This is a genomic window from Variovorax paradoxus (assembly GCF_040544635.1).
Classification (GTDB): domain Bacteria; phylum Pseudomonadota; class Gammaproteobacteria; order Burkholderiales; family Burkholderiaceae_C; genus Variovorax; species Variovorax paradoxus_R.
In genome coordinates, this window is the sequence record NZ_JBEPKJ010000014.1 from 57,672 (window position 1) to 171,524 (window position 113,853).

Sequence of the window (113,853 nt, forward strand, 5' to 3'; positions counted from 1 at the left end):
GCCACCGCCGGCGGCGACACCCTGCGCAACTGGGAAACCATCACCCTGGACAACACCCGCCTGACCCTGGCCGGCGCCCCGCTGGCCGTGGGCGCGGGAGTGGACGCCGGCGGCGCCCCGATGGGCCTGTTCATCCAGCCCACCAGCAGCGTCTTCCTCGGGCAGCCGGCCTTCACCCTCACCGGCGACGTGCACAACGCGGGCCTCATCGACCTGCGCAACGCCGCCGGCGTGCCTGGCAACGCGCTCACGGTCAACGGCAACTACGCCGGCGCCAACGGCCTGGTGCGGATCAATACGGCCCTGGGCAGCGACGCCAGCGCCACCGACAAGCTGGTGGTCAACGGCAACACCAGCGGCACCACCCGTGTGCTCGTGGCCAATGCCGGCGGCGCCGGCGCGGCCACCGTCAACGGCATCCAGGTGGTGCAGGTCAGCGGCACCTCCTCGGAAGGCAACTTCACCCTGGCCGCCCCCGTGCAGGCCGGCGCCTACGAATACGGCCTGCACCGTGGCGGGCGCACCGACGGCGACGCCAACAGCTTCTACCTGAGCAGCGTCTACCACACGCCCCCGCTGGTGCCCGGCGTCCCGAGCCCTGCGCCTGTCCCCGCCCCCGAGGTGCTGCGCCCCGCCGTGCCCGGCTACGTGATGGGCCAGGTCGCCACCCAGGAACTGGGCCTGGGCCTGCTGGGCACGCTGCACCAGCGCGTGGGCGAGCAGCAGACCCTCAAGTGGGACCACTGCGGCTGCGACGACAAGGCCCCCGCCGACCAGGCGTGGATGCGCCTGCACGCGCAGCGCCTGGACCTGGACGGCAAGCGCCAGTTCGGCTTCGAGCAGGAGATGCAATACCTGCAGCTGGGCAAGGACCTGGCCGTGCGCTACAGCGGCGACGCCGGCGACAAGTCGCGCAGCCACACCGGCCTGAGCGTGGGCTACGGGCGCACCAGCACCAACTTCAGCGATCGCCGCCGCGGCGATGCCGGCATGGGCTACGACACCGGCAAGATGAAGGGCCAGATGCTCACCCTGGGCGCGTACCACACGCGCTACGCCGACAACGGCAGCTACCTGGACCTGGTCGGCCAGCTGCATGCGGTGCAGAACAAGTACACCGACAAGTACGGCGGCGAGGGCACGCAAAAGGGCACCGGCGGCGGGCTGAGCGTGGAAGTGGGCCGCCCCTGGCAGATCGGCGACAGCCAGTGGCTGATCGAGCCGCAGGCGCAGCTGAGCTACCAGCTCACGCGCTACCGTGGCTTTGCGGACAACATCTCCACGGTGGACGGCTTCACCAGCCACAGCCTGCGCGGGCGCCTGGGCGCGCGGCTGGCCTGGAACGACAAGGCCGAGCGCGGCGACAAGCTCACGCGCACCAACACCTTCTATGTGACGGCCAACGTGCTGCACGAGTTCAAGGACCCCAAGGGCGTGACCATCGGCAACACCACGGTGAACGAGCAATGGGCCAAGCAGACCTGGGCCGAGCTGGGCGTGGGCGCGCAGCTGCCGCTGAGCAAGGCGGCCTACCTGTATGGCGGGGTGCAGTACCAGCGCTCGCTCAGCGGCACGAGCCGCGAAGGCGTCTCGGGGCAGCTCGGGGTGCGGGTGGCGTGGTGAGCGCCGCCGAATCACAGACAACGCCAAGGAAAGAACACATGCAAACGAAGAACACTCCGACACTGCTCGCGCTCGGCGCCGCAGCTCTCGCCACGCTTGTCCTGGCCGGCTGCGGCAGCCTGCACGACGAGCGCTACAACTGGTGCCAGGGGCAGAACTGCGCGCTCACGCCGGTGGTGACGCCGACGCCTGCGCCCACCCCGGCTCCGACCCCACCGACGACGCGGCGCGTGAATCTCAGCGCCGACACGCTGTTCAGGTTCGACCGCTCGAGCGCGGCGGACATGCTGCCCCAGGGCCGCAGCGAACTGGACGCACTGGCCCGTGCGTTGCAAAGCCAGGAGATGCAGGTGCAGAGCCTGACGATCACGGGGCACACGGACCGGCTCGGGGACGCGGCCTACAACGACCGGCTGGCGCTGCAGCGTGCGAACACGGTGCGCGACTACCTGAAGGCCGCGGGCGTGCGCGCGCCGATGGAGGTGCGCTCGATGGGCGAGCGCGAGCCGGTGACGCGTGACTGCCAGGGCTTGCAGCGCTCGCCGCGCCTGGTGGCCTGCCTGCAGCCGGACCGCCGCGTGGTGGTGGACATCTTGGGGCAGGCGCAGGGGAAGTGATCAGAACGACTTTGGAGGACGCTGTATTGGTGGAAGGCACGCTGCGCCTCACGCAGGGCTTCGCACGGTGGCCCGCCTCGGCGATGAGCAAGCTTCTCGTTAGCGCGCGCCTCGGCAGATACGCCAGGGGCGAGATGGTGTCGATCGAGCAGGGAATACCTGAGACGTTTGTGATCGTGTCGGGACATCTGTTTGTCGGTCACATTCCACCTGGAGGACGTCGGACCCCTGTGGCACTCCTCGGGCCCGGCTATGTGGCCGGGTTCACCCGGACCATTGACCCAGAAGGGGGTGAGGAAGAGGAGGAGAGCCGCATCATCTACGACTTCTGTGCGCTGAACGACGTCACGGTCGTCCGGATGCCAACCCTGCTGGTTCAAAAAATCCTCGACGACGAGCCCGTCCTCTGGAAGGGAATGGCAAGAATGCTGATGAAACAGCACAGGGTTGTGCTCGATTCGTTGCTCAGCCAGGGCGTCGGCTCGTTTCAGCAGCGGCTGGTCGCGACGATCGAACGTCTGGCGGTGCTGTACGGGGGCAATGCCGGAAAGGGAATCAACCTGCGCCTGCGCTTGACACAGAAGGATCTTGCGGCCCTCCTGCAGGTCACCAGGCAGACAGTCAACCAGGCGCTCGGCGTGCTGGTGGCACATGGTGCGATCAGCTTGAACTACAACGCGATCACAGTCCTCGATCTGGATGCGCTGAGAAGGCTGACAGACAGCCCCTAGAACGTGTTTACGATCTTCTAAGCAAAAGAGCCATGAATGCGAGATGGATGAATTGCAGGCTGGTGTTGAGCAATTGCTCGCAGTTCTTCCATAACCGCCTGTTCTTCTCCAGCCATCCCCCGTCGCAGGCTTGGTGCGCCGGCGCACGCTGCTCAGCAGCGGCGCTATCTCTGCGAACTTCTCTCGACTGATGCCGCTGGCGTATTTCTTTCTCTTCACTCAGCCATTCTCGCCAGCAACGGAAATCGTAAACACGCTCTTAGAACGTGTTTACGATCTTCTAAGCAAAGAGCCATGAATGCGAGATGGATGAATTGCAGGCTGGTGTTGAGCAATCGCTCCCAGGCGCTCCAGCTTGCGCACTTTTCCACATGTCGCTCACACCAATTCTCAAGAACTGACATGTGGAGGTTTGAAGAAGGATGCCGCCCGCTACATTGATCACCAAGATACCTGCGCACCTTGCGAACAAATCGTTCATTCACAAGATCAGGATCCTGTTAAACATTTTTCAGTCCCAATTTTCATGACCACGCATCAATCAGTCTCGAGCAAATTGTTGGGCGCATGGGCACCTCTCGCTCATGCTGCCAATGCAGGCTCCCCCAGTAGAGAAGCCCGCAAGGGCTTTCTGTTCAGGCGCCAAAGTGAAGTTGGGGGGACTAAGGAGTGCCGCCAGATCGTTTACGGCACCGCGGCGCTGGAGCAGTTGAAGCGCGAGTTTTTGAAGAACGCCCAGGTGCGAGAGCTTTCCAATGAAGAGGCCCTGCAGGAATGCCTGCGCGCCCAAGTCGTTCCTTTTTGGCCCGCGCCCACTTCTGGTCCATCCAATCGGGTGGCCAAGCCTCGCCGAGCGCGGCTACTGAATGCCATCCAGTGTCGGCGCTGACCGGAAGTTGAGCTCAGTTTTACTTCGGCGCGGACAGCCTACATGGGCTTCAGCGATCCGCGCACCGTCGAGGCGACGGTGCTGGGCTGGCTGCCGTTTGGCGATGAGATCGTGCTCGTGAAACCAGGTCCGCGCCGACTCCGATCAACGAAGTCCGGCGCCAGAAATTGGCTCACCTGCTGGCCAATGCCGGCCTTCCTGAAGAGGCTTCAAGGAAGCTGTCGCGAATGGATCCCGTGATAAATGAATATGTTGAACGTGCTCTCGGGAACGTCTGATCAAGTCCGCCGATGAACGATCGGAACGTTGATCACGCATGCTGAAGGAGCGCAACGATGAGCCAGATCAGTTTTGCGGATGCCGAGCATGCAGGCAAGAGGAAGAAGACACGTCGGGCTTTTGAGCTTGTATGCATTGCTCAAGCGCCTCGAAGATGAAATCGACGAAGGTCCTGATTTTTCGCGTATTGCGCCGCGCGGGCAAATACATCAGATTCAGTTCTTTGGGCACCAATTCAAGCGAGGGAAGCACCTGAACCAAGGAGCCGCTCCGGATCGCGCCTTCGGCACAAAGAAGGGGAATCAAGGCAATGCCGCCGCCCGAGCAGGCCATTCTCTGCAGCAATTCCGGATCGTTCGCGCGAAACACGCCCGCGGCCTTGACGATGTATTCGTGGTGCCGACCCGGGATGACCATTTCCATGGCCTGCCGTTCCGGCCCGCCGGTCAAAAAAGAATGCCCCGCGAGATCATCCACCGAATTGATTGCAGGATGGCGATCTAGATACGACGGCGCAGCGCACAAGACGCGGCTCAGCTTTTTGATGCGCCTGGCGACGAATTCTTCGCAGCCTTCTCGCCCCGCCCGGATCATCACGTCAGCATCTTCGCGAAACAGATCCACCCGGTCAGAGCTTATGTTGACGATGAGCTTGAGTTGGGGATGCGCGGCCATGAAGCCCGCCAAGTACGGGCAGAGCAACTCGCGCCCAACATAGCCCGGAACGGAGATGCGCAATCTGCCTGTCAGGGTTTCGTTGGTATCGGAGAGTTGCGCCAGCGCCTGGTCCACAGCCTCAAGTACCTCTTTGGCGGTGGGAAGGAAAATGCGCCCTTCTCCGGTGAGTCCGAAGCGGCCTGCTCCCCGATGCAACAGCGCATGGCCGACCAAGACCTCCAGCCTCTTGAGTTGCCGGGACGCGGACGCTTTTGGCACCCCCAACGCGTCGGCTGCCTGCGTCAATCCTCCTACCTCGACGGCTTTCACGAAAAGCCGTACATCCGACATCAATAAATCCATGATTCGAAGCTACGCAGAGCTCTTGCCCCTTCCAGCTTCTCTTCTGGAGCGGGTGCGATTCACTCGATAAAAAATTCGCTGAAAGCAAATGTCGGATTTACTTTCGGCGCTCGACCCAGACCATTTCATGGAGACCGAGCAACATGTGGCATGCGTATCGACGATGGACTCAGGCTTTGACCAAAATTTGGCCCAAGTTGTCGTACAACATCTTGCAAAGAAATAGTGCCGTACCAATGAAAAGTTAAGTAAATCTTAAACAGGTTGTCTGACAACCTCTGGGATTTTTTCGCATTTCAGCGATATAGGGTTTTCCCGGTAGCAAAAGTGTTGCTGGACAGTCACACGTCTATCTGAGTACGAGCGCACTTGAGCCGCGCCCGATGGGGCGCAAAGTCGGTGTTCGAGGAGGAGTCACATCAGCCGGGATCGGCGATATCAAGAGGCTGCGGAATTTGACGCTTCGAAGAGGCCACGACGCAGCTGAAGTTAGCGCCGGTCGAGGTAATCGACGCGGGCCCGGCGCCGAGCGCCGAAGGGCTCGAGACGGCCTAGTGTGCTGTCCCGTTAATTCGTAGGCACAAGAACTGCATGGGATGAGGCATCCTTGGAGATGCCCCATGCCCAACGCATACACCCGCACGACGGCCTATGCCGCGCGTTCACGAACGCAGCAGGCGAGGCACGGGCTTGCCTGGCGCGGCCCAATAGGGGAAGGGCACCTTCGAAATCCGGTCCTGCTCCAGCGCGAAGCTCTCCGCACATGCTGCGGTGACCAATGCGTCGAGTACCAGCGTGGGCTTCAGATCGCGTCCTTCGAGCAGGTTGGCGCTTGAGAGCCCGGGCCAATCCGCCACGATGCGTCCGCCCTGCACGCGCCCCCGATCAGCATCGCTACCGCGCCGGTGCCATGGTCGGTGCCGCCCGTGCCGTCGCCCCGTTTGAACTCCAGCTAAAGCGACTCCTGCGTGTGCTCGTCGATGAGGCGTTGGAGGTCTTCAGCAATCACGTCCGCATCGAGTTTCGGAGTTTGTATCTTTGGCGGGTTCAATGGTGGGTAGAAGCAGAAATGGGCCACGAAGGCCCGTCGTTGCTGGTGAAATGGTGGAGAGGATGAGGATCGAACTCACGACCTCCGCATTGCGAACGCGGCGCTCTCCCAGCTGAGCTACCCCCCCACAACGCCGGATTTTAACCAGAACACCTCCTGGAGCGCACGCGCCAGGCCGAGTTGCGCCAAGATGCGCGCTCCCCAAAAAAAGAAGGAAGCAGGAACCGCATGGCCTCGTACGAACCCGCCTGGCTGGAAGGCATGTACAACAATCTCGCGCGGGTGAAAGACCACCCCGCGTATTTCGCACGCTGGGCCGGCGATTCCGCAGCCGCGAGGGAAAGTCTCCCCAGCCGCATCGATGTGCCTTACGGCAAGGGCATCAACGAAACGCTCGACATCTTTCCTGCCCCCGTACCCGGTGCGCCGGTGCTGGTTTTCATCCATGGCGGCTACTGGCGCGCGATGGACAAGCGCGACCATTCCTTCATTGCGCCCGGGTTCAACGACCGCGGCGTGTGCGTGGTGGTGCCCAACTACGCGCTGTGTCCTGGCACGGCGGAGCAGCCTGTGACCGTGCCGGGCATCCTCATGCAGATGGTGCGTGCGCTCGAGTGGACATGGCGGAACGCCGCCAGCTTCGGTGCGGACCCGTCGCGCATCACGGTGGCGGGCCATTCGGCCGGCGGCCATATGGCGGCTTCGCTGCTCGCCTGTGCCTGGAAGTCTGTCTCGCCCGACCTACCGCCGCAGTTGGTGCGCAATGCGCTGTCGATCTCGGGCCTTTACGACCTTCGGCCGCTGCAGCGCACGCCGTTCCTGGAAAACGTGCTGAAGCTCAGCGATGCGGACGCGCTGCGTGCAAGCCCGGCGCTGTGGCCGGCGCCCCCGCGCGGCCAGCTGCATGCGGTGGTGGGAGGCGAAGAAAGCGAGGAGTTCATTCGCCACAACGCGTTGATTCGCGAGGCCTGGGGCCGCAACACCGTGCCCGTGTGCGAAACGCTTCCCGGACTGAACCACTTCAGCATCGTCGATGCATTGGCCGATCCGGCCCACAGGCTGCATCGCGACGCGGTACAGCTCCTGGAGGCCTGACCCGGACGGGGCTACATCAGCAGGTGCTCGCCCGCGTTGTCGCCGCCGAGCGTGACGTAGTTGACCTTGCGGATGTCCATCAGCGTACGGCCGCCCGCGTAGCTGATGGAGCTCTGCACGTCCTGCTCCATCTCGACCAGCGTCTCGGCCAGCTTGCCCTTGATGGGCTCGAGGATGCGCTTGCCCTCGACGTGCTTGTACTCGCCCTTGTTGAAGTCGCTGGCGGAGCCGTAGTACTCCTTGAAGAGCACGCCGTCGACCTCCACGGTCTTGCCGGGCGATTCTTCGTGACCCGCGAACAGCGAGCCGATCATCACCATCGACGCGCCGAAGCGCACGCTCTTGGCAATGTCGCCGTGGTCGCGAATGCCGCCGTCGGCGATGATCGGCTTGGTGGCCACGCGCGCACACCACTTGAGCGCGCTGAGCTGCCAGCCACCCGTGCCAAAACCTGTCTTGAGCTTGGTGATGCACACCTTGCCCGGACCGATGCCGACCTTGGTGGCGTCGGCGCCCCAGTTCTCCAGGTCGATCACGGCTTCGGGTGTACCGACGTTACCAGCGATCACGAAGGAGCCCGGCAGCTTCTGCTTCAGGTAGCCGATCATGTTCTTCACGCTGTCGGCGTGGCCGTGCGCAATGTCGATGGTGATGTATTCGGGCACCAGACCCTCGGCCGCCAGCTGGTCGACCGTGTCGTAGTCGGGCTTCTTCACGCCCAGCGAAATCGAGGCGAACACGCCCTTGCCGTGCATCTCCCTGACGAACCTCACGTTGTCCAGGTCGAAGCGGTGCATCACGTAGAAGTAGCCGTTCTGCGCCAGCCAGAGGCAGATCGGCTCGTCGACCACCGTCTTCATGTTGGCCGGCACCACCGGCAGACGGAAGCTGCGCGCGCCCAGCGTCACGCTGGCGTCGCACTCCGAGCGGCTTTCCACGCGGCACTTGCGCGGCAGCAGAAGGATGTTGTCGTAATCGAAAATTTGCATGACCAGGCTCCTGAGAGGAATCGTTGAGAAGAACGAATGAGCGCTTGGTCCGGCCGGCCTTTGCGGTGCTTCTCGAAAGAAAACGCCCACAAAAAACCGGACGCAAGAAACTTGGGCCCGGTGATTGATTTTACGCAGTCTCGCCGCGGCGGGTCTTCCAGTTCTTCGTATAACCCGCATACGGGTTGGTTTCTACAATCGACGGATGTTGTTTAACGAACCTGCGGCTGATGCCAACCCCTCGGAACTGCCATTGCTGCAGAACCTGAACCCGGAGCAGCGCGCCGCGGTCACCCTGCCTGCGGGCAATGCCCTCATCCTCGCCGGCGCCGGCTCGGGCAAGACGCGGGTGCTCACCACCCGCATCGCCTGGCTGCTGCAGACGGGCCAGGTTTCGGCCGGCGGCATCCTGGCCGTGACCTTCACCAACAAGGCCGCCAAGGAAATGATGACGCGGCTGACGGCCATACTGCCCGTCAACGTGCGGGGCATGTGGATCGGCACCTTCCACGGCCTGTGCAACCGCCTTTTGCGCGCGCACTGGAAGCTGGCCAACCTGCCTTCCACCTTCCAGATTCTCGACACGCAAGACCAGCTTTCGGCCATCAAGCGGCTGATGAAGCAGTTCAACGTCGACGACGAGCGCTTTCCGGCCAAGCAGACCCAATGGTTCATTGCCGGCGCCAAGGAAGACGGGCTGCGCCCGCGCGATGTCGAGATCCGCAGCGACGACGACCGCAAGAAGGTCGAGCTGTACCAGCTCTACGAAGAACAGTGCCAGCGCGAAGGCGTGGTCGACTTCGGCGAGCTCATGCTGCGCAGCTACGAACTGCTGCGCGACAACGACCCGGTGCGGGAGCACTACCAGCGGCGCTTCCGCCACATCCTGATCGACGAGTTCCAGGACACCAACCGCCTGCAGTACGCGTGGATCAAGATGCTCTCGGGCACCACCGCGGCGGGCCAGTTCACGCCGGGCCAGAGCAGCGTGATCGCCGTGGGGGACGACGACCAGAGCATTTACGCCTTTCGCGGCGCGCGCGTCGGCAACATGGCCGACTTCGTGCGCGAGTTCGATGTGCAGCACCAGATCAAGCTGGAGCAGAACTACCGCAGCTACAGCAACATTCTCGATTCGGCCAACGAGCTCATCAGCCACAACAAGAAGCGGCTCGGCAAGAACCTGCGCACCGACCAGGGCCCGGGCGAACCGGTGCGCGTGTACGAGTCGCCCACCGACCTGGCCGAGGCGCAGTGGATGGTCGAGGAAATGCGCCAGCTCGTGCGCGACGGCTTCGACCGCAAGGAAATGGCGGTGCTCTACCGCAGCAACGCGCAGAGCCGGGTGATCGAAACGGCGCTTTTCAACGCCTCGGTGCCGTACCGCGTGTACGGCGGCCTGCGCTTCTTCGAGCGCGCCGAAATCAAGCACGCGCTGGCCTATCTGCGCCTGCTCGAGAACAAGGACGACGACACCAGCTTCCTGCGCGTGGTCAACTTTCCGCCGCGCGGCATCGGCGCGCGCACGCTCGAGCAACTGCAGGATGCGGCGCGCACGGCCGGCCGCTCGCTGCACGATGCGGTGAGCGTTGTCGGCGGCAAGGCGGGGGCGAACCTTACGGGCTTCGTCGCCAAGATCGATGTGCTGCGCGAGCAGACGCAGGGTGTCAGCCTGCGCGAGATCATCGAGCTGGTGCTCGACCACAGCGGCCTCATCGAACACTACAAGGCCGACCGCGAAGGCGCCGACCGCATCGAGAATCTGGAAGAACTGGTGAACGCGGCCGAGAGCTTCGTCACGCAGGAAGGCTTCGGCCGCGACGCGGTGGCGCTGCCCATCGACGAATTGCGCCAGTCGCCCGCGAGCCAGGGCATCGACGCGAACCAGCCGCTCATCGACGAGCCGCTCGCGCCCGACGCCGAAACGGGCGAAACGCTGAGCCCCCTGGCCGCGTTTCTCACGCATGCCGCGCTCGAGTCGGGCGACAACCAGGCGCAGGCCGGGCAGGACGCGGTTCAGCTGATGACGGTTCACGCGGCCAAGGGCCTGGAGTTCGACTGCGTGTTCATCACCGGCATGGAAGAGGGCCTGTTCCCGCACGAAAACTCGATGAGCGATTTCGAAAGCCTCGAGGAAGAGCGCCGCCTGATGTACGTGGCGATCACCCGCGCACGCAAGCGCCTGTACCTGAGCCATTCGCAAACACGCATGCTGCACGGCCAGACACGCTACAACCTGAAGAGCCGGTTTTTCGAAGAGCTGCCCGAAGGCGCGCTCAAATGGCTCACGCCGAAGAACCAGGCGTTCACGCCATCGGCCTTCGGCTACGGCGGCGGCTATGCGAGCACGCGTGGCGGCGGTGGTGGTTACAGCAGCGGTAGCGGCTACGGCGGCGGCAGCAAGGACACCTTTGCAAGCCCGCCGGTGCCGCCGCAGAAAACCGCACCCTCGCACGGCCTGCGCTCGGGCATGCAGGTGTTCCACAACAAGTTCGGCGAAGGCACGGTGCTGTCGCTCGAAGGCGCGGGCGACGATGCGCGCGCGCAGGTCAAGTTCACGCGGCATGGCGTGAAGTGGCTCGCGCTGTCGGTGGCCAAGCTCACGCCGGTGTAACGCTGCTGCGGTGCTATTAAACAAATAGCTGAGATTGCAATAGCCACGGGTGTTTCCGTCGGTTTCTAGAGAAGCAATCGCCGTACACTCCATGCTCGCCAAAACAAGGGGAGCTGAGGATGTGGTTCATTGGCATGATTGCCGGCCTTTTCATAGGGGCCCTGACCGAGTCGGTTCCGGCCGCGCTGATACTGGCAGTTGTCGGCGCGTTCGCACTGCCGAAAATCATCGGCAAGAAGAGCACCGCCGAACCTGAACGCACCGAGGCCGAACGCGCGCAGCCTTCCAGCACCGCATCGGCGTCTGGCGCGGGCGCGTCGACTGCTCCCGCAGGCGGCATGCTGAAGCTGCAGCAGCGCGTGGCCGAACTCGAACAGCGCGTGAGCATGCTTGAACGTCGGCTGACGCAGGACGCGGGCGACGCGGCGCGCGCCGATGAGCAACCTATCCCCGCGGTTAGCGGTCTTGCAACGCCGATGCCGATGCCGGTTGTCGATGCACCGGCGTTTCCGGTCGCGCAGCCAGTCCCCCAGATGGCGCCGACCACGCCAATGCAGGTCGCACGGCCCGCCCAGGCGGCCGCAGCCGCAGCCGCTGCAGCGCGCGCCTCGATGCCGGGCACATCGCCCGGACCTGCGCAACCGGCTCCCACATCCGTGGCGCCCGCGGCCGCCAAACCACCCGCAGCCGTGCCGCCGCCGGTCCGGCGCTTGCCTCCACCTCCGCCGCCTCCGGCAATCCCGCTGCGCGACCGCCTGCCCGCACCCATCGCCAACCTGATCTTCGGCGGCAACATGCTGGTGAAGCTCGGCGTGCTGATCCTGTTCCTGGGGCTGGCCTTTTTGCTGCGCTACACGGCCGAACGCGTCACAGTGCCTGTCGAACTGCGCTATGCGGCCGTGGCATTGGTGGGCGCCGGCCTGCTGGCGCTGGGCTGGTTCCTGCGCCGCAAGCGCACCAGCTATGCGTTGATCCTGCAGGGGGCCGGCATCGGCGTCTTCTATCTGACGACGCTCGCGGCCATGAAGGTGCACGAGCTGCTGCCGCCGACGGCCGGCTTCGCTTTCCTGTTCGGCGTGGCGGTGCTCAGCGCGGTGCTGGCGGTGCTGCAGAACGCGCCGCTGTTGGCCATCGTCGCGGTGCTCGAGGGCTTTGCGGCGCCGGTGCTTGCATCCACCGGGCAGAACCGGCCCGTGGGGCTCTTCACGTACCTGCTGGTGCTCGATGTCGGCATCGTGCTGATCGCCTGGTTCAAGGCCTGGCGCGTGCTGAACCTGATCGGTTTCGTCGGCACCTTCACGCTGGCCGCCGGCTGGGCTCAGAAGTACTACACCGACGACCAGTACGGCATCGTGCAGCCCTTCCTGATCGTGTTCTTCCTGCTTTTCGTTGCCATCGGCCTGCTGTTCGCGCGCCGCACGCTGTTCGATGCACCCGTGCAGCCTGCGCAGCCGCTGGCCGCACGCGCGCTGGACACGCTGCGCCGCGCGGGCCGCGTCGACAGCTCGCTCGTCTTCGGCGCGCCCATGGTCGCGTTCGGCATGCAGGTTCTGCTGATGCGGCCGTGGGAATACGGCGCCGCCTTCTCGGCCATGGCCCTCGCGGCCTTCTATCTGGTGCTGGGCCGCCTGGTATTCGCCACGCAGCCGAAGGGGCTGGCGCTGCTCGCGGAGGCCTACGCCATCGTGGGCGTGATCTTCGGCACGCTCGCCATTCCGCTGGGCCTCGAAGGCCGGTGGACGGGCGCGGCGTGGGCTGTCGAGGCGGCCGGCATGTACTGGCTGGGTGCGCGGCAGGGACGCGTGTATGCGCGTGCCTTCTCGTTCCTGGTGTTCGCCGGCGCGGTGTGGAAGCTGCTCGAGGCCACGCAGCTCGATGCGGCGGCGGGGCATCCGCTGCTGGAGGGCTCGGTGATCGGGCCGATGCTGGTGGCGGTGAGCGCGTTCGCGATGTGGACCATCCACCGTCGCGCCAGGCTCGATGAGGGCAACGGCTGGGAAGCGCTGGTCGGCATCGCGTTGCCGTGGCTCGGCATGGGTGCGCTCACGCTGCTGTTGTGGCAATGGTTCACGCCGCCGTGGGCGGCGGCGGCAACGGCCGTGCTGGCTTCCGCCGCCTTTGCCGTGGCGGTGCGCTTCAAGCTCAGGCCGTTGGCATTCGTGACCTTCGGCATGCAGGCGCTGGCAGTGGCGGGCTTCATCGCCACCTTGCATCGCGCGGCCGATGATGCGCGAGGCAGCGCCGAGCAGGTGCTTGCAAGCGGCTGGCAGGGTGCGGTGGCTGCGAGCCTCATTGCACTGAGCCTGCTCGGCAGCGCCGCGTGGTCGATGCTGCAGGCGCACCGCGCCGCATTGGCGCGCGGCATTCAGCCGGTGTGGTCGCCGGGCAATGCCATCGGGGTGATCGCCGGCGTGAGCCTGCTGCATCTCGCGATGCTGTTCCAGGTGAGCCTTGCGCAGGCTGCGCTGCTCTGGCCGCTGACCGCGACTGTCGTGCTCTGGGTGGCGCTGCGCATTGCGCACAAGCCGCTCGCCGCGCTGGCGGGCGTACTGCAGGTCGTCTCGGCGCTGCTGTACGTCTTGGGTCAGATCTGGATCTTCTACGGCAATACCCCGCCGGCGGCTTTCGCGCACCTCGGTTTCTGGACGCCGGTGGTGCTGGGGCTCGCCGCCATGCTGGCCGGCAGTTGGATGAGCGACGAGGCGCGGCGGCGCGCCACCGAAGGCGCCACCACGGCCAAGCGCACGCGCTGGATCAACGACTGGTGCGCCAACCCGGCCGTGCTGTGGGCGCCGGTGATCTGGGGGCTGGGCTGGTGGCTCTTCGGTTGGCTCGACGAAACCGGCGAGGTGCTGCGCCGCAATGGGCTGGCAGCTCATCTGGCCGCGGCTGCCATGGCCATCGTGCTCGTCACTTCCGTTCTTTCGGCGGTCGTGGCGCACCGGCGCGATTGGCCGCAGCTTGGCCGGGCCACCCTGGCCACGCTGCCGGGCTTCGTTCTGATCGCCGCTTACGGCGTTGCCCTGGCGGCGCCGCTGGTCTATGTGCCCTCGAGCGCACTGGGCTGGGTGGCCTGGCCGCTGGCCTTGCTGTGGCATCTGCGGCTGCTGCATGCGCAGAAGCGCTGGCTTGCCTCCGCGGCGCTGGCGCCGTTCCACGTGGTGGGCTTCTGGTTTTTCCTGCTGCTGGCGGCGCGCGAGTGCCAATGGCAGCTCGGGCGCATCGGCGCGGAGTGGTCGAGCTGGCAACTGCTGGGCTGGGCCATCGTGCCCGCCGCCGTGCTGTGGCTGCTGCGCTCGCGCGTGCTGCTGCAACGCTGGCCGGTCGCCGAGTACCGCGCCGCGTACCTCGAATTCGCGGCGATGCCGGTGGCGGCCTACCTGCTCGCGTGGGTCTGGGTCACCAACGGCACGAGTCCGGGCGATGCGGCGCCGTTGCCCTACGTGCCGTTGCTGAACCCGTTGGAACTGGCGCAATGGTTGGTGTTGTTTGCGCTGGTGCTGTGGTGGCGCGCCTTGCCGCGGGGTTCGTTCGCGCGCGTGCAGCCGATGGTTGCGAAGGGCGTGCTCGGCTTCACCGGCCTCGCGCTGCTGACCGGCGCGGTGCTGCGCAGTTGCCACCACTACGCGGGCGTCGATTGGCGCTTCGATGCGCTTTACGCATCGTGGCTCACGCAGGCGGCGCTCTCGATCACGTGGGCCATCTGCGGCGTGATCGCGATGGTGCTCGGCCACTCTCGCGGCGTGCGCACGCTGTGGGTCGGCGGCGCCGCGCTGCTGGGCGTTGTGGTGCTGAAGCTGTTCTTCGTCGAGCTGGCGGACAGGGGCGGTTTGTTCCGCATCGTGTCGTTCATCGCGGTGGGCGCATTGCTGTTGCTTGTGGGTTATTTCGCACCCGTGCCGCCGAAGAAGAACGAATTGGAGAAAGATGTGTTGGCCGAAGGAGGTGCCGCATGAAGCAGGGTGCGAAGCCATTGCGCCATGAGGTCCGTGGGGTGTGCGTTCGTTTGGCCGTGGCTCTGGCAACGGCCTGGTTCGGCGCGGCCTGGGCGCAGCCGGCCACCACCGCGCCCATTGCCTTGCAAGGCAACGGGCCGTACTACCGGCTCGCGCTGCCGCTCGGCATCTATGCCCATGCCGCACACGGCGACCTGCGCGACCTGCGGGTGCGCAATGCCGCCGGCACAGCGGTGCCCTACGCATGGCTGCGCAACGAGGCCGCGGCGCCTCGCTTCACGTCGAAGGAGGTGCCGATCTTTGCACTGCCCGCGAGTGCCGCAGGTGCGGCCGACACGTCTGAAGACGCATCGTTGAACTTCAGGGTGCGGCCCGACGGTTCGCTGGCGCTGGCCCGCAAACCGGCGCGCAAGCAAGCCGAAGCGGCGCAGTGGCTCATCGATGCCAGCCAACTCAAGGGCAGCCTGCTGCAGGCGCGCTTCGAAGTGGCACCGGATGCGCGCGGCCTGTTCGCCTTCAGGCTCGAGGCCAGCGACGACCTGCGGCATTGGCGGCCGGTAGGCGACGAAGAGCAACTAGTGCGGCTGGCCCATGGCGGCCAGACCATCGAACGCCTGGCGGTCGAGCTGGGCAACGTGCAGGCGCGTTTCCTGCGCCTGCGCTGGAGCGATCCGCAGAACGGCGCACCGCTGACCGGCGTGGCGATCGACAGCGTGCAGGAGGTCGAACCCGTCGCGCCGCTCGAATGGCCGGGCGCGCTGAGGCCGGAGCGTTGCGGCGCCGACCATTGCGACTATGCGTTGCCGCGCGGGCTTCCGGTGGAAAGCCTGCGCATCGACCTGGCCGACGTCAACACGCTGGCACAGGTCGGAATTTCGGGCTTGCTCGCTGCTGTTCCCACGGTTGCCGCCGAGCCGGCGCGGGTGCCGCGCAATCCGCTGTACGCCTTGCGGCACCAGCAGCGCCGGCCGGCGCCTTCTTCTTCTTCCTCGGGCACTACGGGCGAGGTGCCACTGCTCGACATGGTGGTGTATCGCCTCGCGCAAGCGGGTGGCGAAGCGCGCTCGCCGCTGCTGGCGCTCGACGGCACCAGCTATTCGCACCTGCGGCTTCGCACCTCGGGCCCGGTGAGCCTGCTGGGCGCGACGCCGCCGACGATTTCAGTGGGCGCCACGCCGCGCACGCTGGTGTTCCTGGCGCAAGGTGGCGCGCCGTTTTCGCTGGTGTGGAGCGCGATACCGGAAAAGAACACAGTGCAGGGCGGTGCGCCGGGCGCGGGCCTGACGCTGGCCACGCTGATGCCGGGCTACACCGCGAACAAGCCTGTGGCGGCGGACCAGGCCAGCGTCACGTTGCCGCCGCCGCCGGTTGCAGCGGTTGATGCCGCGGTGGCCGCTGCCGTGCAATTGCCGGTGCCCACGCAGCCTGACCCGTCGCGCAAGTGGTGGCTGTGGGGAGCGCTGGGTGTCGGCCTGCTGTTGCTGGCCGGTATGGCGTGGTCGCTTTTCGCGAGCCTGCGCAAGGACCGGGCGGCGGCCGATTGACGAAAAAAGCTCCGGGCGAAACCCGGAACTCAACCCGGGAGATGGTCAGTTCGGATCGAAGCTGTCGCGGAAGGTGAACCAGGTCGAGCTCATCGACATGGCCGCAAGCACCAGCGCCGAGCCCACGATCAGCACATTGCCGATGGCCGCGGCGGCTCCGCCTCCGCCCACCGAGCCGACACCGATCAGCACCGTGGCGACCAGGCCCATGGCGATGCCGGCGAGCAGGAACACGCCGAGCCATGCCAAGCCGAACAACGCATAGGCGCCGAAGTTGCGAAACACCGCAACCACGCTGAAGAAAATGCTCTTCACCGGCTCCACGCCGTGCCAGTGCACGAGCGCGGGTGCATGCCACATCGCCAGCGAAAGCGGCAGGTTCAGGCACATCAGGAACATGCGCGCCACCTGGAAGTCGCTGCTCGCCATGATTTCGGGCGTCAGCGCTTCGTCGAGCAGGTAGGCCTTGGCCAGCTGTCCGCCGTCGATGAACGACGTCAGCAGCACGGCGAGCACGAAGTACACCGCGGAGATCACGCCCAGCTTGACCAGCGAGCGCCATTCGGTGCGCATGGCGGCAACCACCGCCACGAACATGGCGGAGCCGGTGGGGCGCTGCGCGTGGCCGGCGGTGCCGAGGCCCTCGGCGTTGTCGGTGAAGGCCACCGACGTCGCCACCATCAGCCCCAGCGTCATGAAGGGCAGCAGCACCGGCGCCAGCACGCTGCCGAGCAGCGGCAGCAGCGACGCCGTCGAGATCAGCGCCATCATCAGGAAGAACAGCGAGATGAAGGCAAGCGGCTGCCGCCAGAAGGTCTTGAGTCCGAGGCGGACCCATGCAGCGCCGGTTCGCGCCGGCACGAGGTTGAGTTTCATTTTTTAAGGGTCAGGCGGCCAGCGGCTCGAGCGACTGCGCCATGGCGTGCGGGTGGGTGGCGCGCTCGCGCAGCACGCGCTCGAAGTGCGCCGGGTCGTGCGGCTTCAGCATGCTGGCTTCGCGCGGAAGATGGAAGTCCCAGAGCCGTGAAATCCAGAAACGCAGCGCCGCGGCGCGCAACATGGCGGGCAGCAGGGCGCGTTCGGACGCATTCAGCGGGCGCACGGTTTCGTAGGCAGACAGCAGCGAGTCCGCGCGTTCGGCGTCGTGTTCGCCGGTGGGCAGGTCGATGGCCCAGTCGTTCAGGCACACGGCCAGGTCGAACAGCCAGGTGTCGGTGCCCGCAAAGTAGAAGTCGAACACACCGGTCAGTCGCGGCGCCGCGCTAGCGTCTTGGCCGGTTGCGAACATCACGTTGTCGCGGAACATGTCGGCATGCACGGGGCCGCGCGGCAGCGCCGCGTAGGCGGACGACTCGGCAATGTGGTTCTGGTAGGCCAGTTCGGCGCGCAGCAGCGCGGCTTGCGATTCGTCGATGTAGGGCAGCACCACGGGAACGGTCTCGTTCCACCACGCAAGGCCGCGCAGGTTCGGCTGGATGCGCGGAAAGTCGCGCGCCGCCAGGTGCATGCGCGCCAGCATTTCGCCCAGTTCGGCGCAATGCGCGGCGCCCGGTGCCAGTTCGCTGTGGCCCGAGAGCCGTTGCACCAGCGCGGCCGGCTTGCCCGCCACCTTGAGCAGCAGTTCGCAAGGGGCTTGCGCGGGAATCGTCAGCGCATGGCCTGACGGCGGCGCGATGGCCGGGTCGGCCACGGGCTCCGGCACCGGCAGGCCGCGGCCCGCCAGGTGCTTCATGAGACAAAGGTAGTAGGGGAGCTGCTCGGCTCGAAGGCGCTCGAACAGCGTCAGCACGAACTCACCGGATTCGGTGGTCGCGAAGTAGTTGGTATTTTCGATGCCGCCCTCGATGCCGCGCAACTCGCGCAGGGGGCCCAGACCCAGACGCTGCACGAGCGCGTCTGCCTCGCCGAATTCGACTTCGGTAAAAACTGCCATGGCGGTGCTCAGCGTTGCGCTGCCGATTGAAGGCGCAGCACGGTCAGAACTTCATCACGTTCCAGACGCGCGGGCCGTTGCCGTTCGAGTCGGCCGAGCCCGGGCGTGCGCTGCCTGCGTCGTTGGGCAGCACTTCATAGCCGGGCACGTTGGCCTTGGGCTTCACGTTGATGCTCTGCGTGCGGCCGCCGTAGCGGACTTCGTCGACCGAAGCGCCGCTGTCTTCCGTATGGATGTGCTCGACCTTCTGGTTGCGTCGGCCGTCGGGTTGCTCCTGATTTTGTAGCGGCTCGGCCGGCGCAGGCGCCCGGGCAGGTGCGGACTGCGCCTGAACGGCGGCAAAAGGGGCGGCACAGGCCAACGCCAGCAGAATGCGGCGGGCGACCAGGAGTGTGGGGCTAGGCATGCAGGGATTGTAGGCTTGGCGCCGCTTTCGAGGTGTCGGCAAGCGGCGCACGCCGCCGTGGTTCGGAACGCCGCGCCGGGCACGGCAAAATGGCCCGATGACCGACAAGAAAACGCTGCTGCTCGTCGATGGCTCGAGCTATCTCTACCGCGCCTTCCACGCCATGCCCGACCTGCGGGCTGTTCCCGGCGATTCGAAGAGCCCGGCCACCGGCGCCATCCGCGGAATGATCAACATGATGACGGCGCTGCGCCGCGAGGTTCGTGCCGACTATGCGGCCTGCATCTTCGACGCGCCCGGCAAGACGTTCCGCGACGACCTGTACCCCGAGTACAAGGCCAACCGCTCGCCGATGCCCGACGATCTGCGCAGCCAGATCGACCCCATCCACGAGGTGGTGAAGCTCATGGGCTGGCCGGTGCTCTGCGTGCCCGACATCGAGGCCGACGACGTGATCGGCACGCTCGCCAAGACGGCGGCCGCGCAGGGCGTGGAAGTGATCGTGTCCAGCGGCGACAAGGACCTGAGCCAGCTGGTGGACGAGCACATCACCATCATCGACACGATGAACGGCAAGAAGCGCGACGTGGCGGGTGTCACGGCCGAGTTCGGCGTGCCGCCATCGCTGATGATCGACTACCAGACGCTGGTGGGCGACGCGGTCGACAACGTGCCTGGCGTGGAGAAGGTCGGCCCGAAGACTGCCGCCAAATGGCTGCTCGAATACGGTTCGCTCGATGCGCTGGTCGGACGCGCCGCCGAGGTGAAAGGCCAGGCCGGCGAGAACCTGCGCAAGGCGCTCGACAAGCTGCCGCTGAGCCGCCAGCTCGTCACCATCCGCACCGATTGCGACCTGGCCGCGCACGTCGTCGGCCTGCCTTCGCTCGAAGGCCTGCCGGTGGGCGCGCCGCAAACCGCCGAGCTCAAGCCTTTCTACGAGAAGTTCGGCTTCAAGAGCCTGGTCAAGTCGCTCGAAGCGCTGGAAGTGCCGCCCGAGCTGATCGAGGAAAACATCAAGAAGCAGGCGGCCCGCGGCGGTGCTGCGAGCGCCGACCAGGGCGGGTTGTTCGACGAATCGTCCAACCTGGGCGCCATCGAGGCCGCTGCGCCCGCGAGCAACCTGAAGTACGAGACGGTCACGACCTGGGCCCAGTTCGACACCTGGCTCGCAAAGCTGGAAGCCGCGGACCTGGCCGCCATCGACACCGAGACCACGTCGCTCGATGAAATGGTTGCGCAGATCGTGGGCGTGAGCTTCAGCGTCGAGCCCGGCGAGGCGGCCTACATTCCGCTTGCGCACAACTACCCCGATGCGCCCGCGCAATTGCCGTTCGACGAAGTGCTCGCCAGGCTCAAGCCCTGGCTCGAAAATCCCGCGAAGAAAAAACTCGGCCAGCACATCAAGTACGACCGCCACGTGCTCGCCAACCACGGCATCGAGGTGCAGGGCTATGCCCACGACACCATGCTGCAGAGCTATGTGCTGGAAGCGCACCGGCCGCACGGGCTTGCGAGCCTGGCCGAGCGCCACCTGGGCCGCAGCGGCATTTCGTACGAAGACCTGTGCGGCAAGGGCGCGCACCAGATTCCGTTCAGCCAGGTCGACATTGCCAAGGCCGCCGAATATTCGTGCGAGGACAGCGACCAGACGCTCGACGTTCACCTGGCGCTGTGGCCCCAGATCGAGCGCGACGAGAAATTGCGCTTCATCTATCAGCTCGAAATGGATTCGAGCGAGGCGCTCTACCGCGTCGAGCGCAACGGCGTGCTGATCGATGCGCCCACGCTCGCCGCGCAGAGCCACGAACTCGGCACGCGCATCATGGCGCTCGAACAAGAAGCCTACGAGATCGCGGGGCAGCCCTTCAACCTGGGTTCGCCCAAGCAGATCGGCGAGATCTTCTTCACCAAGCTGGGCCTGCCGGTGGTCAAGAAAACGCCGAGCGGCGCGCCGAGCACGGATGAAGAAGTGCTCGAGAAGCTGGCCGAGGACTATCCGCTGCCCGCAAAGATCCTCGAGCACCGCGGCTTGTCCAAGCTCAAGGGCACGTACACCGACAAGCTCGGCCAGCTGGCCAACCCGCGCACCGGCCGCGTCCACACGCACTATGCGCAGGCGGTGGCCGTAACGGGGCGGCTCAGCAGCAACGACCCCAACCTGCAGAACATTCCGATCCGCACGCCCGAAGGCCGCCGCGTGCGCGAAGCCTTCATTGCGCCGGCCGGCAGCGTGATTGCAAGCGCCGACTATTCGCAGATCGAACTGCGCATCATGGCCCACATCAGCGGCGACGAGTCGCTGCTGCGCGCCTTCAGGGAAGGCATCGACGTGCACCGCGCCACCGCGGCGGAAGTGTTCGGCTCCACACCCGACCAGGTGTCGAGCGAACAGCGCCGCTATGCCAAGGTGATCAACTTCGGGCTCATCTACGGCATGAGCAGCTTCGGGCTCGCGCGCAACCTGGGCATCGAAACCAAGGCGGCCGCCTCCTACATCGAACGCTACTTCGCGCGCTATCCGGGGGTGAAGGCGTACATGGACGAGACCAAGGCGCTCGCGAAAGAAAATGGCTATGTCGAGACCGTGTTCGGCCGGCGCCTCTACCTGCCCGAGATCAATTCGCCCAACGGCCCGCGCCGCGGCGGCGCCGAGCGCGCGGCCATCAACGCGCCGATGCAGGGCACGGCGGCCGACCTGATCAAGCTCAGCATGATCAAGGTACAGAACGTGCTTGACGAGGAGAAGCGGGCCACCCGGATGATCATGCAGGTGCACGACGAACTGGTGTTCGAAGTGCCGGAAGCCGAGATCGAATGGGTGCGCACCGAAATCCCGCGCCTGATGGCCGGCGTAGCGGACCTCAAGGTGCCGCTGCTCGCCGAAATCGGCATCGGTCCCAACTGGGAGAAGGCGCACTGATCCATCGGTTCATTGAAGAGACGACCAACGAAAGGCGAACACACGCATGAAATTCCCTCACCGCAACTTCCTGCTCGGCGTCGTCTGCGCCGCATGGCTCGGCACCGCGCTGGCCGCTCCCGATGCCCGCATCGCCTCGCTGGCTGCCAAGGAAAAGCCCGCGCTGCTCGAGACGCTGAAGGAGCTGGTCTCGATCGAATCGGGCAGCCGCGACCTTGAAGGACTCGAGAAGATTTCCGACCTCATCGCCGCGAAGTTCAAGGCCATGGGCGGCGAGGTGGAACTGATCGACCCGAGCGCCGAGGCCTACCGCATGGAAGACACGCCCGAGAAGGTGGGCCGCGTCGTGCGTGCCACTTTCAAGGGCACGGGCAAGAAGAAGATCATGCTCATCGCGCACATGGACACGGTCTACACCGTGGGCATGCTCGGCAAGCAGCCGTTCCGCGTGGAAGGCGACAAGGCCTACGGCCTGGGCATTTCCGACGACAAGCAAGGCGTTGCGGTCATCACGCACACGGTCGCGATGCTGCAGGCGCTGAAGTTCAAGGAATACGGCACGCTCACCGTGCTGATCAACGGCGACGAGGAAATCAGCTCGCCGGCTTCGCGCGCGCTCATTACCCGGCTCGGCGGCGAGCACGACGCGGTTCTCTCGTTCGAAGCCGCTTCGGCCAAGGAAGACAAGCTCTCGCTCGCCACCGCGGGCATTGCATCGGTCACGCTGAACGTCACGGGCAAGGCCTCGCATGCGGGGTCTGCGCCCGAGCTGGGCGTGAATGCGCTGTACGAGCTGTCGCACCAGATCCTGCAGATGCGCGATCTGTCCGACCCGTCGACCGGGCTCAAGATGAACTGGACCATCTCGAAATCGGGCAGCAACCGCAACGTGATTCCGGCCAGCGCAACCGCCAGCGCCGACGTGCGCGTGCTGAAGGTGAGCGACTACGACCGCATCGAGCAGCAGGTGCAGGAGCGCGTGAAGAAGCAGCTCATTCCCGAGGCCAAGGTCGAGATGAAGTTCGAGCGCCGCCGTCCGCCGCTCGAAGCCACCGACGCCTCGCGCGCGCTCGCGGCGCATGCGCAGCAGATCTACAAGGACGAAGTCGGCCGGCCGCTGGGCGCGGACGACAAGGCGGCCGGCGGCGGCACCGATGCCGCCTTTGCCGCGCTCAAGACCAAGGCGCCGGTCGTCGAGCGCTTCGGCCTGCAGGGCTTCGGGGCGCATTCGGCCGATGCCGAGTACGTGCTGTTGGACTCGATCGAGCCAAGGCTCTATCTTGCTACCCGCATGGTGATGGATCTCTCGCGCAACAAGATCGGCAACTGAGCTCCATGCGGCTGCGCCACATCGAGGTTTTCAACGCCATCATGCTCACGGGCAGCGTGAGCGCGGCGGCGCGGCTCATCAACATCACGCAGCCGGCGGTGAGCCGCACGCTGCAGCACGCCGAGCTGCAATTGGGCTTTCCGCTGTTCCAGCGCGCCAAGGGCCGACTCTCGCCGACCACCGAGGCGCTCACGCTGTATCCGCACATCGAGCGGCTGTTCGCGCAGCTCGACGAGGTGCAGCGCCTGGCCGCCAACCTGCGCGCGGGCAGCGACACCGGCGAGCTGCGCATCCTGAGCGTGCTGGCGCTCAGCTACGAGGTGCTGCCGCGCGCGCTCAAGGCGTTTCGCGAGAAGCACCCGGGCTATGCGATTACCGTCGAGTCGCTGCACTCGCCGCAGATCATGTCGGCGCTGTTGCTGCAAGAGGCCGACGTGGGCTTTGTCTTCAGCCCCGCGGTGCATCCCTCGCTCACGCAGGAAACGCTGGCCGACACGCGCATGGTGTGCATTGCACCGAAGGGAATGCTTCCGCGCGCGCTGGTGCGCAACGGTTCGGTGGCGTTGCATGACCTGGTCGACCGGCCGGTCATCGGCCTCGACAGCCGCGACCCGGTGGGCACCAGCCTGAGCCAGGCCTGCCGCCAGGCGGGCGTCGGCTTCCAGCAGGCGGTGGTCACGGTGCAGACCTACCACGCAGCCCTGTCGATGGCCCACCACGGGCTTGGCGTGGCGCTGGTCGATGCTTGCACTGCACGCTCGGCCGACAGCACCAAGGTCGAGGTACTGGCGCTGGAACCGCACATTCCGGTGCCGGTACGCGCGCTGCGTTTTGCGGGGCGGCCCGATTCAGTGGCGGTACGCGGCATTACGCGCTGCATGCGCGAAGCGATAGAGCAGGCCAACTGAGGGCGGCCTGCCGTCCGCCAAGTTTCAAGCCAATGCCGCCGCGGGCTCCAGTGCTTCGGCAATCCGCCGTGCGGAGCCGAAGGCCAGCGTGAAGCCCAGCGCACCGTGCCCGGTGTTGAACAGCATGTTCGACGGCGCGCTCGCGAGCCGGCCGATGATCGGCAGGCCCTTGGGCGTGGCGGGCCGCATGCCGGTCCACGGGTGCAGATCTTCCAGCCGGCTCGCATGCGGAAACACCGCACGCGTCGCGGCTGCCAGCGTCTCGATGCGCGTGGCCGGAATGCTCGCGTCGTGCCCCACGAGTTCGGCCATGCCCGCCACCCGCAGGCGCGACCCGATGCGCGCGAACACCACCTTGCGTGCGCTGTCGGTCACGTTCACGCGGGGCGCGGCGCCGGGCGAAGGATCGACCTCGACCGTGATGCTGTAGCCCTTGAGCGGGTACACCGGCAGATAGGCGCCGAGTGCACGCCCGAGCTTGTGCGAGGCCGAGCCCAGGGCCATCACGAAGGCGTCGGCCTTGATGTCGCCTTCGCTGGATTTCACCGCGGCCACCCGTGCGCCATCGTGCGCAAAGCCGTGCACGTCGGTGCCGAGCAGAAAGCGCACGCCGCGCGCGCGCAGCGCACCCATGAGTTCGGCGCATACCTTGAGGCAGTCGGCTGCGCATTCGCTCGGCGTGTAGACCGCGCCCGCAATCTGGCTGCGGTAACTTTCGAGCGCGGGCTCGATCGCCACGCATTCATGCGGCGCGACCATGCGCTGCTTGCTGCCCATGGTGCGCTGCAGCTCGAGTTGGGCCCGCGCGCTTTCGAGCGACGATGCATTGCTGTAGAGCACCAGCTTGCCGGTCGCGGAAAAGTCGCAATCGGGCGACAGTTCGGCCCGCATGGTTTCGAACTCGGCGCGGCTCGATGCGGCAAGTGCCAGCAGCTGCGAGGTGGTGTCGCGCGAAGTCTCGGCATTGCAGGCGGCAAGAAATTCCAGGCCCCAGCGCCACTGCAACGGATCGAGCTGGGGCCGCAGCTTGAGGGGCGAACTCGGCGAAAGCAGCAGCTTGGGCAATTGCCGCCAGATCGACGCGTCGGCGAGCGGCTGCACATACGAATAGCTGAGCTGGGCGCCATTGCCGCCGCTCGCACCAGCCCCGGGCGTCGCGCGATCGATCACCGTGACCTGATGGCCCCGGCGTTCGAGCTGCCAGGCGGTCGCCAGGCCCACGATGCCGGCGCCGAGCACACACACATGCATGGAGGCAACTTTCCGAAGAGAGGACAAAGAGAGGAAGCGGTGAATGTAGGGGGCCGCGCGAATGCCCGGAAATGCCAAAAGCGCGGTGGCCCATAGCCAAAGCGCATGCCCTGGCCCCTCGCTCTTTCCTAACCCATAACCTTTGGGTATGGCCTAGGGTTCATTTGGAATTGTCGCGATGTGTCACTCCTTCTTACACTGTCCGTTCCGTTCAATCAACTGAAGAAGGCTCGCATGAAACTCTCCGCATTGATGGCCGCCGCTGCCGTGGTGCTGCTTACCGCCACCGGCGTCCAAGCCGCCGACACGCTGGCCAAGATCGCCGAGTCCGGCAAGATCACGCTCGCTTACCGCGAGTCGTCGGTGCCCTTCAGTTATCTGGACGGCCCCAACAAGCCGATCGGGTTCTCGGTCGAACTCTCCAACGCCGTGGTCGAGGCGGTGAAGAAAAAGCTCAACAAGCCCAACCTGCAGGTGCAGCTGATGCCCGTTACCTCGCAGAACCGCATTCCGCTGATTACCAACGGCACCGTCGACCTGGAGTGCGGCTCCACCACCAACAACAGCGCGCGCGGCAAGGACGTGGCCTTTGCCGTCAACCATTTCTACACCGGCACGCGCCTGCTGACGAAGAAGTCTTCCAAGATCAAGGACTACGCCGACCTGTCGAAGAAGACGGTGGCCAGCACCACCGGCACCACCAATGCGCTGGTCATGCGCAAGTACAACACCGAGAAAAATCTCGACATGGACATCGTGCTCGGCAAGGACCACGCCGACGCCTTCCTGCTCGTGGAAAGCGACCGCGCCGTGGCCTTTGCGATGGACGACATCCTGCTGTTCGGCCTGATCGCCAACGCCAAGAACCCGGCCGACTACGAGGTGGTGGGCGAGGCGCTGCAGGTAGAGCCCTATGCCTGCATGCTGCCCAAGGACGACCCGGCCTTCAAGAAGCTGGTGGACGACACCTTCACCGGCATGATGAAGAGCGGCGAGTTCGAGAAGCTCTATACCAAGTGGTTCATGTCGCCGATCCCGCCGAAGAACATGCCGCTGAACCTGCCCATGAGCCAGCAGCTCAAGGACAACATCAAGACGCCTTCGGACAAGCCAGCGACCTGAGCTTCGCTCCCAGGCTGCGCGCGCATTTCAGGAAAGACCATGGTTTCGACGAACGTAGTTGGCATTCTGGGCGGCATGGGCCCTGCCGCGGGGGCCGACTTCGTCCGGCTGTTCGTGCAGGCCTGTGCGCAGCAGATGCAGGCACGCGGGGAGCCGGTGCGGGACCAGTCTTTTCCGGAGCATTGGCTGGCGCAGGTGCCGGTGCCCGACCGCACGGACGCGCTGGGCTCGGCGGAGAGCGGCGCGCACCAGCCGCTCGAGCCGATGCTGCAGGCGCTCGGGCGTCTTGCCGCCTTGGGCAGCCAGGCCGTGGCCATTGCCTGCAACACCGCGCATGCCTGGCACGCCCGGCTGCAGGAACGTTTTCCTCAAGTGGAATTGCTGCACATGGCGCGCGAGGTGGCGCAGCACCTTGCCGCGCAGGGTGCGGGCAACGTTGCGCTGATGGCCACCGAGGGCACCTACCGCGTCCGGCTTTACGAGCAGGCGCTGGCCGAGGCGGGGCTCGATTGCCATGTGCCGCTGCAAGAAGAACGCCGCATCATCACGCGCGGCATCTTCGACGGCGTGAAGGCCGGCAACATGCGCCTCGCCGAAGAATGTTTTTCGCAGGTGGCGCTGCGGCTCGCGGAACGCCACGGGCCGGTCACCATCATCATGGGCTGCACCGAGGTGCCGCTCGGGCTGCAGGGTTCGGCCGCCGTGGCCGGGCTGAGCCTGGTCGATCCGGCGCAGGTGCTGGCCGCCGCATTGGCGCGCCGCGCCTATTGCGACTGAAGACTTTAGGTCACACAGCGACCCTGTTGATATGCAGGCCGGTCGCATACAGGCCGGGCTGAATTCGCCTACATTGCGGCGTGCGTTTTCGCGCATGCCCCTTTGTTCGACGATTCAACTGGAGCCCTTCCCATGTCCCTTCGCGACGATAGCCGTTCCGATTTCGATTCGCTTCGCCCCGGCGAGAGCACAGAGCAGGGCGCCACGCGCCGCACCGCGCTCAAGGCCGCCATCGGCGTGGGCTATGCGGCCGCCGTGATGCCGGTCGTGGCACAGACCGCCATCAGCACCTCGGCCGAGGGCCTGAAGGCCGGGCCGATCAAGTACACCGTCAACGGTTTCGAGGTGCCCGCCTATGCGGCCGCGCCGGCCGGCAAGACGGGCCTGCCGGTGATCCTGGTGATCCAGGAAATCTTCGGCGTGCACGAATACATCGCCGACACCTGCCGCCGCTTCGCCCAGCTCGGCTACCTGGCCGTTGCCCCCGAGCTCTATGCGCGGCAGGGCGATCCGCGCGGCTACACCGACATTCCCAAGCTGCAGGCCGACATCGTCACCAAGGTGCCCGATGCGCAGGTCATGGCCGATCTCGACGGCGCGCTGGCGTATGCCGCGGCCAACGGCGGCAATGTTGCCAAGGCCGGCATCACCGGCTTCTGCTGGGGCGGCCGCATCGTGTGGCTCTATGCCGCCACCGGCAAGGTCAAGGCCGGCGTGGCCTGGTACGGCCGCCTGGTCGGGCAGCCGAGCGAACTGACGCCCAGGCACCCCGTCGACGTCGCGGCCAGCCTGCAGGCGCCCGTGCTCGGTTTGTACGGCGGAAAAGACCAAGGCATCCCCCTTGACACGGTTGATAAGATGAAAGCAGCGTTGGCAAATGGAACTCCGGCTGCCAAGGCTTCGAGCTTCGTCGTGTATCCCGAAGCAGGCCACGCGTTCCATGCCGACTACCGCCCCAGCTATGTGAAAAGCGCGGCCGATGACGGATGGCAGCGCGCCACGGCCTGGTTCAAAGCCAATGGTGTCGTCTGACGACAGCTTGTAGCCACTCGCCGCCGAAGGCCGTCCCCGTGACGGCCTTTCTCTTTTTATGAACGATATCGGGCATTGGTGCCCATCGACATTGCGCAAGCAGCTATGAATTTGATAGTGATCATCGCGGCGACCCTGGTTGCCGGCATCGGAAGCGTGTGGCTGGCCGCATTGCTCTTGCGCGTGGGCGTGCGCAGCGGCTCGGGCGGGGTGAATTCGCAGCACCTGCTGAGCCTGGCCGCGGGGGCGCTGCTTGCCACGGCGTTCATGCACCTTCTGCCCGAAGCTTTCGAAAGCCGCATCGAGCCTGCGCGGCTGTTCGGCGCGCTGCTGTTCGGGCTGGTGTTCTTTTTTCTGCTCGACAAGGCCGAACTCTGGCACCACGGCCATGAGCATCACCACGGCAACCCGGTGCCCGGACCTGTCGGGCACAAGGCGGGGGAGCATGCGCACGATCACGATCACGGCCATGACCACGGCCATTCACACAGCCACGCGCCTCGCTCGGGCGGCGGCTGGGCGGTGCTTACCGGCGACAGCGTGCACTGCTTCGGCGACGGCATCCTGATTGCATCGGCCTTCATCGCGGACATGCGCCTCGGCCTGGTGGCGGCCATTGCCGTGCTCGCGCACGAGGTTCCGCACCACATCGGCGACCTGGTCGTGCTGCGGCAGAGTTCGGCCAACCAGCGCGCGGCGCTGATCAAGGTGTCGCTCGCAGGCACCATGACCATGCTCGGCGGCATCGTGGGGTGGTGGCTGGTCGATCAGCTGCACGGCTGGCTGCCGTACTTCCTGGTGCTGGCCAGCAGCAGTTTCGTCTACGTGGCGCTGGCCGACCTGATTCCCCAGTTGCAAAAGCGCCTGCCCGCGCGGCAGACCGCGGCACAGATCGCGTGGCTGGTCGTGGGCATTGCGCTCGTCACGCTCGTGAGCCGGCTTGCGCACGGCGAGCACGATCATGGCCACGCGGAACACGGCCACGCGGAGCACGGCCATGCTCACGAGGGCGAAGGGGCCCCGGCGCACAAGGACTGACCCATAGCGCCGGCTGGATGGATACGTTCCGAAACCGACGCTGTTCCGGGGAATTGAGGCACGGCACCTGAAAGAGGTGCAACATTGGGGGTCTGACGAATGTCTCGCTCATCCCATCGCCGAGGAACCGATCATGAACAACGTCGACGCCAAGAAGCGCCCCGCTCCGCCATCGCCCGAAGATGACGACGACGATTCGCCTGTCGACGACTTCGAAGAATCGGAATCGGAAGCCGCCGACGACCTGTCGGATGCAACCGGCATCGACCTGACAGACGCCAGCGAACTCGACGCCGACAACGTGCCCGCGGACGAAGAGTTTGCCCGGGTGATGAACGCGCCCGACTAAGCCGCTTTCGACGACCCTTCGCCAGTTGCTGCAGCCGCCGTACGCAAGCGCTGCGGACCGAGCATTTCGGCCGTGAGCCCGAAGCCCACAATGCGCTCCGGCACCGGCAATCCGCGTGCGAGCGCCGCGCACGCCTCGCCCATCGCCGCCGAAGTCTGGATGCCGTAGCCGCCCTGAGCCGCGAGCCAGAAAAAGCCGGGCGCCTCGGGCTCGAAACCGCCCACCAGGTCGCCGTCGGCCACGAATGAACGCAGGCCGGCCCAGGTGCGGGTCGGGCGGCGGATGGCGAGCGTGGTGGCTTCCTCGATGCGGTGGATGGCGAAGGCGATGTCCAGCTCTTCGGCTTGCACGTCTTGCGGCTCGACCGGGTCGGCATTGGCCGGCGAGCCGAGCAGCATGCCGGCATCGGGCTTGATGTACCAGCCTTCGTCGGCGCTGAACACCATCGGCCAGTGCGCGACATTGCTGCCCTCGGGCGGCGCGAAAATGAAGGCTGAGCGGCGGCGCGGCTCGATGCCGATGGGCCGCACCCCCGCCATTTGCGCAATGGCGTCGACCCACGCGCCCGCCGCGTTGATCACCACCGGTGCTTCGTAGACGGCGCCGCCCGCCGTTACGCGCCAGCGGTCGCCGATGCGTTCGAGCGCCGTCACGCCGGCATCGCACACCAGCTTGCCGCCAGCCTGCCGCATGCCGCGCAGATAGCCCTGGTGAATGGCGTGCACATCCATGTCGGACGCATCGGGCTCGTAGACGCCGCCCGCCACCTGCCCGGGCCGCAGCACCGGCACCATCTCGAGCGCCTCTTTGCTGCTGAGCCGTTTCGCGCTCGTGTTCATGGCACGCAGCACGTCCCAGTGGGCTTCGAGCTCGGCCACATGGTCGGCGTCCGCCACCATCAAGGCGCCGCGCGGCGTGAGCAGCGGGTGTTCGGCAAAGCCCTCGGGCGGGTGTTCGAGAAAGGCGCGGCTCGCCATGGTGAGGGCACGAACCTGCGCCGTACCGTAGCTTTCCATGAAGAGCGCGGCCGAGCGGCCGGTGGAGTGATAGCCCGGCTGGGCTTCGCGTTCCAGAAGGATCACGCGGGCATGCGGCGCGAGCCAGTAGGCCACCGAGGCACCGGCAATGCCGCCGCCAATCACGAGGTAGTCGGCCGCAACGGGCACAGGTGTGTTGGAAGTCATTGGTGGAGTTTAGGTAGAAATTTGCGTATACGCAAATTTATCGCAATCCATCAATAGAAGCGAGCCGCATCATGTCGGTGAGATTTGCGTTGGCGCAATTTGCGCATACGCAATTTTCGTGCATGGACTACGAACGCCGGGGCCCGGATTGGGGCATCGGACTGGCAGAATCGCGATGCACTACAAGAGAGAGCCAAGCGTGAACCCACACACGGGCAACAAGCCGGGAGCCAAGCCGGGGACAAAGCCGAAGGACGAACAGCCGGCGCTGGACCGCACCACCTTCGGCCACCGCCTGCGCACCGCGCGCAAGCGCTTCGGCTGGACGCTGGCGCAACTGGCCGAGCGCTCGGGCGTGTCGATCACCACCATCTCGCGCGCGGAGCGCGGCCAGCTCGCGCTCGGGTACGAGAACTTCACCGCGCTCGGCCGCGCGCTGGAGATGGACATGAACGCGATGTTCGCGGGCGCCGGCGTCAAGCCCGCGCAGCTCGACGGGCCGGTCGTCACCCGCGCGGGCAAAGGCGTGGTGTACCGCGGCCTGTCGATCGCCTACGAATTCCTGGGCACCACGGCAGCCGGCAAGCAGATGAGCCCGATCGTCGGCACCGTGCATGCGCGCCGCATCCATGGCTCCGAAGACTTCGTGCGGCATGCGGGCGAGGAATTCGCCTATGTGCTGTCCGGCGAAATCGAAGTGCACTTCGACAACGGCAAGGTCGTGCGGCTCGCGCGCGGCGACTCGCTGTACTTCGACAGCCGCATCGGCCATGCGTATGTGAGCGTCAGCCGGCAGCTCGCGAAGATCGTGGGCATGACCACGGCCGAGAGCGGCCACATGAAATCGGCGCGCGAGGCGCCTGCATCCGGGCCGGTCGGCAAGGTGTCGCCCAAAGCCGAATCCACCAAAGCCAGAGCCAAGCCCAAGCCGGCAGTCGCAACAAAGAAAGCCCCGCGAGGCCGCGGAGCCTGACGCCTCGCCGCGCTGTCCTGGTGTTGTCGGCTTGCGCCGGAATCCAGGCGGCGCCGAGAAGAAAGAGGCCGGAGGGACGGGCGTCGCGGCGGCCGATCTCTCAGGGCTGCTCTTTGGGCGGTTCGCCGGGGCGGCCGGATGGGCGGCGATGAGCCGCCGCTGCAGCGGCGGCCGTGGCCGCATGCTGCTGGGCCTGTTGCTGTTGCTGGCGGATCTGCTGCTGTTGTTGCTGCTGTTGCTGTTGCTGTTGTGCCTGCTGCTGTTGGCGTTGCTGGTGCTGTTGTTGCATCGCCTGCTGTTGCTGGCGCGCCGCCTGCGCCTGTTGTTGCTGCTGCTGGCGCATCTGCTCTTGCTGCTGTTGTTGCCGGGCCTGTTGCTGTGCCTGCTGCCGTTGCACCTGTTGCTGTTGAGCCTGCTGCTGCTGGAGCACACGGGCCTGTTGCTGCGCTTGTTGTTGCTGCATCTGCTGGCGCCGTGATTGCTCCTGCTGCGCCGACGACCTCTGTTGCTGAGACTCCTGCGCTGCGCGTTGCTGCTGCTGTTGTTGAGCCTGCAGGCTGGCTGCGCGTGCCTGTTGCTGCTGTTGCTGGGCTTGCTGCCGCCGTGCCTGTTCTTGCTGTTGTTGTTGCTGTTGCTGTTGCTGTTGCTGTTGTTGTTGTTGTTGAAGCAGGGCCTGCGGCGGCGGCTGTTGGGTGTTGCGCGCCTGTTGCCGCTCCTGTCGTTGCGCCTGTTGCGCTTGCTGGCGCTGCAACCGGTCTTGCTGCTGTTGCTGCTGCTGAAGGCGTGCCTGCCGCTCCTGCTGTTCTTGCTGGCGCTGGCGTCCCTGCAACTGCTGGGCCTGTTGCGCGGCTTGTTGCTGCTCCTGCTGCTGCCGCATGAAGGCTTGCTGCTGTCGTGCCTGCTGCTGCAGTTGTAGTTGCTGCTGCTGTTGCTGTTGCTGCGCCAGCTGGGCGTTCTGTTGCTGAGCCACGCCAGGAGCGGGCCCGCCCGCGAAATTGGGCGCGGGAGCGCCAGGCGGCATGCCGCGCGGGGCGTTGTTGTTGTTGTAGACGTTGCGCACGTTGTTCACCACCGTCGTCGAGCGCGAAATGTAGGTGCTGTTGTTGTAGACCACCGCGGGCCGGGCATAGGCGGGCTGCACCGTGCGGTCGCGATCACGGTAGCGCGGTGCGCCCCAGTTCATGTCCCATGAACGCCAGCCCCAGTCGTGGCGTTCGAGCGCGGCGCCCACGACCACGCCGAGCCCGAAGGTGAACGCACCGGCCGCCGCCATCTGGCCGCGGCTGTAGCCCGGCGCAGTCTCGACGGGCGGGGCATACGCGTAGCCGGGGTAAACGGGCACGGGCTCGCCGTAGATGCGCTGCGGGTCGTAGCTCGGCACGTACACCACGTCGGGCTGCACGGGCTCGATGGTGATGAACTGCGGAGGCGCCTCGACCATGGCGGGGCCGGCATAGACGGGTTGTATGTCCTGCGCCGGGGTGTAGTTCCGCGGTGTCGCGGCGCTGGCGACGCGCAGCTTGTCGTTGTTCTTGAGCCGGCCCGCCGCCGATGCGCGCTGGCGCATGACCTGGATCGCGTTCATCACGTCGGCCGGATCGTTGTAGTAGGCCTGGCCGAGTGCGTCGGTCCACGCGATGTTGCCGGCCATCTGGCCCAGCACCGGGCGGAATGCGGTGAGCGACTTGACGCTCGGATCCCAAGGCTGCTGGTTGGCCGCATCGGCGAGCGGGCCGCCCTTGAGTGCCGCGTTCTGTGCCAGCCAGCCGTGCGCGGCGGTGATCTGGTCGGGATAGGTGGAGCCGGCCAGCACCTGCGCCACCAGCTTGTCGGGATACAGCGCGATGGGGGCGACGAGTTGGTAGAGCTGCTCGGCCGAGGGCGGTGTGTAGGCCGCGGGCGTGGGGGCAGCCGGCGCAGGCGCGGGCGCGGTAGCCGCTGGAGGTGCGGGCGCTGGCGCCGGTGCCGGGGCCGAAGGCGTGTCGTTTGTCTTGTTGCAGCCGGCGATGGCGAGCGCGCCGATGCACAGCGAGATCGTCAGGAGCCGCGTAACCGGTGTGCGGCGGAATGATGTTGTCATCTGGAGTTCCTGTAGGGGCGGAGGTCACGCCCTCGAAACTCTTCAACGGCGTGCCATCCGTGTCGACGACGCCAGCGTGCATCGCCGATGAAACGGTCTGTGTCGGTGTTGCACCGCCTGCGCTGTCGGCGCAGAACCACAGGCCCCCAGGGAACCTACTTTGCGCCGCCCGCGTATTTCGTGACGCTCGTCGCGTTCACGTGATAGCCGCTCACGCCCATCATCGAGTCGTTGCGCATTGTTTGCAGCTTGCCGGTCACCCACACGGTGTCCATGGCGCGGAACTTGGCGCCCTTTGACGACACCACGTGCAGGATCTGGTTGGCCGGCGGCGGTGGCGTGTGAATGCAGGCGCCGAAGTAGGGTACGAGCAGGAACTCGGTCACTTCGCCCTTGGCTTCCTCGAGCGGCACGATGAAGCCCGGAATCTTTATTTCGGCGCCGTTCATCGCGGGGTTGGTCGGTGCGTTGTTCGACACCTCCTGCATCTTCATGAGCAGCTCATTGGCGCGCGGATCGCCGTCGTTGAGAGAACTCAGGTCCATGCCCTTGAATTCCTTGGCCGGGTCCCAGTCCTTGGGCACCAGTTCTTCCCAGGTGATCTGGCGCGGCTGGCCCGGTGTGCCCTTGGCTGCAGCAGCAGGTGCAGCCGGTGCGGCCTTGCCGCCGAGCGGGTTCGATGCGGTCGTGTCCTTGGGCGCGGGGTCGGCGGCCCAAGTGGCGGCTGCGAGGCCGGCACCGGCGAGCAGTATCGAAAGCCGCGTGAAAGCCCGGAGCGTGGAGTTTTTCTTTGCGATGCGCATGGTTTCAAATCCTGGGTGAGAGACCGTCGGCAAGAGAGAGCCGGTAGGCACGAATGCCAGGCAGCAGGCTGGCCAGCCAACCCGCCACCAGCAGGCTTGCCATCAGCAGCCATTCGTTCAGTGTAGGTTCTGAAAGGCTCAGTGTCAGCCCGAACTGCGACTGCAGCCATGGCGCGAGCAGGGCAATGCCCAGCACCGCCATGACCACGCCGAAGGCCACGCCCAGCACGGTGACCATGGCGCCCTCGAGCGCGAGCAGCGCCAGCACATGGCGCAGGCCGGCGCCCACGGCGCGCAGCACGGCGAGTTCGCGCCGCCTTTCATTCAGGCCCGCCATCACCACCGAGACAAGGCCCGCAAGGCTCACCAGCGCGACGAGCGCCGACATCAACAGCAGTGCGTTCTCGCCGATGCCGATCACGCTCCACAGTTCGTCGAGCGCCACGCCGGGCAGGATGGCCATCAGCGGTTCGCCGTTGTAGGTGGAAATCCAGCGCTGCACGCCGAACACGGCCGAGCGGTTCTTCAGGCCCACGAGCGCGGCCGTCACGTTCTTGGGCGTGAGGTCGAACTTGCGCACCTGCTCGGCCGGGATCTTCACGCCCGGCATCGGGGCGCCGCCCACCCATTCGAGATGAATGGCTTCCATCGCTTCGAGGCCGATGTGCACCGTGCGGTCGACCGGCGTGCCGGTGCGTGCGAGCACGCCGACCACCGTGAAGGGCTTGTCGGCATGCTCGGCCGTGTTGAGTTCGCCGCTGCCGTGGGCGAGCGTGATCTTCCGGCCGACGTGGTAGCCGAGCTTGTCGGCCACTTCGGCGCCCACCACCGCATCGAACAGTTCGCTGAAGGGCTTGCCCTCGCGCAGTTTCAGCGACTGGCGGTCGCCATAGCGAAAGCGGGTGAAGTATTCGGGCGAGGTGGCCAGCACCGCAAAGCCGCGGTGCGAATCGCCCAGAGAAAGCGGCACCACCCAGTCGACGCCCTGGTGCGCGGCCAGGGCCTGCACGCTCTTCCACGAGATGTTGTTGGTGGCCGCGCCGATGCGGAACACCGAATACAGCAGCAGTTGCGTGGAGCCCGTGCGCGCGCCCACGATCAGGTCGGTGCCCGAGACGGACGATGCGAAGTTCTCGCGCAACTCGGTGCGGATGCGTTCGACACCGAGCAGCAGAAAGGTCGACAGCGCAATCGAGAACACGGTGAGCGCGAGCGTGAAGCGCCGGTTCCAGGCGCTGCGCCAGGCAATGGAAAAAAGCGCACTCATCGGCGTACCTTCATGCGTCCACCGCCATCGCGGCCGTGGCGGCGCGATTGATGTCGGGCAGCAGCACATGGCGTGCAAAGCGCTGTGCAATGCGCTGGTCGTGGCTCACGAACACGAGCGCGCTCTGGTTGGTTGCGCAGGCCGTCAGCAGCACGTCGAGAAAGGCCTCGCGCCGGTCTTCGTCGAGCGCGGAAGTGGGCTCGTCGGCAATCACCACCTCGGGCTGGCCGATGAGCGCGCGCGCCGCGGCCACGCGCTGCTGCTGTCCGACCGAAAGCCGCATGGCCTGCCGTTTCCACAGGTTGCGGTCGAGGCCCATCTGGTCGAGCAGGTGCTCCGCCTGTTCACGTGAACCGCGCGAACTGCCGTTGCGCGCGGCCTGGGCTTCGCGCCGTTGCGAGAAGCGGCACGGCAGCAGCACGTTGTCGAGCACGCTCAGATACGGCAGCAGGTTGAACTGCTGAAAGATGTAGCCCACGTGCGCGACGCGGCAGCGATCGCGCGCGGCGCCGGAGAGCTTCGACCAGTCATGCCCCAGCAGCGTGACGCGGCCTTCGTCGGCCACCAGCACGCCGGCCAGCAGGGACAGCAGCGTGCTCTTGCCGCAGCCGCTCGGGCCGTGCAGAAAGACCAGCTCGCCGGCCGTGATTCGAAAGGCCTCGATGTCGATGCAGGGCGTTTTCATGCCGGGCCACGCAAAGCGCAGCGCTTCGGCGGCGAGCACGACACGCAGCGGCGGCGTGTCGGCCTGGGGGGCGGTGCTCACAGTGTCACTTGCCCCAGTTCAGGCGCACGGGCTGGCTCGCCTGCGCGACGGCCGGACGCTTGAGCTGGCGCTTGAACTGGCCCTGCGCCGAAGCAATCTGAGAATCGATCTGGCGCGTGCCCTTGAACGCGGCGAACAGACCCACGTCGATGAACTTTGCCGCGGCCGCATTGGTGCAATTGAAGGAGAAGGTGGCGTCGAGGTCCGCATGGCCCGGCGGTTCGTTCGGGTCGGGGTTGCCGAGGCCCAGGGCGCTGGAGCGCAGGTCGACGGGGCCGAGCTTGCAATTGGCGGCGGGGTCGACAACAAAGAGTTTGTCCGCCGCGCGCAACTGGGCAATGGCGTCTTCGGCTATTTTCTTCTCGGCAGCGGTCTTGGGCGCGCGCTCGAAGCCGACGATGTTGTCGAGCGGCGACTCCATGTCGATCACCACCGTGGGGCCGTCGATGGCCACGTCGAGCTTGATCTGGCCGTGCACATGCGCGTGCTGCTGCTGGGCCTGTGCTGAAAGAAAGGGCGCTGCGAACAGTGCCGCTGCTGCGAATGCGAGTCCGGATGAAATGCGTCGTCGAAGTCGGATGTGTTTCATGGTTCTGCACCTTGCCGGGTCGGCAGCCCCGGCGTGTTGCTCCATTCGCTCCAGCTGCCGGCATAGAGCGCGGTCGTCCCAAGCCCCGCGATCTGCATCGCAAGCAGGTTGGGCACAGCGCTCACGCCGCTGCCGCATTGGTGGACAACCGTCGCCGGATCGCGCCCCATGAGCATCGCTTCGAACTCGGCACGCAATTGCGATGCCGGCTTGAACTTGCCGTCGGGACCGAGGTTTTCGGCGAAGGGCCGGTTGAGGGCCCCGGGGATGTGACCCGCAATCGGGTCCAGAGGTTCCACCTCTCCGCGATAACGTGCGGCGGCCCGCGCGTCGATCAGCTGCTGGTCAGGCTGGCCGAGCCGGCGCGCCACCATGTCGGTGGTCACGAGCTTTGCAAGCGGCTCGCCCGGCACGAAGTTCGACTGGAAGTGCGCCGGTTCTTCCCGGTTCGTCACTTCGCCGCCCGCGGCCTGCCAGGCTTGCAGGCCGCCGTCGAGCACGGCCACTGCGTCGTGCCCCATCCACTTCAACATCCACCAGAGCCGGCCGCAATAGTTGGCGCCGTTGCGGTCGTACACCACGGCCTGCATCTCGTTCGAAAAGCCGATGCTCGATAACCAGGCCGCAAACTTTTCGCGGCTCGGTAACGGATGGCGTCCGCCAGAGGCCGGTACGCCGTCTTCCTGGGCCACCACCACGTCCCCGTGCGCGCCCGGTACGCCGTGTTTGGCGCTGAGGTCGGTGTCGAGGTTCGCATGCACAGCGCCCGGAATATGGGCGGCGGCATATTGCTGCACGCCCGCATCGGGCTTCATGAGGTCGAAGCTGCAGTCGAAAACCATGAGGGGCAGGTCGCCAGCTTGCAGTTGCTGGAGTTGTTCGACGCTGACGAGGGTGGTGTACATGGCGGGCTCCTTCGTTGTCGATGAGGTTCGATGCGGTTCAGTGTTCTTCGGCCGGCGCCTTGGGTACCGCGCGCTGGCGCAGCACGGTGGCTGCGATGCCGCTCACGACGATGAGCGCCATGCCGGCCCAGCCGGCGGCGTCGATGCGGTCGTCGAACAGCACCACACTGTAGAACGCCGCGAAGACGATGCCGGAATACTGCAGGTTGGCCACCACGAGCGTGCCGGCCTGGGTCTTTGCAGTGGCATAGGCGCGCGTCATGCAAAGCTGCCCGAGGGCCGCAAGCAGGCCGATCGGCAGCAGCCACAGCGCATGCTGCCACGTCCACGAATCTCCGCCCGAAAACCCGGTGGCGGCCGTGGCGAAAGCGCCGGCCACGGCCGAGCCGACCGCGAAATAGAACACCGTGCGCAGTTCGGGTTCGCCGATACGCGACAGCGCCACCACTTGCATGTAGGCAAATGCGGCCGTGAGGCCCGACAGCAGGCCCAGCAGCCCCGCGAAACCCTGGCTCGCATCCACGCTCGGCTTGAGCATGAGCACCACGCCCACGAAGCCCGCGAGCACGGTCAGCGCGAGCGTGCCCTGCAGCGGCGGCCGCTCGACGCGGCCGTCGCGTCCGGGCACCGGCACCCAGGCCAGCAGCGCACCGCCGACCAGGAAGGCCGCGATCCACACACTGCTCATGTAGTTGAGCGTGACGGCCGTGGCCAGCGGCATGTGGGCAATGGCATAGAACCAGGCGCCGAGCGACACCACGCCGATGGTGCTGCGCCAGGCGTGCATGCCGGGGTAACGGGTGGCCATGGAGACGCCGCGGTTGCGCGCCAGCAGCCACAGGAACACGATGCCGATCAGGCCGCGGCCGAGCACCATCTCGCCGCTGTTGAACCAGGCCGAGGCGATCTTGACGACCACGCTCATGGTGGCGAACAAGAAGGCGCCGAGCACCATCCAGAGTGCTTGCACTATGGACTCAGGCGTTGTTCTGCATTGCGCCGCGGTACCACTCGTGGAACTGCTGCATGCCGTCTTCCATCGGGCTCTGGTAGGGGCCGCTCTCGTCGTCGCCGCGCAGCATCAGCGCGCGGCGGCCGGCGTCCATGCGCTCGGCAATCTCGTCGTCTTCCACACAGGTTTCCATGTAGGCGGCCTGCTGGGCCTCGACGAATTCGCGCTCGAAGGCGACGATTTCCTCGGGGTAGAAGAACTCCACCATGTTGAGCGTTTTCGTGGGGCTCACCGGGTGCAGTGTCGACACCGTGAGCACGTGCGGATACCACTCGACCATCACGTGCGGGTAGTAGGTGAGCCAGATGGCGCCGTACTTCGGCGGCTTGCCTTCGCGGTACTTGAGCAGCTGCTCTTGCCACTTTTGATAGATGGGGCTGCCCGCGCGGCCGAGCCGGTTGGCCACGCCCACGGTTTGTACCGAGAAATTGCGATTGAATTCCCAGCGCAGGTCGTCGCAGGTCACGAAGCTGCCGAGGCCGGGGTGGAACGGTCCGACGTGGTAGTCCTCGAGGTAGACCTCGATGAAGGTCTTCCAGTTGTAGTTGCACTCGTGCAGCTCGACGCGGTCGAGCGCGTAGCCCGTGAAGTCCAGGTCGGCGCGCGGGCCGAGTTCGGCCATGTCCGCCGCCACGTCGCGCCCCACGCCGTTTGCGCCGCGCTCGAAGAGCAGGCCGTTCCACTCCGTGAGCGGGTAGTTGTGCAGGTTGAGGCAGGGGTCCTGCTCGAAATGCGGGGCGCCGATCAGCGTGCCTGTGGTGCGCGGGTCGCTCGCCGCATAGGTCCAGCGGTGCAGCGGGCAGACGATGTTGCCGCCGGTCTGGTTGTCGAGCTGGCCGCGGCCTTGCAATATGAGCGCCTGCCGGTGGCGGCACACGTTGGAGATGAGTTCCACGCCCTTGGGCGTGTGCACCAGCGCGCGGCCCTGGTGCTCCTGCGGCAGGGTATGGAAGTTGCCGAGCTCGGGCACCGCGAGCCGGTGGCCCACGTAGCGCGGGCCTTGCGCGAACAGCGTTTGCATTTCGCGCGCGTAAAGCGACTCGTCGAAGTACGCGGAAACTGGAAGTTGGCTCGTGGCCTGCTGCAGTTGAAGACTTAAATCAGACATGGAGGACCTGACCAAGCTCCCCACAGGGAGAAAAAGGAGAAAAAACGGAAGGCGCCGTCTGGAGTCCGGAAGGGCGACGGCCCGAAGAGTTGTGCCGGCGTGGCCAGCAAGGGAACTGAGGATTGTACCCAAGGGGGCACCGCAGTGCCCGCGGCTTTCTATCCGCCGCTTCCGCGCGGTCCAGGCCATGGCGGCGGTTGGTTCGCCGGCCATCTGCCAATGGCTTCGGGGCGGCCGGCGCCCGTTTGGTTCCCCGCCCTAAAATGCCCAATTTCATACTTGTTCTCTCGCATGCCCAAGGTCCCCTCTTCCGCCACGTCCAGCCCGGCAACCACGCCCGATACCGGACCGCTGCCGGCCAGCTACGAAGCCGGGCTCCAGGAGTTGGAACAATTGGTTGCAGAACTCGAGTCAGGCCAATTGCCCCTCGACCAGTTGCTTGGCAGCTATCAGCGCGGTGCCGCGTTGCTTGCTTTCTGCCGCGAAAAGCTTCAGGCGGTCGAAGACCAGATCAAGGTGCTGGACGCGGGGAGCCTCAAGCCCTGGACGGCCGAATGAGCGCCGCTGTGGCCGATTGGGACGCCGCGCGGCTGAACGGCTGGAGCGAACCGCATCTGGCGCGGGTCGAAGCGGCGCTGTCGCGCTGGGTCGGCGTCGATGCCCCGGTGCTGCTCGGCGACGCCATGCGCTATGCCGTGCTCGACGGCGGCAAGCGGCTGCGGCCTTTGCTGGTGCTGGCCGCGAGCGAGGCTGTGGGCGGCAATGCAGCCGCGGCGCTGCGCGCGGCCTGCGCCACCGAACTCATCCATGCCTATTCGCTGGTGCACGATGACCTGCCGAGCATGGACAACGACGTGCTGCGGCGTGGCAAACCCACCGTGCATGTGAAATTCGGCGAGGCCGATGCGCTCCTGGCCGGCGATGCCTTGCAGGCCCTGGCTTTCGAACTGCTGACGCCCGAAGGCGACGAGGTTCCCGCATCCACCCAGGCCACGCTGTGCCGCCTGCTCGCGCGCGCTGCGGGCAGCCAGGGCATGGCCGGCGGGCAGGCGATCGACCTTGCCAGCGTGGGCCTGGCGCTGAACGAAGCGCAATTGCGCGAAATGCACCGCCTGAAGACCGGCGCACTGCTGCAGGGCAGCGTCGAGATGGGCGCGGCCTGCGCCGGTACAGTGGCGCCCGCCGCGCTGGCTGCGCTGCGCGACTACGGCGCCGCCATCGGCCTGGCGTTCCAGGTGGTCGACGACATCCTCGACGTGACGGCCGATTCGCAAACCCTCGGCAAGACGGCCGGCAAGGATGCGGCCGCCGACAAGCCCACTTACGTATCGCTGTGGGGCCTCGACGGCGCGCGTGCGCAGGCGAAGCAGTTGCTCGCCGAATCGCTCGCGGCGCTGGAGCGCAGCGGCCTGGCCGACACCGCGGCACTGCGCGCGCTGGCCCACATGGTCGTCGACCGCGACCGATGAACTGCTGAACAGATGGACAAGAAGAACCACGACGCTCCCATGGCCCCGCTGCTTCCCACGCTCCACGACCCCTCGCCGATCCGGCAATACGACCGGGCCCAGCTCAAGCAGCTGTCCGACGAAGTGCGCGCCTGCGTGCTCGACAACGTCTCGCGCACGGGCGGCCACCTGAGTTCCAACCTTGGAACGGTCGAGCTCACGGTCGCGCTGCACCATGTGTTCAACACGCCGCACGACCGGCTGGTGTGGGACGTGGGCCACCAGACCTATCCGCACAAGATCCTCACGGGCCGGCGCGAGCGCATGCCCACGCTGCGCCAGATCGGCGGCATCTCGGGCTTTCCGCAGCGCAGCGAGAGCGAATACGACACCTTCGGCACCGCGCACTCGTCGACCAGCATCTCGGCCGCGCTCGGCATGGCCATGGCCGCCAAGCAGAAGGGCGAAGACCGCCATGCGGTGGCCATCATCGGCGACGGCGCGCTCACGGCCGGCATGGCCTTCGAGGCGCTCAACAACGCCGGCGTGTGCGACTGCAAGCTGCTGGTGATCCTGAACGACAACGACATGTCGATCAGCCCCCCCGTGGGCGCGCTCAACCGCTACCTTGCGCAATTGATGAGCGGCAACTTCTACGCCGCCGCCAAGAACGTCGGCAAGAGCGTGCTGCGCGCCGCGCCGCCGTTGTTCGAGCTGGCCAAGCGCTTCGAGCAGCATGCCAAGGGCATGGTGGTGCCGGCCACGCTGTTCGAGCAGTTCGGCTTCAACTACGTGGGCCCCATCGACGGCCATGACATCGATTCGCTGGTGCCCACGCTCGAAAACCTCAAGCACCTCGACGGCCCGCAGTTCCTGCACGTGGTCACGAAGAAGGGGCAGGGCTACAAGCTGGCCGAGGCCGACCCGGTGGCCTACCACGGCCCCGGCAAGTTCGATCCGCAGGTGGGGCTGGTCAAGTCTGCCGCGGTGGCCAAGCAGACCTTCACGCAGGTCTTCGGGCAGTGGCTGTGCGACATGGCGGCGCACGATGGCCGGCTGGTCGGCATCACGCCCGCCATGCGCGAAGGCTCGGGGCTGGTCGAGTTCGAGCAGCGCTTTCCCGACCGGTACTACGACGTCGGCATTGCCGAGCAGCATGCCGTCACCTTCGCGGCCGGCCTCGCTTGCGAAGGCCTGAAGCCGGTGGTTGCCATTTATTCGACCTTTTTGCAGCGCGCCTACGACCAGCTGATTCACGACGTCGCAATCCAGAACCTGCCGGTGATTTTCGCGCTCGACCGTGCGGGCCTGGTGGGCGCCGACGGCGCCACGCATGCGGGCGCCTACGACATTCCGTTCTTGCGGTGCATTCCCAACATGAGCATTGCGTGCCCGGCCGACGAGCGCGAATGCCGCCAGTTGCTGTCGAGCGCCTACGAGCAGAACCATCCGGTGGCGGTGCGCTATCCGCGCGGGGCGGGTGCCGGCGTTACGCCGCACCTGGCGCTCGATGCGCTGCCATTCGGCAAGGGCGAAGTGCGCCGCGAAGGCAAGCGCATCGCCATCCTCGCCTTCGGCACCTTGCTGTACCCGGCGCTCACCGCGGCCGAGCCGCTCGATGCCACGGTGGTCAACATGCGCTGGGCCAAGCCGCTCGACGTCGAACTGCTGCTGCAGGTGGCAGGCACGCACGACGCCATCGTCACGCTTGAAGAGGGCGCCGTCATGGGCGGTGCGGGCAGCGCGGTGCTCGAGGCGTTGCAGGCGGCCAACGTGCAGAAGCCGGTGCTGCAGCTGGGCCTGCCCGACCGCTTCATCGAGCATGGCGATCCGGCGAAATTGCTGGCCAGCATCGGGCTCGACGCGAAGGGCATCGAGCAATCGATCACGCAGCGGTTCGGCGCATCGCCTTCCGCAGGGAAAACCCCCCCCGGTACGTTGTAAGCAGGTTTTTACAATCGCGCTGGCCCAAAAGTCCCGCGATGCGACCACAAGTCGCGTCTTTGTTTTTTCAATGCACCCGGAGTGAATCTCAATGGATCGTCGTTCCCTTATCAAGAAAGCTGGCATCGCTGGCGTCCTCGCTGCAGGCATTGCGCCCGCAGTCCACGCGCAAGCCGCTGTCCGCTGGCGCCTGGCCTCCAGCTTTCCCAAGCCGCTCGATACGATCTACGGCGGCGCCGAAGTTTTCTCCAATGCGGTCAAGGCCATGTCGGGCGGCAAGTTCGAGATCTCGGTGCATGCGGCTGGCGAACTGATGCCGGCTTTCGGCGTGGTCGACGGTGTGCAGCAAGGTTCGGTCGAGGCCTGCCACACGGTGCCTTACTACTTCTACGGCAAGAACCCCGCCTTTGCGCTCGGTTCGGCCATTCCGTTCGGCATGAACGCACGCCAGATGACCGCCTGGATGATGCACGGCAACGGCCGCAAGCTGATGGACGAGTTCTACGGCACCTACGGCATGCTGAGCTTCAACGGCGGCAACACCGGCACCCAGATGGGTGGCTGGTTCCGCAAGGAAATCAAGACCCCCGCCGACCTCAAGGGCCTGAAGATGCGCCTCGGCGGCGGCCTGGTGGGCGACGTGATGACCAAGCTCGGCGTGGTGCCGCAAAGCATTCCGGGCGGTGAGATCTATCAGGCGCTGGAAAAGGGCACGATCGACGCCGCCGAATGGGTGGGTCCGTACGACGACCAGAAGCTCGGCTTCAACAAGGTTGCGCCCAACTACTACTACCCCGGCTGGTGGGAAGGCGGCCCCGAGGTCGACTTCTTCATCAACAAGAAGGCTTTCGATGCCCTGTCGCCCGAGAACAAGGCCATCATCTCGGCAGCTTCCGCCGTGGCCTCGCAGGACATGCTGGCCAAGTACGACGCCCGCAACCCCACGGCGCTCAAGCAACTGATTGGCGCCAAGACCAAGCTGCTGCCTTTCAGCAAGGAAATTCTCGACGCGTCGTTCAAGGCCTCCCTGCAGGTCTACGAAGAAAACGCCGCCAAGAGCCCGGAATGGAAGAAGATCTACGCCGACTTCCTCACGTTCCAGCGCGACCAGGTGGCGTGGTTCCGCGTTGCCGAAGGCCGCTTCGACAACTACATGCAATCCGTGAAGCTCTGAGCTTTTTCAAGGACGCACAAAAAAACCGCGCACTGCGCGGTTTTTTTATGGGCGCTCGATGAACGTTTGCGCGAAGAGGGCGTTCAGAGCCTGCGCGCCTGCTTGAGCTCGGCCACGAGCCGTTCGAATTCGGCAATGAGTTCGGGTGTGGCCGCATAGAACACCGCGAACTTGCCGACCAGCGTGCGCACATACAGCCGCGGCGCAATCAGCCAGTCGAGCCCGCGCACGCGGATCATCTTGCCGAAGGCGAGATCATCCAGTTCCATGTGCTTGTCCCAGATCCAGCGCTGGTGCAGTCCTTTGCGGTCGATGCGGGTGCGGCTCGTCATGATGTGGAACCAGGTCCAGCCCATCAGCGCGATGCCGGCGAGGAACCAGCCAAGGCCACCCGTCCTGGCGCTGCCCAGCGCGCCCACAGACCAGAGCTGTGCCAGCCAGAAGGCGCAGCCGCCGACGATCACGGTGGCCAGCAGCTTGAAGGGCAGCGAGAACGCCTGGCCCTCGACGGCATCGCCCCCCGAGGGCTCGAAACGAAACGGTGCGGGACCCAAGGCGCCTACTTCTTCTCGGGTTCGGTGCCCGCACCGGCCGGTGCTTCTTCCTTGGGCGGATCGCCGAAGGGATTTTCGCCAGCGCCGCTGTCCGTGCCGGAGTTCGGGTTCATGTCGTCGAGCGGCACCTCGATCTGCACCTTGTCGGTATCGATCTTTTCTTCCTTGGGCAGGAACATGGTCACCGTCTGCGGCACGAAGATCACGATGGCGACCAGGATCAGCTGCATCAGCACCCAGGGAATCGCGCCCATGTAGATGTCGCTCGACAACACAGGTTTGGCGATCCGTTTCTCCTTGAACAGCGTGTCCGCTATCCCTCGCAAATAGAACAGCGCAAAGCCGAATGGCGGGTGCATGAAGCTGGTCTGCATGTTCACGCACAGCAGCACGCCGAACCACACCAGGTCGATGCCCAGCTTGGCCGCGACCGGGCCCAGCATCGGCAGGATGATGAAGGCGATCTCGAAGAAGTCGAGGAAGAAGGCCAGGAAGAAGATGAACAGGTTGACCACGATCAGGAAGCCGATCTGTCCGCCCGGCAGGCCCGTCAGCAGGTGCTCGACCCACTTGGCGCCGTCCACGCCCTGGAACACCAGCGAGAACACGCGTGCGCCGATCAGGATGAACACCACCATGGCGGTGAGCCGCATGGTGCCGACCATGGCTTCCCAGATGAGACCCAGCGTCAGCCGCTTGTGGATGGCCGCGAGGATCAGCGCGCCGACCACACCCATGGCGCCTGCCTCGGTGGGCGTGGCAATGGCGGTGTCGATGCCCGGCAGGCCGCCCATCGAACCCAGCACGGCGAAGATCAGGATGGCCGACGGAATGATGCCGCGCAGGCATTTGGCCCACAGCTTGGCGCCGCTCAACGTGCGGGCGCTCTTGGGAATGCCCGGAATGTGGTGCGGCTTGATGACGCCGAGCATGAAGGTGTAGCCCGCGAAGATCAGCACCTGAAGGATCGACGGACCCCAGGCGCCGCGGTACATGTCGCCCACCGAGCGGCCCAGCTGGTCGGCCATGACGATCAGCACCAGCGAAGGCGGCACCAGCTGCGTGATGGTGCCCGACGCCGCCAGCACGCCGGTGGCATAGCGCATGTTGTAGCCGTAGCGGATCATCACCGGCAGCGAGATCAGCGCCATGGCAATCACCTGGCCCGCCACCGTGCCGGTGATGGCGCCGAGGATGAAGCCCACGATGATGACCGAGTAGCCGAGGCCGCCCCTCACGGTGCCGAACAGCTGGCCCATCGAGTCGAGCATGTCTTCGGCGAGCCCGCATTTCTCGAGGATCGCACCCATGAAGGTGAAGAACGGAATCGCCAGCAACAGGTCGTTCGACAGGATGCCGAAGATGTTGATAGGCAGGTTCTCCATGAACACCGCCGGGAACCAGCCCATCTGGATCGCGAAGAAGCCCGAGGCCATGCCCAGCGCGGCCAGCGAGAACGCCACCGGGAAGCCGATCAGCATGATCAGCACCAGCCCGCCGAACATGATCGGCGCAAAATTTTCCATCTGCATATCTGTGCTGTCCTGTAGTTCTATTTGTTCGCTGCGCTACCGCTTCGGGGGTGGGTCCAGTTCACTGCACCGGCTTTTCGTAGTGCGTGTCCATCTGGATCAGGCCCTTCAGGTAGGCGATGCGCTTGATCACCTCCGAGACGCCCTGCAGGAACATCAAGGCAAAGCCCAGCGGCAGCAGCAGCATGGCGGGCCAGCGAATCAGGCCGCCCGAGTTGTTCGACATTTCGCCCGACAGCAGCATGCTGTAGAAGAGCGGCCAGCTGAGCCAGGCGATGATGCCCATCACCGGCAGCAGAAAACAGAGCAGGCCGAACAGGTCCACGTAGACCGGTCCGTTGCCCTTGAGCTTGCCGTAGATGATGTCCACGCGCACATGTTCGTTGAGCTTGAGCACCACCGGCGCGCCGAGCATGACCGTGGCGGCGAACAGGTACCACTGGATCTCGAGCCAGGCGTTGGAGCTGGTGTTGAGGCCGAAGCGAACGAAGGCGTTGCCAGCGGAAATCAGCGCCGCGGAGAGCACCGTGAATGCGGCAACCTTGCCGAGCTGGCTGCTGATCCAGTCCATCCAGAGCGAAAACTTGAGAAGTGCGGACAAGGGGGAGTCTCCCGACCAGATGACGAAAATGTGCGGCCCTGTGGGCATTCCGCACAAAGCCTGCGATGTTAACGCCCGCCATGCCGGGCGGCCGCCGATGCCTATCGGGGGGTTTCCCTGAGCACCATAATGAAGCGATGGCTGCGCCGCTCTCTTCCCCGCACTCCATCGATTCGCCCGACATGCAGCGCGCCGGCCGCGAACTGCTGTCGCTGGCTCTCATCGACGCGCGCAACCACACGCTTCACCTGTTGTCGCTTTACGAGGAGGCACTGGGTTCGTCCGCCCTTGCCGTGCCGCGCACGGACGACATTGCCGACCCGGGCGTGGTGCCGCCGGTCTGGCTGGCCGGGCATATCGGCTGGTTTGCCGAATGGTGGATCGGCCGCAACACGCAGCGTGCCTTCGGTGCCGATTGCCCGGTGCGCCCGACCCGGCTGGCCGCCATCGACCCCCAAGCCGACGGCTGGTGGGACCCGGCCCAGGCAACGCGGGAGCAGCTCTGGTCGCCCGGCCTGCCGGACCTGGGCCAGACCAAGGCCTACCTGCTCGAAACGCTGGAGAGCACGCTGGAGCTGCTCGAGAACGCGGCCGAAACCGATCCGGGGCTGTACTTCTACCGGCTTGCGCTGTTCCATGAAGACTTGCGCGGCGAGCAGTTCATCGTGATGGCGCAGACCCTGGGGCTGCGCCTGGGCATCGAACAGATGCCCATCGCCGTGACGCGCGAGCCGCTGGTGCTGCCCGCCACGCAGTGGGAGCTCGGCCTGCCCGAGGGCTGCGGATTTGCCTTTGCGCAGGAGCAGGGCGCACACCGCGTCGACGTGCCCGAATTCGAGATCGATGCGCAGCCCGTCACCTGGAACCAGTACATCGAGTTCGTCGATGAAGGCGGCTACGACCGCAAGGAGTTCTGGCATCCGCAGGGCTGGCGATGGCTGGCTTCGCAGATCGACGGGCGGCGCGGGCCGCGCCACGTCGAGCAGATTGGCGCTGCGCGCCACGGCACCGGCGGTTCGGTGCTGCAGCACCGTTTCGGTGCAACCGTGCGCGCGGCCGGACATCACAGCGCGGTGCACCTGAGCTGGTGGGAAGCCGACGCCTGGGCGCGCTGGGCCGGCCGGCGCATTGCGACCGAGGTCGAATGGGAGATTGCGGCGCTTACCGCGGCAAGGCGCGGCTTTCGCTGGGCCGACGTGCATGAATGGACGGCGGGCACGCTGCGGCCCTGGCCTGGCTTTCGCGCCGATCCGTGGAGCAGGGGAGGGGAGTTCGATCCGACACCGGCATTCGGGCAGGCCCGCGTGCTGCGCGGCGCGTCGTTTGCAACCCGGGCGCGCCTGCGTTCGCCGCGCCGCCGCGGGTTCACCTTGCCGGATCGCGACGACGGTTTCTTCGGCTTCAGAACTTGCAGTCTGTGACTCGCCCCGGGCGCTCGCGCATTTGCGTCGCTTCAATGGCCGCCGTCACCTGACGACAGCGGCGGCGCCACTTCCTCCAGCGGCTTGCACTCCGCATCGGCCGCGTAGCGAAGCGCCAGCAGGCCCGCGACGATGACCAGCGTGGCGCCGATGGCGTAGCCCACCATCACGGCGCCCCGGCTGCCGGTCTCGATCAATACGCCGAACAGCACCGGCGCCACGAAGCCGCCCGCACCCATGCCGATGGCGTAGAAGATCGCAATGGCCATGGCCCGCATCTCGAGCGGGAACACTTCGCTGACCGTGAGATAGGCCGAGCTCGCCGCGGCCGAGGCCAGGAAGAACACCGCCGACCAGCACAGCGCCTGGCTGCGCGCATCGAGCCAGCCCATCATGAAGGCCCAGCCGGTGAGTGCGAGCCCCACGCCCGCGAGCACATAAGTCAGCGCGATCATCTTGCGCCGGCCCACGCTGTCGAACAGCGGGCCCAGCAGCAGCGGCCCGAGCACATTGCCAAGCGCGAACGGGAAAATGTAGAGCGCCACGTTGTCGTCGGCCACGCCGTAGAAACGCGTGAGCACCAGCGCATAGGTGAAGAAGATCGCGTTGTAGAAGAAGGCCTGCGACACCATCAGCGCCACCGCGACCACGCTGCGCTCGCGGTAGCGGCGCAGCAGCACGTGCGCCACTTCGCGCATCGACGGACTGTGGTGGCGCCCGCCTGCGTAGGCCACGCGGCCTTCTGCCACCGCCAGAGGGCCGTGCTGTGCACGAACCTCGGCTTCGATGGTCTCGACGATGCGCAGTGCCTCGTCGGCGCGGCCATGCGCCATCAGCCAGCGCGGGCTTTCGGGCACATCGCGCCGCACCAGCAGAATCGCCACGGCCAGCACCGCACCCAGCGCGAAGCCTGCGCGCCAGCCCCATACCGGGCCGATCACGCGCGCATCGAGCAGCACCAGGCTCAACCCGGCACCCAGCGCCGCGCCGATCCAGAAGCTGCCGTTGATCGCCAGGTTGACGCGGCCGCGCACGCGCGCCGGAATGAGCTCGTCGATGGCCGAGTTGATGGCCGCATACTCGCCGCCGATGCCCAGTCCCGTGATGAAGCGGCAGACCGCAAAGAAGGCGAAGTTGGGCGAGAACGCGGTGGCCAGCGTGCCCAGCGTGTAGACCACCAACGTCACCAGGAAAAGTTTCTTGCGCCCGAGCTGGTCGGTCAGACGGCCGAAGAGCAGGGCGCCGATGACCGCGCCCGCGATGTAGATGGAGCCCGACCAGCCGATCTCGCTGGCGCTGAGCCCCAGCGTGTCGGGCCGCTCGAGCACGGCGCCGATCGAGCCGACCAGCGTCACCTCGAGGCCGTCGAGTACCCACGCCACGCCGAGCGCGATCACCACGCGCCAATGCCAGCGCGACCAGGGGAGGCGGTCGAGCCGGGCGGGAATATCGCTATGCACCGCAGCCGTCATGAGCGCAACCTTAACCCAAGCGCCCGGCGGTTCTTCAATGCGCGTGATTCTTCTCGCGCTGGAAGGTCCACCAGGGCAGCAGCGTGCGCAGCGATTGCACCTCGCCGCTCCCCGCGGTTTCGTACCCGGGCAGCGTGCCGAGCAGGTGCTGCCAGCTTGCACTGCGCAGCACCGCCACCAGCGCCTGCATGGCGGGTTGTTCGAGCGCGGACTTGAGGCAGGCGAGGTGATAGCGCTCGTGCACCAGCGGCACGAAGCCGAGGCCTTCGGCGTGGGCGGCGGACTCCAGCCCGAGCCCGGCATCGGCCTGGCCGGACGCCACGGCGTGTGCCACCGCGGCATGCGAGGGTTCCCAGCGGTCGTAACCCGCGAGCGCCGTGGCATCGAGCCCGGCCTGCGCGAGCAGTTCGTCCAGCAGCACGCGCGTGCCGGTGCCGATCGTGCGGTTGACGTAGCGTGCGCGCAGCCGTGCCACGTCGGCCAGCGAGCGCAGGTGCAGCGGATTGCCCGGCGCAACGAGCAGCCCCTGCGTGCGCCGGGCGAAGCCGATGAGCTTGTGCTGCCCCGGCTTGAGCAGCGGTTTATACGTGCGCTGGGCCAGCGAGCCGCGCGGCGGATGCTCCAGCGTATGAAAGCCCGCCATCACGCAGCGGCCCTGGTTGAGCGCGCGTATCGCGTCGACGCTGCCCGTGAAATGAATGTCCAGATGCAGCTGCGCCGTGCCCGCCGCATGGGTGCGCAGCAGCGCGAGCGCATCGTCGTGACTCGCCTGCAGGCTCAGCACATGGGTGCGGTCATCGAAGGCGAGGGCGAAGGCGCGCTCGAGTTCGGCATGCAGCGCCTCGATCTGCGGCGCGAGCCGGGCTTGCGCCTGGCGCTCGGCCCACAGCAGCTTGTCGCCGAATTCGGAGAGCTGCGCACGCTGGCCCTGCTCGCCCTGCACCAGCGGATGCCCGAGTGTCTGTTCCCAGTGCTTGAGTTCGCCCCACACGTGGCGATAGGACAGGTCGAGCGCGCGCGCCGCGGCCGAGATGGAGCCGTGCTCGCGCACCGCCTGCAGCAGCTGCATCAGCGGATTGCGGATCTGCCGCTGGCCGCTCCGGCGGGGGCGGATCGCGTAGGAAAGGTCGATCTGTTGCACGAAGGCGGGCGGGGAAATGGAGGCGGGCTCATTATGCAGAGCCGCCCATGACCCACCGCCGACCGCCGTGCGTCAGTTCGTTTCCGCGAGCGCGTCGCCCAGCGCGTTGACGAGGCGGTCGATCTCGGCCTTCTCGGCGATGAAAGGCGGTGCAAGCTGGATCGTGTCGCCGCCGTAGCGCACGTAGAAGCCCTTCTTCCAGCAGTTCATCGCAATCTCGTACGGGCGGCGCGCCGGCTCGCCCGGCAGCGCGGCAATCGTCAGGCCCGCGGCCAGGCCGTAGTTGCGGATGTCGGTGACGTGCTTGCCGCCCTTGAGGCTGTGCACCGCGTTCTCGAAATGCGGAGCGAGCGTTTTCACGCGGCCGATCATGTCTTCCTTCTGGAGCACGTCGAGCGCCGCGATGCCGGCGGCGCAGGCCACCGGGTGCGCGCCATAGGTGTAGCCGTGCGGAAACTCGAGCATGTAGTCGGGGCCGCCGGCTGCCATGAAGGTGTCGTAGATTTCCTTGCTGGCAATCACCGCGCCCAGCGGCTGTGCGCCGTTGGTCACTTGCTTGGCAATGTTCATGATATCCGGCGTCACGCCGAAGGCTTCCGCGCCGGTGAGCGCGCCGCAGCGGCCGAAACCGGTGATCACTTCATCAAAAATCAGCAGGATGTTGTTCGCGGTGCAGATGTCGCGCAGCCGCTTCAGGTAGCCCTTGGGCGGAATCACCACGCCGGCCGAACCCGCGAAGGGCTCGACGATCACGGCCGCGATGTTCGATGCGTCGTGCAGCGCGATCAGGTCGAGCAGGCGGTCGGCCAGCTCTGCGCCGTTCTCCGACATGCCGCGCGTGAAAGCGTTGGCCGCAATCTGCGTGTGCGGCAGGTGGTCGGCTTCCACGCCCTGGCCGAAGAGCTTGCGGTTGGCCGCGATGCCGCCCACCGAAATGCCGCCGAAGTTGACGCCGTGATAGCCCTTTTCGCGGCCGATCAGGCGCGTCTTGCTGGCAAGGCCCTTGGTGCGCCAGTAGGCACGCGCCATCTTCAGCGAGGTGTCGGCGGCTTCGGAGCCCGAACCGGTGAAGAACACGTAGTCGAGGCCGGAGGGCGTCAGGTCCTTGATCTTGTTGGCCAGCTCGAAAGAGAGCGGGTGGCCGAACTGGAAGGCGGGCGAGTAGTCGAGCTTGGCGATCTGGCGGCTCACCGCCTCGGTGATTTCGGGGCGGCCATGGCCGAGGCCCGAGCACCACAGGCCCGAGAGGCCGTCGAAGATCTTGCGGCCGTCGCCGTCGGTGAAGTAGGCGCCCTTGGCCTCCACGATCATGCGCGGATCGGCCTTGAAGTTGCGGTTGCCGGTGTAGGGCATCCAGTGCGCGTCGAGCCAGGCGGCGTCGGTGCGCAGGGCGGGCGTCGGTTCGATGGCGGGCGTTGCAAGGGTCATGGCGCTTCCCGCGCAGGGCGGGCTCCAAAAGGGTAATGAGGTGTGCAGATTGTTGGCACAGCCTTCAGTGTGGAGAATGGCGCAATATCAATGTTCACTTGACACTTCATGCAAGTAAAGGCCAAGACCCGAAGCGACGCCCAGAACGGTGCGCCGAGCACGCGCAACCGCGCCGTGCTGGGGCAGCTCAGCGACATGGACCTGCGCCTGCTCAAGGTGTTCAAGAGCGTGGTCGACTGCGGTGGCATGGCGGCGGCGGAGCTGGAGCTGAACATCGGCACATCCACCGTGAGCCGGCATGTGAAGGACCTGGAAACGCGGCTCGGCCTGGTGCTGTGCCGGCGCGGCCGGGCCGGCTTTGCGCTCACGGCCGAAGGCCAGCGCGTGTACGACGAGACGCTGCGGCTGCTGGCCTCGGTCGACGCCTTTCGCGGCAGCATCGACGACATCCACAACCGCATGGGCGGACAACTGGAGGTGGCGCTGTTCGACAAGACAGCGACGAATCCGAAGGCACGCATCGGCGATGCCATTGCGCGTTTCACCGAGATGGCGCCGGAGGTGAATCTGGCGGTGCACGTGGGCTCGATCAACGCGATTGAACAGGGCGTGCTGGAGGGCAACTTCCAGATCGGCATCATCCCGGCGCACCGCGCCTCGAAAAGCTTGGTGTACGCCGACCTGTTCGACGAGACGATGCTGCTGTATTGCGGCGCGGGGCATCCGCTCTTCGACAGCAACAACGCGAAGCTCACCTGGGCCAAGCTGCGCGAGCACCACTTCGCGGGCCTGGGCTATCACTCGCCCAACATGGAACTGAGTCATCGGGCCAAGTTGTCGCGCAAGGCCACGGGCTTCGACCAGGAGGCGATTGCCACGCTGATTCTTTCGGGGCGCTTTCTCGGTTTCTTGCCCGACCACTATGCGCAGGTGTTCGAGGAGCGGGGGCTCATGAAGGCGGTGCTGCCGGCGCGATTCAACTATGCGTGCCGGTTCGTGAGCTTGCTGCGGCGCTCGCCGAAGCCGTCACGCGCGGTGCTGGCGTTTCAGGAGTGCCTGCAAAAGGCCCACGCCTGAGCTGAGCGGCTAACGCTGCCCGCTAGGCAACAACAGATGCTTGGCCCCGATATGCGCCTCCATCTCATGCATGTGCGCCTCGGCATCGACCATGTGCTCGGCCATCAGCCGGCGCACCTCATCCGCATCTTCGCGACGATAGGCCAACAGCAACTGCGTGTGATAGTCGACATTGGCCTCGCCAAAGTGGTGATGGTCCAGCGCCTTCTTGTAGACCACCAGGTCGCGCAGCAGGTCGTTCAGGAAGCGACACATGAAGGACAGCACCGGATTGGGGCAGGCCTCGGCCAGCATGGTGTGAAACGCGAGCTCGGCCTCGCGCTGGGTGCGCAGCTCGTCCTCGTTGGTGGGTTCGATGGTGCAAAGACGCAAGTTGGCTTCGAGCCGCTCGAACTGCTCGGGCGTCAGTTTGCCGACCACGCTCACGGCCAGTTCGGGCTCCAGCACCTTGCGCAGCTGGTAGATGTGGTGTCCGTCCAGGTGATGAAAGTGCAGGAAGTTGCGCAATGGCTCCGACGCATGGTCGACCGACACCTGCTGCAGATACGCGCCGCCGCCAGGGCCGGTGCGAATGGAGATCAGCCCGCGCACTTCCAATGCCTTCAGCGCCTCACGCACTGTGCTCTTCGAATAGCCGAAGAGCTCGATCAGCTCCTTCTCATTCGGCAGCCGGTCGCCTGGCTGCTTGCGCTCGGCAACGATCCAGCGCTTGACCTCCTCGACGATGACGTCGGAGAGCTTTTGCCGCTTGGGGCGGTTCTGCCCAAAGGCCATGGCGTCCTGCGGCGATTTCATGCGTAAAGAGTCATTTTCGAGAGTGATGAGGCACCTGGAGCAGGTATCGGGCCCGGACCTTCCCCGAATTTTGGCACGACCATTGCTAGCGGGTTTTTACCAGCATATTAATCATATTTATCCGCTTAAATTCGCTGCCGACCTTCAAGCCGCGTCTCTTCTTCTTTCTCTTACCCCAAACCACGTCCGGAGAATTCCATGCAACGCAGACACCTCCTTCAGCTCGCCGCCTTGTCGGCCGCTCCCGCTTCCTTGCTGGCCGGCCGTGCCGCCTTCGCTCAATCGGCCGAGGCCATCCGCTTCGGTTGTCCGGTGCCCATGTCGGGCGCCTTCGCGGCCAACGGCAAGTTCGCGGACCTGGGCATGAAGCTGGCCATCGAGCAATACGGCAGCGTGCTCAAGCGCCCGCTGGCCTACACGGTGCTCGACACCGAAGGCAAGCCGGCCACCGCCGTGCGCAAGGTGCAGGAAGCCTCGCAGCAGCAGGGCGCCAAGTTCTTCGCGGGCGGCATCCTGTCGTCGGAAGCGCTGGCCATGGGCAAGGAAGCCGAGAAGGCCGGCGGCATCTTCATTACCACCGCGGGCGCCGACGAGATCACCGGCAAGGACTGCAACCCCGCCACCTTCCGCTGGTCGGTGCCCACCTTCGGCGCCATCGAGCAGACGGTGCGCCCGCTGATCGCCTCTAGCCCCAAGGCCAAGCGCTGGTACACCATCACGCCGCAGTACGTGTTCGGCGAAGGCCTGCTCGGCGCGGCCAAGAACATCTTCCAGGAGAAGGGCATCGAGCACGTGGGCAACAGCTACCACTCGCTCAACGAGAAAGAGTTCAGCGGCTACCTCACCAACGCCATGGCGGCCAAGCCCGACGTGCTGCTGCTGCTGAACTTCGGCGCGCAATCGTCGGCGGCGCTGCGCCAGGCGGTGAGCTTCGGCATGCACAAGAACATGACGATCCTCATCGCATGGGCGTCGGGCCTGGAGCAGTTCGACGAACTCGGCGCCGACCTGTGCGACGGCGTCTACTTTGGCGCCCAGTACTGGCACACGGCCGACACCGCCCTCAACAAGGACCTGGTGAAGCTCACGGCCGACAAGCTGAAGATCGTGCCCAACTACAGCCTCGCGGGCTCGTATGTCTGCACCAAGATCCTCATCGACGGCATTCTGAAAGCAGGAACCGTCGATCAGAAGGCCGTGATTGCGGCGCTCGAGGGCATGAAGTACGAAGGCCTCACGGGCGCCGAAGAAGTCCGCAAGGCCGACCACCAGGTCATCAAGGACTACTACCTGCTCAAGGGCAAGGCCAAGTCGAAGATGAAGAACCCGGCCGACTATGTGGACGTGGTGAGCTCGGGCAAGTCCTTCCTGCCCATCGACAAGACCGGCTGCAAGCTGGCCTGAGGCCGCAAAGGACACCGACGCGCCCATGACCGTCTACCTGCTCCAGACCATCAACGGAATCGGCATCGGCATGCTGTATTTCCTGCTGGCCGTTGGCTTGTCCATCGTGTTCGGCCTGCTGCGCTTCGTGAATTTTGCGCACGGGGCTTTCTATCTGCTGGGCGCGTACCTGTGCTTCCAGGCCATGCAGTGGGGGCTCGACTTCTGGGCCGCGCTGGTGCTGGTGCCCTTGTTCGTGGGTGCGCTCGGCTGGCTGGCCGAGAAGTTGCTGCTGCGCCGCGTCTATGCCAAGGCACACGAGTTCCACATCCTCGTGACCGTGGGCCTTGCGCTGGCGGTACAGGAAATAGTCATCGTGTTCTGGGGGCCGCTCGGCAACAGCGTGTCGACGCCCGACCTGCTGCAGGGCGTGGTGATGTGGGGCAGCTTCATCTATCCCAAGTACCGGTTGTTCGTGATCGGCTTCACCGCCGTGCTCGCGGTGCTGCTGTGGTGGGTGCTCGAAGGCACGCGCCTCGGTAGCGCGGTGCGCGCGGGCAGCGAATCGACCGAGATGGTGTCCCTGCTCGGCATCAACGTGTTCCGCGTGTTCAGCCTGGTGTTCGCATTGGGCGCGGCCACCGCGGCGCTGGCCGGCGTGCTGGCGGCGCCGATCCGCGGTGCGGAGCCCTTCATGGGCGTGGAGGCACTCAGTGTCGCTTTCGTGGTGGTGGTGATCGGCGGGCTCGGAAGCTTCGGCGGTGCGCTGGTCGGTGGCCTGCTGATCGGCATCGTGCAAAGCCTGATGAGCACCATCTGGCCGCCGGGGGCGAGCTTGATGATCTACGTTGCAATGGGCGCAGTGCTGTTGCTGCGCCCGCATGGCCTGCTCGGCCGCAGAGGATGAACATCGCCATGCCGAGAAAAATCACATTCCTCCTGGCGCTGATCGTCGCGCTGGGCCTTCCGCTGGTGCTGCGCTCGGGTTCGCTCGCGAGCGAGGTGCTGATCTACGCGCTTGCCGCGCTGGGCTGCAATCTGCTGCTGGGCTACACGGGCCTGCTGTCGTTCGGGCAGGGCATCTTCTTCGGGCTGGGCAGCTACACCATCGCAATTCTTCTCACGCGGCTGCAACTGCCGATGCCGATCGCGCTGCTGGCCGCCATCGCCATGGGAGCCCTCGGCGCAGCGGTGGTCGGCTGGGTGGCCATTCGCCAGCGCGGCACCTACTTCGTGATGCTCACGCTGGCCTTCGCGCAGATGTTCTACTTCGTGGCGTACACCGCTTCGGGGCTCACGGGCGGCGACAACGGCCTGCTCGACGTGCCGCGCCCCGCCTTCATGGACACGCCCTGGAGGTACTACGCCTTCGTGGCCGTGATCTTCCTCATTGCCTTCGGTCTGCTGCTGCGCGTGACAGACTCGGTGTTCGGCCGCACGCTGCTCGCCATTCGCGACAACGAGGACCGCGCCGCCGCGGTGGGCTATGACCTCAAGCGCTTCAAGCTGCTGGCCTTCGTGATTTCGGGCGCCGTCACTGGGCTTGCGGGTGGGCTGCACGCGATGATGACCGGCATCGCGCCGCTGTCGAACGCCGAGTACCACACGAGCGAAATGATTCTGGTCATTACCGTGATCGGGGGCACCGGCAACCTGTTCGCCTCGGTGCTGGGCTCCGCCTTCTACGTGCTGCTGGCCGACTGGCTTTCCACGCTGTGGCCGCGATGGCTGCTCTTGCTGGGGCTCTTGCTGATCGGCGTGAGCATCGGCATGCAGCGCGGCCTCTGGGGCCTGGGCGAGAGCGCATGGCGCCGCGTGTTCCGCAAGGGGCCCATCGCAAAGGACGCGTCGAACGCGCCTGTAGCCCAGGGAGAAAAGGCATGAGCGAATCTGTACTCATCGAAGCCATCGGCGTCACCAAGCACTACGGCAAGTTCGCCGCGCTCGGCGGGGTCGACCTGAAGATCAAGCGCAACACCGTGCACTCGGTGATCGGTCCGAACGGCGCGGGCAAGACCACGCTGTTCCACATGCTCACGGGCACCGGCACAACAACCGGTGGACGCATCCTGTTCGACGGCCATGATGTGACGCGCGAGCCAGACCACAAGCGCGTGCAGCGCGGCATGGCGCGTTCCTTTCAGGTCACCAGCCTGTTCGCGAGCTTGCCGGTGCGCGAGAACCTGCGCGTCGCGGCGCAAGGCATTGCGCCGCGGCAGGCCATGAACTGCTGGCGTGCACCGGTCGGCGAGCGCGCCTGCGGCGAAACGGTGGCCGAGGTGCTGGAGCGCGTGGGCCTTGAGCGGCTGGCCGATGTGCCCGCCAGCGAGCTGTCGCATGGCCAGCAGCGCCGCCTCGAAGTGGGCATGGCGCTGGCTGCGAAGCCCAAGGCCATCTTCCTGGACGAGCCCACCTCGGGCATGGGCATCGACGACCTGGACGACATGAAGCAGCTGATCCGCGGCCTGCGCGACGCGCACACCGTGGTGCTCATCGAGCACAACATGAACATCGTGATGGACATTTCCGACACCGTGACGGTGATGCAGCTGGGCCGCGTGCTGGCCGAAGGGCTGCCGGGCGACATCCGGGCCGATGCGCGCGTGCGCACGGCTTACCTGGGCAACATGATCACCGGGGGCAAGGCATGAGCGCGGGGAACATCCTCGAGGTCGAAGGCCTGCACGCGCACTACGGCAAGAGCCATGTGCTGCAGGGTGTGTCGATGCATGTGGGCGAGGCCGAACTGGTCACGCTGCTGGGCCGCAACGGCGCGGGCAAGTCGACCACGCTCAAGAGCATTGCCGGCGCCGTCACGCCCACCGGCGGCCGCGTGCGCTTCCAGGGCGCGGACATCGCGGGCCTGCCGCCGCACCGCATTGCCACGCGGGGCGTGTGCCTGGTGCCCGAGCATCGCGGCGTCTTCAAGCTGCTGACGGTGGAAGAAAACCTCTTGCTCGGACAACGGCGCGACTCGCCCTGGCAGCTGGGCGACATCTACCGCATCTTTCCGCGCTTGAAAGAGAGGCGCCGCAACGGCGGCGGCCAGCTTTCGGGCGGCGAGCAGCAGATGCTGGCCATCGGCCGCGCGCTGATGAACCACCCGCGGCTGCTGATCCTCGACGAGCCCGTGGAAGGCCTTGCACCGGTCATCGTGGAAGAAATCGTCGCGCAGCTCAAGCTCATCAAGGCGGCCGGCGTGGCCATCCTGCTGGTGGAGCAGAACCTGGAAGTGTGCGTGCAACTGGCCGATCGGCACTACATCCTGGAGCAGGGCGTGATCGTGCATGACGCTGGCAACGCCGCCTTCATGGCCGACCACGATGTGAAAGACCGCTATCTGGGCGTGGGCCTTGCTTGAGGCTTCGCGCATTCCTTCTTCTTTTTGCAAAGCCATGAACTCACAAACCCAACTCCGCATCAACGGCGAGCGCCTCTGGGGCTCGCTGATGGAACTGGCGAAGCTCGGCGCGACCGAGAAGGGCGGCGTCTGCCGCATTGCACTGACCGACCTCGATCGCCAGGGACGCGATCTCTTTGCACGCTGGGCGCGCGAAGCCGGCTGCGAGGTGCGCGTGGACCAGATCGGCAATATCTTTGCGCGCCGCGCCGGCCGCGACAACACACTACCACCGGTGGTCACGGGCAGCCATATCGACACCCAGCCCACGGGCGGAAAATTCGACGGTAACTATGGCGTGCTGGCCGGGCTGGAGGTGATCCGCAGCCTGAACGACGCCGGCATCGTCACCGAGGCGCCGCTGGAAATCGCCGTGTGGACCAATGAGGAAGGCTCGCGCTTCGTGCCCGTGATGATGGGCTCGGGCGTGTTCGTGGATGCCTTCACGCTCGAGCACGCGCTCGCGCAGCATGACAACGACGGCATCAGCGTGGCCGAAGCACTCGCGTCTATCGGCTATGCGGGCGCCGCACCGGCCTCGGCCGCGGCGTCGCCAGTGGGCGCCTATTTCGAGGCCCACATCGAACAGGGACCCGTGCTCGAAGCCAACGAGCGCGTGATCGGCGTGGTCGAAGGAGCGCTCGGCCAGCGCTGGTACGACGTGGTGATGCAGGGCATGGAAGCCCACGCCGGCCCCACACCCATGGAGCTGCGCAAGGACGCGCTGCTCGCAGCTTCCGAACTGGTGATCGAGGTCAACCGCATTGCGCTGGCCCATGCGCCGCACGCACGCGGCACGGCCGGTTGGATCGAGAACTATCCCAATTCGCGCAACGTGATTCCGGGCCGCGTGAAGCTCAGCGTCGACCTGCGCGCGGCGGACGATGTGGTGCTCTCGGCCATGGACGCCGAGCTGAAGGAGTCGGTACAGCGCATCGCCGCCAAGGGCAAGGTCGAGGCCACGGTGGAGCAGGTCGTCTACTTTCCGCCGCAGCCCTTCACGCCCACGCTGGTGTCGGCCATTCGAGAAGCCGCGCAGGCGCAGGGCATGACCTGGATGAACGTGATCAGCGGTGCGGGGCACGACGCGGTGTACCTGGCGCGCGTGTGTCCCACGGCAATGATCTTCGTTCCGTGCCTGGACGGCATCAGCCACAACGAGATCGAGGATGCGCAGCCCGATCACCTCGAGGCCGGCTGCAATGTGCTGCTGCAGGCCATGCTGCAAAGCGCGGGAGTGGCGTCGTCATGAAGGTGCTGATTGCGCGGCTCAACCACGAGACCAACACCTTCTCGCCGGTGCCCACGCCGCTCGCGGCCTTCGGACCCGAAGGCCCCACGTTCGGCGAGCAGGCCTACAAGGACAACAAAGGCATGCGCACCGCGATGTCGGCTTTCATCGACCTGGCCGAGCAGGCGGGCGCGACGGTGGTCACGCCGGTGTCGGCCTCGGCCAATCCGAGCGGGCCGGTCGATGCGCAGGCCTACACCACGCTCACCCAATGCATCGTCGACGCGGCGCCGGGCTGCGACGCCATCCTGCTCGACCTGCACGGTGCGATGGTGGCGCAGAACAGCGCCGATGGGGAGGGCGACCTGCTGGTGCGCCTGCGCGCCGCGGCGCCCGGCGTTCCCATTGGCGTGGCACTGGACCTGCATGCCAACGTGACGCCCGCGATGGTCGGCAATGCCGATGTGATCGTCGGCTTCAAGACCTATCCGCACATCGACATGTACGAGACGGGCGAGCATGCCGGCCGCCTCCTGTTCGATCTGCTTGCGGGGCGCAGCAAGCCCGCGATGCGCTGGCACCCGTTGCCGTTGATGGCGCACACGCTGCGCAGCGCGTCGTTCACCGGCGCGATGCAGCGGGCCATCGAGGCAGCGTGCGAAGCCGAAAAATCGAAATCGCTCGCGGTGTCGATCTTTGCCGGCTTCTCGCTGTCGGACATCGAGGCGCCCTGCATGAGTGTGGTGGCGGTCGATGCGCAATCGCCCGAGCGGGCGCAAACCACGGCCGACCGCATCGCTGCGCAGATGTGGGCCGAGCGCGAGGCTTTTGTCTACCGCAGCGAGCCGCTGGCCGAATCGGTGGCGCGTGCCAAGGCCATCGCCCAAGGCGCGACGCGGCCTGTGCTGTTGCTCGACCATGGCGACAACTGCATGTCGGGTGGCAGCTGCGACACCATGGACGTGCTGCAGGAAGCGCTGGCGCAGGGGCTCGACGGCATCGGCGTGGGCCCGCTGTGCGACCCGCAGGCGGTGGCCGAGCTGATCGCGGCGGGCGAGGGCGCCGAGGTGACGGTGGCACTGGGCAACAAGGTGTCGCTGGAAGGCATCGGCCTGTCGAAGAAGCCCGTCACGCTGACCGGCACGGTGCGCACCGTCAGCAACGGCGAGTACGTGATCACCGGCCCCACCTACACCGGCCAGCGCAGCAGCATGGGCCGCACGGTGCTGTTCGACATTGGCGCGGCGCGCATCGTGGTGACCGAGCGCACGCAGGAGCCCTGGGACATCGGCGTTTTCGAGTGCGCGGGGCTCGACCCGCGCAAGGAACGCTTTCTGTTGCTCAAGTCGCGCATGTACTGCCGGCCGGTGTTCGAGCCGATCTCGGCCGCGCTGGTCGAGTGCGACAGCCCGGGCGTGACCAGTTCGGACTACAGCCTGTTCCCGTTTTCCAAAGTGCGCCGGCCGGTGTTTCCGCTCGACGCGATCTGATCGAATAGGGTATTCGCCTACCTATGCAAAAATTTGCATAGGTAATTGGAAGTACACCCCGATACTGCGGCGCTTCCACCCATGAAGCCTGCCGCGTGAACACCTTTGCACAGAGCGCCGTCGCGGCTTGGCAGCTGCTCGTCTCGGGCGATCCGGTGCTGCTGGCCATCGTCGGGCGGTCGCTCGCGGTCAGCGCCAGTGCGTGCGCGCTGGCCTGCGGGTTCGGCCTGTTGCTCGGGGCATGGCTCGGCGTGGCGCGCTTTCGCGGCCGGGCCGCGCTGCTCACGGTGCTGAACACACTGCTGGCGCTCCCCTCGGTGGTGGTCGGACTGGTGATCTACCTGCTGCTGTCGCGCTCCGGCCCGCTCGGATTCCTGGGCTGGCTGTTTTCATTCAAGGCCATGGTGCTCGCGCAGACGGTGCTGGTGCTGCCGGTGGTCACGGCGCTCACGCGCCAGACCATCGAGGACGCCGAGCGCGCCCACGGCGAGCAGCTGCGCTCGCTGGGCGCCGGGCCGCTGGTGCGGGCGTTGCTCCTGGTGTGGGACGAACGCTATGCCTTGCTCACCGTGCTCATCGCCGCCTTCGGGCGCGCCGTCTCGGAAGTGGGCGCCGTGATGGTGGTGGGCGGCAACATCGACGGCTTCACGCGCGTGATGACCACTGCCATTGCGCTCGAAACCAGCAAGGGCGACCTGCCGCTGGCGCTGGCCCTCGGCATCGTATTGCTGGGTGTGGTGCTGGTGCTCAACCTTGCCATTGCCGCCGTGCGCGGCTGGCGTGAACGGGTCGACGGCGGGGGAGGCGAAGGCGGCGGCATGGCGGCCTGGTGGCGGCCGGAGGCGCGCCCGTGAACGAAAACGTGCAGCTCGCGAGTGTCGACACCACCGTCTTTGCGCTGTACGGGGTCGACGTTCGGCTGGGGCGCGTGGCGGCCTTGCAGGGCGCCACCTTGACGATCGCGGCGGGCGAGCGCGTGGCGCTCATCGGCGCCAACGGCAGCGGCAAGACCACGCTGCTGCGGCTGCTGCACGGCCTGGTGCCGCATGCGGCCGGGAGCTTCACCAGCGCCGCGCCGCGCCGCCACCAGGCCATGCTGTTCCAGCGTCCGCACATGTTGCGTGCGTCGGTGGTGGTCAACGTGGCGCTGGCTTTGTGGCTGCGCGGCACGCGCTGGCGCGATGCGCGCCATGCCGCCATTCCGGCGCTGGCGCGCGTGGGGCTGGAAGACCTGGCCGAGCGCAATGCGCGCGCCTTGTCGGGCGGCCAGCAGCAGCGGGTGGCATTGGCGCGCGCTTGGGCGCTGCATCCGGCGGTGCTGCTGCTCGACGAGCCCACCGCCAGCCTTGACCCCACTGCCAAGCGCGAGGTCGAAACGCTCATTGCCGAAGCTGCCGCCGGCCGCACGCTGGTGTTCGCGAGCCACAACCTCGGGCAGGTGAAGCGGCTGGCCAGCCGCGTGATCTACCTCGAGCACGGTCGCGTGCTGGCCGATCTGCCCGTCCACGATTTTTTCCATGGGCCGCTCCCCGAAGAGGCCCGCCTGTTCGTCAAAGGAGAGTTGGCATGAATCCGTTCCTCAAGCACCGCGGCAATGCGGGCATCCGCGCCTCGCTGGCGGTTGCGGTTTTCTTCCTGGCCGCGGGGGCCGCGCGCGCCGAGACCATCACCATGGCCTCGACCACGTCGACCGAGCAATCGGGCCTGTTCTCGCACCTGCTGCCGGCTTTCAAGAAGGCCAGCGACATCGACATCAAGGTGGTGGCGGTGGGCACCGGCCAGGCCATCGACATGGCCAAGCGCGGCGATGCCGACGTGCTGTTCGTGCACGACACCGCGGCCGAAGAGAAGTTCGTGGCCGAGGGCTTCAGCGCCAGGCGCTATCCGGTGATGTACAACGACTTCGTGCTGGTGGGCCCGAAGGCCGATCCGGTGGCTGCGAAGGGCGGCGATATCGTCGCCGCGCTGAAGAAAATCGCGGCCGCCAATGCGCCTTTCGTTTCGCGCGGCGACAAGAGCGGCACCGACGCGGCCGAGCGCCGGCTCTGGACGCAAACCGGCGTGGCTGAGGCCGGGCAGCCGGTGCCCAACGAGCGCAAGGGCACGGGCTACAAGGAATGCGGCTGCGGCATGGGGCCGGCGCTGAATATCGCGGCCTCGTCGGGCGGCTATGTGCTCGCGGACCGCGGCACCTGGCTCAGCTTCAAGAACCGCGCCGACCTGGCGGTGCTGGTCGAGGGCGACAAGCGGCTCTTCAACCAGTACGGCGTGATGGTCGTGAGCCCCACCAAATTCCCCTCGCTCAACAGCAAGGGCGCGCAGAAGTTCGTCGACTGGGTGATCTCGCCCACAGGTCAGCAAACCATCGCGGCCTACAAGATCGGCGGCGAGCAGCTGTTCTTTCCGAACGCGCTGGCGAACTGAATTTGCGGGGGAGCAGTGGCGATGGCCGCGGCCGCGCCATGACCTCCCAGGTCATCGACGCCGGAAGCACCCGGCGCGACCATTCCTTCACCCCGCGATGTTGCGGGTCGAGATATTCGAAAGGAATCGTCATCATGAACACCGCCGCACACGACGCCACCGCCATTGCCCAGCGCTACATCGCCGTCTGGAACGAGACCGATGCCGCACGCCGCGCCGAGCTGATCGAAGCCCATTGGACCGCCGACGCGCACTACGTCGACCCAATGGCCCAGGCCAGTGGCCGCGAGCAGATCAGCGCGCTGGTCGGCGCCGTGCACCAGCGCTACCCGGGCTTTCGTTTCAACCTGTTCGGCAAGGCCGAGGCGCATGGCGACAACCTGCGCTTTTCGTGGACCCTGGGGCCGAGCGGTGCCGAAGACCTGATCCAGGGCACCGACTTCGCCCAGCTCGATGCCGGCAAGCTGCAGTCGGTGACCGGGTTCCTCGACAAGGTGCCGGTGGGAGCCTGAAGGTCCGGCTTCAATCGGTGGCGCCGGAGGGGCGCCCGCGCCACAGCTTGCGGTAGACCGTGGCGCGGCTGATGCCGAGGGTGCGTGCGGCTTCGGCCACGTTGCCGCGGGCGTCGGTCACGGCCTTGCGGATCAGGGCGGTTTCAACGTCGCGCAGCCGGGGCTGGGCTTCGGGTGCCGCGCCCCGCGAGCCCTTGCCGCCGCGCCGGGGCTGAACCTGCACGCGCAGGCCCGACCAGAGCGGCACTTCGAGCACGGCGTCGCCGCGCCGGGCGGCGTCGAACAGCATGTTCAGCGGCAGCGCGAACAGGTCGTTGCAATGCAGGGCATGCTGGCTGCGCGCCAGCGGCTGGTGCAGCATCTGCCGCGCTGCAGCATTGGCGCCGGTGACGTTGCCGTTGGCATCGACGCACAGCAGGCCTTCGGTGGCTTCGCTGCTCGGGCAGCCCGGCCACGAGAGATGCAGCCGCAGTTCGCAGGGTTCGTTCAGCACCAGCATGTTCTCGATGCTGCGCGCCGAAAGCATGGCCAGGTGACGCAGTTCCGGCCGTTCCACCACTTGCACGCCCGTCAGGTCGAGCATGCCGATGCAGTCGCCCTGCGGACCGAAGAGCGGCGCCCCCGCGCAGCTGTAAACGCTGGTGTCCTCGAAGAAATGTTCGCCGCGGTGCAGCCACACCGACTCCTGCTCGGCCAGCGCGGTGCTGATGGCGCTGGTGCCGACCGCGCGCTCCGACAGGTCGACCCCCACGCGCGCGATGTTGCGGGCATGGCGGCTGGCGGTGTCGGTGCTGTCGGGAAGCGGGCCCACGTCGACCACCATGCCGTCGGCATCGGTCAGCACCGCGAAATAGCGCGTGTCGGCAATGGCGCGGGACACCCGCTCGATCACCGGCCGGGCCGCCGCCACCAGCGCCCGGTTGCGCTCGGCCACCTCGCGAATGACCGACTGGGCCACAGGGTTGAAGCTCACGCGCTGCTGCGGTTGCTCCCCTGCTTCGATGCAGCGCTGCCACGAGCGGACGATCCACGGTTCGATGCGCGTGGCGCCCCGTGCACGGTCGGCCTCGCCGTGGATCAGCTCCCGCCGGGCTTGCGCAATGGCGAGGGCGCGCTCGGGAAGGGACGAAACGGTTGAGGCGGACATCGGGTCGGTTCGCTCGGATGGGAGGCGTCTTTTTATGAAGCTTGCCAGACCGCAAGTTGTTCCATTTTGAGAATTTCGCGCGCACTGCGCAAGCGGCGAGGGTTTTGCCTAGGATAGTGCACGGGGCCGGCATCCAAGATGCCACTCGCTGAACCAGCCATCACCTTCAACGGAGACAGCCAAATGCAGGTAGCTTTCACGGTCAACGGCCGACCGGCCACGGTCGACGCACCCCCCAATACATTTCTGGTGCACGCTATTCGCGAGCATCTTCATCTCACCGGCACCCACGTCGGTTGCGACACCGCCCAGTGCGGCGCATGCACCATCCACCTGAATGGCCGGGCGGTGAAGTCGTGCAACATCCTGGTCGGGCAGGCGGCCGGTGCGCAAATCACCACCATCGAGGGCATCGCCCAACCCGACGGCACCATGCACCCCATGCAGGCGGCCTTCAAGGAATGCCATGGCCTGCAATGCGGTTTTTGCACCCCCGGCATGGTCATGAGCGCCATCGACCTGTGCACCCACCACCCCAAGTCGAGCGAGTCCGAAATCCGCGAGCTGCTCGACGGCAACCTGTGCCGATGCACGGGCTACCAGAACATCGTCAAGGCCGTTCAGATGGGCGGCGAGGCGATGGCCTCGGGCACCCCGGTCAAGATCACCGTCACGGCGTGAAGGGAGCAACATCATGGGTGCTTCCGATTTCTCGAACCTGCCCCACATCGGCGAAGCGCTGCGGCGCAAGGAAGACTATCGCTTCCTGACCGGCGCGGGCAACTACACCGACGACATCACGCTGGCCAACCAGAGCCATGCGGTCTTCGTGCGCTCGCCGCACGCCCACGCCGTCATCAAGTCGGTCGACACCGCCGAGGCGCTCAAGATGCCCGGCGTGGTCGGCATCTTCAGCGGCAAGGACATCGAAGGAAAAATGGGCGGGCTACCCTGCGGCTGGCTCATCAACAACCCCGACGGCACCCCCATGAAGGAGCCGATGCACCCGATCCTCGCGATCAACAAGGTGCGCTATGTGGGCGACCATGTGGCCATGGTCGTGGCCGAGACGGTCGAGCAGGCCAAGAACGCGGCCGAGGCCGTGGTGGTCGAGTACGACGTGCTGCCCGCGGTCGTGAGCGTGTCCGACGCGGCGAAGAAGGCCAGCGGCGTGACCCTGCACGACGAAGCGCCCGACAACCAGTGCTACAAGTGGGCGCTGGGCGACAAGGCCGCGGTGGATGCGGTGTTTGCCAATGCCGCGCACGTGACCAAGCTCGACCTCGTCAACAACCGGCTGGTGCCCAACCCGATTGAGCCGCGCGTGGCCATCGGCAGCTACAGCCGCGGCACCGACGACTACACGCTGTATGTGTCCAACCAGAACCCGCACGTCGAACGCCTGCTGATGACGGCCTTTGTGCTCGGCCTGCCCGAGCACAAGGTGCGCGTGATTGCGCCCGACGTGGGCGGCGGCTTCGGCTCCAAGATCTTCCTGTATGCCGAGGACGTGTGCCTGACCTGGGCGGCCAAGCAGCTCAACCGCAACATCAAGTGGACGGCCGAGCGCTCCGAGTGCTTCCTGTCCGATGCGCATGGCCGCGACCATGTGAGCCACGCCGAAATGGCGTTGGACAAGGATGGCAAGTTCCTCGCGATGCGGGTGCACACCGACGCCAACCTGGGCGCCTACCTGTCGACCTTCTCGACCGCAGTGCCCACCATCCTCTACGCCACGCTGCTCGCGGGCCAGTACACCACGCCGCAGATCTATGTCGAGGTCGATGCGTGGTTCACCAACACCGCGCCGGTCGATGCCTACCGCGGCGCGGGGCGGCCCGAAGCCACCTACCTGCTGGAGCGCCTGGTGTCGCGCTGCGCCTGGGAAATGAACCTGGGCCAGGACGAGATTCGAAAGCGCAACTTCATCACCACCTTTCCGTACCAGACGCCCGTGGCACTGCAGTACGACACCGGTGACTTCCATGCCTGCATGGACAAGGCCCGCGTGCTCGCCGACGTCGAGGGCTATGCGCAGCGCAAGTCGGCCACCGAGGCCAAGGGCAAGCTGCGCGGCATCGGCTACTCGAGCTACATCGAGGCCTGCGGCATCGCACCCTCGAACATCGCGGGGGCGCTGGGCGCGCGGGCCGGCTTGTTCGAATGCGGCGAAATCCGCGTGCACCCGACCGGCAGCGTGACGGTGTTCACCGGCTCGCACAGCCATGGCCAGGGGCACGAGACCACCTTCGCGCAAGTGGTGGCGGCGCGCCTGGGCATTCCGGTCGACAACGTCGACGTGGTGCATGGCGACACGGGCCGCGTGCCCTTCGGCATGGGCACCTACGGCTCGCGCTCCATTTCGGTGGGCGGCGCGGCCATCATGAAGGCGCTCGACAAGATCGAGACCAAGGCCAAGAAGATTGCCGCGCACCTGATGGAGGCGAGCGACGCCGACATCGAGTTTGCCAACGGCGAGTTCACGGTCAAGGGCACCGACAAGAAGATTCCGTTCGGCCAGGTGGCGCTCACGGCCTACGTGCCGCACAACTACCCGCTCGACAAGCTCGAGCCCGGCCTGAACGAAACCGCCTTCTACGACCCGACGAACTTCACCTTCCCGGGTGGTACCTACATCTGCGAGGTCGAGGTCGACAAGCAGACCGGCGAGGTGCGCGTCGACCGCTTCACCGCGGTGGACGACTTCGGAACCATCATCAATCCGATGATCGTCGAAGGCCAGGTGCACGGCGGGCTGGTGCAAGGCATCGGCCAGGCGCTGCTCGAAAACTGCGTGTACGACAACGAGACCGGTCAGCTGCTCACCGGCAGTTTCATGGACTACGCCATGCCCAGGGCCGCCGACTTTCCGCAGTTCAAGCTCGACACCGTGTGCACGCCGTGCACGCACAACCCGCTGGGCACCAAGGGCTGCGGCGAGGCCGGGGCCATCGGTTCGCCGCCGGCCGTGATCAACGCATTGCTCGACGCGCTGGCGCCGCTCGGCGTGAAGGACTTCGACATGCCTGCGTCGGCCAGCCGCGTCTGGGAAGCGATGCAAAAAGGCAGCGGAAGCGCCGCGCAAGCTGCAACACCGCAAGCGCCCTCGCTCGCCGCCAGCACCCAAGGCCGCCCGGCCCCCTGAACATAGAAGAAGGAACCACACCATGTACGCCTTCACACTCGAACGGCCGGCCACCGTGGCCGATGCGGCCAAGCTCGTTGCCGCGGGCGCCAAGCCGCTGGCCGGCGGGCAGACGCTGCTCGCTTCCATGAAGCTCAGGCTCTCGGCGCCCGAGCAGCTCGTGGACCTGGGCGGCATCCAGGAACTCACCGGCATCAAGAAAGACGGCAGCACCATCACCATCGGTGCGATGTCGCGCCACCTCGATGTGGCGAACAACGTCGACGTGAAAGCCGTCTTTCCCGCACTGGCCGACCTGGCCGGGCGCATCGGCGACCGGCAGGTGCGCGCGATGGGCACCATCGGCGGCTCGGTGGCCAACAACGACCCGGCCGCGTGCTATCCCAGCGCGGTGCTGGGTTCGGGCGCGACGGTGATCACCTCGAAGCGCGAGATTGCGGCCGACGATTTCTTCCTCGGCATGTTCACCACGGCGCTGGAAGAGGACGAGCTGATCACCGCGATCCGCTTTCCGATTCCGAAGCGCGCCGTGTATGAAAAGCTGCGCCAGAAGGCATCGAACTTTCCACTCGTCGGCGTGTTCCTTGCGCAGTACGACAGCGGCGTTCGGGTGGCCATCACCGGCGCGGGCAACGGCGTGTTCCGCCACGCAGGACTGGAAGATGCGCTCAACAAGAGCTTCACCGCGGCAGCCGCCGCAGCGGTGAAGATCGATGCGAGCGACCTCAACAGCGACCTGCACGCCTCGGCCGCCTACCGTGCCAATCTGATCAGCGTGCTGACCCAGCGCGCAGTGACCAGGGCGCTGGGCTGAAGCAGCCCGGAACAAACCGGGAGGCGCGATATCCCCGCGTCTTCCGCTACGCTTTGCCATGATTTTTCCGACCATCGATTCCCTTTCCGACGGTTTGATGCAGGCCGGCTACTTCGCCGACCGGCGCCTGGCCACGGCCGTGTTCCTCGCGCTCAAGCTGCAGCGTCCGCTGTTGCTCGAGGGCGAGCCCGGTGTGGGCAAGACCGAGCTGGCCAAGGCGCTGTCGAAGGCGCTGAACCGCGAACTGCTGCGCCTCCAGTGCTACGACGGGCTGGAGCAGCGCGAGGCGCTTTACGAGTGGAACTACGCCGCGCAGCTCTTGCACATGCGCGCCGCCGAAGCCACCGGTGCGGCACGCGATGTCGAAGCCGAGGTCTATCAGCCGCACTACCTGATTCGCCGCCCGCTGCTGCAGGCACTGCAGACGCCCGCACCCGGCGCCGTGCTGCTGATCGACGAAGTGGACCGCGCCGACGAACCCTTCGAGGCTTTTCTGCTCGAATACCTCGGCGAATACCAGGTCAGCATTCCCGAGCTTGGCACCGTGCGCGCCGTGGTACCGCCCGTCACCATCCTCACCAGCAACCGCACGCGCGAGCTCAACGATGCGGTCAAGCGGCGTTGCCTCTATCACTGGCTCGACTACCCCGAGCGCGAACGCGAGCTGGCCATCGTGCGAGCCCAGGTGCCCGAGGCCGGCGAGAAGCTCTCGGCCCAGGTGGCCGCCTTTGTTGCGCGGCTGCGCGATGCGCCGTTCGTCAACGCGTTCCAGCGTGCCCCCGGCATCGCCGAGAGCGTCGAGTGGGCGAGCGCGCTGATTGCGCTCGACACTGTCGAACTCGACCCCGAAGTGGTGATCGACACCGCGGGCATTCTTTTCAAGCAACGCGACGACGTGGCCGCGCTCACGCGCGAGTTGGCGTCCGATTTGCTGAAGCCCGAGGAGCCGGTTGCGCCCTGAGCGTGGCCGAAGGTAGCGGCCGCCCATGACCGGCATCCAGCAACTCGGCGACGTACGCAGCGGCAAGCTGGCCGGCAACATCACGGCCTTTGGCCGCGCCCTGCGCCGCGCCGGCGTGCGCACCGATGCCATGCGCATCGCGCTCGCCGCCGAAGCGGCCACGCTCGTGGGCGTGGAAAGCCGGCTCGACCTGAGCGCGGCCATGGAAGCCGTCATGGTGAGCCGCGAGCAGGACCGCATGGTGTTTCGCGAACTGTTCGACGCGTGGTTCCGCGATCCCGAACTGGCCAACAAGCTGCTCGCGCAGATGCTGCCGAGCGCCGAGGGCAAGGCCGAGCCCTCGAAGCGCCGCCCGCGTGTGCGCGAGGCACTCTCCGCGCCGCGCGATCCGGCCAAGCCGGCCGTGGCCGCCAAGCCCGACAAGGAGGTCGAGTTCGATGCCGCCATGACATCGAGCGACCGCCAGCGCCTGCAGCATGCGGACTTCAACGCGCTCGGTGCTTCCGAATACCGGCTGGTCGAACGCCTCGCACGCGATGTGAGCTTGCCGATTCCCTCGTTGCCGTCTCGCCGTCTGCGTGTGGCGAGCGACGCGGGCCCGCAGCATGCGCGCATGCACTGGCCCGGCGTGCTGCACGAGGCCGCGCGCACGGGCGGCGAAATACTGCGCCTGCCGAAGCTGAGCCGCCGCGAGCAACCGTTGCCGCTGCTGGTGCTGGTCGACGTGTCGGGCTCGATGGAGCGCTATGCGCGCCTGCTGCTCGCGTTTCTGCATGCGGCCACCCGGCGGGCCGGGCGGCGCGACGTATTCGCCTTCGGCACCCGGCTGACCGACCTGACACCCGCCTTTAGACTGGCCGACACCGACGCCATGCTGGGCGCGGCCAGCCTTGCCATCGACGATTTTGCGGGTGGCACGCGGCTCGGCAGTTCGCTGGCCGAGCTTCGCCGCGCGCATGCGCGCCGCCTGACAGGCCGCCGCACGCTGGTGCTGGTGATCAGCGACGGGCTGGACACCGGGGAGCCTGCGCTGCTGGAAAACGAACTGCTCTGGCTCAAGCGCCATTCGCGCCGCCTGCTGTGGCTCAACCCGCTGCTGCGCTTCGAGGGCTACGCCCCTTTGGCGCGTGGGGCCGGCGTGCTGCACCGGCATGCAGACGCGATGCTGGCGGTCCACAATCTCAGTGCTCTCGAACAGCTGGCCGCCAGCCTCGCCGCCTTGATGCGGTCTGGCCGGTAGGGCCTCACGGAAAAGATAAAGGAACCCCACCATGGAAATGCTCGGCAACCGCCGTCTCGGCGTCACGCAACAACAGGCCTGGGAAGCGCTGAACGATCCCGAGACGCTCAAGAAGTGCATTCCCGGCTGCGACAAGTTCGAGCTCACGGGCGACAACCAGTACAGCGTGGCGCTCGCTCTCAAGATCGGGCCGGTGTCGGCCAAGTTCAGCGGCAAGGTGATGCTGTCCGACATCGTTGCGCCCGACGGCTACAAGCTCACCTTCGAGGGGCAGGGCGGCGTTGCGGGGTTTGCCAAGGGGTCGTCCAGCGTGACGCTGAGGCCGCTGGATGGCGCCGCCAATGCCGATGCCGAGGCCACCGCAGCACCGTCCCCGGCCGGCTGCGAACTCGACTACACCGTGCAGGCTCAGGTCGGCGGCAAGATTGCCCAACTCGGGCAACGCCTGATCGACGGCGCCGCCAAGTCGACCGCCGATGACTTCTTCAAGCGCTTCGAGGCGGAGATGCAAAGCCGCTACGGACCGCCGCCGGCTGCCGCCGAAGAAACGGCGGAGGCTCCCGCGGAGAAGGCGGGCGTCATGTCCGGCCTCATGAAGAAGATCGGCCTCGGCAAGAAGGACGACAAGGACGCGCCCGCCGTGCCGGGCAACGAAAGCTGAGGACTGACCACGTTATGGAAAATCTCGACGTCATGGTGCTGCGCACGCTGCGCGACTGGCGGCAGGCCGGCAAGCGCGCGTTGCTGACGACGGTGGTGCGCACCTGGGGCTCGTCGCCGCGGCCGGTCGGCTCGATCATGGCGCTGGCGGAAGACGGTGCGGTGGTGGGCTCGGTCTCCGGGGGCTGCATCGAGGACGACCTGATCGCCCGTTACAGCCATGCGCACGCGAATGGCAATGACCGTGGCGAAGAGGTGCCCGTGGGCGCGCCGCCCGTGCTCGTGAAGTACGGCATCACGGCCGACGAGGCACACCGCTTCGGGCTGCCCTGCGGCGGCACGCTGGAGCTGCTGCTCGAATACGACCCCGATGCGGCTTTGCTCGACACGCTGGTGGCTCAGCTCGAGCAGGGCAGGCTCATGCAGCGCACCGTCACGCTCGCGACCGGTGCCGTGCGGCTGAACGAGGCCACGGCACCCGACGAACTCAAGGTGAACGACACCGAGCTCACCAACACCTTCGGCCCCGAATACCGCATGCTGCTGATCGGCGCGGGCCAACTGGCCGAGTACCTCGCAACCATGGCCAAGTTCAGCGGCTTTGCCGTCACGCTGTGCGACCCGCGTGCCGAATACCGCACCGCATGGTCGCTGTCCGGCGTGGAGATCACGACCGAGATGCCCGACGACGCCGTGCTGGCCTTCAAGCCCGACCGGCGCAGCTGCGTGGTCGCGCTCACGCACGACCCCAAGCTCGACGACCTGGCGCTGCTCGAAGCGCTGCAGAGCGAGGCCTTCTACGTGGGCGCCATCGGTTCGCGCCGCAATGCGGACGCCCGGCGCGACCGCATGATCGAGCACTTCGACCAGACGGCGGAATCGCTCGTGCGGCTGCGCGGCCCCATCGGCATCTACATCGGCAGCAAGACGCCGCCGGAGATCGCCGTGAGCGTGATGGCGGAGATTCTTGCGGTGAAGAACGGCGTGACGCTGCCGCGCGAAATGGAAGTGGCGCGCGCCAAGGGCATGCAGCAGCTCGCGATGAGCTGAACCGCCAGCCGCTTCCTGCCCTGTTCAGTTCAATCCGATGGGCCCGACTTTGCCGCGGGCGGCACGTTGCCGCCCTTTTGCCGCTCGCGAAAGAGCGCGGCGCGCATCAGGAAGATGGTGGTGATGGGGGCCGTGAGCGCAATGAAGAGAACGATCAGCACGGCATGCAGGAACAGGCTGTAGCCCTGCACCGAGAAATAGACGATGGTGGCGATGGTCATGCACCACACGCCCACCGTCGCGCCGAGCGTCGGCGCATGGATGCGGCGGAAAAAAGTGGGCAGGCGCACGAGGCCGAAGGAGCCGATGGCGGCGAACGCAGCGCCGAGCACCGCGAACACGGCGGTGACGATTTCCGCCCACAGCGGCAGCGGCCCCACGATGAAGTCAGTCATTCAATGACCTCCCCGCGCAAGAGAAACTTGGCCATGGCCGTCGACCCGACGAAGCCGAACAGCGCCGTGAGCATGGCCGCTTCGAAGTACACGTTGCTCGCATAGACGATGCCGAGCACCAGCATCATCAGCATGCCGTTGATGTAGAGGCAGTCCAGCGCCATCACGCGGTCCTGGGCGGTCGGGCCGACCAGCAGGCGGGCCAGCGCGCAGAGCATGGCCACGGCCAGCAGCAGGAGTGCCAGCCTCAAGGCCCAGAAAAGTACAGGCGTCATGATTCGAAGATCTCCATCAACGGACGTTCGTAGCGCTGCTTGATCAGCGCAATGAAGGCGGCTTCATCGTCCACATCGAACACGTGGACCAGCAGCGCGCTGCTGTCGAACGAAATTTCGCCCCAGGCGGTGCCGGGCGTGAGGCACATGATCATGGCCAGCACCGCGAGCCCGTTCGGGTCGCGCAGATCGAGCGGCACGTTCACGAACTTCGATGCGATGCGCGATGTGCGGCGTGTGAGCAGCCGGCGCGCCACGAAGAGGGCCGATTGCAGCATGTCGGCCACGGCCCGGCCCGTGAGCCGCAATGCGACCCAGGGCTTGCGCATGTGCACGGCGGCCGGCCGAAGGCCCTTGGTGAGCAGCGGCACTGCAATGGCCAGCACCGCGGCCGATGCCAGCGTGGCGGCCTCCAGCGACTGGTTGAGCAGCAGCCACACGACAAACAGCGCCATCGAGAGCGGCGGCGAAGGAATCCAGCGCTTCATGGTGCTGTGCCCTTCTGCGGAGCCACCGGGTTGGGCACCTGCCGCGCATTGAGCACGGCATCGCGATACGCGGTGGGCGTGCGCAGCCCTTCGGCGGTGATGAGGGCGTGGCGCATGACCGGGCCGGCCCATACCGTCAACGCCACGCAGGCCGCGAGCAGGCCGGCCACCGGCAGCACCTCGAGTGCGGGCAGAGCGGGCATGGTGGGATGCGGCTGGGTCCAGAAATGGCGGATGCCGGTGCGGCTCAGCGCAATCAGCGCCAGAAAGCCCGACGCGAGCAGCAGCGCCAGAAAGATCCATGCCGGCGTGGAGGTGCCGCTGGTCACGAAGGCGCCGGACAGCATGGCGAACTTGCCCACGAAGCCCGAGAACGGCGGCAGGCCCGCGAGCAGCAAGGTGCAGCCGATGAAGCTCAGGCCGAGAAATGCCACGCCGGCGGGAATTGCGCGGCCGTAGAGCGCTTGAGCCTCGTCGTCGAGGTTCACGTCGTCGAGCACGCGCAGGTCTTCCGCCAAGAAGGGCGCATTGCCCGCCGCTTCGTGCGGCGCGACGCTCATGCCGGCGTTGCGCCAGCGTTCGATCATGTCGATCAGCAGGAAGAAGGCGCTGACCGCGAGCGTGGAGCTCAGCAGGTAGTAAAGGGCGCCGGCCCATACGGCAGGCTCCCCGAGCCCGATTGCGGTGAGCAGCGTGCCGGCCGACACCAGCACGCTGAAGCCCGCGAGATTGGAGAGCCGCTGCGTGCCGACGATGCCCATGGCGCCCGCGAACAGCGTGGCAAGCCCGATGGCGATGAGTGCGGACTGGCCGAACGCGGCCGAGGCGCCGGCGTCCGGCGCAAAGAGCAGCGTCCACAGCCGCAGCAGCGTGTAGATGCCGAGCTTGGTCAACAGCGCAAAGACCGCGCCCACGGGCGACACCGCCGCGCTGTAGGCCGGCACCAGCCAGAAATTGAGCGGCCATGCACCGGCCTTGGCGAAGAACGCTGTCGCGAGGATGGCGGCCGCCGCATGCACCAGGCCGCGGTCGGCCGGCGCGAGCTCGGCGATGCGCACGCTCAGGTCGGCCATGTTGAGCGTGCCCGTCACGCCGTAGAGCAGCGCCGCGCCGATCAGGAAGAGAGACGAGGCGGCCAGGTTGATGGCGATGTAGTGCAGCCCGGCCTGCACACGCAGCCGGCCGGAACCGTGCAGCAGCAGGCCGTAGGAGGCAGCGAGCATCACCTCGAAGAAGACGAACAGGTTGAACAAATCGCCGGTGAGAAAGGCGCCGTTCAGGCCCATGAGCTGCAGCTGCAGCAGCGGATGAAAATGCACGCCGGCCCGGTCCCAGCGCGAGGTGGAATAGATCGAGGCCGCGAAGGCAACGACGCCGGTGAGCGCCACCATCATGGTCGACAGCCGGTCCGCCACCAGCACGATGCCGAAAGGCGCTTGCCAGTTGCCGGGCAGGTAGACGCCGATCGAGCCGGGGCCGTCGCCGGTATCGGGCGCATTCACCCAGCGCAGCAGCGCCAGCGCCGCCAGCAGGCCCACCAGCCCCGAGACCACGCTCAGGGCCGACTTGGCGCGGCGCCGGTTTTCGCCGAGCAGCAGCATCAATGCCGCCGTGAGCAAAGGCACGAGGATCGGCACTGCCACGAGGTGCGGCATGCTGAAGTCGAGCAAGCGGTCGAGCAGGTGAACCGGTTCCATCACTCGGCCGCCTCCTGCCGCTCTTCGCCGTCCACGTGGTCGGTGCCGGCGAGGCCGCGCGAGGCCAGCAGCACCACGAGGAACAGCGCCGTCATTGCGAAGCCGATCACGATGGCCGTCAACACCAGCGCCTGCGGCATCGGGTCGGCGGTGTTGGCCAGCGTGGAAGTGAGGCCCTTGACCAGCACGGGTTCGCTGTCGAGCTTGAGCCGCCCCATGCTGAAGATGAACAGATTGACGGCGTAGGAGATGAGCGTGAGGCCCATGATCACCTGGAAGGTGCGGGGGCGCAGCAGCAGGTACACGCCCGAGCCGGTGAGTACGCCGATGGCGAGTGCGAGCACCATTTCCATCAGTGCGCTCCCTCCACGGCTTCGGCCTGGGCCAGTGCTTCCTTTTCAGCCTGCTCGTCGGCCCAGCGGTGGCTGCGAATGGACTGGTGCGCCAGCGCGGTGAGGATCAGCATGGTGGCGCCGAGCACCAGCGCGAACACGCCGATGTCGAAGAAGAGGGCGCTCGGCACGTGCAGTTCGCCCAGGACCGGGAGGTGCAGGTGGGCGGTGTGCGTGGTCATGAACGGATAGCCGAACACCACCGCACCGCTGCCCGTAACCAGCGCCAGCAGCAGGCCGACGGCGATCCAGCGGCGTGGGTAAATGCGCAGATGCTCTTCCACCCATTCGGTGCCCGAGACGATGAACTGCAGCAGCAGCGCCACCGACATGACCAGCCCCGCGACGAAGCCGCCCCCGGGTGCGTTGTGGCCGCGCATGAAGAAGTAGACCGACACCAGCACCGCGAGCGGCAGCAGCAGCCGCACCAGCACGGCCGGCACCATCAGGTAGCCCACGGCCGTGTCCTTGGCGAGGCGGGGGTTCAGCAGATCGCTGCTGCCGTCGTCGGCCTGCAAGCGTTGCTGCGCCGGCAGGGCCATCGACTCGCGCGCCGGACGGAAGCGGCGCAGCAAGGCGTAGACCGTGAGCGCCACCACGCCGAGCACCGTGATTTCGCCGAAGGTGTCGAAAGCGCGGAAGTCGACCAGCATGACGTTGACCACGTTGGTGCCGCCGCCTTCGGTGAGCGCCCGCTCGAGGAAGAAGGGCGAGATGCTCTGCGGAAACGGTCGCGTCATCATCACCCACGCCAGCGCCGACATGCCGCTGCCGACAGCAGCCGCCACCAGCAGGTCGCGCCCGCGCCGGCCCCAGGGGCGCAGCCTCGCGCGCGCGGGCTGGACGGCGTCCTTGCTGCGCATCGGCAGCCAGCGCAGGCCCAGCAGAATCAGCACCGTGGTCACGGCCTCGACCACAAGTTGCGTCAGCGCAAGGTCGGGTGCCGAGAACCAGATGTAGGTGACCGAGCAGACCAGCCCCGCGCCCGCGGCCAGCATCAGCGCGGCGAGCCGGTGGAACTTGGCCTGCCATGCGGCAGCCAGCGCACAGATACCGCCGATGAGCCAGGTCATTGCGAACATCGTCGAGAAGGGCAGCAGCTCGCGGTTGCCGCGCGCCACGGGTGCGGTCCAGAGCGAAACCGCGGCGCCCGCGGCCGCCACCGCAATCAACAGCAGCAACTGCGACTGCAGGCGCCGGGTACCCAGCACGCGGCGGCTGCGCCGGCCGGCCTCGCTGAGCTGCGCGAGCAGGTGCTCGAAAATGGCCTGGCCGTCGAAGCGGTGCAGCAGCGGCGTGTGCTCGAGCTCGCCGCGCGCGCGGCGGCGGCGCTGCGACAGGTACAGCGCCATGCCGCCGACCAGCGCCACGAAGCTCATCGCCAGCGGCAGGTTGAAGCCATGCCAAACGGCCAGGCTGTATTCGGGCAGCAAGCCGCCGACCACCGGCGTGGCGGCTGCTGCCAGCAACGGGCCGATGGACCAGGCCGGTGCGACGCCGACCACGAGGCACACCAGCACCAGCAGCTCGACCGGCACGCGCATCCAGTGCGGCGGCTCGTGCGGCTTTCTCGGTACGTCCGGCCCGCACGGCGGACCGAAGAACACGTCGAACACGAAACGCGCCGAGTACGCCACGCTGAAGATGCCCGCGACGGTCGCGATGATCGGCAGGCTCAGGTTGATCCACGGCGTGGCCTGGATGAACACCGTCTCGGCGAAGAACATCTCCTTCGAGAGAAAGCCGTTGAGCAGCGGTACGCCGGCCATCGAAGCGCTCGCGATGACGGCCAGCGTGCCCGTGATCGGCATCAGCCGCATCAGGCCGCTGAGCTTGCGGATGTCGCGCGTGCCGCTCTCGTGGTCGATGATGCCGGCCGCCATGAAAAGCGATGCCTTGAAGGTCGCATGGTTCATGACGTGGAACACCGCTGCCACCGCCGCGAGCGGGCTGTTGAGCCCGAGCAGCAGCGTGATGAGCCCGAGGTGCGAGATGGTCGAGTAGGCCAGCAGCGCCTTCAGGTCGCGCTGGAACATGGCGATGAAGCCGCCGAGCAGCAGCGTGATGGCGCCCGCGCCGCCCACCAGCCAGAACCACATCTCGGTACCCGACAGCACCGGCCACAGCCGCGCCATCAGGAACACGCCGAGCTTCACCATGGTGGCCGAATGCAGGTAGGCCGAGACCGGCGTGGGTGCGGCCATGGCGCGGGGCAGCCAGAAGTGGAACGGGAACTGCGCGCTCTTGGTAAAGGCGCCCAGCAGTATCAGCACCAATGCGACGGGATACAGCGCATGCGCACGAATTGCATTGCCGGAAGCGAGCACCACGTCGAGCTCGTAGCTGCCCGCGATACGGCCCAGCACCAGCACACCCGCGAGCAGGCAGAGCCCGCCAGCGCCGGTAACGGTGAGCGCCATGCGCGCGCCGCGCCGCGCATCGCGACGGTGATGCCAGTAGCCGATCAGCAGGAACGAGAACAAGCTGGTGAGTTCCCAGAACAGCACCATCTGGATCAGGTTGCCCGAGAGCACCACGCCCATCATCGCGCCCATGAACGCGAGAAAGAACGAGAAGAAGCGCGGCACCGGGTCGGAGGCCGACATGTAGTAGCGCGCATAGAGCACCACCAGCGCGCCGATGCCGAGCACCAGCATGCAGAACAGCCACGCAAAGCCGTCCATGCGGAACACGAGGTTGAGGCCGAGCTCCGGCAGCCACGCTATTTCCTGGCGCAGCACATTGCCATGCACGATCTGCGGAAAGAGCCATGCGGCCTGTACCGCGCAGCCCAGCGCGACGAGCCCTGCCAGCGTCGATTCCCGATTGCGCGCGTTCGACGGCATCAACGCGGCCAGCACGCTGGCAATGAAGGGGAGTGCGACGAGAAAGACCAGGGGCATTGCGGTCGATTCTATCGACCGGCCCTCTGTTGCCGCGGGTCATGACCGCACGGCACGGGGTTGTTTTCGGCGTGCCGGGCGGGAGGCTAGCCGACTGCGAGTTGCACTGTGCGTATGCCCAGCCAGGTCAGCATCAGCGAACCGCCCAGATGCAGCATGCTGGTGCCCAGCGCCAGCAGTGGGCGTCCGTCGAGCAGCAGCGCCACGACTTCGGCCGAGAAGCTCGAGAACGTGGTGAGGCCGCCGAGAAAGCCCGTGATGAGCAGCAGGCGCCACACCGGGTCGAGTTGCGGCATGGCCTGAAAAACGCCAACGGCCATGCCGACCAGATAGCCGCCGATCAGGTTGGCGGCCAGCGTGCCGTAGGGCACGGGCCCACCTGTGTTGAGCCACAGGCCGAGGCCCCACCTGGCCAGGGCGCCGAACGAGGCCCCGAGGCAAATTGCAAGAACCGGCAATGCTGGCATTCGTTCTTTTCCGCTGGCTATTTCTCGACGCCCATCACCACGTTCGGCAAGACCGTGACGATGCTCGGGAACAGCGTGATGAGCACGATGCACAACACCAGGCAGAAGAAGAACGGGATGGCCGCCTTGGCGATCACGTTGCTGTCCTTGCCGGTCATGTTCTGCAGCACGAAGAGGTTGAAGCCCACCGGCGGCGTGACCTCGGCGATCTCGACCAGCAGCACGATGAAGATGCCGAACCAGATCAGGTCGAAGCCGGCCTTCTGGATCATCGGCAGCACCACCGCGCTGGTCAGCACGATCATCGAGATGCCGTCGAGCGCCGTGCCCAGCACCAGGTACACCACCACCAGCGCGCCGATCAGCGCATAGGGCGACAGGTGCATGCTGTCGACCCACTCGGCCAGTTCGCGCGGAATGCCGGTAAAGGCCATGGTTTTGGTGAGGAAGGCGGCGCCGGCCAGGATGAACATGATCATGCAGCTGGTGCGCGTGGCGCCCATGATCCCTTCCTTGAAGTTCTTCCAGGTGAGGCTCTTGCCCCAGGCGGCGATGGCCAGCGAGCCCAGCACGCCGAAGGCCGCGCATTCGGTGGCCGTGGCCCAGCCCGCCACCAGCACCCAGACGATGAAGACGATCAGCAGTGCGCACGGAATGAGGTTGCCCGAGAGCCGGATCTTCTCCATGAAAGTGGTCGGCGGATCGGCCGGCGGCACCTGGTCGGGGTTGCGCAGGCTCCACCAGCCGATGTAGCCCGAGAACAGCAGCATCAGCAGGAAGCCCGGCAGAAAGCCGGCCAGGAAGATGCGGATGATGGACGCGTCAGCCGCCACGGCATACACCACCATCGTGATCGACGGTGGAATCAGGATGCCCAGCGTGCCGGCAGTGGCGAGCGAACCGATGGCCAGCTTCTCGTTGTAGCCGCGGCGCTTGAGTTCGGGCAGCGCCACCTTGGCGATGGTGGCGCAGGTGGCGGCCGATGAGCCCGAGACCGAGCCGAACACGCCGCATCCGAGGATGGTGGTGTGCATCAGCCGGCCGGGCACGCGGTTGAGCCAGGGCCGCAGGCCCTCGAACATCTCTTCGCTGAGCTTGGTGCGAAAAAGGATCTCGCCCATCCAGATGAAGAGCGGCAACGCCGCGAGCTCCCAGCTTGCGTTGCTTTCCCAGAAGGCCGAGAACAGGTTCTTGCCCGGCAGCGTGTTGGTGAAGAAGGCCTGGCCGACCCAGCCGACGATGGCCAGCGTCATCGCGATCCAGACGCCGCCCGCCAGCAACAGCAGCATGATGGCGAGCAGCAGGGCGCCCATCCAGAGGTTTTCGAACATCGGTGTCTTTGTTGTTGTGGTTCAGACGTCGGAAGAGAAGTCGCCGGCGGCGTGGCGTTCTTCGATGGCGCGCTGGTAGCTCGGCTTTTCGCCGCGCACCACGCCCACCAGTTCGTCGATCATTGCGATCAGCAGCAACCAGCAGCCGATCACGAAGGTCGATTGCGGAATCCAGATCGGAATGACCACGAGGCCGGTTGCCATTTCGGCGAACTCGTAGCTCTCGTAGGTGAAGCTGGTGGCCCAGTAGGTGAGATAGGCCACCGACACCGAGGCGATCAGCAGGCAGATCACGTCGAGCACGCGCCGCACCTTGGGGGGGACGGCGTCGAGCAGCAGCGTCACGCGCACGAAGTCGCCGTGCCGGAAGGCGTGCGCCATCGCGAAGAACGCGGCCGCGGCGCACAGCCACGAAACGACGTCGTTGAGCCCGCTCACGTGCCAGTTCATCTGGCGGCCCACGCCGGCCAGGATCATCAGCACGAAGATCAGGAACACGCAGAAGGCGCCGAGCGCGCCGGCGCCGTTGTAGAGGTGATCAAGAAAGCGGCGCACGTTTCAGGCCTTCCGCGATGAGCGTAAAGGCTTCATCACTTCTTCTTGTAGGCGTCGACGATCGCGGCGCCGTCTGCACCGGTGGCCTTCAGCCAGTCGGCCTGCATGATGCCGCCGACCTGGCGCATGTCGGTGTCGAGCTTGGGCGAGGGCTTGTGCACTTTCATGCCACGCTCGGTCAGCAGGCGCTTGTACTCGTCGTTCTTCTCCTGGGCGATCTTCCAGCCGCGGGCTTCGGCATCGGCCGCGGCCTTGGTGACGGCGGCCTTGGTGGCGGCGTCGAGCGCGTCGAAGGCCTTGGCATTCACGAGGATCGCGTTCTTCGGAATCCAGGCCTGCGTGTCGTAGAAGTTCTTGATGTGCTCGTAGGTCTTGGTGTCGTAGCCGGTCGAGCCCGAGCTCATGTAGCTTTCGATCACGCCGGTGGCCATGGCGGCGCTGAGTTCGGCCTGCTGGATCTGCACCGGCTGGGCGCCGATCAGCTCGGCGATCTTGGCGGTGGCCGGGCTGTAGGCGCGCCACTTGATGCCGCGCAGATCGGCCACCGAGCTGATCTCCTTCTTGGAATAGATGCCCTGCGGCGCCCATGGCACCATGAACAGAATCTTGATGCCCTGGGCTGCGAGCAGCTTTTCCATAGCGGGCTTGGATGCGTCGTACAGCTTCTTCGCATCCGGGTACGTGGTGGCGAGGAAGGGCACGCCGTCGAGCGCGTAGATCGGGTTCTCGTTGGCGTAGTTGGCCAGCAGGATTTCGCCCGCCTGGGCCTGGCCGCTTTGCACGGCGCGCTTGATTTCAGGGGCCTTGAACAACGAGGCATTCGCATGCACGGTGATCTTGACCTTGCCGCCCGTGGCCGCGTCCACGTCTTTCGCGAACTGCGTGATGTTCTCGGTGTGGTAGTTGGTTGCCGGGTAGGCGGTGGGCAGATCCCACTTGGTTTGCGCGAAGGCTGCGGCGCCGAGGGTGAGACCAGCGAGGGCAATGCCGAACTTGTGATTCATGAGCGCTCCGGAACGTATGAAAGTGAAAACGAAAGCGAGCATACGTGCAAATTCCGGGCCACCGCTGAGGCATTTCCCTGCCACGCTGCGGCGTGCGATGGCTGCTTATCCCTTTGCGGCGCGCACAAAAAAGCCGCCTTGCGGCGGCTTCGTTCATCGCATTGCCAAAGTGCCGCGAGGGGCGGCGCCGGCGGGCGAACTGGGGGGGTGTGCGATCAGGGCTTGGCGGGCTTCGCGTCGGCGGCGGTTGTCTTCACGGGCTTGGCTGCCGGATCGGCCTTGGCGGTCTTGGCTGCGGCTGGTGCGCTGGCCTGGCCACCGAAGGCCTGGCCGTTCACCGTGAGGCCTTCGGCCGACAGCTTTTCTGCCTTCTTTTCCTTCACGCCCTTGATGCGCTGCATGAAGTCGGGCCAGTCCTTGAACTCGCCTTCCTTGCGGGCGTCGAGGATGCGCTTGGACATTGCGGGCCCCACGCCCTTGATACCGTCGAGATCGGCTGCCGTGCCCTTGTTGACGTCGACAGCGGCGAACGAGGCAACCGCAAACAGCATGGCCATGGCGGCCAGGATTTTCTTGAACATGATCGAACTCCCTGATTTGTTGATTTGACTGTTTGCCGACGGAGGTGCCGGCTCGCGTTCAACGAGTGCAGGGAAAGCGGCGTTGACGGCTTGGCATGCTGCAAGGCCCCTGGTGACCATTGTTCCGAACCATGTTCGGAACGTTGCTCAGAGTTCTTCGACGCGGCGCGGCGGGTAGCTGTCCCAGGCCTGGCAGCCGGGGCAGTGCCAGAAGTACTGGTGCGCCTCGAAGCCGCATGCGGCGCAGCGGTAGCGCATCAGCGGACGGGTGGCCTGGTCGAGCGCGCGCTGCACTTGCGGATGGAACTGCTCGTGCTCGAAACGCTCGCCGGCGAGCCAGCGCGAAGCCGCAACCAGCGAGGGCTGTTGGGCCAGATGCGCGACGTAGCCGTCGCGCGGGGCAAGTGGCTGGCCGTCGGCCGCCGGAATGGCCGTGGTCGGCGAGCCGCCGAGTGCCATCAGCGCCTCGAGCACGTCGATCGACGGCGAATCGGCATAGCGCCGTTGCAGCAGCGCGAGCGCTTCGCCTTCGCGGTGCGCGGCAACCGCGGCTTGCTGCAGCGCGGGGGCATACAAAGGCAACGCGAGCGGGGCGGTGTCGCTCAGGGCAACGAGGGTGTCGAAGGCCGCGGTTGCCTCGCCATTGCGCAGCTGCAGCGTGGCGGAATCGATGGCCGGGCGCGGCGCCTGCGGAGCCAGCGCAACGGCCTCTGCGAGCAGCCGGCCTGCCGCGGCCAGGTCGCCGCCCGCCGCCTGCTCGGCGGCCTGTTCGCACAGATGGTGGGCCCGTCGCGTGCTGTAGCTCGCCTGGTCGGACTCGTCGAGTTTCTGCGCCACGTCGGCGGCCTGGGTCCATTCGCGCGAACGCTCGTAGATGGCCAGCAGCGAGAGCCGCGCTTCATTCTCGTAGCGCGTGCCCTCGAGCTTTTGCAGCGCGGCTTCGGCGCGATCGAGCAGGCCGGCACGCAGAAAATCTTGCGCCAATGCGTGCTGCGCGCGCTCCCGGTCGCCACGGCTCAGGTCGCCGCGGCCCAGCAGATGTTCGTGAACGCGCACTGCGCGCTGGTACTCGCCGCGCCGGCGGAACAGGTTGCCAAGCGCGAAGTGCAGTTCCTGCGTGTCGGGGTCGTTCTGCACGGCTTCGATGAAGGCATCGATGGCCTGGTCCTGCTGCTCGTTGAGCAGGAAGTTGAGGCCGCGGAAATAGGCCTTGGGGGCTTGCCGGTTTTCGAGCTTGAGCTGCCGGATGTCGAAGCGCGACGCGAGCCAGCCCAGCACAAAAGCGACGGGCAGGCTGATCAGCAGCCAGCTGGGATCAAAGTCCATGTTGACGTACGGCGGGAAGGTCAGTGGCGGAGATGGACGGCGCCGGCGCAGCAGCAGGCACTGCCGCCGAGCCGGCCGTGGCTGGAGTTTGCTGGGGGGCAGAAGGCTGTTGGGCCGCGGCGGCGGCACGGTGCTTCCACCATCCGGGCAGCATGCCGAGCGCGCCCACCACGAGCCCGCCCGCAAAGGCTGCGAGCACGACGAGCACCAGCGGCGCGCGCCAGTGCGTGCCGAAGAAGAAGTAGACGGTTGCGTCGTGCTGGTTGTTCAGCGCGAAGGCGAAAAGCGTAAAAAAAATGGCTGCCTTGAGCAGCCACAGGAGGTATTTCATGCACGTTCCCGTTGGCGGGACGATTCTACGTTTGGAGCCATTCGCCGATCAGGTCTTCTGGCCCTTGGCGCCCAGCTCGACGGTCTTTGCATCGACCGCTTCGCGCAGCGCCTTGCCCGGCTTGAAATGCGGCACCCGCTTTTCGGGAATCTGAACGCTTTCGCCCGAACGCGGGTTGCGGCCGATGCGCGGCGGTCGCCGGTTGACCGAGAAGCTGCCGAAACCGCGGATCTCGATGCGGTGCCCGCGCACCAGCGCGTCGCTCATCGCGTCGAGGATGGTCTTGACGGCGTATTCGGCATCGCGGTGCGTCAACTGCGCAAAGCGCGCTGCGAGTTCTTCGACGAGGTCAGAGCGGGTCATAGGCCAAACAAAAACGTGGACGAAAAAAAAGACAGAGCGGCCCCAGGGCCTGCTCTGTCTTCGGACTCAGCTTACTTGCTGTCGTTGTTGTCGAGCTTGGCGCGCAGCAGGGCGCCCAGGCTCGTCGTGCCCGCGTTTTCGCGTGCCGACTGCTGGCTCAGGTTGGCCATGGCGCCTTGTTCGTCGACCATGTCCTTCTGCTTGATCGACAGCTGGATGTTGCGGGTCTTGCGATCCACGTTCAGCACGATGGCAGTGACTTCGTCGCCTTCCTTCAGCACGTTGCGGGCATCTTCCACGCGGTCGCGGGAGATTTCGCTGGCGCGCAGGTAGCCGAGGATGTCTTCGCCGAGGTCGATTTCAGCGCCGCGGGCGTCAACCGTCTTGACCTTGCCGGTCACGATCTGGCCCTTGTCGTTCACGGTGGTGAACGTGGTGAACGGATCGCTGTCGAGCTGCTTGATGCCGAGGCTGATGCGCTCGCGGTCGACGTCCACAGCCAGCACGATGGCTTCGACTTCCTGGCCCTTCTTGTAGTTGCGAACGGCGGTTTCGCCGGCTTCGTTCCACGAGAGGTCCGAGAGGTGAACCAGGCCGTCGATGCCGGCAGCCAGACCCACGAACACGCCGAAGTCGGTGATCGACTTGATCGGGCCCTTGACGCGGTCGCCGCGCTTGGTGTTTTGCGCGAACTCTTGCCACGGGTTGGCCTTGCACTGCTTCATGCCCAGGCTGATGCGGCGCTTGTCTTCGTCGATTTCGAGGACCATGACTTCGACTTCGTCGCCCAGCGAGACGATCTTGTTCGGAGCGATGTTCTTGTTGGTCCAGTCCATTTCGGAGACGTGCACCAGGCCTTCGATGCCGGGTTCGAGTTCGACGAACGCGCCGTAGTCGGCAATGTTCGTGACCTTGCCGAACAGGCGGGTCGATTGCGGGTAGCGGCGCGAAACGCCCATCCATGGGTCGTCGCCCATTTGCTTGAGACCCAGCGAGACACGGTTCTTTTCGGTGTCGAACTTGAGGATCTTGGCGGTGATTTCCTGGCCGGCCTGAACGACTTCGCTCGGGTGGCGGACACGGCGCCATGCCATGTCGGTGATGTGCAGCAGACCGTCGATGCCGCCGAGGTCGACGAACGCACCGTATTCGGTGATGTTCTTGACGACACCGCGCACGACTGCGCCTTCCTTCAGGGTTTCCATCAGCTTGGCGCGTTCTTCGCCCATGCTGGCTTCGACCACGGCGCGGCGCGACAGCACGACGTTGTTGCGCTTGCGGTCGAGCTTGATGACCTTGAATTCGAGGGTCTTGTTCTCGTACGGGGTCAGGTCCTTGATCGGACGCGTGTCGATCAGCGAGCCGGGCAGGAATGCGCGGATGCCGTTGACGAGGACGGTGAGGCCGCCCTTGACCTTGCCGCTGGTGGTGCCGGTGACGAAGTCGCCCGATTCCAAGGCCTTCTCCAGGGCGAGCCACGAAGCCAGACGCTTGGCGGTGTCGCGCGAGAGGATGGTGTCGCCGTAGCCGTTTTCAACGCTGCCGATGGCAACGGAAACGAAATCGCCGGCCTGGACTTCGAGTTCGCCCTTGTCGTTCTTGAACTCCTCGATCGGCACATACGCTTCGGACTTGAGGCCGGCGTTGACCACGACGTGGTTGTGTTCGACGCGCACGACTTCGGCCGTGATGACCTCGCCGGTGCGCATTTCGGAACGCTTCAGGGACTCTTCGAATAGGTCGGCAAAAGATTCAGACATTTATGGTTCCTTCCGTCAGGCAGGGTTGGCAGGCGCTCATGCGAAATTGCGTGCGGCTGCTGTGAGTCTGTAGACGGCGGTTTTGTGGGCTTTTTGGATATAAACCCGGGTTGGTTGAACAACCAGCCGGCCGGTGCGCTGTCGCGCGAGAAGAGCCTGCTGGAGCGGTATGCGCCACCCGGAACACCCGGTTGGCGCGAGCCTTTCAAGCGGACTCGAAAGGCTGTACTTGCTGCCACCAGTTCAACACCGTATCGATCGATTGCTCGATGGACAGCTGGGAGTTGTCGAGGTGGCGGGCATCCTGCGCCGGCTTCAAAGGAGCGACGCTGCGGGATGAGTCCCTGGCGTCGCGTGCTTCCAAGTCGGAGCGAAGACTGTCGAGTGTAGTTGAAATACCCTTTGAAATCAACTGCTTATGCCGGCGTTCGGCCCTCTGGGCAGCGTTGGCGGTCAGGAAGACCTTGAGCCTTGCGTCGGGGAAGATCACGGTGCCCATGTCGCGGCCGTCGGCCACCAGGCCCGGAAGCCGCCGAAACCGCTGCTGCAGGGCCAGAAGCGCCTCGCGCACCGCGGGAAGCGTGGAAACGCGGGAGGCGTCCATGCCGGCGGCTTCGGTGCGGATGGCGTCGCTCACGTCTTCGCCGGCCAGCAGCACCTTGCCTTCGGTGAAGTGCAGGGGCAGGGCGCTCGCGAGCGCGGCAATCTGCGCTTCGTGCTGCGGGTCGGCGCTGAGCCCGGCACGCCGCATGGCCAGGCCGGTCACGCGGTAGAGCGAGCCCGAATCCAGATAGTGGTAGCCCAGCAGCCGCGCCACCTCGGCCGCGAGCGTGCCCTTGCCCGAGGCGGTCGGGCCGTCGATGCAGATGACCGGCACCTCGGTGGCCTCGGCCACCGAGAACAAGGTTTCGAAGTAGTCCGGGAAGGTCTTGGCGACGCAGTGCGGCTCGAGAATCCGCACCGGAACCCGGGCCGGATTGAACGCCGCGAGCGAAAAGCACATCGCCACGCGATGGTCGTCGTAGGTGCGGATGCTGGCGGGCTGCCAGTCGCCCAGTGCGAGCGGGTGCACGCGGATGAAATCGGGGCCGGATTCGACAGTCGCGCCGAGCTTCCTCAGCTCGTTGGCCATGGCGTCGATGCGATCGGTTTCCTTGACCCGCCAACTGGCGATGTTGCGCAGCGTGCTCGGGCCGTCCGCATAGAGGGCCATCACGGCCAGCGTCATCGCGGCGTCGGGAATATGGTTCGCGTCGAGGTCGATGGCCTTGAGCGGCCAGGCGCCGCGGCGCACTTCGAGCCAGTTCGGGCCGCTGTCGACCTGCGCACCCATTTGCTGCGCCGCATCGATGAAGCGGATGTCGCCCTGGATCGAGTCGGCGCCAACGCCTTCGATCCGGATGCCGTTCCGGCCCGAAATACCCGTTGCGATGGCTCCCAGTGCTATGAAATAGCTAGCAGAGGAGGCATCGGCCTCGACATGGATGTCACCCGGCGAGCTGTAGCTGCTGCCGGCCGGAATGGTGAAGCGCTCCCACCCATCGCGCCGCACCGTGATGCCGAAGCGCGCCAGCAGGTTCAGCGTGATCTCGATGTACGGCTTCGAAATCAGCTCGCCCACCACCTCGATGACTATGTCTTTGCGGGCTGCCAGCGGCAAGGCCAGCAGCAGCGCGGTCAGGAACTGGCTCGACACGTCGCCGCGCACGCGGATGGGCGCATCGAGCACCAGCGCGCCGTGATCGACCGGGCTGATGCGCAGCGGCGGGTAGCCGGGGTTGCCGAGGTAATCGATGCGGCAGCCGAGCTGGGTCAGCGCATCGACCAGATCGCCAATCGGCCGCTCGTGCATGCGCGGCACGCCGCTCAGTTCGAAATCGCCGCCGAGCAGGGACAGGGCCGCGGTCAGCGGGCGCATCGCGGTGCCGGCATTGCCGAGAAAAAGCGGCAGCAGCCGGTCGTTGGACTTCAGTTGTCCGCCGATGCCGGTGATGCGCAATGTGCTGCCCGCCGCGTCGATGCCGCAGCCGAGCGCGCGCAGCGCATCGAGCATTACGCGGGTGTCGTCCGAGTCGAGCAGGTCGTGAATGGTGGTGGTGCCGTTCGCGAGCGCGGCCAGCAGCAGCACGCGGTTCGAAATGCTCTTGGAGCCCGGCAGCCGGACCGTGCCGGCTGCGCCCACGAGGGGCGGTAGGTCGAGGAACGCGGTCGAGAACATGTCAACTGTCCTGTTGGGCCGAGGCGTCGGAACTCGAGTTCGGCGTCCAGGCGGCGCGCGCCTTTCTGGCTGCGGCAATCGACTGTTCCAGCGCCTGGGCGTCGGCCGCGCCCATCAGCGCCTCGAGGTCAAGCAGCGCCTTGCGGAAGGCCTGCGATTGCAGCAGCACCTGCTCGCGGTTGGCGAGCAGCACGTCACGCCACATGACCGGGTCGCTGGCCGCGATGCGCGAAAAATCCCGGAAACCGGGCCCGGCGAGGCTCAGGAAGCGGTCGCCCTGCGGCTGCGCGATAAGGGCGTTGACATAGGCAAAGGCCAGCAGGTGCGGCAGATGGCTCACGGCCGCAAAGGCACTGTCGTGCTCTTCGTGCGTCATGGTGACGACATTGGCGCCGATACCGCTCCAGACCTGCGAAGCCCGCTGCACGTTCGAACGCAGCGTGGCCTTGACGGGCGTCAGCACGACCTTGCGGCCGGTGTAGAGCGAAGCCTCGGCATGTTCGATGCCGGAAACCTCCTTGCCGGCGATCGGGTGGGCCGGAACGAAGTTCGCGAACTGGCTTTGCAGGCCGTTGCGCGCGGCTTCGATCACGTCGCCCTTGGTCGAGCCCACGTCCATCACCAGCGTGTCGTTCGAAATGCCGTGGCGAATGGCCCGGAAGGTCGCTTCCGAGGCTGCCACCGGCACTGCCAGCAGCACGATGTCGGAGCCCGAGACCGCGAGCAGTGCGGAGGGCGCCACCACGTCGATCACGCCGAGCTGGCGGGCCCGCTCGGTGGTGGAGGGCGACTTGCTGTAGCCGACCACCCGTTTCACAAGCTTCGCGCGCTTGAGCGCGAGCGCGAAGGAGCCGCCCATGAGGCCGCAGCCGATCAATCCCAATTGCTCGAACATGGTGTGTGTCCGGCTCAGGCTTTGACGGGGTAGGCGCCAAGCACCTTGTAGAACGCGCAGAGCCCGCGGAGCTCGGCCAATGCGGCAGCCACATTGGGCTGCGAGGGGTGGCCGTCCAGGTCGATGTAGAAGTAGTACTCCCACTGGCCGGTGCGCGCGGGGCGCGACTCGAAACGGGTCATGGACACGTTGTTGAGCTTCAGCGGCACGAGCAGGTCGTGCACGGCGCCGGGGCGGTTCGGCACGGAAACGATCAGGCTCGTGCAATCGCGTCCCGATGCCGGCGGCATGGCCAGCGTCTGCGGCAGGCAGATCACGGAGAAGCGGGTGCGGTTGTAGGAGTCGTCCTGGATGGCATGCGCAACGATGTGCAGGCCGAAGCGGGTGGCGGCGCGTTCGCCGGCCAATGCGGCCCAGGCCGGGTTGGTGGCCGCGAGCCGCGCGCCTTCGGCGTTGCTCGAAACGGCACGCCGCTCGGCGTTGGGCAGGTGCTTCGAAAGCCAGGTCTGGCACTGCGCAAGCGCTTGGGGGTGGGCGAGCACCGCTTCGACGCCGTCGAGGGTGTTGCTGCTGCGCAAAAGATGGTGCCGCACCAGCAGGCTGACCTCGCCGACCACGTGGGTGGGCGAATGCAGGAACAGGTCGAGCGAGCGCGTGACCACGCCTTCGGTCGAGTTTTCGACGCCCACCACGCCGTATTGCGCGCTGCCGGCCGCCGTGGCGTGAAACACCTCGTCGAAGCTGGCGCAGTAGATGAGGTCGGCGGCGCCGCCGAAGTATTCGATGGCGGCCTGCTCGCAGAAAGTGCCCTCGGGGCCGAGCACGGCAACGCGCTGCGGCGATTCGAGCGCGAGGCAGGCCGACATGATCTCGCGCCAGATGGCCGCCACATGCAGGTCCTTGAGCGGACCTCCATTGCTCTTTTGCATCTTCTCGATGACCTGCGCCACGCGGTCGGGCCGGAAAAACGGCGTGCCTTCGCGCTTCTTGACCTCGCCGACCAGCTCTGCCACGTGGGCCCGCTCATTGAGCAGGCTGAGCAGTTGCTGGTCGAGCGAATCGATCTGCACGCGCAGACCGGCAAGGCTTTCGGAGTTGTCGGGGGTAGAGGGCGGTGTTGGAGCGGAGGCGGTCATCGGTGCGAGCAGCTGGGCATGCGCCTAGGCATGCGATCGCTCGAATTCTCGCATGTAGCTCACAAGCGCCTGTACGCCTTCCAGCGGCATGGCGTTGTAGATGCTCGCGCGCATGCCGCCGACCGACTTGTGGCCCTTGAGCTGCAGCAGGCCGGCCTCCCGGGCGCCAGCCAGGAACGCATCGTTGCGGCTTTCGTCTCGCAGGAAGAAAGGCACGTTCATGCGCGAGCGGCAGCTCGGGTCGATCTTGTTCACATAGAACGAAGAGGCATCGATGAACCCGTACAGCAAGTTCGCCTTGGCGATGTTGCGCTGCTCCATGGCCGCCACGCCGGTGAGCGCGCCTTCGGTCTGTTGCAGCAACCACTGGAAAGTCAGCCCCGCCATGTAGATGCCCCACGTCGGCGGGGTGTTGTACATGGACTTGTTGTCGGCAACGATCTTGTAGTTGAACGCGCTCGGGCAGATCTCGAGCGCATGGCCGAGCAGGTCGTCGCGCACGATCACGAGCGTCAGGCCGGCCGGCCCGAGGTTCTTCTGTGCGCCGCCGAATGCAAGGCCGACCCGGCTCCAGTCCACGCTGCGCGAGGCCACGTGCGACGAAAAGTCGATGACCAGCGGCGCATTGCTGCCAAGGGCCGCGAGGTCGGGCAGTTGCTGAAATTCGATGCCGTTGATGGTCTCGTTGGTGCAAAGGTGCACATACGAGGCGTCTGGGCTCAGCTGCCAGCTCGACGGAGCGGGCAACTGCGTGTGATGGTCGCCGGCGTTGCTCGCGGCGATGTGCGCAGTGCAATAGCGCTGCGCTTCTTTCTGGGACTTGATGCTCCAGCTGCCGGTGATGACGAAGTCGGCGGTTTTGCCGCGCGACAGGTTCATCGGCACGATGGCGTTCTCGCCGAGCCCGCCACCCTGCATGAACAGGATGTGGAAGTGCTCGGGCACAGCCAGCAGCGTGCGGATGTCGGCTTCGGCCTGGGTGCAGATCGCACCGAATTCCTTGCCGCGATGGCTCATTTCCATCACGCTCATTCCGCTGCCCTGCCAGTCGAGCATTTCGGAGGCGGCGCGTTGCAGCACCGCCTCCGGCATGGCGGCCGGACCTGCGGAAAAATTGTACGGACGCGTGCCGGCGGGCTTGGGCTGCTGCGGCTGAGTCACGTCACTTCTTGGCGGGAGCCTTGGCCGGGGCCTTGGCGGGAGCGGCGCCTTGCTGGCCGCCGGTGGGCGCACCCAGTGCCTTGGCCACGTTCTCGTCGAGCGCGCGCATCTTCGGTTCGATGGTGGCGCGCGTTTCGGTCACGAGCTTTTCGGTCAGCGCGGTCTGCATCTTGGGATTGAGTTCCTGATACTTCTTGCTGAGCGGCGAGTTGATCCAGGCCAGCAGCTGCTTGAGTTCTTCTTCGGTGAAGTTCTGCTCGAGCAACGGGGTCAGGGCGACGGGTGCCAGCTGCACGGCCTTGTCGCGCACGATCGGGTAGGCGTCGTCGAAGTACTTCTTGAGTTCGGCGTCGGCGGCCTTGGCAGCCGATTCGCGCTTGGCTTCGGGCACCTGCGTTTGCAGGTACTGCGAACCAGCCTGGGCAATCGGGGAGCTCGATTGTTCGACCAGGCCGCGCGCCAGCGATTCGATGCCGGGGCGCTGCACATCGATGAACTGCTTGATGAGCGCGGCTTTGTCCTGGGCCGTGGCGGCCATCGAGCTGCCAGCCAGGGCGACAGTCAGAAGTGCGAGCTTGAATTTTTTCACTGAGGGTTCTCCGTTGAAGATGTGGAAGTATCGTCTGCGCCCGGCTCGTTCTCGCCGTTGGCATCGTTCTCGACGATACGCTGTAGCCCGCTTAGTTTGGCGCCTTCGTCGAGCCCGATCAGCGTGACGCCTTGCGTTGCGCGACCTAGTTCACGAATCTCGGCAACACGGGTGCGCACAAGCACGCCCTTGTCGGTGATGAGCATGATCTCATCGTCCGCATGCACGAGGGTGGCGGCAACGACTTTGCCGTTGCGCTCACTCTGTTGAATCGCAATCATGCCTTTGGTTCCGCGGCCATGGCGGGTGTACTCGGTAATGCTTGTACGCTTTCCGTAACCATTTTCCGTCGCGGTGAGCACGCTTTGCTGCTCGTCCTCGGCCACCAGCATGGCGATGACGCCTTGCCCAGGGTCGAGCGACATGCCGCGAACGCCGCGCGCATTGCGGCCCAGCGGACGCACGTCTTCTTCGTCGAAGCGCACGGCCTTGCCGCCATCGCTGAACAGCATCACGTCATGCTTGCCGTCGGTGAGGGCGGCGCCGATGAGGTAGTCGCCTTCGTCGAGGTTCACGGCGATGATGCCGCCCTTGCGGGGGTTGTTGAATTCGTCGAGCGTGGTCTTCTTGACCGTGCCCATCGAGGTCGCCATGAATACGTACTGGTCGGCCGGGAAGTTGCGCTTCTCGCCGGTGAGGGCGAGCGCCACGTTGATCTTCTCGCCTTCCTGCAGCGGGAACATGTTGACGATGGGACGGCCGCGCGAGCCGCGCGAACCCGCCGGCACTTCCCACACCTTGAGCCAGTACAGCCGGCCGCGGTTGGAGAAGCACAGGATGTAGTCGTGCGTGTTGGCAATGAAGAGCTGGTCGATCCAGTCGTCTTCCTTGGTGACGGTGGCTTGCTTGCCGCGTCCGCCGCGCTTTTGCGCGCGGTATTCGTGCAGCGGCTGGCTCTTGATATAGCCGCTGTGCGAAAGCGTGACCACCATGTCGGTCGGCGTGATCAGGTCTTCGGTCGAGAGATCGTAGGCGCTGTGCTCCACCAAGCTGCGGCGCGCGCCGAGCTTCGACTGGCCGAACTCGTGCTTGATGGTGCCGAGCTCTTCACCAATGATGACCGAGACGCGCTCGGGCTTGGACAGGATGTCGAGCAGGTCGTCGATCTCGGCCATGACCTCTTTGTATTCGGCAACGATCTTGTCCTGCTCGAGGCCGGTCAGGCGCTGCAGGCGCATCTGCAGAATTTCTTGCGCCTGGGTTTCCGACAGGCGGTAGAGGCCGTCCGAACCCATGCCGAACTCGCGCTCCAGGCCCTCGGGGCGGTAGTCGTCGGCATTGACCACGCCGCCGTCGGCGCGTGAACGCGTGAGCATCTCGCGCACCAGCTTGCTGTCCCAGCTGCGGGTCATGAGCTCGGCCTTGGCAACGGGCGGCGTCGGCGCGTTGCGGATGATCGAGATGAACTCGTCGATGTTGGCCAGCGCCACTGCCAGGCCTTCGAGCACGTGGCCGCGTTCGCGGGCCTTGCGCAAGGTGAAGACGGTGCGGCGCGTCACCACTTCGCGGCGGTGCTGCAGGAAGACCTCGATCAGGTCCTTCAGGTTGCACAGCTTGGGTTGGCCGTCGACCAGCGCCACCATGTTGATGCCGAAGGTGTCCTGCAGCTGCGTCTGCTTGTAGAGGTTGTTGAGCACCACCTCGGGCACTTCGCCGCGCTTGAGCTCGATCACCAGGCGCATGCCCGACTTGTCGGACTCGTCCTGGATGTGGCTGATGCCTTCGATCTTCTTCTCGTGCACCAACTCGGCCATGCGCTCCTGCAGCGTCTTCTTGTTGACCTGGTAGGGGAGCTCGTCGACGATGATCGCCTGGCGCTGGCCGCGGTCGATGTCTTCGAAGTGGCACTTGGCGCGCATCACGACCTTGCCGCGGCCGGTGCGGTAGCCGTCTCTCACGCCATTGATGCCGTAGATGATGCCGGCCGTCGGGAAGTCGGGCGCCGGAATGATTTCCATCAGTTCGTCGATGGTTGCCTGCGGATTGCGCAGCATGTGCAGGCAGGCATCCACCACCTCATTGAGATTGTGCGGCGGAATATTGGTGGCCATGCCCACCGCAATACCGCCGGAGCCATTCACCAGCAAATTGGGCAGTTTGCTCGGCAGAACCTTGGGTTCTTTTTCGGAGCCGTCGTAATTGTCTTGAAAATCGACTGTTTCCTTGTCGATATCGGCCAGCATTTCGTGTGCAATTTTGGCCAGCCGGATTTCCGTATACCGCATTGCGGCTGCGTTGTCTCCGTCGACCGAGCCGAAGTTACCTTGTCCGTCCACCAGCATATGGCGCATGGAAAAGTCTTGCGCCAACCGCACGATGGTGTCGTAGACCGATTGGTCGCCGTGCGGGTGGTACTTACCGATCACGTCGCCCACGATACGGGCGGACTTCTTGTAGGCCCGGTTCCAGTCGTTGTTGAGCTCGTGCATGGCAAACAGCACGCGCCGGTGCACAGGCTTGAGGCCGTCGCGCGCATCGGGAAGCGCCCGGCCCACGATCACGCTCATGGCGTAATCGAGATAGCTGCTGCGCATTTCCTCTTCAAGACTGATGGGCAGGGTTTCTTTGGCGAATGAGGTCATGAGCGAGAGGCTGGCGGCAGGAAGGCGAAATTTTACGCTGTGAGGGGTGTCGTACCGCCGCAACACAAGGCCGCTATTCCGCCTCCGTCCTACGCTTCCGGGGGGCGCTGCGGCCTGTTTGCCAAAGACCCTATGGCACAATCGCCTCAACGTTTTGGGTGGTGGTCACTTAAAGCGTCCTTGATTCGCAGCGCGGCTGCGGCTTTTTCCCCAAGAGGAGAACCATGAAGAAACTGAATAAAGTGGCGATGATGTTTGCAGTCGCTGCGCTCGCCACTGCCGCCGGCGCGCAGACCCGTGTCACCGCTGCGAATGGCGGTCCTACGATCGACAACTGGCAAAACGGCACCGGCGAACTGGTTTGGAAGAACGGCACGAACGAACTGTGCTGGCGTGATGCCAACTGGACGCCGGCTACTGCCGCCGCCGGTTGCGACGGTGCTCTGGTTCCTGCTGCTCCGGCTGCAGTTGCTCCCACCCCGGGCGCACCGACCCCGACGCCTGCACCTCAAGTCGCTGCTTCGAAGGTTACCTTCGCTGCTGACGCATTCTTCGACTTCGACAAGTCGGTTCTCAAGCCTGAAGGTCGCGCAAAGCTGACCGACCTGGTCTCGAAGATCCGTGACGTCAACCTGGAAGTGATCATTGCCGTGGGTCACACCGACTCGATCGGTTCTGACTCCTACAACCAGCGTCTGTCGGTGCGTCGCGCCGAAGCCGTCAAGGCCTTCCTGGTCTCGAAGGGCATCGAACGCAACCGCGTCTACACCGAAGGTAAGGGCGAGAAGCAGCCTGTTGCGGACAACCGCACCAAGGAAGGCCGCGCCAAGAACCGTCGCGTGGAAATCGAAGTGGTCGGCACCCGCGCCACCCGCTGATTCGATTGAATCGCTAAAAGAAAACCCCGCTTCGGCGGGGTTTTTTTATGCCTGTCGAATTCCTCCAAGCTGCCCCCGAGCGTGCTTCAGTGTTCGCCCGCGCATTCTCCGTTTCATAATCACGGCATGACAGATAACGTGAATGCCGATCCGGCGGAACTCGCCAAGTTTTCAGAACTGGCCCATCGCTGGTGGGATTTGGACAGCGAATTCCGCCCGCTCCACGAAATCAATCCGCTCCGTCTGGAATGGATTGACGGTATTGCGCCGATTTCGCAGCGCAAGGTACTCGATATCGGTTGCGGCGGAGGAATCCTCGCCGATTCGATGGCCCGAAAAGGCGCCGACGTGCTCGGCGTCGATTTGGCGAGCAAGGCGCTCAAGGTGGCCAAGCTGCATGCACTTGAAGCCGGCACGAAGGGCGTCAAATACCGGGAAATCAGCGCGGAGGCGCTGGCGGCGGAGCAGCCTGGCAGTTTCGACGTCGTGACCTGCATGGAAATGCTCGAACACGTGCCGGAGCCCGCTTCGATCGTTCAGGCTTGCGCCACACTGGTCAAACCTGGCGGCTGGGTGTTCTTTTCCACCATCAACCGCAATTTGAAGTCGTTCATGCTGGCGATCGTCGGCGCCGAATACGTTCTGGGCATGTTGCCCCGGGGCACGCACGAGTACGCGAAGCTCATTCGCCCCAGCGAACTCGCGGCCTATTGCCGCGCGGCCGGCCTCGACCTGCGGCACACGCGGGGGATGGAGCACAACCCGTTGACGCGGCGCTACTGGCTCAGTGCCGACACCAGCGTCAACTACATGTTTGCAACCCAACGGCCGCCATTGGTGGAATTGCAGGCGTGACCGGCGCTCAAATCCAAGCCGTGCTGTTCGATCTGGACGGCACGCTGATCGACAGCGCGCCCGATCTGGGCGCTGCAGCCGACAAGATGCGCACCGATCGCGGCCTCGAGTCGTACCCGCTGGAGCGCTACCGGTTCATGGCGGGCGCGGGTGCACGGGGCATGCTCGGCGTAGCCTTCGGCATCACGCCCGATGCGCCGGAGTTTCCCGAACTGAGGGAAGAGTTCTTCGTCGCCTACGAAAACCGCATGCTGCTCAACACGCAGGTGTTCGACGGGGTGCAGGCGCTCATCGATGCCATCCGCGCGCGTGGTCTGGCCTGGGGCGTGGTCACCAACAAGTCGGCACGTTTTGCCGATCCGCTGACCCGCGCGATTCCGCTTTTCAGCAGCGCCGGCGCGATCGTGAGCGGCGATACGACGCCGTTTTCCAAGCCGCACCCCGAGCCATTGCATGAAGCGGCACGCCGGCTTGGAATCCCGTCGAGTGCCTGCATCTATGTGGGAGACGACGAGCGCGACATCATCGCGGGCCGCGCCGCAGGCATGAAAACCGTGGCGGCAACCTACGGCTACATGGGGCCGCAGGCCGACGCCACCCTCTGGGAGGCGGACGCCGCAATATCTTCGCCCCTTGAGCTCTTGCAGTTTCTCAACCCGGCCTAAAATACGAGTCTTGGGGCTGCACTGGTTTCGACGTGGGTTCGGAGTCGCAGCGGGGCATGTCGAGCTGAATGCGCTCGTAAAACAGATTCAAACAAACTAACTGCAAACGACGAACGTTTCGCACTCGCTGCTTAATTGCCAGTGAGCCTTGCAACAGTTGGCCGATGGGCTGGGCAAGGGGGTCTGGAGCAATCCTGACCTCCCGGCTGCAAGGATAATTACATGGGCTGGCTCCGATCCGGGTACCTTGGGTCGGGGCGAGAAAATAGGGTGCTGGCGTCCGGTTTAGCGTGTGACTGCGCGACTCCGGAAGCGAGACTCAAATCAGATCACTAAACATGTAGAACTGCGCGATGAAGGCTTGCGGACGGGGGTTCAAATCCCCCCAGCTCCACCACTCATCACAAAAAGCCAACCTTCAACAGGTTGGCTTTTTTTTGCCTGGGCGCAGGGCTATAGTCAGCGGGCGCTGTCACACCGCCACCGCTGTCTGTCCCCTCACAAAGGGCATCGCTGCCCGCATCGATCCAAAAAGGACGCCGTGCCCGATACATTGACTTCGACGCTCACGAGCTACTACGACGAGGTGCCTTACGAGTCGCATCCGTTCCCGCAAACCGCTGTCGAGCACCTGGAAGCCCTTGCCTTCCTGTTCGGTCTCGAAGCGCCGCCGCCGGCCAAGGCGCGAGTGCTCGAGCTCGGATGTGCGGCCGGCGGCAACCTGATTCCCTTCGCGGCGCGCCATCCCGATGCAACTGCCCTGGGCCTCGACCTGTCGAAGGTGCAGGTGGAGCAGGGCGTCACGGCCATTTCGCGCGCCGGATTGCCGAACGTGGAGTTGCGGGCGTTCAACCTCGCGGAGGTCGATGCTTCGTTCGGCCAGTTCGACTACATCATCTGCCATGGCGTCTACAGCTGGGTGCCGGGACCGGTGCAGGATGCGATCCTGCGCGTGTGCTCTGAGAACCTCGCGCCCAATGGCGTGGCTTATGTCAGCTACAACGTGTACCCGGGCTGGAAGGCGCGAGAGATCGTGCGCGACGCGATGATCTTGCGTGGCGCTCCGCGCGACACGCCTGACGAAAAGCTGTCCTATGCGCGCGGCATGCTCGAATTTCTCGAGCAGTCGGCCCGCCCGGACAGCGTTCTGAAGAAAACGCTCGAAGAAACGATGCCCATCGTGCGCGGCTCCAGCGGCTATTACCTGCTGCATGAATTTCTCGAGCCCTGCAATGCACCCTGCTACTTCAAGGAGTTTGTGGCACGTGCCGAGGCGAACGGCCTCAGCTACCTGGCAGACGCAGAGCCTTCCACGATGTTCGTGCAGAACTATGGCGAGAAGGTCCGCGAGCCGCTGCTGCGCGAATGCGGCGGCAGCCAGATCCTCATGGAGCAGTATCTCGACTTCCTGGTCAACCGCACCTTCCGCCAGACCTTGCTGGTGAAGCAGGGCCGCGCCGCCGATATCCGCTATCGGCTCGACCCGGCCCGGATTCGAAGCCTTGAATTCGCCGGCGTGTTCGCCGCCGAGGACGGTACCGCATTGACGCTCGATGCGCGCGAGCAATCTTGCAATGCGCTGCGCAACCTGAAGGTCACGCTGCGCCTGCCGGTGCACAAAGCCGCGGCGCAGGTGCTCGACACGAACTATCCGGCCAGCCTGTCGCTCGAGGCGCTGGTTGCCTCGGTTCTCTCCGCCACGGGCGAGCCGCGCGCTTCGGTCGAGCCGATCGTGATGTCCATGCTCGAGGAACTGCTGATCCTTGGCGCCATTCGGATCCGGCGCACGCCGGTGCGGGCCGCAACGCAGGTGTCCGCGCTGCCGCTGGCGTTGCCGTCCGTGCGCAGCGCGCCGGGCCTGGCGCTGTCCGCCGGAAACTCAGCCACTGTCTGCAACCAGTGGCATGAATCCATGGGCCTTTCCGCGCTGGAGCGCTGCCTTTTGCCGCTGCTCGATGGCGCGCATTCGCACGACATGCTGGCCGACTATCTCGCTGCCGAGGTGGGTGCCGGCCGCCTGCGCTTCGTCCAGAACGACAAGCCGCTGACCGATCCCTCCGCGCTGAAGGAATTCGCGCTCAAACAAGTAGAGGTCGGCTTGAGCGACCTGCGGCGCAAGGCGCTGCTCGTTGCCTGATGGCCCTGGCGCTTGCCGTTTCTCACCACCAAATTCAAGAAGGGACTTTCTCCATGCAGCAATTCCACTGGACCCCGACATTGCGCGCCGCCGTCGCGGCCGCACTCGTGCTCACCGGCGCGGGCGCTTCGCACGCCGCGTCGCAGGCGCCCGTTGCGGCCGAGCACGGCATGGTCGTGAGCGCACAGCACCTGGCCACCAAGGTCGGTGTCGACGTTCTCAAGCGCGGCGGCAACGCCGTCGATGCGGCGGTGGCCATGGGCTATGCGCTGGCCGTGGTGTACCCGGCAGCGGGCAACCTCGGCGGCGGCGGCTTCATGACCGTGCAGCTGGCCGACGGACGCAAGACTTTTCTCGACTTCCGCGAGAAGGCGCCGCTGGCTGCAACGGCCAACATGTACCTCGACAAGGACGGCAACGTCATCAAGGGCCTGAGCACCAACGGCCATCTCGCCGTGGGCGTGCCCGGCACGGTCTCGGGCATGGAATACGCGCGCGAAAAATACGGCACCATGAAGCGCGCCGATTTGATCGCGCCTTCGATCCAGCTGGCCGACAAGGGCTTTGCGCTGGAGCAGGGCGACATCGACATGCTGCGCACCTCCACCAACGACTTCAAGAAAGATCCGGTCTCGGGCGCCATCTTCCTGAACAAGGGCGAGCCTTTCGCGGTCGGCCAGAAGCTAGTGCAAAAAGACCTTGCCAAGACGCTGCGCGCAGTCAGCGCCAAGGGCGTGGACGGTTTCTACAAGGGCTGGGTGGGGCAGGCGATCGTGGCCTCCAGCCAGGCCGGCAAGGGCATCATCACCCAGGCCGACCTCGACCAGTACAAGACGCGCGAGCTGGCACCGGTCGAATGCGACTACCGCGGCTACCGGGTGGTGTCGGCGCCGCCGCCAAGCTCGGGCGGCGTGATCATCTGCGAAATGCTCAACATCCTCGAGGGCTATCCGCTCAAGGACCTGGGCTTCCGCTCGGCCGAGTCCGTGCACTACCAGATCGAGGCCATGCGCCATGCGTATGTGGACCGCAACAGCTACCTGGGCGACCCCGACTTCGTGAAGAACCCCCTCGACCGCCTGCTCGACAAGGGCTACGCCGAAAAGATCCGCGCAGCCATCGACCCCAAGAAGGCCGGTGTTTCCAAGGACATCAAGCCCGGCGTCGCACCGCACGAAGGCAGCAACACCACGCACTATTCCATTACCGACCAGCAGGGCAATGCGGTGTCGGTCACCTACACGCTGAACGACTGGTTCGGCGCCAAGGTCACCGCCGACAAGACCGGCGTGCTGCTGAACAACGAAATGGACGACTTCACCGCCAAGATTGGCGTGCCCAACATGTACGGCCTGGTGCAAGGCGAGGCCAATGCCATCGCTCCGGGCAAGCGTCCGCTGAGCTCGATGAGCCCGACCATCGTCTCGAAGGACGGCAAGCCGGTATTCGTCGTCGGCACGCCGGGCGGCAGCCGCATCATCACGGCGGTGCTGCACACCATCCTGAACGTGGTCGACTACGGCATGAACGTGCAGGAAGCCGTCGATGCGCCGCGCTTCCACCAGCAATGGCTGCCTGACGTGACCAACGTCGAAACCTTTGCCATCAGCCCCGACACCCGCAAGATCCTGACCGACATGGGCCACAACCTGGGCGTGCCGCAGCCGGCCAACCACATGGCGGCGATCATCGTCGGCGCGCCGTCGCTGGGCGGCAAGCCGGTGGGCGCCAACCGTTTCTACGGCGCCAACGACCCCCGCCGCAACACCGGCCTCGCCGCCGGCTACTGATCCTGCAAACTAAGAGCGGTCGCGCCATGCCGGCGCGGCCGCTTTTTTCATTTCCATGCACCTGCAAGACATTCTCTATTCCCAAGGCTTCGGCACGCGGCGCGTATGCGCAGGGCTGATCCAGCAAGGCCACGTGACCATCGGCGGCAAAACCGCCGACGACCCCTTCGACGACCTCGACCCTGAAGGCCTGCTTTTCACCGTGCAAGGCACCGAATGGGCGTACCACGAGAAGGCCTACCTGATGCTGCACAAGCCGGCCGGGACCGAGTGCTCGCAAAAGCCTTCCACCTACCCGAGCATCTACACGCTGCTGCCGTCGCCGCTGCGTCTTCGGCCCAACAAGGGCGCGGTGCAGGGCGTGCAGGCCATCGGCCGGCTCGACCAGGACACGACCGGGCTGCTGTTGCTGACGGACGACGGCCAGTTCATCCACAAGATGGGCTCGCCCAAGCACCATGTTCCCAAGGTCTACGAGGTCACGGCCAAGCACCCGGTGGACGCCGCGCAAATCGAAAAACTGCTGGCCGGCGTGGTGCTCGACGACGACCCGAAGCCGGTGCGCGCCGCCGCCTGCGAGTCGGACAGCCCGCTGCACCTGCGGCTGACGCTCACCGAAGGCAAATACCACCAGGTCAAGCGCATGCTGGCGGCGGTGGGCAACCGGGTCGAAGGGCTGCACCGTTCGCGCATCGGCCAGCTGGCGCTGCCCGAAGACCTGGCACCGGGCCAATGGCGATGGCTCACCGCCGAACAAGTCGCGGCATTGCGTGCAAAAACAACGGTATAGGCGTCGCAAGCACTGTCGGTCAGCCGCCGGTCGGGTCGGGCCGTTGATAATCGAAAGCACTCTTTCGGAACTTTCCCCTTGCGATTCCTTGCCCGACCGAATGGCCGCCTTGCGGCCTTCCTGTTTTCTTGCCTGACGGTCTGGGCGGCGCAAGCCGCCGCCGCTGCGCCTGCGGAACCCCCGCCGATCTTCGTGCTCAATTCGCTGGATGCCAGCGTCAGCGTGATCAATCCGGTCGACTGGACCGAGAAGCAGCGCATCGCCACCGGCAAGGAACCGCACCACATCTACATGACACCGGACGAAAAGTCGGTCATCGTGGCCAATTCGGCGGGCGATTCCCTGACTTTTCTCAACCCGAAAACGGCCGAAGTGCAGCGCGTGGTCTACGGCATCATCGATCCGTACCAGCTGCAGTTCTCGCGCGACATGAAGTGGTTCGTCACCGCCGCCAACCGGCTCAACCACGTCGATGTCTACCGTTGGGACGGCAAGGACCTGAAGCTCGCCAAGCGCATTGCCACCGGCAAGACGCCCAGCCACATCTGGATCGACAACACCAGCACCGTCGCCTACGTGACCATGCAGGACAGCGACGAGCTCATTGCCGTCGACCTGCCGACGCAGACCATCCGCTGGCGCATGGCCACCGGTGCCATGCCGGCCGATATTTTTGGCGTGCACAACGACAAGACCCTGCTCGTGGGCCTGACCGGCAGCGACGGCGTGCAGGTGTTCGACGTGGCGGGCCCCGAGCCCAAGCTGGTCGGCAAGATCCTGACCGGCAAGGGGGCCCACGCCTTTCGTTCGGCCGGTGACGGCAAGAGCGTTTTCGTGAGCAACCGGGTGGCCAACACCATCAGCCGCATCGACCTGGCGACGCTCAAGGTCAGCGCAACGTACCCTGTGCCCGGCGGCCCCGACTGCATGGACGTGTCTGCCGACGGCAAGACGCTGTACGTCACCTCGCGCTGGGCCAAGAAGCTCAGCGTGGTCGACCTGGCCAGCCAGAAGGTCGTGCGCCAGATCAATGTCGGCCGTTCGCCGCACGGCGTCTGGACTTTGGACCATGCGAAAAGAATCTGAACGGGCTCCATCGGCGGCCCGGCAAAGTCGGCTGCGCGGTGTTTCCGGTATTGTTCTTGCGGTTGCCTGCGCCGCCATGCCCACTGCCTGGGCGCAAGGCGCTTCCTGCGAAAAGCCGGTCTACCTGACCTTCGACACCGGCCACATGGGCATTGCGCCGCTGGTGGCCGACGTGCTCAAGCGCCAGAACGTGCGCGTCACTTTCTTTGCCGCAGCCGAGCGCACGCAGACCGACGGCGACAGCCTCGACAGCCACTGGGCGCCGTGGTGGAAGGCGAGGGCGGCCGAGGGCCACGAATTCGCCTCGCACACCTACGACCACGCGTACTGGCGCGGCGACCTCAAGGGGGTGGCGCCGAGCTTCCGCATCAAGCCCTCGGCGGGCGCGCTCGCGGGCCGCGAATTCACCTGGAGCGCGGCCGAGTACTGCGCCAACATCGGCAAGGCTTCGGAGCGCCTCGCCCTCATTGCTGGCAAGAAGCCGCTGCCGCTGTACCGGGCGCCGGGCGGCAAGACCTCGCCCCGCCTGCTCGCGGCAGCCAAGGCCTGCGGCTTCGAGCATGTGGGATGGTCGCCGGCCGGTTTTCTGGGCGACGAGCTGCCGAGCGAGAAATTCAGCAACGAAAAGCTCCTGGCGCAGGCGCTGGAGACCATCCGCCCCGGCGACATCCTGCTCGCGCACCTGGGCATCTGGTCGCGCAAGGACCCGTGGGCGCCGGCCAATCTCGAGCCGCTGATCGTCGGCCTCAAGGCCAAGGGCTTCTGCTTCGAAACGCTGCGCCAGCATCCGCAATACCGCGCATGGATTGCGGCTCACCCCTCCTGAGGCAATCGCCGTGATCGATGGGTTGACGGATTCTTTTTCCGCGCTGCAGGGCTGGTTCTTCGAGACGCTGATCCAGCCGCTGGTGTTCGCGGTCGGCCTCGGTGGCTGGACCGAAGACGCCTTCGATGCCACCGGCTGGCTGCTGGTCGGACTTATTCAAGTCGTGGTGCTGCTCGCGGTCATCGGGCCGCTGCAGCGCTGGCGGGCCGTCGAGCCGGTGACCGATCGCCGCGCCATCCGCATCGACGTGCTCTACACGCTGATCCATCGCCTCGGCTTGTTCCGGCTGGCGATGTTCTTCACGCTCGAGCCGTTCTTCGACGACGCCATCGGGAGCCTGCGCATCGCGGGCTGGGGCACTTTTCACCTCGACGAAGCCTGGCCCGGCGTCACCGACGTGCCGTGGGTCGCCTTTGCGATCTATCTGGTGGTGCTCGACTTCGTGGGCTACTGGATTCATCGCGGCCAGCACCAGCTCAACTGGTGGTGGGGCCTGCATTCGCTGCACCATTCGCAGCGCCAGATGACCATGTGGAGCGACGACCGCAACCACCTGCTCGACGACATCATTCATGACACCCTCATCGTCATCGTGGCGCAGCTCATCGGCGTGGCGCCGGGGCAGTTCATTGCGTTCGTGGCGTTCACGCAGCTCAGCGAAAGCCTGCAGCACGCCAACCTGAAGCTCGGTTTCGGCGCCATCGGCGAGCGGCTGTGGATCAGCCCGCGCTTTCACCGGCTGCACCACAGCATCGGGCTGGGCCACGAGTCGCGCGGCGCCCATACGCTCGGCGGCCACAACTTCGGCGTGCTGCTGCCTTGGTGGGACATGCTGTTTCGCACCGCCAACTTCGAGAATCGCTACGACCCGACCGGCATTCGCGACCAGGTGGAGCCCGGCGCCGGCGGCCAGGTGCGCGACTACGGAAGCGGCTTCTGGGCCCAGCAATGGCTCGGCCTGAAGCGGATGGTCGGCCGCGGCTGAACGCCGGGCCGATCCGGGGCGGTTATCCTTCGCACCCAATGCGCCTGCTCCTTGATTCCTTCTGGCGCGCGGTTGCGTATTGCATGCTGCCGCGCGTGATCGTTCTGTCGCTGCTGCCGCTGGGCCTGATGGTGCTGCTGGCCGCAGGATTCGGCTATTTCTACTGGGATGCGACAGTCGCGTGGACCCGCGAGGCGCTCGACGCCTGGCCTCTGCTATCGAGCTTCTGGGGCTGGATCAGCCGCCTTTTTTCGGGTGACGTCACGGCCATGCTGGCGCCGCTCGTGGTGGTGTTTGCCGCCACGCCGCTGATCGTGGTGATTTCGCTGCTGATCGTCGCCGGTCTCATGGCCGCCCCGCTGACCGCGCTGGTGGCGCACCGCCGCTTTCCCATGCTCGAGCGCAAGAAGGGCGCATCGTTCTTCGGCAGCATGGCGCGCTCGCTCGGCCTCACCGTGCTGGCTCTGGTGGCGCTCGTGGTGTCGATGCCGCTCTGGCTCATTCCGCCGCTGGTGCTCATCCTGCCGCCGCTGATCTGGGGCTGGCTCACCTACCGCGTGATGAGCTTCGACGCGCTGGCCGAGCACGCAAGCCCCGAAGAGCGGGCCACGCTCCTGCGCGCGCACCGCCTGCCGCTGCTGTGCATCGGCGTGCTGTGCGGCTACCTGGGTGCCGCGCCCAGCATCGTCTGGGCATCGGGCCTGCTGTTTGCCGCCGCCTTCTTCGTGCTGGTGCCGCTCGCGATCTGGATCTACACGCTGGTATTCGCCTTCTCGTCGCTCTGGTTCGGCCACTACTGCCTCGATGCCCTGGCGCAATTGCGTGCGCAGCGCGAGGCGGCCGCCGCTTCGTCCGGCGGCACACCAGCCGTCGAAGCCGACCAGGCCGTTCTTTCTCAATGGAAATCCCCATGACCCGCGCATTCGGCCTGATCGTCGTCGGTGACGAAATTCTTTCCGGCAAGCGTGCCGACAAGCACATGCCCAAGGTCATCGAACTGCTCGCCGCCCGCGGCCTGCAGCTCGGCTGGGCCGAATATGTGGGCGACGAGCCCACGCGCATCACGGCTGCGCTCAGCCGGGCCTTTGCCTCGGGCGACATCGTTTTCTCGACCGGCGGCATCGGCGCCACGCCGGACGACCACACCCGCCAATGCGCCGCGCAGGCCCTGCGGGTGCCGCTCGAACTGCACCCCGAGGCCGAACTGCTGATTCGCGAGCGCATGCAGGACACCGCGCGCGAGCAGGGCATTGCCTATGAGCCGGACCGGCCCGACAACATTCACCGCCTCAACATGGGCGTGTTCCCGAAGGGCGCGACGATCATCCGCAACCCGTACAACAAGATTCCGGGTTTCAGCGTCGATCGCGTCCACTTCGTGCCGGGCTTCCCCGTCATGGCCTGGCCGATGATCGAATCGGTGCTCGACAGCCGCTATGCCGACATGTTCACCAGCGGCCAGTCGGCAGAAAAGTCGGTCATCGTTTTCGGTGCGATGGAAGCAACCCTCACACCGTTGATGCAAGCCATCGAAGCCACCCATGCCGGCGTCAAGGTGTTCAGCCTGCCGAGCGTCGACCATCCGGAATACGGCCGCCACATCGAACTGGGCGTCAAAGGCGCCCCGGTGCTGCTCGATGCCGCCTATTCCCAGCTGATCGAAGGGTTGCACGCCTTTGATGCGAAGCTCGGCCCAGAATTGGTGCGCTGAATTCAATCGCACCAATTTGGTGATTTTTCGCCTTTTTTTGGGGTTTGTACCCGTCGCCGGAGCCGCTCCGCAAGGGGCGACAATGGCACAGAAACTGCATCCCCCGTCCCTGTATTCCTAACCACCATCCAACTCAGGAGAAACTGATGGCAAAGACCGTCGCCGATGTACTCAAGCTCGTCAAGGAAAACGAGGTCAAGTTCATCGACTTCCGCTTCACCGACACCCGTGGCAAAGAGCAGCACGTGACCGTGCCTGTTTCGGCATTCGATGAAGACAAATTCACCTCGGGCCATGCGTTCGACGGCTCGTCCATCGCTGGCTGGAAGGGAATCGAAGCTTCGGACATGCAGCTCATGCCCGACCCGAACACTGCCAACATCGACCCCTTCTTCGAAGAAACGACGCTGATCCTGACCTGCGACGTGATCGACCCCGCCGACGGCAAGGCCTACGAGCGCGATCCGCGTTCGCTCGCCAAGCGCGCAGAGGCGTACATGAAGGCTTCGGGCCTGGGCGACACCGCTTACTTCGGACCGGAACCCGAATTCTTCGTGTTCGACGGCGTTCGCTGGAAGAACGACATGTCGGGCTGCTTCGTCAAGATCGACTCCGAAGAAGCCTCGTGGAACACCGACAAGGAATACGAACACGGCAACACCGGCCACCGTCCCGCAGTCAAGGGCGGCTACTTCCCGGTTCCCCCGGTCGACAGCTTCCAGGACATGCGCTCGGAAATGTGCCTGGTGCTCGAATCGCTCGGCATCCCGGTCGAAGTGCATCACCATGAAGTGGCCAACGCCGGCCAGATGGAGCTCGGCACCAAGTTCAGCACGCTGGTCCAGCGCGCCGACTGGGTCCAGCTGCAGAAGTACGTGATCCACAACGTGGCCCACGCCTACGGCAAGACCGCCACCTTCATGCCCAAGCCCATCGTCGGCGACAACGGCTCGGGCATGCACGTGCACCAGTCGGTCTGGAAAGACGGCAAGAACCTGTTCGCCGGCGACGGCTATGCGGGCCTGTCGGACTTCGCGCTGCACTACATCGGCGGCATCATCAAGCACGCCCGTGCCCTGAACGCCATCACGAACCCCGGCACCAACAGCTACAAGCGCCTGGTGCCCGGCTTCGAAGCCCCGGTGAAGCTGGCCTACTCGGCCAAGAACCGCTCGGCCTCGATCCGCATCCCGTTCGTGGCCAACCCGAAGGGCCGCCGCGTCGAAGCGCGCTTCCCCGATCCGCTGATGAACCCGTACCTCGGCTTTGCTGCACTGCTGATGGCCGGCCTCGACGGCGTGGAAAACAAGATCCATCCGGGCGAAGCCGCCAGCAAGGACCTGTACCACCTGCCGCCGGAAGAAGACGCGCTGATCCCGACCGTATGCCACAGCCTCGACCAGGCTCTGGAATACCTCGACAAGGACCGTGCGTTCCTGACCAAGGGCGGCGTGTTCACCGACGCGTACATCGACGCGTACATCGACCTGAAGATGCAGGAAGTCACGCGCTTCCGCATGGCGACCCACCCGGTCGAGTTCGACATGTACTACTCGCTCTAAATCGGCGGGCGCAAGCCCCTGATGGGTAAGTAAGACAAAAAGGACGGCTGCGGCCGTCCTTTTTCGTTGACGCGGAACATCTTGTCACCGATGGAGTCGAATTGCATGAAAATGCGCCTTTGTCGCGCCATCCACCGATTCTCATGAAGACTGCTTCCCTCATTTTCCTGGCTGGTTCATTGTTGGCCGTCGCCTTGCCGGCGTCGGCTCAGGAGCGCGTGTGGCGCTGCGGCAATGAATACACCAACAACTCGACCATTGCGCAGCAAAAGGGCTGCAAGGTCATGGAAGGCGGCAACGTCACGGTCGTGCAAGGCTCCGGCGTTCCAGCTCCGGCAAAGTCTTCGGGCGGCGGCGGTGGCTCCTCCGCCGCGCGAGCGCCGGCCGGCAGCCCGCGTGTGGAAGGCGTCGACCAGCGCGCCCGCGACGGCGAAGCCCGCTCGGTGCTCGAAGCCGAGCTGAAGAAAGCCGAGGCGCGCCAGGCCGAGCTCCAGAAGGAATACAACAACGGCGAGCCCGAAAAGCAGGGCAGCGAAGGCCGCAATTACCAGAAATACCTCGACCGCGTGGCTGGAATGAAAGCCGAACTCGCGCGCAATGAGAGCGACATCGCGGGCATTCGCCGCGAGCTTGGCCGCCTGCCGGCCAAGCAGCAGTAAGCAGCAGGGCGATCAATGGCATTTGGGAAGAAGGCGGCCGGCGCCACTCCGCGCTTTCAGCCCTTCGACCTGCTGTCCACGCTGATTGCCGTGGTCAGCACCAACGGTTCGGTGCTGTTTGCCAACGCGGCGCTCGAAGACGCGCTGGGCACGTCGCGCCGCACGCTCGAAGGTTCGCAGTTCGGAGCCTGTTTTCACGAACCGCATGTTCTGCGCACCGCCATCGACGGCGCGCGCAGCAACGACTTCGCCACGCTGCGCTACGAGGCCTTCTTGCGCCGAGTCAACCACGAACTGATGCCGGTGCAGGTCACGCTTGCGCAGGGCGACAAGTCGGGCGAGCTCGTCATCGAGATGTCGCCGCTCGAGCAGCAGGTGCGCCAGGACCGCGAAGAACGCCTGCTCGACCAGGCGCAGGCCAACAAGGAACTCATTCGCAACCTTGCGCACGAGATCAAGAATCCGCTGGGCGGTATTCGCGGCGCGGCGCAGTTGCTGCAGATGGAAGTCGAGTCGCGCGACCTCATCGAATACACGCAAGTCATCATCCACGAAGCCGACCGGCTGCAAACGCTGGTCGACCGGCTGCTGGCGCCGCACCGGCGCCCGCACGTGGTGGGCGACGTCAACATTCACGAGGTGTGCGAGCGCGTGCGCTCGGTCATTCTTGCGGAGTTTCCGCGCGACCTGCACATCGAGCGCGACTTCGACGTGTCGATTCCCGAGTTTCGCGGCGATCGCGAGCAGCTCATTCAGGCCACACTCAACATCGTGCACAACGCCGCGCAGGCCCTTGCAGAGCGCCGCGCGGCAGGCGACGCGCAGATCACTTTCAGGACGCGCATCGCCCGACAGGTGATATTCAATAAGCAGTGGTATCGATTGGCACTGGAATTGCATGTCATCGACAACGGACCGGGTGTGCCGGACACGATCAAGGACCGCATCTTCTATCCGCTCGTATCGGGACGGGAAGGCGGGACAGGGCTTGGATTGACGCTCGCGCAAACTTTTGTGCAACAGCATCACGGCGTGATCGAGTGCGACAGCGTCCCGGGCCGAACCGATTTCAAGATATTGATTCCGCTGCCTTAGCAGCCACGGCAACAAGGAGATGCATGAAGCCGATCTGGATAGTTGATGACGACCAATCGATCCGCTTCGTGCTGGAGAAGGCCTTGTTGCGCGAAGACTTGCCCACGCGCAGCTTCACCAACACGCGCGAGGTGTTGGCCGCCCTCGAACTCGCCGCCGACGACGAACAGCAGGGCCCCCAGGTCCTGGTGAGCGACATCCGCATGCCCGGCGGCTCCGGGCTCGACCTGCTCGACAAGATCAAGGCCAAGCACCCCGGCCTGCCCGTCATCATCATGACGGCGTTCTCCGACCTCGACAGCGCCGTTTCGGCGTTCCAGGGCGGCGCCTTCGAATACCTGCCCAAGCCCTTCGACCTGCCGCGCGCCGTCGAGCTCATCCGCCGTGCCGTCGACGAAAGCCAGCGCGAGGAAGTGGCCGAAGAGCGCATGGTCGCCGCGCCCGAAATGCTGGGCCAGGCGCCCGCCATGCAGGACGTGTTCCGCGCCATCGGCCGACTCTCGCAAAGCAACGTCACGGTGCTCATCACCGGCGAATCGGGCTCGGGCAAGGAGCTGGTGGCGCGTGCGCTGCACAAGCATTCGCCGCGCGCCAACGGCCCCTTCGTGGCCATCAACACCGCGGCCATTCCCAAGGACCTGCTCGAGAGCGAACTCTTCGGCCACGAGCGCGGCGCTTTCACCGGCGCCCAGACCATGCGGCGCGGCCGCTTTGAACAAGCCGAAGGCGGCACGCTCTTTCTCGACGAAATCGGCGACATGCCGTTCGACCTGCAGACGCGCCTGCTGCGCGTGCTGAGCGACGGACACTTCTACCGCGTGGGCGGCCACAACTCCGTGAAGGCCAACGTGCGCGTGATCGCGGCCACGCACCAGGACCTGGAGCAGCGCGTCAAGATCGGCGGCTTCCGCGAAGACTTGTTCCATCGCCTCAATGTGATTCGCCTGCGCCTGCCCGCGCTGCGCGAGCGCGGCGAAGACGTGCCTGCGCTCACGCGCCACTTCCTGCAGGTGAGCGCGCGTCAGCTCGGCGTCGAGCCCAAGCGTATTTCCGATGCGGCACTGACCAAGCTCGCCGCCTTCAGCTTTCCGGGCAACGTGCGCCAGCTCGAGAACATCTGCCACTGGCTCACCGTGATGGCGCCGGCCCAGCTCATCGAAGCCAAGGACCTGCCGCCTGAAGTCATGGCCGCCACAGCGGGCGCGGAAGCGCAAGCGGCGGAGACGGCCGTTGCCGCTACGGCAGCTGCGGCCCAACCCTCGCCGTTGCTGTCGCCGAGCCCCGAGCGTGAATCCGCTTCCGCTACCGCGAGCGCAGCGCCCGAAGCGGCCGCCGAAGGCCTCGTGGGTGCAAGCAGTTGGGAGAGCGGCCTTGAAATGGAAGCCCAGGCGCTGCTGGCTGCCGGGCGCACCGATGTCTGGGACGCGCTTTCGCGCCGCTTCGAATCGCGGCTCATCCTCACCGCGCTGGCCAACACCCGCGGCCGCCGCATCGAAGCTGCTCAAAAGCTGGGCATCGGCCGCAACACCATCACCCGGAAGATCCAGGAACTGGGAATCGAGTAGGCCGCCTCGTACAGAGAGGGGGCTGGGGGCGAACCTCGGCTACCGGCTTCGTTGTCCCAGCGTCAGCGAATCGAGTTGGAAGTTTCCGCTCTTGTCCCAGAGCCAGGTGTCCACATACGTGTGGCCACCGAGGCGCCCGGGGCTGGGCAGCGGCGATGCCGCCTTGATCAACTCCGCGATCATGCCCGGCACTTCGGGGGCATGGCTCGGCACGCGGCTGAACGTGACGTTCTTGACATTGCCGTTGGCATCGAGTTCGGTCTCGACCACCACCACCGCATACACCAGCGGGGGAATCTTTCCCTTGTAGATGCGCTGGGCATAGGCCTTGTAGATCTGGCGCGCGCCGGTCTTGCGATAGGCCCGCACGGCCGGCGTTTGCGCGGTGATCAGGCGGGCGGTCGGCACATCGGGTTTCGCGCCAGCCACTTCGTCGGGCGCGGAGGTGGCCGATTTGTCGTCGCCGGCCTTGTCCGCGGGCTTGAAAACCGAGCAGCCGACAAGGGTCAGCGCGGCTGCAACGGTCGCTAGGGTT

101 protein-coding genes, 1 tRNA gene, 1 other RNA gene and 2 pseudogenes (2 of these 105 running past the window's edge) are annotated in these 113,853 nt (G+C 65.8%); 57 read left to right on the forward strand and 48 right to left on the reverse strand.

From position 1 onward, the window contains the following. The 3 genes in view from ABIC94_RS22105 to ABIC94_RS22115 are tightly spaced (at most 38 nt apart) and all read left to right on the forward strand, a layout consistent with a single transcriptional unit that may run on beyond the window. Positions 1-1,623 carry the final stretch of an autotransporter outer membrane beta-barrel domain-containing protein gene (locus tag ABIC94_RS22105; RefSeq protein WP_354375249.1) on the forward strand. 2,487 nt of this gene lie to the left of the window's left edge, so only the last 1,623 of its 4,110 coding nucleotides appear in the window; its start codon lies off the left edge, out of view; the stop codon is at positions 1,621-1,623. Between the two features lie 38 nt (positions 1,624-1,661). Continuing rightward, the gene (locus ABIC94_RS22110; protein WP_354375126.1) at positions 1,662-2,240 is read left to right on the forward strand and encodes an OmpA family protein; all 579 of its coding nucleotides are present in this window, start codon (positions 1,662-1,664) and stop codon (positions 2,238-2,240) included. Beyond that, positions 2,237-2,971 (forward strand): Crp/Fnr family transcriptional regulator, encoded by a 735-nt coding sequence (locus ABIC94_RS22115; RefSeq protein ID WP_354375127.1) that lies wholly within the window; start codon positions 2,237-2,239, stop codon positions 2,969-2,971. The genes ABIC94_RS22110 and ABIC94_RS22115 overlap by 4 nt, the downstream gene beginning before the upstream one ends. Before the next feature lie 7 nt (positions 2,972-2,978). Here the strand turns inward: ABIC94_RS22115 and ABIC94_RS22120 are convergent. Continuing rightward, a pseudogene (locus ABIC94_RS22120) lies at positions 2,979-3,086 on the reverse strand (IS5/IS1182 family transposase); the annotation flags it as partial. Between the two features lie 240 nt (positions 3,087-3,326). On the opposite strand from ABIC94_RS22120, the gene ABIC94_RS22125 reads away from it, so the two are divergent. Next, entirely contained in the window at positions 3,327-3,860 is a 534-nt protein-coding gene (locus ABIC94_RS22125) for a hypothetical protein (RefSeq protein WP_354375128.1), read from the forward strand. A gap of 345 nt (positions 3,861-4,205) precedes the next feature. Here the strand turns inward: ABIC94_RS22125 and ABIC94_RS22130 are convergent, their stop codons facing one another. From ABIC94_RS22130 to ABIC94_RS22140, 3 genes and pseudogenes are all read right to left on the reverse strand, one after another. Continuing rightward, positions 4,206-5,159, reverse strand: a complete 954-nt coding sequence (locus ABIC94_RS22130; RefSeq protein WP_354375129.1) for a LysR family transcriptional regulator — start codon at positions 5,157-5,159, stop codon at positions 4,206-4,208. A 662-nt stretch (positions 5,160-5,821) separates the two neighbouring features. Beyond that, positions 5,822-6,093 (reverse strand): annotated as a pseudogene (locus tag ABIC94_RS22135) (DUF1501 domain-containing protein); the annotation flags it as partial. Between the two features lie 168 nt (positions 6,094-6,261). Continuing rightward, a tRNA-Ala gene (locus ABIC94_RS22140) sits at positions 6,262-6,337 on the reverse strand. Positions 6,338-6,438: 101 nt separating this feature from the next. Here ABIC94_RS22140 and ABIC94_RS22145 point away from each other — a divergent pair. Beyond that, positions 6,439-7,305 (forward strand): alpha/beta hydrolase, encoded by an 867-nt coding sequence (locus tag ABIC94_RS22145; protein ID WP_354375130.1) that lies wholly within the window; start codon positions 6,439-6,441, stop codon positions 7,303-7,305. 11 nt (positions 7,306-7,316) lie between these two features. Here the strand turns inward: ABIC94_RS22145 and ABIC94_RS22150 are convergent, their stop codons facing one another. After that, a complete protein-coding gene (locus tag ABIC94_RS22150) occupies positions 7,317-8,294 on the reverse strand; it encodes a GMP reductase (RefSeq protein ID WP_354375131.1) in 978 nt (325 codons plus the stop codon). Between the two features lie 205 nt (positions 8,295-8,499). On the opposite strand from ABIC94_RS22150, the gene ABIC94_RS22155 reads away from it, so the two are divergent. The 3 genes from ABIC94_RS22155 (at position 8,500) to ABIC94_RS22165 (ending at position 16,408) form a co-directional block, all read left to right on the forward strand. Beyond that, entirely contained in the window at positions 8,500-10,908 is a 2,409-nt protein-coding gene (locus ABIC94_RS22155; RefSeq protein ID WP_354375132.1) for a UvrD-helicase domain-containing protein, read from the forward strand. A 134-nt stretch (positions 10,909-11,042) separates the two neighbouring features. Continuing rightward, the gene (locus ABIC94_RS22160; RefSeq protein ID WP_354375133.1) at positions 11,043-14,864 is read left to right on the forward strand and encodes a DUF2339 domain-containing protein; all 3,822 of its coding nucleotides are present in this window, start codon (positions 11,043-11,045) and stop codon (positions 14,862-14,864) included. Beyond that, complete coding sequence (locus tag ABIC94_RS22165) at positions 14,861-16,408, forward strand: DUF3999 domain-containing protein (protein ID WP_354375134.1); 1,548 nt, start codon at positions 14,861-14,863, stop codon at positions 16,406-16,408. The genes ABIC94_RS22160 and ABIC94_RS22165 overlap by 4 nt, the downstream gene beginning before the upstream one ends. 45 nt (positions 16,409-16,453) lie before the next feature. Here ABIC94_RS22165 and ABIC94_RS22170 read toward each other — a convergent pair whose 3' ends face one another. The 3 genes from ABIC94_RS22170 to ABIC94_RS22180 are packed head-to-tail and all read right to left on the reverse strand — an operon-like array spanning position 16,454 to position 18,747. After that, on the reverse strand, positions 16,454-17,284 hold the full coding sequence (locus ABIC94_RS22170) for a BPSS1780 family membrane protein (RefSeq protein WP_354375135.1): 831 nt from the start codon (positions 17,282-17,284) through the stop codon (positions 16,454-16,456). 10 nt (positions 17,285-17,294) lie between these two features. Next, positions 17,295-18,341 carry a homoserine kinase gene (locus tag ABIC94_RS22175; protein WP_354375136.1) on the reverse strand — a complete coding sequence of 349 codons (1,047 nt, stop codon included), beginning with the start codon at positions 18,339-18,341 and terminating at the stop codon, positions 17,295-17,297. Positions 18,342-18,384: 43 nt separating this feature from the next. After that, a complete protein-coding gene (locus ABIC94_RS22180; protein WP_354375137.1) occupies positions 18,385-18,747 on the reverse strand; it encodes a hypothetical protein in 363 nt (120 codons plus the stop codon). A gap of 97 nt (positions 18,748-18,844) precedes the next feature. Here ABIC94_RS22180 and polA point away from each other — a divergent pair, with 97 nt between their 5' ends. The 3 genes from polA to ABIC94_RS22195 are packed head-to-tail and all read left to right on the forward strand — an operon-like array spanning position 18,845 to position 23,905. Further along, the gene (polA, locus tag ABIC94_RS22185) at positions 18,845-21,667 is read left to right on the forward strand and encodes a DNA polymerase I (RefSeq protein WP_354375138.1); all 2,823 of its coding nucleotides are present in this window, start codon (positions 18,845-18,847) and stop codon (positions 21,665-21,667) included. A gap of 46 nt (positions 21,668-21,713) precedes the next feature. Continuing rightward, a complete protein-coding gene (locus tag ABIC94_RS22190; RefSeq protein ID WP_354375139.1) occupies positions 21,714-22,997 on the forward strand; it encodes a M20/M25/M40 family metallo-hydrolase in 1,284 nt (427 codons plus the stop codon). A gap of 5 nt (positions 22,998-23,002) precedes the next feature. After that, on the forward strand, positions 23,003-23,905 hold the full coding sequence (locus ABIC94_RS22195) for a LysR family transcriptional regulator (protein ID WP_354375140.1): 903 nt from the start codon (positions 23,003-23,005) through the stop codon (positions 23,903-23,905). Positions 23,906-23,929: 24 nt separating this feature from the next. On the opposite strand, the gene ABIC94_RS22200 is transcribed toward ABIC94_RS22195, so the two are convergent. Beyond that, a complete protein-coding gene (locus tag ABIC94_RS22200; RefSeq protein ID WP_354375141.1) occupies positions 23,930-25,156 on the reverse strand; it encodes a D-amino acid dehydrogenase in 1,227 nt (408 codons plus the stop codon). A gap of 234 nt (positions 25,157-25,390) precedes the next feature. On the opposite strand from ABIC94_RS22200, the gene ABIC94_RS22205 reads away from it, so the two are divergent. The 5 genes from ABIC94_RS22205 to ABIC94_RS22225 all read left to right on the forward strand — a co-directional run bounded on the left by ABIC94_RS22205 (position 25,391) and on the right by ABIC94_RS22225 (position 29,474). Next, positions 25,391-26,278: a transporter substrate-binding domain-containing protein gene (locus ABIC94_RS22205; protein ID WP_354375142.1), complete on the forward strand. Its 888-nt coding sequence runs from the start codon at positions 25,391-25,393 to the stop codon at positions 26,276-26,278. A 39-nt stretch (positions 26,279-26,317) separates the two neighbouring features. Then, a complete protein-coding gene (locus ABIC94_RS22210; protein WP_354375143.1) occupies positions 26,318-27,055 on the forward strand; it encodes an aspartate/glutamate racemase family protein in 738 nt (245 codons plus the stop codon). A gap of 132 nt (positions 27,056-27,187) precedes the next feature. Then, positions 27,188-28,087 carry a dienelactone hydrolase family protein gene (locus tag ABIC94_RS22215; RefSeq protein WP_354375144.1) on the forward strand — a complete coding sequence of 300 codons (900 nt, stop codon included), beginning with the start codon at positions 27,188-27,190 and terminating at the stop codon, positions 28,085-28,087. Positions 28,088-28,192: 105 nt separating this feature from the next. After that, positions 28,193-29,125 (forward strand): ZIP family metal transporter, encoded by a 933-nt coding sequence (locus tag ABIC94_RS22220; protein ID WP_354375145.1) that lies wholly within the window; start codon positions 28,193-28,195, stop codon positions 29,123-29,125. A 133-nt stretch (positions 29,126-29,258) separates the two neighbouring features. Beyond that, entirely contained in the window at positions 29,259-29,474 is a 216-nt protein-coding gene (locus ABIC94_RS22225) for a hypothetical protein (RefSeq protein ID WP_126749779.1), read from the forward strand. Here the strand turns inward: ABIC94_RS22225 and ABIC94_RS22230 are convergent. Beyond that, entirely contained in the window at positions 29,471-30,658 is a 1,188-nt protein-coding gene (locus tag ABIC94_RS22230) for an NAD(P)/FAD-dependent oxidoreductase (protein WP_354375146.1), read from the reverse strand. The genes ABIC94_RS22225 and ABIC94_RS22230 overlap by 4 nt on opposite strands. Positions 30,659-30,857: 199 nt before the next feature. Here ABIC94_RS22230 and ABIC94_RS22235 point away from each other — a divergent pair, with 199 nt between their 5' ends. After that, positions 30,858-31,631 (forward strand): helix-turn-helix domain-containing protein, encoded by a 774-nt coding sequence (locus tag ABIC94_RS22235; protein ID WP_354375147.1) that lies wholly within the window; start codon positions 30,858-30,860, stop codon positions 31,629-31,631. Between the two features lie 100 nt (positions 31,632-31,731). Here ABIC94_RS22235 and ABIC94_RS22240 read toward each other — a convergent pair whose 3' ends face one another. From ABIC94_RS22240 to ABIC94_RS22275, 8 genes are all read right to left on the reverse strand, one after another. Further along, entirely contained in the window at positions 31,732-33,711 is a 1,980-nt protein-coding gene (locus ABIC94_RS22240) for a DUF3300 domain-containing protein (RefSeq protein ID WP_354375148.1), read from the reverse strand. A gap of 155 nt (positions 33,712-33,866) precedes the next feature. Then, a complete protein-coding gene (locus tag ABIC94_RS22245; RefSeq protein ID WP_354375149.1) occupies positions 33,867-34,514 on the reverse strand; it encodes a DUF3299 domain-containing protein in 648 nt (215 codons plus the stop codon). Positions 34,515-34,518: 4 nt separating this feature from the next. Beyond that, positions 34,519-35,781, reverse strand: coding sequence for an ABC transporter permease (locus tag ABIC94_RS22250; protein WP_354375150.1), 1,263 nt, complete (start codon positions 35,779-35,781; stop codon positions 34,519-34,521). Between the two features lie 10 nt (positions 35,782-35,791). Next, positions 35,792-36,466: an ABC transporter ATP-binding protein gene (locus tag ABIC94_RS22255; protein WP_436318081.1), complete on the reverse strand. Its 675-nt coding sequence runs from the start codon at positions 36,464-36,466 to the stop codon at positions 35,792-35,794. A gap of 85 nt (positions 36,467-36,551) precedes the next feature. After that, complete coding sequence (locus ABIC94_RS22260) at positions 36,552-37,136, reverse strand: DUF2796 domain-containing protein (RefSeq protein WP_354375152.1); 585 nt, start codon at positions 37,134-37,136, stop codon at positions 36,552-36,554. Continuing rightward, positions 37,133-38,041: a sulfurtransferase gene (locus ABIC94_RS22265; RefSeq protein WP_354375153.1), complete on the reverse strand. Its 909-nt coding sequence runs from the start codon at positions 38,039-38,041 to the stop codon at positions 37,133-37,135. The genes ABIC94_RS22260 and ABIC94_RS22265 overlap by 4 nt, the downstream gene beginning before the upstream one ends. A 37-nt stretch (positions 38,042-38,078) precedes the next feature. Then, positions 38,079-38,996 carry a DMT family transporter gene (locus tag ABIC94_RS22270; protein ID WP_354375250.1) on the reverse strand — a complete coding sequence of 306 codons (918 nt, stop codon included), beginning with the start codon at positions 38,994-38,996 and terminating at the stop codon, positions 38,079-38,081. A 22-nt stretch (positions 38,997-39,018) separates the two neighbouring features. Further along, positions 39,019-40,161, reverse strand: a complete 1,143-nt coding sequence (locus tag ABIC94_RS22275; RefSeq protein WP_354375154.1) for an aromatic ring-hydroxylating oxygenase subunit alpha — start codon at positions 40,159-40,161, stop codon at positions 39,019-39,021. Between the two features lie 291 nt (positions 40,162-40,452). Here ABIC94_RS22275 and ABIC94_RS22280 point away from each other — a divergent pair, with 291 nt between their 5' ends. The 4 genes from ABIC94_RS22280 to ABIC94_RS22295 all read left to right on the forward strand — a co-directional run bounded on the left by ABIC94_RS22280 (position 40,453) and on the right by ABIC94_RS22295 (position 44,727). Beyond that, positions 40,453-40,719 carry an exodeoxyribonuclease VII small subunit gene (locus ABIC94_RS22280; RefSeq protein WP_354375155.1) on the forward strand — a complete coding sequence of 89 codons (267 nt, stop codon included), beginning with the start codon at positions 40,453-40,455 and terminating at the stop codon, positions 40,717-40,719. Continuing rightward, positions 40,716-41,630, forward strand: a complete 915-nt coding sequence (locus ABIC94_RS22285) for a polyprenyl synthetase family protein (protein WP_354375156.1) — start codon at positions 40,716-40,718, stop codon at positions 41,628-41,630. The genes ABIC94_RS22280 and ABIC94_RS22285 overlap by 4 nt, the downstream gene beginning before the upstream one ends. A gap of 39 nt (positions 41,631-41,669) precedes the next feature. Continuing rightward, positions 41,670-43,553 carry a 1-deoxy-D-xylulose-5-phosphate synthase gene (gene dxs, locus ABIC94_RS22290; protein WP_354375157.1) on the forward strand — a complete coding sequence of 628 codons (1,884 nt, stop codon included), beginning with the start codon at positions 41,670-41,672 and terminating at the stop codon, positions 43,551-43,553. A gap of 91 nt (positions 43,554-43,644) precedes the next feature. Continuing rightward, entirely contained in the window at positions 43,645-44,727 is a 1,083-nt protein-coding gene (locus ABIC94_RS22295) for a TRAP transporter substrate-binding protein (RefSeq protein WP_354375158.1), read from the forward strand. Positions 44,728-44,810: 83 nt separating this feature from the next. Here the strand turns inward: ABIC94_RS22295 and ABIC94_RS22300 are convergent, their stop codons facing one another. From ABIC94_RS22300 to ABIC94_RS22310, 3 genes are all read right to left on the reverse strand, one after another. Next, positions 44,811-45,281: a hypothetical protein gene (locus ABIC94_RS22300; RefSeq protein WP_354375159.1), complete on the reverse strand. Its 471-nt coding sequence runs from the start codon at positions 45,279-45,281 to the stop codon at positions 44,811-44,813. Positions 45,282-45,286: 5 nt separating this feature from the next. Continuing rightward, the gene (locus ABIC94_RS22305) at positions 45,287-46,813 is read right to left on the reverse strand and encodes a TRAP transporter large permease (protein ID WP_354375160.1); all 1,527 of its coding nucleotides are present in this window, start codon (positions 46,811-46,813) and stop codon (positions 45,287-45,289) included. Between the two features lie 61 nt (positions 46,814-46,874). Next, on the reverse strand, positions 46,875-47,414 hold the full coding sequence (locus ABIC94_RS22310) for a TRAP transporter small permease subunit (protein WP_354375161.1): 540 nt from the start codon (positions 47,412-47,414) through the stop codon (positions 46,875-46,877). Between the two features lie 137 nt (positions 47,415-47,551). On the opposite strand from ABIC94_RS22310, the gene ABIC94_RS22315 reads away from it, so the two are divergent. Continuing rightward, positions 47,552-48,835 carry an SUMF1/EgtB/PvdO family nonheme iron enzyme gene (locus tag ABIC94_RS22315; RefSeq protein WP_354375162.1) on the forward strand — a complete coding sequence of 428 codons (1,284 nt, stop codon included), beginning with the start codon at positions 47,552-47,554 and terminating at the stop codon, positions 48,833-48,835. 32 nt (positions 48,836-48,867) lie between these two features. Here the strand turns inward: ABIC94_RS22315 and ABIC94_RS22320 are convergent, their stop codons facing one another. From ABIC94_RS22320 to ABIC94_RS22330, 3 genes are all read right to left on the reverse strand, one after another. Next, positions 48,868-50,307, reverse strand: a complete 1,440-nt coding sequence (locus ABIC94_RS22320) for an MFS transporter (RefSeq protein ID WP_354375163.1) — start codon at positions 50,305-50,307, stop codon at positions 48,868-48,870. A gap of 34 nt (positions 50,308-50,341) precedes the next feature. Further along, entirely contained in the window at positions 50,342-51,448 is a 1,107-nt protein-coding gene (locus ABIC94_RS22325; protein WP_354375164.1) for a substrate-binding domain-containing protein, read from the reverse strand. 72 nt (positions 51,449-51,520) lie between these two features. Next, a complete protein-coding gene (locus ABIC94_RS22330; RefSeq protein WP_354375165.1) occupies positions 51,521-52,876 on the reverse strand; it encodes an aspartate aminotransferase family protein in 1,356 nt (451 codons plus the stop codon). Positions 52,877-52,984: 108 nt separating this feature from the next. On the opposite strand from ABIC94_RS22330, the gene ABIC94_RS22335 reads away from it, so the two are divergent. Next, the gene (locus ABIC94_RS22335; RefSeq protein WP_354375166.1) at positions 52,985-53,953 is read left to right on the forward strand and encodes a LysR family transcriptional regulator; all 969 of its coding nucleotides are present in this window, start codon (positions 52,985-52,987) and stop codon (positions 53,951-53,953) included. A gap of 9 nt (positions 53,954-53,962) precedes the next feature. Here the strand turns inward: ABIC94_RS22335 and ABIC94_RS22340 are convergent, their stop codons facing one another. Continuing rightward, positions 53,963-54,748, reverse strand: coding sequence for a FadR/GntR family transcriptional regulator (locus ABIC94_RS22340; RefSeq protein ID WP_354375167.1), 786 nt, complete (start codon positions 54,746-54,748; stop codon positions 53,963-53,965). 198 nt (positions 54,749-54,946) lie between these two features. Here ABIC94_RS22340 and ABIC94_RS22345 point away from each other — a divergent pair, with 198 nt between their 5' ends. From ABIC94_RS22345 to ABIC94_RS22395, 11 genes are all read left to right on the forward strand, one after another. After that, the gene (locus tag ABIC94_RS22345; protein WP_354375168.1) at positions 54,947-56,152 is read left to right on the forward strand and encodes an ABC transporter substrate-binding protein; all 1,206 of its coding nucleotides are present in this window, start codon (positions 54,947-54,949) and stop codon (positions 56,150-56,152) included. A 25-nt stretch (positions 56,153-56,177) separates the two neighbouring features. Further along, entirely contained in the window at positions 56,178-57,038 is an 861-nt protein-coding gene (locus ABIC94_RS22350) for a branched-chain amino acid ABC transporter permease (RefSeq protein ID WP_354375169.1), read from the forward strand. Between the two features lie 8 nt (positions 57,039-57,046). After that, positions 57,047-58,015, forward strand: a complete 969-nt coding sequence (locus ABIC94_RS22355) for a branched-chain amino acid ABC transporter permease (protein WP_354375170.1) — start codon at positions 57,047-57,049, stop codon at positions 58,013-58,015. Continuing rightward, a complete protein-coding gene (locus tag ABIC94_RS22360) occupies positions 58,012-58,782 on the forward strand; it encodes an ABC transporter ATP-binding protein (protein WP_354375171.1) in 771 nt (256 codons plus the stop codon). The genes ABIC94_RS22355 and ABIC94_RS22360 overlap by 4 nt, the downstream gene beginning before the upstream one ends. Then, on the forward strand, positions 58,779-59,492 hold the full coding sequence (locus ABIC94_RS22365; protein ID WP_354375172.1) for an ABC transporter ATP-binding protein: 714 nt from the start codon (positions 58,779-58,781) through the stop codon (positions 59,490-59,492). Before ABIC94_RS22360 ends, ABIC94_RS22365 begins: the two co-directional genes overlap by 4 nt. A 34-nt stretch (positions 59,493-59,526) precedes the next feature. Next, positions 59,527-60,783: a Zn-dependent hydrolase gene (locus ABIC94_RS22370; RefSeq protein WP_354375173.1), complete on the forward strand. Its 1,257-nt coding sequence runs from the start codon at positions 59,527-59,529 to the stop codon at positions 60,781-60,783. Beyond that, positions 60,780-62,252, forward strand: a complete 1,473-nt coding sequence (locus tag ABIC94_RS22375; protein ID WP_354375174.1) for a M81 family metallopeptidase — start codon at positions 60,780-60,782, stop codon at positions 62,250-62,252. Before ABIC94_RS22370 ends, ABIC94_RS22375 begins: the two co-directional genes overlap by 4 nt. A 95-nt stretch (positions 62,253-62,347) precedes the next feature. Next, a complete protein-coding gene (locus ABIC94_RS22380) occupies positions 62,348-63,106 on the forward strand; it encodes an ABC transporter permease (protein WP_354375175.1) in 759 nt (252 codons plus the stop codon). Then, positions 63,103-63,822: an ABC transporter ATP-binding protein gene (locus ABIC94_RS22385; protein WP_354375176.1), complete on the forward strand. Its 720-nt coding sequence runs from the start codon at positions 63,103-63,105 to the stop codon at positions 63,820-63,822. The genes ABIC94_RS22380 and ABIC94_RS22385 overlap by 4 nt, the downstream gene beginning before the upstream one ends. Beyond that, positions 63,819-64,676, forward strand: coding sequence for a substrate-binding domain-containing protein (locus ABIC94_RS22390; RefSeq protein ID WP_354375177.1), 858 nt, complete (start codon positions 63,819-63,821; stop codon positions 64,674-64,676). Before ABIC94_RS22385 ends, ABIC94_RS22390 begins: the two co-directional genes overlap by 4 nt. A gap of 134 nt (positions 64,677-64,810) precedes the next feature. Next, positions 64,811-65,188 (forward strand): nuclear transport factor 2 family protein, encoded by a 378-nt coding sequence (locus tag ABIC94_RS22395; RefSeq protein ID WP_354375178.1) that lies wholly within the window; start codon positions 64,811-64,813, stop codon positions 65,186-65,188. Between the two features lie 10 nt (positions 65,189-65,198). Here ABIC94_RS22395 and ABIC94_RS22400 read toward each other — a convergent pair whose 3' ends face one another. Beyond that, on the reverse strand, positions 65,199-66,335 hold the full coding sequence (locus ABIC94_RS22400; RefSeq protein WP_354375179.1) for a helix-turn-helix domain-containing protein: 1,137 nt from the start codon (positions 66,333-66,335) through the stop codon (positions 65,199-65,201). Between the two features lie 183 nt (positions 66,336-66,518). Between ABIC94_RS22400 and ABIC94_RS22405 the strand changes: the two genes are divergently transcribed. The 7 genes from ABIC94_RS22405 to ABIC94_RS22435 are packed head-to-tail and all read left to right on the forward strand — an operon-like array spanning position 66,519 to position 74,205. Further along, entirely contained in the window at positions 66,519-67,016 is a 498-nt protein-coding gene (locus ABIC94_RS22405; protein WP_354375180.1) for a (2Fe-2S)-binding protein, read from the forward strand. A 13-nt stretch (positions 67,017-67,029) separates the two neighbouring features. Beyond that, entirely contained in the window at positions 67,030-69,480 is a 2,451-nt protein-coding gene (locus tag ABIC94_RS22410; protein WP_354375181.1) for a xanthine dehydrogenase family protein molybdopterin-binding subunit, read from the forward strand. Positions 69,481-69,502: 22 nt separating this feature from the next. Continuing rightward, positions 69,503-70,294 carry an FAD binding domain-containing protein gene (locus ABIC94_RS22415; RefSeq protein ID WP_354375182.1) on the forward strand — a complete coding sequence of 264 codons (792 nt, stop codon included), beginning with the start codon at positions 69,503-69,505 and terminating at the stop codon, positions 70,292-70,294. 58 nt (positions 70,295-70,352) lie between these two features. Then, positions 70,353-71,255, forward strand: coding sequence for an AAA family ATPase (locus ABIC94_RS22420; protein WP_354375183.1), 903 nt, complete (start codon positions 70,353-70,355; stop codon positions 71,253-71,255). A 25-nt stretch (positions 71,256-71,280) separates the two neighbouring features. Next, complete coding sequence (locus tag ABIC94_RS22425; RefSeq protein WP_354375184.1) at positions 71,281-72,495, forward strand: vWA domain-containing protein; 1,215 nt, start codon at positions 71,281-71,283, stop codon at positions 72,493-72,495. Positions 72,496-72,526: 31 nt separating this feature from the next. Beyond that, complete coding sequence (locus ABIC94_RS22430; RefSeq protein WP_354375185.1) at positions 72,527-73,156, forward strand: CoxG family protein; 630 nt, start codon at positions 72,527-72,529, stop codon at positions 73,154-73,156. 14 nt (positions 73,157-73,170) lie between these two features. Continuing rightward, entirely contained in the window at positions 73,171-74,205 is a 1,035-nt protein-coding gene (locus tag ABIC94_RS22435; RefSeq protein WP_354375186.1) for an XdhC family protein, read from the forward strand. A 29-nt stretch (positions 74,206-74,234) separates the two neighbouring features. On the opposite strand, the gene mnhG is transcribed toward ABIC94_RS22435, so the two are convergent. From mnhG to gyrA, 21 genes are all read right to left on the reverse strand, one after another. Further along, positions 74,235-74,600 (reverse strand): monovalent cation/H(+) antiporter subunit G, encoded by a 366-nt coding sequence (gene mnhG / locus ABIC94_RS22440; RefSeq protein ID WP_354375187.1) that lies wholly within the window; start codon positions 74,598-74,600, stop codon positions 74,235-74,237. Then, positions 74,597-74,875, reverse strand: coding sequence for a K+/H+ antiporter subunit F (locus tag ABIC94_RS22445; protein ID WP_126747510.1), 279 nt, complete (start codon positions 74,873-74,875; stop codon positions 74,597-74,599). Before ABIC94_RS22445 ends, mnhG begins: the two co-directional genes overlap by 4 nt. Further along, positions 74,872-75,363 (reverse strand): Na+/H+ antiporter subunit E, encoded by a 492-nt coding sequence (locus ABIC94_RS22450; protein WP_354375188.1) that lies wholly within the window; start codon positions 75,361-75,363, stop codon positions 74,872-74,874. The genes ABIC94_RS22445 and ABIC94_RS22450 overlap by 4 nt, the downstream gene beginning before the upstream one ends. After that, positions 75,360-77,060 (reverse strand): monovalent cation/H+ antiporter subunit D, encoded by a 1,701-nt coding sequence (locus ABIC94_RS22455; RefSeq protein ID WP_354375189.1) that lies wholly within the window; start codon positions 77,058-77,060, stop codon positions 75,360-75,362. The genes ABIC94_RS22450 and ABIC94_RS22455 overlap by 4 nt, the downstream gene beginning before the upstream one ends. Beyond that, the gene (locus ABIC94_RS22460; RefSeq protein ID WP_354375190.1) at positions 77,060-77,413 is read right to left on the reverse strand and encodes a Na+/H+ antiporter subunit C; all 354 of its coding nucleotides are present in this window, start codon (positions 77,411-77,413) and stop codon (positions 77,060-77,062) included. The genes ABIC94_RS22455 and ABIC94_RS22460 overlap by 1 nt, the downstream gene beginning before the upstream one ends. After that, positions 77,413-80,355, reverse strand: coding sequence for a monovalent cation/H+ antiporter subunit A (locus tag ABIC94_RS22465; RefSeq protein WP_354375191.1), 2,943 nt, complete (start codon positions 80,353-80,355; stop codon positions 77,413-77,415). Before ABIC94_RS22465 ends, ABIC94_RS22460 begins: the two co-directional genes overlap by 1 nt. Positions 80,356-80,441: 86 nt before the next feature. Continuing rightward, a complete protein-coding gene (gene crcB, locus ABIC94_RS22470) occupies positions 80,442-80,822 on the reverse strand; it encodes a fluoride efflux transporter CrcB (protein WP_354375192.1) in 381 nt (126 codons plus the stop codon). A 17-nt stretch (positions 80,823-80,839) separates the two neighbouring features. Next, positions 80,840-82,153 (reverse strand): TRAP transporter large permease, encoded by a 1,314-nt coding sequence (locus ABIC94_RS22475; protein WP_337319757.1) that lies wholly within the window; start codon positions 82,151-82,153, stop codon positions 80,840-80,842. Positions 82,154-82,174: 21 nt separating this feature from the next. Then, entirely contained in the window at positions 82,175-82,708 is a 534-nt protein-coding gene (locus ABIC94_RS22480; protein ID WP_354375193.1) for a TRAP transporter small permease, read from the reverse strand. A gap of 35 nt (positions 82,709-82,743) precedes the next feature. Next, a complete protein-coding gene (locus tag ABIC94_RS22485; RefSeq protein WP_354375194.1) occupies positions 82,744-83,712 on the reverse strand; it encodes a TRAP transporter substrate-binding protein in 969 nt (322 codons plus the stop codon). Positions 83,713-83,927: 215 nt separating this feature from the next. Then, positions 83,928-84,293, reverse strand: coding sequence for a ComEA family DNA-binding protein (locus ABIC94_RS22490; protein WP_354375195.1), 366 nt, complete (start codon positions 84,291-84,293; stop codon positions 83,928-83,930). Positions 84,294-84,440: 147 nt separating this feature from the next. Then, on the reverse strand, positions 84,441-85,619 hold the full coding sequence (lapB, locus tag ABIC94_RS22495) for a lipopolysaccharide assembly protein LapB (protein ID WP_354375196.1): 1,179 nt from the start codon (positions 85,617-85,619) through the stop codon (positions 84,441-84,443). Next, positions 85,609-85,950: a LapA family protein gene (locus ABIC94_RS22500; RefSeq protein WP_354375197.1), complete on the reverse strand. Its 342-nt coding sequence runs from the start codon at positions 85,948-85,950 to the stop codon at positions 85,609-85,611. The genes lapB and ABIC94_RS22500 overlap by 11 nt, the downstream gene beginning before the upstream one ends. 48 nt (positions 85,951-85,998) lie before the next feature. Next, a complete protein-coding gene (locus ABIC94_RS22505; RefSeq protein ID WP_354375198.1) occupies positions 85,999-86,313 on the reverse strand; it encodes an integration host factor subunit beta in 315 nt (104 codons plus the stop codon). A gap of 71 nt (positions 86,314-86,384) precedes the next feature. After that, positions 86,385-88,073 carry a 30S ribosomal protein S1 gene (gene rpsA / locus ABIC94_RS22510; RefSeq protein ID WP_281149803.1) on the reverse strand — a complete coding sequence of 563 codons (1,689 nt, stop codon included), beginning with the start codon at positions 88,071-88,073 and terminating at the stop codon, positions 86,385-86,387. Positions 88,074-88,278: 205 nt separating this feature from the next. Then, a complete protein-coding gene (locus tag ABIC94_RS22515) occupies positions 88,279-90,291 on the reverse strand; it encodes a bifunctional 3-phosphoshikimate 1-carboxyvinyltransferase/cytidylate kinase (RefSeq protein ID WP_354375199.1) in 2,013 nt (670 codons plus the stop codon). A 1-nt stretch (position 90,292) separates the two neighbouring features. After that, positions 90,293-91,186, reverse strand: a complete 894-nt coding sequence (locus ABIC94_RS22520) for a prephenate dehydrogenase (RefSeq protein ID WP_354375200.1) — start codon at positions 91,184-91,186, stop codon at positions 90,293-90,295. A gap of 14 nt (positions 91,187-91,200) precedes the next feature. Next, positions 91,201-92,322 (reverse strand): prephenate dehydratase, encoded by a 1,122-nt coding sequence (gene pheA, locus ABIC94_RS22525; protein WP_354375202.1) that lies wholly within the window; start codon positions 92,320-92,322, stop codon positions 91,201-91,203. Between the two features lie 24 nt (positions 92,323-92,346). After that, a complete protein-coding gene (gene serC / locus ABIC94_RS22530; protein WP_354375203.1) occupies positions 92,347-93,483 on the reverse strand; it encodes a 3-phosphoserine/phosphohydroxythreonine transaminase in 1,137 nt (378 codons plus the stop codon). Between the two features lies 1 nt (position 93,484). Next, a complete protein-coding gene (locus tag ABIC94_RS22535) occupies positions 93,485-94,072 on the reverse strand; it encodes a DUF2059 domain-containing protein (RefSeq protein WP_354375204.1) in 588 nt (195 codons plus the stop codon). Continuing rightward, positions 94,069-96,714 (reverse strand): DNA gyrase subunit A, encoded by a 2,646-nt coding sequence (gyrA, locus tag ABIC94_RS22540; protein ID WP_354375205.1) that lies wholly within the window; start codon positions 96,712-96,714, stop codon positions 94,069-94,071. Before gyrA ends, ABIC94_RS22535 begins: the two co-directional genes overlap by 4 nt. Positions 96,715-96,938: 224 nt before the next feature. Here gyrA and ompA point away from each other — a divergent pair, with 224 nt between their 5' ends. From ompA to ntrC, 16 genes are all read left to right on the forward strand, one after another. Then, on the forward strand, positions 96,939-97,592 hold the full coding sequence (gene ompA, locus ABIC94_RS22545; RefSeq protein WP_354375206.1) for an outer membrane protein OmpA: 654 nt from the start codon (positions 96,939-96,941) through the stop codon (positions 97,590-97,592). A gap of 126 nt (positions 97,593-97,718) precedes the next feature. After that, on the forward strand, positions 97,719-98,447 hold the full coding sequence (gene ubiG / locus ABIC94_RS22550; protein WP_354375207.1) for a bifunctional 2-polyprenyl-6-hydroxyphenol methylase/3-demethylubiquinol 3-O-methyltransferase UbiG: 729 nt from the start codon (positions 97,719-97,721) through the stop codon (positions 98,445-98,447). Beyond that, entirely contained in the window at positions 98,444-99,112 is a 669-nt protein-coding gene (locus ABIC94_RS22555) for an HAD-IA family hydrolase (protein ID WP_354375208.1), read from the forward strand. Before ubiG ends, ABIC94_RS22555 begins: the two co-directional genes overlap by 4 nt. A gap of 12 nt (positions 99,113-99,124) precedes the next feature. Then, positions 99,125-99,509: a transfer-messenger RNA gene (gene ssrA, locus ABIC94_RS22560) on the forward strand. Between the two features lie 144 nt (positions 99,510-99,653). Continuing rightward, positions 99,654-101,249 (forward strand): class I SAM-dependent methyltransferase, encoded by a 1,596-nt coding sequence (locus ABIC94_RS22565; RefSeq protein WP_354375209.1) that lies wholly within the window; start codon positions 99,654-99,656, stop codon positions 101,247-101,249. Between the two features lie 53 nt (positions 101,250-101,302). Then, a complete protein-coding gene (gene ggt / locus ABIC94_RS22570) occupies positions 101,303-103,039 on the forward strand; it encodes a gamma-glutamyltransferase (RefSeq protein ID WP_354375210.1) in 1,737 nt (578 codons plus the stop codon). Positions 103,040-103,094: 55 nt separating this feature from the next. Next, complete coding sequence (locus tag ABIC94_RS22575) at positions 103,095-103,829, forward strand: pseudouridine synthase (protein ID WP_281149875.1); 735 nt, start codon at positions 103,095-103,097, stop codon at positions 103,827-103,829. 78 nt (positions 103,830-103,907) lie between these two features. Continuing rightward, positions 103,908-104,915 carry a YncE family protein gene (locus ABIC94_RS22580; protein WP_354375211.1) on the forward strand — a complete coding sequence of 336 codons (1,008 nt, stop codon included), beginning with the start codon at positions 103,908-103,910 and terminating at the stop codon, positions 104,913-104,915. Between the two features lie 76 nt (positions 104,916-104,991). Continuing rightward, on the forward strand, positions 104,992-105,741 hold the full coding sequence (locus ABIC94_RS22585) for a polysaccharide deacetylase family protein (RefSeq protein ID WP_354375212.1): 750 nt from the start codon (positions 104,992-104,994) through the stop codon (positions 105,739-105,741). Positions 105,742-105,751: 10 nt separating this feature from the next. Beyond that, a complete protein-coding gene (locus ABIC94_RS22590) occupies positions 105,752-106,726 on the forward strand; it encodes a sterol desaturase family protein (protein WP_354375213.1) in 975 nt (324 codons plus the stop codon). Between the two features lie 38 nt (positions 106,727-106,764). Beyond that, entirely contained in the window at positions 106,765-107,640 is an 876-nt protein-coding gene (locus tag ABIC94_RS22595; protein WP_354375214.1) for an EI24 domain-containing protein, read from the forward strand. Then, entirely contained in the window at positions 107,637-108,437 is an 801-nt protein-coding gene (locus ABIC94_RS22600) for a competence/damage-inducible protein A (RefSeq protein WP_354375215.1), read from the forward strand. The genes ABIC94_RS22595 and ABIC94_RS22600 overlap by 4 nt, the downstream gene beginning before the upstream one ends. 146 nt (positions 108,438-108,583) lie before the next feature. Beyond that, positions 108,584-109,999 (forward strand): type I glutamate--ammonia ligase, encoded by a 1,416-nt coding sequence (gene glnA, locus ABIC94_RS22605; RefSeq protein WP_055799147.1) that lies wholly within the window; start codon positions 108,584-108,586, stop codon positions 109,997-109,999. 143 nt (positions 110,000-110,142) lie between these two features. Beyond that, a complete protein-coding gene (locus tag ABIC94_RS22610; RefSeq protein ID WP_354375216.1) occupies positions 110,143-110,658 on the forward strand; it encodes a hypothetical protein in 516 nt (171 codons plus the stop codon). Positions 110,659-110,673: 15 nt separating this feature from the next. Continuing rightward, complete coding sequence (gene glnL / locus ABIC94_RS22615; RefSeq protein ID WP_354375217.1) at positions 110,674-111,753, forward strand: nitrogen regulation protein NR(II); 1,080 nt, start codon at positions 110,674-110,676, stop codon at positions 111,751-111,753. A gap of 23 nt (positions 111,754-111,776) precedes the next feature. Continuing rightward, positions 111,777-113,318, forward strand: coding sequence for a nitrogen regulation protein NR(I) (gene ntrC / locus ABIC94_RS22620; RefSeq protein WP_354375218.1), 1,542 nt, complete (start codon positions 111,777-111,779; stop codon positions 113,316-113,318). 39 nt (positions 113,319-113,357) lie between these two features. On the opposite strand, the gene ABIC94_RS22625 is transcribed toward ntrC, so the two are convergent. Then, positions 113,358-113,853, reverse strand: partial view of a hypothetical protein gene (locus ABIC94_RS22625; RefSeq protein ID WP_354375219.1) — the 3' portion only. Its footprint extends 5 nt past the window's final position; only the last 496 of its 501 coding nucleotides appear in the window; its start codon lies off the right edge, out of view; it ends in the stop codon at positions 113,358-113,360.

Bases quoted from the DNA above. Each gene is read 5' to 3' on its own strand.
- ABIC94_RS22155 (WP_354375132.1), top strand. From the start codon at position 8,500: ATGTTGTTTAACGAACCTGCGGCTGATGCCAACCCCTCGGAACTGCCA.
- ABIC94_RS22145 (WP_354375130.1), top strand. From the start codon at position 6,439: ATGGCCTCGTACGAACCCGCCTGGCTGGAAGGCATGTACAACAATCTC.
- ntrC (WP_354375218.1), top strand. From the start codon at position 111,777: ATGAAGCCGATCTGGATAGTTGATGACGACCAATCGATCCGCTTCGTG.
- ABIC94_RS22240 (WP_354375148.1), bottom strand. From the start codon at position 33,711: ATGACAACATCATTCCGCCGCACACCGGTTACGCGGCTCCTGACGATC.
- ABIC94_RS22430 (WP_354375185.1), top strand. From the start codon at position 72,527: ATGGAAATGCTCGGCAACCGCCGTCTCGGCGTCACGCAACAACAGGCC.
- ABIC94_RS22260 (WP_354375152.1), bottom strand. From the start codon at position 37,136: ATGAAACACATCCGACTTCGACGACGCATTTCATCCGGACTCGCATTC.
- ABIC94_RS22315 (WP_354375162.1), top strand. From the start codon at position 47,552: ATGGCTGCGCCGCTCTCTTCCCCGCACTCCATCGATTCGCCCGACATG.
- ABIC94_RS22425 (WP_354375184.1), top strand. From the start codon at position 71,281: ATGACCGGCATCCAGCAACTCGGCGACGTACGCAGCGGCAAGCTGGCC.
- ABIC94_RS22285 (WP_354375156.1), top strand. From the start codon at position 40,716: ATGAGCGCCGCTGTGGCCGATTGGGACGCCGCGCGGCTGAACGGCTGG.
- ABIC94_RS22205 (WP_354375142.1), top strand. From the start codon at position 25,391: ATGAAACTCTCCGCATTGATGGCCGCCGCTGCCGTGGTGCTGCTTACC.
- glnL (WP_354375217.1), top strand. From the start codon at position 110,674: ATGGCATTTGGGAAGAAGGCGGCCGGCGCCACTCCGCGCTTTCAGCCC.
- pheA (WP_354375202.1), bottom strand. From the start codon at position 92,322: ATGACCGCCTCCGCTCCAACACCGCCCTCTACCCCCGACAACTCCGAA.
- ABIC94_RS22475 (WP_337319757.1), bottom strand. From the start codon at position 82,153: ATGTTCGAAAACCTCTGGATGGGCGCCCTGCTGCTCGCCATCATGCTG.
- ggt (WP_354375210.1), top strand. From the start codon at position 101,303: ATGCAGCAATTCCACTGGACCCCGACATTGCGCGCCGCCGTCGCGGCC.
- ABIC94_RS22245 (WP_354375149.1), bottom strand. From the start codon at position 34,514: ATGCGCATCGCAAAGAAAAACTCCACGCTCCGGGCTTTCACGCGGCTT.
- ABIC94_RS22445 (WP_126747510.1), bottom strand. From the start codon at position 74,875: ATGACGCCTGTACTTTTCTGGGCCTTGAGGCTGGCACTCCTGCTGCTG.
- ABIC94_RS22415 (WP_354375182.1), top strand. From the start codon at position 69,503: ATGTACGCCTTCACACTCGAACGGCCGGCCACCGTGGCCGATGCGGCC.
- ABIC94_RS22340 (WP_354375167.1), bottom strand. From the start codon at position 54,748: ATGAAATCGCCGCAGGACGCCATGGCCTTTGGGCAGAACCGCCCCAAG.
- ABIC94_RS22130 (WP_354375129.1), bottom strand. From the start codon at position 5,159: ATGGATTTATTGATGTCGGATGTACGGCTTTTCGTGAAAGCCGTCGAG.
- ABIC94_RS22215 (WP_354375144.1), top strand. From the start codon at position 27,188: ATGTCCCTTCGCGACGATAGCCGTTCCGATTTCGATTCGCTTCGCCCC.
- ABIC94_RS22330 (WP_354375165.1), bottom strand. From the start codon at position 52,876: ATGACCCTTGCAACGCCCGCCATCGAACCGACGCCCGCCCTGCGCACC.
- ABIC94_RS22455 (WP_354375189.1), bottom strand. From the start codon at position 77,060: ATGGAACCGGTTCACCTGCTCGACCGCTTGCTCGACTTCAGCATGCCG.
- ABIC94_RS22395 (WP_354375178.1), top strand. From the start codon at position 64,811: ATGAACACCGCCGCACACGACGCCACCGCCATTGCCCAGCGCTACATC.
- ABIC94_RS22420 (WP_354375183.1), top strand. From the start codon at position 70,353: ATGATTTTTCCGACCATCGATTCCCTTTCCGACGGTTTGATGCAGGCC.
- ABIC94_RS22230 (WP_354375146.1), bottom strand. From the start codon at position 30,658: ATGACTTCCAACACACCTGTGCCCGTTGCGGCCGACTACCTCGTGATT.
- ABIC94_RS22180 (WP_354375137.1), bottom strand. From the start codon at position 18,747: ATGCCTAGCCCCACACTCCTGGTCGCCCGCCGCATTCTGCTGGCGTTG.
- ABIC94_RS22295 (WP_354375158.1), top strand. From the start codon at position 43,645: ATGGATCGTCGTTCCCTTATCAAGAAAGCTGGCATCGCTGGCGTCCTC.
- ABIC94_RS22355 (WP_354375170.1), top strand. From the start codon at position 57,047: ATGCCGAGAAAAATCACATTCCTCCTGGCGCTGATCGTCGCGCTGGGC.
- ABIC94_RS22270 (WP_354375250.1), bottom strand. From the start codon at position 38,996: ATGGTGCTCGGCGCCTTCTTGTTCGCCACCATGAGCGTGGTCGTCAAG.
- lapB (WP_354375196.1), bottom strand. From the start codon at position 85,619: ATGGACTTTGATCCCAGCTGGCTGCTGATCAGCCTGCCCGTCGCTTTT.
- ABIC94_RS22255 (WP_436318081.1), bottom strand. From the start codon at position 36,466: ATGAAAACGCCCTGCATCGACATCGAGGCCTTTCGAATCACGGCCGGC.
- ABIC94_RS22490 (WP_354375195.1), bottom strand. From the start codon at position 84,293: ATGTTCAAGAAAATCCTGGCCGCCATGGCCATGCTGTTTGCGGTTGCC.
- ABIC94_RS22610 (WP_354375216.1), top strand. From the start codon at position 110,143: ATGAAGACTGCTTCCCTCATTTTCCTGGCTGGTTCATTGTTGGCCGTC.
- ABIC94_RS22520 (WP_354375200.1), bottom strand. From the start codon at position 91,186: ATGTTCGAGCAATTGGGATTGATCGGCTGCGGCCTCATGGGCGGCTCC.
- ABIC94_RS22365 (WP_354375172.1), top strand. From the start codon at position 58,779: ATGAGCGCGGGGAACATCCTCGAGGTCGAAGGCCTGCACGCGCACTAC.
- ABIC94_RS22210 (WP_354375143.1), top strand. From the start codon at position 26,318: ATGGTTTCGACGAACGTAGTTGGCATTCTGGGCGGCATGGGCCCTGCC.
- ubiG (WP_354375207.1), top strand. From the start codon at position 97,719: ATGACAGATAACGTGAATGCCGATCCGGCGGAACTCGCCAAGTTTTCA.
- mnhG (WP_354375187.1), bottom strand. From the start codon at position 74,600: ATGACTGACTTCATCGTGGGGCCGCTGCCGCTGTGGGCGGAAATCGTC.
- ABIC94_RS22465 (WP_354375191.1), bottom strand. From the start codon at position 80,355: ATGCCCCTGGTCTTTCTCGTCGCACTCCCCTTCATTGCCAGCGTGCTG.
- ABIC94_RS22505 (WP_354375198.1), bottom strand. From the start codon at position 86,313: ATGACCCGCTCTGACCTCGTCGAAGAACTCGCAGCGCGCTTTGCGCAG.
- ABIC94_RS22305 (WP_354375160.1), bottom strand. From the start codon at position 46,813: ATGCAGATGGAAAATTTTGCGCCGATCATGTTCGGCGGGCTGGTGCTG.
- ABIC94_RS22485 (WP_354375194.1), bottom strand. From the start codon at position 83,712: ATGAATCACAAGTTCGGCATTGCCCTCGCTGGTCTCACCCTCGGCGCC.
- dxs (WP_354375157.1), top strand. From the start codon at position 41,670: ATGGCCCCGCTGCTTCCCACGCTCCACGACCCCTCGCCGATCCGGCAA.
- ABIC94_RS22390 (WP_354375177.1), top strand. From the start codon at position 63,819: ATGAATCCGTTCCTCAAGCACCGCGGCAATGCGGGCATCCGCGCCTCG.
- ABIC94_RS22225 (WP_126749779.1), top strand. From the start codon at position 29,259: ATGAACAACGTCGACGCCAAGAAGCGCCCCGCTCCGCCATCGCCCGAA.
- ABIC94_RS22345 (WP_354375168.1), top strand. From the start codon at position 54,947: ATGCAACGCAGACACCTCCTTCAGCTCGCCGCCTTGTCGGCCGCTCCC.
- ompA (WP_354375206.1), top strand. From the start codon at position 96,939: ATGAAGAAACTGAATAAAGTGGCGATGATGTTTGCAGTCGCTGCGCTC.
- gyrA (WP_354375205.1), bottom strand. From the start codon at position 96,714: ATGACCTCATTCGCCAAAGAAACCCTGCCCATCAGTCTTGAAGAGGAA.
- ABIC94_RS22575 (WP_281149875.1), top strand. From the start codon at position 103,095: ATGCACCTGCAAGACATTCTCTATTCCCAAGGCTTCGGCACGCGGCGC.
- ABIC94_RS22170 (WP_354375135.1), bottom strand. From the start codon at position 17,284: ATGAAACTCAACCTCGTGCCGGCGCGAACCGGCGCTGCATGGGTCCGC.
- ABIC94_RS22515 (WP_354375199.1), bottom strand. From the start codon at position 90,291: ATGTTCTCGACCGCGTTCCTCGACCTACCGCCCCTCGTGGGCGCAGCC.
- glnA (WP_055799147.1), top strand. From the start codon at position 108,584: ATGGCAAAGACCGTCGCCGATGTACTCAAGCTCGTCAAGGAAAACGAG.
- ABIC94_RS22450 (WP_354375188.1), bottom strand. From the start codon at position 75,363: ATGAAGCGCTGGATTCCTTCGCCGCCGCTCTCGATGGCGCTGTTTGTC.
- ABIC94_RS22460 (WP_354375190.1), bottom strand. From the start codon at position 77,413: ATGGAAATGGTGCTCGCACTCGCCATCGGCGTACTCACCGGCTCGGGC.
- ABIC94_RS22195 (WP_354375140.1), top strand. From the start codon at position 23,003: ATGCGGCTGCGCCACATCGAGGTTTTCAACGCCATCATGCTCACGGGC.
- ABIC94_RS22220 (WP_354375145.1), top strand. From the start codon at position 28,193: ATGAATTTGATAGTGATCATCGCGGCGACCCTGGTTGCCGGCATCGGA.
- ABIC94_RS22175 (WP_354375136.1), bottom strand. From the start codon at position 18,341: ATGGCAGTTTTTACCGAAGTCGAATTCGGCGAGGCAGACGCGCTCGTG.
- ABIC94_RS22595 (WP_354375214.1), top strand. From the start codon at position 106,765: ATGCGCCTGCTCCTTGATTCCTTCTGGCGCGCGGTTGCGTATTGCATG.
- ABIC94_RS22370 (WP_354375173.1), top strand. From the start codon at position 59,527: ATGAACTCACAAACCCAACTCCGCATCAACGGCGAGCGCCTCTGGGGC.
- ABIC94_RS22250 (WP_354375150.1), bottom strand. From the start codon at position 35,781: ATGAGTGCGCTTTTTTCCATTGCCTGGCGCAGCGCCTGGAACCGGCGC.
- ABIC94_RS22410 (WP_354375181.1), top strand. From the start codon at position 67,030: ATGGGTGCTTCCGATTTCTCGAACCTGCCCCACATCGGCGAAGCGCTG.
- ABIC94_RS22405 (WP_354375180.1), top strand. From the start codon at position 66,519: ATGCAGGTAGCTTTCACGGTCAACGGCCGACCGGCCACGGTCGACGCA.
- ABIC94_RS22275 (WP_354375154.1), bottom strand. From the start codon at position 40,161: ATGTCTGATTTAAGTCTTCAACTGCAGCAGGCCACGAGCCAACTTCCA.
- ABIC94_RS22375 (WP_354375174.1), top strand. From the start codon at position 60,780: ATGAAGGTGCTGATTGCGCGGCTCAACCACGAGACCAACACCTTCTCG.
- ABIC94_RS22280 (WP_354375155.1), top strand. From the start codon at position 40,453: ATGCCCAAGGTCCCCTCTTCCGCCACGTCCAGCCCGGCAACCACGCCC.
- ABIC94_RS22335 (WP_354375166.1), top strand. From the start codon at position 52,985: ATGCAAGTAAAGGCCAAGACCCGAAGCGACGCCCAGAACGGTGCGCCG.
- ABIC94_RS22320 (WP_354375163.1), bottom strand. From the start codon at position 50,307: ATGACGGCTGCGGTGCATAGCGATATTCCCGCCCGGCTCGACCGCCTC.
- ABIC94_RS22435 (WP_354375186.1), top strand. From the start codon at position 73,171: ATGGAAAATCTCGACGTCATGGTGCTGCGCACGCTGCGCGACTGGCGG.
- polA (WP_354375138.1), top strand. From the start codon at position 18,845: ATGACCGACAAGAAAACGCTGCTGCTCGTCGATGGCTCGAGCTATCTC.
- ABIC94_RS22165 (WP_354375134.1), top strand. From the start codon at position 14,861: ATGAAGCAGGGTGCGAAGCCATTGCGCCATGAGGTCCGTGGGGTGTGC.
- ABIC94_RS22190 (WP_354375139.1), top strand. From the start codon at position 21,714: ATGAAATTCCCTCACCGCAACTTCCTGCTCGGCGTCGTCTGCGCCGCA.
- ABIC94_RS22200 (WP_354375141.1), bottom strand. From the start codon at position 25,156: ATGCATGTGTGTGTGCTCGGCGCCGGCATCGTGGGCCTGGCGACCGCC.
- ABIC94_RS22350 (WP_354375169.1), top strand. From the start codon at position 56,178: ATGACCGTCTACCTGCTCCAGACCATCAACGGAATCGGCATCGGCATG.
- ABIC94_RS22160 (WP_354375133.1), top strand. From the start codon at position 11,043: ATGATTGCCGGCCTTTTCATAGGGGCCCTGACCGAGTCGGTTCCGGCC.
- ABIC94_RS22360 (WP_354375171.1), top strand. From the start codon at position 58,012: ATGAGCGAATCTGTACTCATCGAAGCCATCGGCGTCACCAAGCACTAC.
- ABIC94_RS22600 (WP_354375215.1), top strand. From the start codon at position 107,637: ATGACCCGCGCATTCGGCCTGATCGTCGTCGGTGACGAAATTCTTTCC.
- ABIC94_RS22265 (WP_354375153.1), bottom strand. From the start codon at position 38,041: ATGTACACCACCCTCGTCAGCGTCGAACAACTCCAGCAACTGCAAGCT.
- ABIC94_RS22110 (WP_354375126.1), top strand. From the start codon at position 1,662: ATGCAAACGAAGAACACTCCGACACTGCTCGCGCTCGGCGCCGCAGCT.
- ABIC94_RS22500 (WP_354375197.1), bottom strand. From the start codon at position 85,950: ATGAAATACCTCCTGTGGCTGCTCAAGGCAGCCATTTTTTTTACGCTT.
- rpsA (WP_281149803.1), bottom strand. From the start codon at position 88,073: ATGTCTGAATCTTTTGCCGACCTATTCGAAGAGTCCCTGAAGCGTTCC.
- crcB (WP_354375192.1), bottom strand. From the start codon at position 80,822: ATGCCAGCATTGCCGGTTCTTGCAATTTGCCTCGGGGCCTCGTTCGGC.
- ABIC94_RS22585 (WP_354375212.1), top strand. From the start codon at position 104,992: ATGCCCACTGCCTGGGCGCAAGGCGCTTCCTGCGAAAAGCCGGTCTAC.
- ABIC94_RS22400 (WP_354375179.1), bottom strand. From the start codon at position 66,335: ATGTCCGCCTCAACCGTTTCGTCCCTTCCCGAGCGCGCCCTCGCCATT.
- ABIC94_RS22150 (WP_354375131.1), bottom strand. From the start codon at position 8,294: ATGCAAATTTTCGATTACGACAACATCCTTCTGCTGCCGCGCAAGTGC.